This window comes from Salinisphaera sp. G21_0, assembly GCF_017744115.1.
Classification (GTDB): Bacteria; Pseudomonadota; Gammaproteobacteria; order Pseudomonadales; family Endozoicomonadaceae; genus Endozoicomonas.
On record NZ_JAGHQW010000017.1, the window covers coordinates 1 to 105,058 of the forward strand.

The window sequence follows — 105,058 nt, forward strand, 5'->3', positions numbered from 1 at the left end:
AAAAAAACATGTCGGGATGCAATGTCACCGCAGAGAAATACGCTGATACAATCTGACAGACCATGTTTGTTCGAAAAAACATCAAACACTCGAACTGTAGCAGCGTTTATGAAATATTCGGGTTAGAGCGACAGAGTCCGGCGCGAGATTCGGGGCAGTTTATGAAATGTCCGGGCTAAAGAGTGATTACCAGTCCATCATGGCCAGCTTCAATATCTTTTGGTAACGGATTGGTATTCATCCAGTTATCAAGCTCATGGCCAATATGGGTAAGAATAGTGCGTGATGGTTGTATCCTCTGGTGCAGCTCCATAACATCGTTCAGGCTGTTGTGAGCTCCGGGAGGCTCTGACATGTCCGGAGGGTAACTACAGTCAATAATCATGACATTGACCGGATTGCCGGTAAAAAAGGTGAGGGTCTCCTCTGGCAGTCCCAGGGTATCCGTCAAATAGACCAGTGTCCTGCCATTACGGTGAAAAACATAGCCCATGGTTGGGCGTGAATGACTGAGTGGAACAGGGGTTATCCTGACACCGTTGACAGTAAAGGGAGCGAAGGGTGTCACTGTCTGGCTGAAATCCAGAATGCCGGAATGTTTCAACAACTCTTCCGGGGCATCCGATGTGTCTGGCCCGGTCACGGATATTTTCAGGCCACTTCCCCAGCGCAGGCTGAATAAACCGGCAATATGATCCATATGGTAATGGGTCAGAATAATCTGTTTCAGGGAGCCTGCTGGAAAACGGTCTTCAATATCCGTAAGACCTGCATCAATAAGCATCATTTCACTGTCGGACTCCAGGATAGCAGAAGCCGGTCGGCGAGCGAGAAAAGGGTCCATGATGGCTTTAATGCAGGCGGGGCAGTCACAACCATAAACCGGGCATCCTTTCACGCTGCCTGTGCCGGTCAGGGTAAACTTCATCGGGAACTCCATAAAAGACTCTATAAACTGAGGGGCAGTACCGTGGTGGATTTAATGGCAGAGAGAGCCAGGGCCGTTTTAATCTGGCTGATACCGGGAATCTTCATCAGTTCTTCCATCAGGAAAAAAGAGAGTGCGTGCTGATTTTTGGCCACCACCTTTAACAGGTAATCGCCATCACTGCCAGTGATGGCATGACACTCCATAACCGGCGACATGTCCAGAATGGCCTCTTTGAAATGGGTTGCAGAGTCCGGGGTATGATTATCCAGGGAAACAGTGATAAAGGCTTCAACATCCAGGCCAACCGCCTGCGGGTTCAGTAACGTCACCTGTTTCTGTATATAGCCTTTTGCCTTCAGCCGACTGATACGGCGGGAGCATTGTGATGCAGAGAGGCTGACCAGCTCTGCAAGACATTGCAGGGATAGCGCATCATTCTTCTGGAGTGCAGACAAAAGCCTGATGTCGTAGGTATCCAATACATTTCTGCTCGCCATCCGATCCCTCGCTATGTTGTTGGCCGCACTTCTGATCAATTCAGAATTACCCGGATTAAGCATCTTCTCAAACGGGGATAATGCACTTCTTTCATTAACAACCTCCGGCAATCAGGGCTGCTGCCGAATTTATTGACAGGATCCCGACAAAACTGGCTGGCTGCTTTCAGGTAGTGTAAGCCCGGTTTGATGGCTCCGCCAATTCATCTGATGCAAACCTTTTGTATCATCTTGCGTAATGAGGCTGCATATCGCAAGGCTTTTGCATCAGGGCAATCGTATACTTTTTCTATACTGTGGCTGGACTGTAAAAGAGGACGAAGCATGGCAACGAACAAAATGTCAAAGATTACCAGCACGAACCCGATGGGAACCGATGGGTTTGAATTTGTCGAATACGCAGCGCCTGATGCGCTGGCACTGGAAAGCCTCTTCAAACAGTTTGGATTTGTTGCGGTAGCGCGCCACCGATCCAAAGAGGTGACATTATATCGCCAGGGGGGAATTAACTTTATCGTTAACAGCGAGCCTGACTCATTTGCCCAGAAGTTTGCCCGGGAGCATGGCCCCTGTGCCTGTGCATTTGCCCTCCGGGTAGAAGATGCGTCTTTTGCCTATGAGAGGGCGCTCAAACTGGGCTGTCAACCCGGGCCAACCCAAAGTGGTTCCATGGAGCTGAATATCCCATCCATTGTGGGCATCGGTGGCTGCCTGATTTATCTGGTTGACCGGTATGGCGACAAAGGGTCGATTTATGATGTGGACTTCGTTCCTGTTGAGGGCGTTGATCAGGAACCTGAAGGTGTCGGCCTGACCTTTATCGATCATCTTACCCACAATGTCCAGCGGGGCAATATGGATAAGTGGGCATCTTACTACGAGGATATTTTTAACTTCCGTGAGATTCGATATTTTGACATTGAAGGCAAGTTGACCGGGTTGAAATCCAGGGCAATGACCAGTCCCTGTGGGAAGATCAGAATTCCCATCAATGAATCTTCTGATGACAAGAGCCAGATTGAAGAGTATCTGCACCAGTATAATGGCGAGGGTATCCAGCATATTGCGCTGTACTCCAAAGATATCTATCAATCAGTACCGGCGATGCGGGGCAATGGTGCCGCCTTTCTGACCCCGCCACCGGACACCTATTACGAGATGCTTTCTGAAAGGCTGCCCTGGCATCAGGAAGATGTTGATAAGTTGAAAGCCAATGCCATTCTTATGGATGGTGCGCCTACAGAGGAGGGTGGGTTGCTGTTACAGATTTTCACTGAAACCGCCATTGGCCCGATTTTCTTTGAGATCATCCAACGCAAAGGGGATGAAGGGTTTGGTGAGGGTAACTTTACCGCGCTATTTGAAAGCATGGAAAGGGATCAGATGAGAAGAGGGGTGTTGTAGCTTTTTCTCAGATCTGACTGATCACCAATCCGTCGGGTTTTCTTATGGAACTGGTTCTATTACAGGGCTTTTCAGGGGAATGAACCATCAATCCGGTGGGGTAGTGGGCCATTCACTACCTTGCTGCAAGGCCGGGGAGAGTTTTATGAAGTCATCCAAATATCAGGCCAGGAAGCCTGACGAGTCAGGCTTTATTGTATATACAGATGAGGAGCATGAAACCTGGAGTATTCTGTATCACCGACAGATTGAGTTATTGAAAGGTCGGGCGTGTGATGAATACATGGACGGCATCGAAGAACTGGCCATGCCGTCAGAGCGGATTCCACAGCTGGATGAAATAAGCCGTGTGCTTAACGGTAAAACCGGCTGGGGGGTTGCCAGGGTGCCGGCACTGATCTCCTTTGACCGTTTTTTTAAGCTTTTAGCCGACAAACAATTCCCGGTTGCCACCTTTATCCGCGTCAGAGATGAGCTGGATTATCTTCAGGAACCGGATATTTTTCATGAAATATTTGGTCACTGCCCTCTGTTGACCAATCAGGATTTTGCTGATTTTACGGAAACCTATGGCAGGCTCGGTCTGGCTGCCAGCAAAGAAGAGCGGGTTTACCTTGCCAGGCTTTATTGGATGACGGTTGAGTTTGGCTTATTGAATACTTCCCGTGGGTTGCGTATTTATGGTGGTGGAATTCTCTCCAGCTTCGGTGAAACGGCCTATGCCCTGGAGAGTGATATTCCAGTCAGAACCGCCTTTGACCCACTGACAGCGCTGAGAACGCCCTACCGGATCGATATTTTGCAGCCATTGTATTATGTACTGGACGATATTGCGGTCCTTCATCGCCTTTGTGAAATGGATATTATGGCGCTGGTCCATCAGGCGATGGCGATGCCCCTGCTTACCCCGATGTTTGAGCCCAAGTCTGAAGAGGGTGCTGCGTGAGACAGCACTCTGCAACTTATTGGTTTTATATTATCCAATCATAACTGTTATGCTTATCGGGATGTTCGGAGACATCAGACGTCAAGGTGAAGGCCCGATAGCCTGTTCATGCAATAATCACGGTTGTGCTTTAAACGGCAATGTTTCTATTTTTTGATCTGGATCAATAAAGCGTGTACGGGAAATACGTATTCTGTAGTCACTCCTTTAGCGAGTTGCCGAAGTCAGCAGGTCGCAGCAAAAACAAAAAAGGCAGGGATCGAATTCCCTGCCGCTAAAGGAAAAAGAATATATACCACTCCAATAACAATAAAAATCGCTCTGTGCTGTCTGACAGTAGTTCCGCCCCGTTTTTACGGGGTTTCTGTTTTTGTAGCTTCCCTGTGTTAACATTCACGATTTCTCTGATGGATTGGCTGTGATTGCAATGGTCAGTCATTCGGCCTTACTTCTTTCCTAAATAAGTCAATACTTTGAATTGCAAGGAGTCTACGATGCATCCAAGGGAACTGAGCATTCAAACACCGCATTTAACATTTGCTGCGTTGGAGTGGGGGGACCCTGAGGGCGTTCCGGTGATTGCACTTCATGGATGGCTGGATAATGCGGCCAGTTTCACTCCCATGGCTCCAAAGTTAGAGGGCATCAGACTGATAGCTGTGGACCAGGCTGGCCATGGTCTTTCTGAACACCGTCCCGCGTGGTTCAGTTATGATGTTTGGCACTACGTTGAAGATCTGGTTTATATCGCTGAGTCATTGCAACTTGAACGGTTTGGTTTGCTTGGGCATTCCATGGGCGGTGTGGTCAGTGCCATGGCAGCGGGTTCCGTGCTGAAAGATCAGGTTACCGGGTTGGTAGCTATTGATGGGCTTTTCCCCTGGCCAAGAAACCCTGAAGATGCCCCTGAAGCGCTGGCGAACTATATCAATCAACGCAGAACACCTGTTGATCATTTGCCAGTGACCCGCTATCGATCGAAGCAGCTGGCCGTTCGGGCCAGGGCCATGGGCCAGTTCAAAGTTTCCAGGCAATCGTCAGAACTGCTGGTGGATCGATCCATTATTCAGGATGGAGATGGCTGGATCTGGACGGCAGATCCCCGTTTAAAGCTGGGATCTCCCACCCGTTTTTCCCTTGAGCAGACCCTGGCATTTCCCCGACAGATAACCTGTAATGCTCATATGGTCTATGTTGACAGTGGTCCGATCTGTGACGCTATTAACCAGTATCATCAGAAGCTGCCAAATATTCATTTTCACCCGATGAGTGGCAATCATCATCTTCACATGGACGATCAGGTGGAAGCGATTGCCAATATAGTTAACTCTGTTTTAGGCAGTAAATTATGATAGTCTGAAACGTCGTTGGGGGAAGACTTGGATGGTGTTTCATGAATAAAGTGATTGTGGATATCCCGGGTCTACTGAAGACTCTTGAATCTGGCTCTTTAACCATTGCCTGCAAAATAATCAGTACCCTGCTTTGCCTGGTAATTGGTCCTTCAACCTATGCGTCGGGACTTCCAGCGTATCCTAATGCCCGTATTGAGCTTGCCATCGATGAGAATCGACAGAACCACCCGATCATTACCAACCGGATGAAGCGGGTCAACGGCGTTGTTACCTCGGATGGCGCTCAGTGGCTTGACGGACACCTGATCAGGGACCTCTACTTTCTGCCGCCCGGGCACAGCAGCAATCAAGGCTATGAATTTTATGTCAGCCTGTTGCAAGGGGAGGGTATTGAGACGCTGTTTGAATGCCGCAGTTTTTCCTGTGGTGCCAGTAATTTCTGGGCTAACGATGTCTTCGATATTTCCACGCTCTATGGTCAGGATAAGGAACAAGCGTTTTATATTGGGAAAAAGCTGAACACTTTCTATACGGTCTACGCGGTGCGCCGGGGCAATGGACGCATTTATACATTGGTGGATATCTTTAAGCCCCATGACTATGAGATGGAGCGTACAATCGAACAGGATGCTGGCAACAATGTCTTCAGGCTGGAATCCGGTAAATCCGGGATTGAAAAAAGTTCTGATCTGGCCTCATTTGTTACAAATATGAACATTGACTCATCAATGAATGCACTGCTTATCATTCACAGCACGGTGCCCGAGACCCTGGCAGAGCTGGATACCTGGCAGAACAAAATGGAAGTACTGCAAGAGAATATTGTTCAGCATTTAAATGAGCAGGGGATCAGCGAGTCACGACTACGCTTCAATATTTCCATTGGCACTGAAGATAATTCGCTGGATCCGGGAACAACGCCATCTTTCGGGCTTGAAATTGTGCCTTTAAATTAAAGGTTGATTGCCATTTTCTTCAAATTGGGCTTATGTTCACGGACTTATCCGCACCTGATGGTCTTTATCCGGAACTATGAGTGATTTTACAGGTCAAACGTGTCGAAGCAGTGAAATTGCTGCTGATAATCAGCGATTTTAAAATAACTATCGTTAACTACTTTCGGATTGACTCAAAATGCAAAGCTTGCCTGCTACACCATCAGGAGCGAATGGTTACATTAATAATCCTGGCTGTACTTTCGAAAATGATAATTGCCGTTCAACATGCCTCGGCTTCATCTGGGGGGGGGCAACTTCTACCGGTGGGGCGGTTGGTTCGTGCTTACCCTTAGAAGGCACCATGGTAGCTAAAGTTTGTTACGGTGCTCTTGCTGGTTCGGGTGTCGGTATTCTCGCAATGATTGGAATAAGTGCCTATTTCGATGCTAAATATGGTGGCTGCTGCGGTATAAAGTCTCGGGAGGCTGCTCCTGTTCACACGGATCTTTCAATTAGCAGAACAGCCCGGCAATCAGGGAGAGAGTCCATCGTGGCGGTTCAGCCCTTGCCTATGCACAACGATTCAAAGCATATAGATTCAGACCAGACATTGACGGTTATCAACCAGGAGTCTGAGCATTTGTTGCCAGAACCACCGCCATCCTACGTGACGGTTATAAGCTCGCAGTTAGAACTTCAGCCTCCACCTCCATCTTACAGTGAGATTTTCCCAGCTAAACCATGAAGCATTAACCCGGAAATCGCTGTGTGATCTCGGTGGCAATGCTATCGGTAGCATTGCCAACAGTTATCTGCTGATCTTGTATAATACAGTGAAGTTTCATGGTTTTACCAATCAGCCTGCCCAGTTCATTACCCTCTGCAGGAATTCGGTAAATGTACAAATTATTAAATCGCTGTACTTTGCCCTGATATTGTTGCCACCAGATATCCGAATGGCGACCGCCATAGTTATAGATAAAAACCTTCTTTGCCCGGCCACAGGCCTTTCTTAGCCGCTTTTCATCCGGTTGACCAAGCTCTATCCAGGTGTCAATTTCACCACTGAGATTCTTTTGCCAGATATCAGGCTCGTCATCAGTGCTGATACCTTTGGTAAACTGAAGTTCCCCTGAAGCATGGAGTGACCAGACCATCAGTCTCAACATTGCCCTTTCGTCATTTTCCGATGGATGGCGGGCAATGGTTACATCATGGTCTGCATAATAGTGGCGGTTCATGTCCGCTATATTAATACTTGCTTTGTAGATCGTTGCTTTCAGGGCCATGGATCATTAACTCGATAAAAAGTTGAGTTTACCCTGAAGCAATCAGGAGTTTATGCAAAGGATGATGTAATATTGATTCAGGTCAATATGTCAGAAAAAAACAATACGTATTATGGCTTACGCCTGAAGGGGAAAAGAGATGGGGGGATTTCTCCAGAAAAGGCCTTTACGTCGCGGGGGAGGTGACGCAGAGGCCACGAAGATGAGACAGGCAACAACAATAAAATTTTGAAACCGGTTCTTGTGACCGGTTTTTTGTTTCTGCTCAGAAAAACTCAGAATAAAAAAACCCGTAATCGGGCTTTTCTCAATGACAATGGCAGTTGCAACCTATGTATTGAATACCTTCACTGGTTTCAATCAACTTACCTTTCCCAACAAACTGATCAACCAGTTCTGCTGCAGTCAGTTCCTGTGCGGAGCACGTGTGGTATCGGGCTTCTTCACCAAACTCTGCTGATATTGCTGTTAGGAGCGCCTCTTTGCTCAGCGCGACTTCCTGTTCTCTGATCATATTCAGTACATTATGACCGTGTACGGATTCCATGGGCTTATTCTCATATCAATAGTGGGGACTTCAGCCAACAATACGCTGACTAATGCAATTAAACAGTCGTATATATTCGTATCAGGTTGGTGTCACCATTATGAATGCCTCTGTGTGAAACGGCAGCGAATGCACTGCGGTGGTCGCTAAATTCAGCTATGTTCATGGGGTGTATATGGTTTGCAATGCGTGCTTGCTATGAATTCGACATCTACCATCAGATCATACCCTTCAAACATTGATAAACTGAGCCGGGTAAAGGGTGGGGTGGCTGGCCTGCTCATTGGTGATGCCCTGGGCGTCGGCACCCATTGGTATTATGACCTGGATCAACTGGCACAGGATTATGGCCCCTGGATTGATACTTATCAGGACCCTGCAGTTAATGGCAGCCATGGTTTTGCCAATATCAGTCACTTCCGTTATCAGCAGGGTGTCAGGGCAGGCGACGTTTCCCAGACGGGCCAGGTGATCGTATTGCTGCTTGAGTCTCTGGCCAATTGTGATGGTTTTGTACTGACAGATTTCCTTGCCCGGCTTGATGATTTCTTCTCGCCATTGTCCGGTGAGTCCTTTTCCGGGCGCTATACGGATGAATTGATGGTGGACCTGATCAGGGCACGCCGCACGGGGTTACATTGGGGTGATCCCGGGATTGCTTCGGGTTGTGACACAACCGAGGGAGCACAGTTTGTATCCCTGCTGGCCCTGGCGATTGATGACCCGGTTGAGCTGGTAGATGCTGCTGGTCAACTGCTGCAGACATTCTACAGGGAGCCTTTTATACGGCAGAATACACTGGTATTTGCCCTGGTTGTTCAGGCCATGGTCAACAGCGTTCCTCTGACCGAATTACCGGGCTGTTTAGCGGCTATGGCAAAACGCTCAGACGTGATGTCGGCAATACAGCGTTACGACCATCTACTGACTCCGGGAAATGGGCGGGTGGCCTGGCAACCGGACACCGTTCGTATAGAACCGGCCCTGCATATCAGTCAGGTCTATGGTATGGATTGCCAGCTTGTTCACGTGCTTCCCTGTGCTTACTACCTGATGCACCGCTACCCTGATCAATTTGAACAGGGTGTATTGTCTGCCATTAACGGGGGCGGTAATAATATGGCCAGGGCCGCTTTAACCGGTGTTCTTCTGGGTGCCATGAATGGGCTGGAGGCGATACCGGACCGTTTAGTTAATGGACTCCATGACAGTCACCGCTATTTGAAGCTGGCAGACATGATTGTCGTTTAATATTTAATCTGAAAGTAATCTGGGATTTTCCAAATTCAGCAGGAACGTCAAAAGTTCTGGTAGTTAACAGTCGACCTTATGGAACCGACCATCAATACATTTGCTTCTGGTGTACCGGTATACAGTAATTGCTTTGATGGCGGTGCATCGGTTGTCGGCAATCGAAATATAGTACCTGTTCTGCGTCGTCACCATTTATCCCCCGGCGGGACTTTCCAATGGCCTGATCAGCAGCCGTTGAATCAGCGCATCTGTCAACCGTATCAACAACTGGCTTTACCATTGTTGCCCGGGAGCGAAATAGCATGCAGTGATGACCGTCGTTCTTGCCAGCCTCATTGTGAAGCTCTGCCACTGCAAGTTTGTCGTTCCGGAAATACGGAAGAGTTCCGACGGTTACTGGCAGCCAATTCGGGAATTGCCCAACAATGGTTCCGTTCGGCGGTCACCGGTTGTGATGTCACCTTGCTGCACATCGCTGCCCGAACTGGCCACAAACAGATCTTACAGGCTCTGCTTGAGGCCGGTGCTGACTGCCACGCCACCTGCCGGGACATGACGGCTCTTTTTCTGGCGGTGAGCGAAGGGCACGTGGCGTGTTGCCAGGCTCTGCTTAGTGCCGGAGCGGATCCCAACACCCCTCGAAAGACCGGCGTCACGCCTCTTTTCTGCGCTGCCCTGCAAGGCAATCAGGTAGCCGTGGAGGCACTTGTCAAAGCCGGGGCAAATTTACATTTAACCTTTATGGATGGTTTGACAGCCCTGCATATATCCGTCTTGCAAGATGACAATGTGCAGGTGGCACAAACGCTGATCAATGCCGGGGCTGATTACAATGCAACCGATGATGACGGTGAAACGCCACTGTTCATCGCCATACGCGAAGGTAGCGTGAGATGCGCCCAAATGTTGATCAAAAACGGTGCGAGCCTGAATCTTGCCAGTGAGGGTGGAACGACGCCTCTGTATCTCGCTACTAAAACAGACTGTGTGGAGATTGTGCAGGCATTGCTCAGTGCCGGTGCAACAGCCAATCCGGTTTCCTTCTGGGACGGCACAATGCCTCTGCATATTGCAGTACTCAATGGTAATAAGAAAATTACCAAAGCCCTGATCAACAGTGGAGCTGCCCTTGATATTGCTGATAGCGTGGGCACAACTCCCCTTTACATCGCTGCCCGGGAGGGTCACGAGAAATGTCTCAAAGCCTTGCTAAAAGCCGGTGCAAACGCTGACGTTGTTCGTTTTCTGGATGGTGCGACACCTCTGTCTATCGCTGCCAGAAATCATCAACTGACCAGCGTGCGAATGCTGCTTGGTGCCGGGGCGAAGAAAAGATGACCTGTGATAGTTTATCCACTACTACTGAATCCGAGCCTGCTTTCTTATTTCCCAACAAACCGGGCAATCATTACCGTCGGACTCAGTACACCCACAATAGCTTCGAGAGATACCAGACCCTGTGCCAGAGGGCTGAGGGGCAGAATGTCGCCATAACCCAGCGTGGTCAGGGTGACAAAACTGAAATAGAGATAATCCGGCCAGCTGGAAATCCCCTGGATGGCAAGATCAAAGGCCCCGGGGGTAATCAGGTTCACCAGTAGATAAAGATAACTGAACGTGATGCCCGTCAGTAAATAGAAGTTAATCGCCGCCAATAGTTTCTCGGCTTGGGGCTTAACGCTGAACAGGTGCCCGATAAGCATCAGCATCATGCCCAGATGGAACAGCATGCTGGCTATTAAGCTGAAGAAGGGGAGCCAGTTTGGCGGGTTTGGGAACTCAACCATCGCCCTGAGTATAACGATAGTTGTGCCGGTGATCTCTAACCAGAGACGGATTTTTGGACTGTTTTCTGTCAGCGATCCGAGGGTCAGAACCAGACTGGCTATCATCAGGCAGGAAAACAGGGTTACCCCAATGGATTGGTACTCCATGACAATAGGAGAGAACAGGATGCTGCAGGTCAGGGTGATCAACAATAGACCCATTGAAACAGCCGGGTTGCGGTTCATTCGCTGTGAGAAGTCAAGAAAGGATGGTCGTAACATGGGTGATTGGCCTTAAGGGCACTGTCTGATAAGAAACAGCGCTCTAAAATACCCTGCAAGTAGATCCGGGGCTACAAAAACTGTTCATTTTTACGCCATCGGTCGATGTTTGATCTTTGTATAAGAAAGGATACAGGATTGTCCGCAGTTAAGGGCTCGTGTTATCTTCTCGGGTTAAACTACTGTGTTTATAATCAGTTATCTCAGGGAGCCGAATGGCAGGGTCCGCAAGCAAAAAGAGTCATCAGCCGGATAGTGATCAATCACAAGATCCTGTTTTCATACGACGGCGCAAGCGTACAATCCGGGGCGATGCAGCGACGGAAACGCTCTCATCACGAGTGCGTGAAGGTATCATGTTTGGCTGGCTGGTACTGGCCGCTTTTCTGGTATTGGCACTGGCCAGTTATGATAAGGTCGATCCTGGCTGGTCTCATATTGGCCCGGTCAAGGATATTGCCAACAGTGCCGGCAGAATCGGGGCATGGTCAGCGGATTTGCTGCTAACCCTGTTTGGATTTCTGGCCTGGATGGTGCCGGTTATTCTGGTGATCAAGGCGATCAGGGTTTTTCGCTACCGCCATGAGCCTGATGAATGGAATTCCTGGTTACTGTTGATTCGCAGTATGGGGTTTATTCTGTCCATTGCTTCAGGGGCTGCCCTGGCTTCACTTCACTATCATGGGTTGAGTGAGCTGTTTCCCTCGTCCAGCGGCGGGATTATTGGCGAGCTGCTTATTCAGCTGTTCCTGCCAGCCTTTAATGTCACCGGCAGCACACTGCTGCTGATGGCACTGTTTCTCCTCGGTGTGACGCTTTATACCGATCTTTCCTGGTTTCGTTTGATGGACAGTGTTGGCTATTGGAGCCTGCGCTTCGCCGTTTACTGCAAAGAAAAGTTGCTTGCGCTTTATTTTGCGTTGCAAGAGAAGCTGGCCGCCAGAAAGCAGAGTCAGCCTGAGCAAAGCGACCTGTCGCCAGTGAAAAAGCAGGAGCCTGCATTAAAGCTGCAGGAGGACTCTATACCACTGGCTCCTCCGGTGATTGAGAAGAGAGCCGATAAGCCAAAGCCGGTTATTGTCCCTCCTCCAGCGAGGGAGAAAGCGCCACCTCTGGTGGAACATACCCCGCTTGGCAGTTTACCAACCGCCTCGTTGCTCGATGAAGCCCGCCCCTCCGGCAAGGCCATGAGTCCAGAGTCTCTGGATGCCATGTCCCGCTTGCTGGAACTGAAGTTAAAAGACTTCAGCGTCGATGTCGAAGTGGTTGCCGTCCATCCCGGGCCGGTCATTACCCGTTTTGAGATTCAACCGGCACCCGGTACCAAGGCCAGTAAAATTACCAACCTTGCCAGCGACCTGGCCCGTTCTCTGGCGGTGGTCAGTGTCCGGGTGGTGGAAGTGATTCCCGGAAAGTCGGTGATGGGGATTGAGATTCCCAATGATGACCGTGAAACTGTTTTCTATAGCGAAATTATTTCATCCAGGGCGTTTGATGACGCACAGTCCCCGGTCAGCCTTGCCCTGGGACATGATATTTCCGGTCAGCCGGTGATTGTGGATCTGGCTAAAATGCCGCACCTTCTGGTGGCCGGTACTACGGGTTCCGGTAAGTCCGTGGGTATCAATGCCATGATCTTATCCATGTTGTTCAAGTCCAGCCCGGAAGATGTGCGGTTGATCATGATTGACCCGAAAATGCTGGAGTTGTCCATCTATGATGGCATTCCTCATCTTCTGGCACCGGTAGTGACGGACATGAAAGAGGCGGCCAATGCCCTGCGCTGGTGTGTTGCCGAGATGGAGCGTCGTTACAAGCTGATGGCATATCTGGGGGTTCGTAACATTGCCGGCTATAACCGCAAGGTGAAAGATGCCCTGGAAAAGGGTGAGCCGCACAGGGATCCTTTCTACCAGCCTGTGTCAGCAGAAGATGTCGCACCAGAGTTAGGCACGCTGCCCTTTATCGTGGTAGTGGTTGATGAATTTGCCGACATGATGATGATTGTTGGTAAAAAGGTTGAAGAGCTGATTGCCCGTATTGCCCAAAAGGCCCGGGCAGCCGGTATTCATCTGATTCTGGCCACACAGCGCCCATCCGTGGATGTGATTACCGGTCTGATTAAGGCCAACGTTCCTACTCGCATCAGTTTCCAGGTGTCCAGCAAAATTGACTCCCGAACCATTATTGACCAGGGCGGCGCTGAGCAGTTACTGGGCCACGGAGACATGCTCTATCTACCCCCGGGAACCAGCGTTCCTGTCCGAATTCACGGGGCTTTCGTTGCTGACGATGAAGTGCATCGGGTGGTGGCTGACTGGCAGCTGCGGGGAACGCCGGATTTTGTGGAAGAGATTCTCAATGGTGTCAGTGAGAGTTCTGAAGGCAGTGCATTTTCCGGCGGGCTGGATAACAATGAGCAGGACCCTCTTTACGATGAAGCCGTGGCTTTTGTTACCGAGTCGCGCAGGGCGTCCATTTCTTCGGTTCAAAGGCAGCTGAAGGTAGGTTATAACCGGGCAGCCCGAATGATTGAAGCCATGGAGGCGGCAGGTGTTGTCAGCCCGGCATTGACTAACGGCAATCGTGAAGTGATTGCTCCACCACCGCCCAAGCATTAATTTTCCAGATTAAGTTCTTATTTATGATCAAGAAAGCGCCGTTATTGACTGTTTTACCACTGGTTTTTGCCATCAGCATGCCAGTCTGGCCTGCTGAGCAGACATCAACTCATGCATCCATGCTGGCCAGGGCGGAAAGCAGTACGCCTGCCAGTATAAAACATGATCAGAAAGCCGCTGATGCGCTGGCTAAAAAGCTGCAGGCCATGAATACTGTCAGTGCCAATTTTTCTCAAAGTACCATTGATAAAAGCGGTCGCTCCAAAGTTGAGAAGGGGAGTATGCAACTTAAGCGGCCAAATCAGTTCCGCTGGAATATCACTTCACCGTTTAACCAGGAGATTATTGCTAAAGATGGAAAACTCTGGATGCTCGATCCTGACTTTAAGCAGGTGGTGATTAAAAAAATGGACAATCAGTCAGGACCGACCGCCGTGCAGCTACTGAGCGGCGATGCCAGTGAGTTTCTGATGGAGTACGCGGTGACTCGCATGAACTATGGCCCGGAGGTGGTTTATACCCTGAGACCCGGTAACGTGTCAGATCTTTTTGAAAGGCTGGAGATCCATTTTTCCAGGGAGGAGATTTCAGCCATCACGATTGTGGACTCTCTCGGTGGTAAGCGACGAATTGACTTTACCCGGGTGAACCTCAATCAGCCGGTGGACAATACACTGTTTGAACCTGACCTGCAGACATTAGAGAAGGCCGGTTTTGATATTATTGATGAGAGCAGGGTATGACCTCACTCTTTGATGCCCCTGCTTCTGATCGCTATGAACCCCTGGCGGCAAGGATGCGCCCCGGAGTCCTCGATGAATACCTGGGCCAGGAACATATTCTTGCCAGAGGCAAGCCCCTGCGGGAAGCGCTGGAGCAGGGTATGCTCCATTCCATGATTTTCTGGGGACCGCCTGGCGTTGGCAAGACGACGCTGGCAAGACTGATTGCGACAAAAACCGATGCCCATTTTGAAACCCTGTCTGCCGTGCTTTCAGGGGTTAAAGACATAAGGGAAGCGGTAGCAAGGGCAAAGGATGAACAGCGTTTTTACCAGCGGAAAACAGTACTGTTTGTGGATGAGGTTCATCGGTTTAACAAGTCGCAACAGGATGCATTTCTGCCGCATATAGAAGACGGTACTGTTATTTTTATCGGGGCTACCACCGAAAACCCATCGTTTGAACTTAATAATGCATTACTCTCAAGGGCCAGGGTCTACGTACTTAAGTCGCTGGGGGAAGAGGCCATTGGCCAACTTGTTGATCAGGCTTTGACCAATGAAGAAAGAGGCCTGGGCGGCAAGGGCATTCAGCTGGAGCAGAGCGCCAGGGATATTCTGATTCGCTATTCTGACGGCGATGGTCGCAAGGCACTCAATACTCTGGAAGTTGCATCGGATCTGGCTGAGAACGGCATTATCACGTCTGAGGCGGTTCAGGCCATTCTTGCCGATACCGGGCGACGTTTCGATAAAGGCGGTGACGCGTTTTACGATACCATTTCAGCTTTTCATAAGTCCGTTCGCGGCTCCAATCCGGATGCAGCACTCTACTGGGCCGCTCGAATTGTTGATGGGGGAGGGGATCCTCTCTACGTGATTCGTCGGCTGGTGGCTATTGCCAGTGAGGATATTGGCAATGCAGACCCAAGAGCGCTGGAGATTGTCATTAATGCCTGGCAGGCATTTGAGCGGTTGGGGGCACCGGAAGGACTGTTGGCCATGGCCCATGCAACGGTCTATTGCGCCTGTGCACCAAAAAGTAATGCAGTTTATAAAGCCTGGAAAGCGGCATGGGACGATGTAAAAAGTCATCCATCCTATGAGGTGCCTCATCATCTGCGGAATGCGCCGACCCAATTAATGGGCAGTCTTGGCTATGGTGCTGGTTATCGCTATGCCCATGATGAGCCCAATGCCTACGCGGCTGGGGAGCGCTATTTTCCAGAAGAAATGGATGTGCCGGACTATTATCAGCCGAATGATCGCGGATTGGAGATTAAGATCAAGGAAAAGCTGGCCTGGCTGAAACGGCTTGATAAAGAGAGTACAGTAAAGAGATAGTTTTTATATTATCCAATCATATACTCATGATTTCAAATAGCCCATACAACTTGGATTATGTCGATTGTTGATTACGGGGTATGTTTTTAGCTTGCCTGGCCTTTTGATATAGTTAGAACCGTTTCATGGCTATAAATTCAAAACTCTCTATCTCTCATCTGAAAGGAAGCCCTGATGCAATACCCGTACTTGCTGAACTATTTTGCTGTAGCAGCCGGGGGAGCCCTTGGGGCACTGGCACGTTCTCTGGTTTATGAGTGGTATGCAAAATCCGGAAATGATCAGTTGTTTCCACTTCCGACCTTAACAGTCAATATTATTGGTTCGTTTCTTATGGGGATTGGCTGGTACTGCCTGGTAGAGAAAAGTCTGCTTCCCGCAATCTGGAAAGATTTTGCCACCGTAGGCTTTCTGGGAGCATTAACCACCTTTTCTACTTTCTCACTGGATATTTTCCGGCTTTTTCAAACCGACCGATTGCTTGAGGCAATCGCTTATATGCTGGCCAGTGTGACTCTGTGTCTGGTTGGTACCTGGCTGGGTTATCAGGGCATTCGGGTGATCCTGAATGGTTAGCTGCTTATTATCTTTATCGAATGTCGCCGAGTCATGGTGTATCATCAGCAGGTTATCCGTGACGAGAATGGTAAACGTTTGAAGCGTCTGCCCGGATAAGAAAACCATCGTCCAATCAGTTAATTTGGTAGGAATATGCTAGACCCCAAAATCGTTCGCAGCCATCCTGAAGCTGTGGCGGAACAGCTGTTGAAGAAGCACTACAAACTGGATGTTGAGCGTCTGGTTTCTCTGGAGGAGCGTCGCAAGTCGCTTCAGGTTAAAACTGAGCAGCTGCAGAGCGAACGTAAGTCGGGTTCCAGGGAATTTGGCAAGATCAAGGCCCGGGGCGATGATGTTTCAGCGCTTAAAGAGCGCATGGATCAGGTGAATGCCGAACTTAAGGAAAATGAGCAGGCCCTGACCGAACTGCAGGAAGCATTGAATAACCTGCTGCTGGAAGTGCCCAACCTGCCAGACAGCTCCGTACCGGAAGGCAAAGACGAGAACGACAACGTACTGGTTCGTGCCTGGGGTGAGCCACGGAAGTTTGAGTTTGACGTAAAAGATCACGTTGATCTGGGCCAAGTTCTTGGCCTTGATTTCGAAGCAGCTACCCATATTTCCGGCTCCCGATTCGCCATGTTGCGTGGCAAAATTGCCCGTCTGCACCGGGCACTGGCTCAGTTTATGCTGGATATTCAGACCACTGAGCATGGCTATGAAGAAGTTATCACTCCGCTGCTGGTTCACGATAAAGCGCTATATGGTACTGGTCAGCTGCCTAAATTCGGTGAAGATCTGTTCAAAACCGCCTGTGATGATGATGCCAGTGCTGAACAGAAGCAGTTTTTCCTGATTCCTACGGCAGAAGTTACCCTGACCAACCTGGTGCGTGAACAGATTGTTGAAGCTGATCAACTGCCCATTCGTCTGACGGCTCACACTTCCTGTTTCCGAAGCGAAGCGGGCAGTTACGGTCGTGATACCCGTGGCCTGATTCGTCAGCACCAGTTTGAAAAGGTTGAGATGGTCCAGATCGTCCATCCTGATAAGTCCTATGAAGCGCTGGAAGAGATGACAGGGCATGCAGAAGCCATTCTCCAGAAGCTGGGGCTGCCTTATCGCGTTGTGGCACTGTGCGGTGGAGATATGGGCTTTGGGGCCGCCAAGACCTACGACCTTGAAGTCTGGCTGCCCGCTCAGAATCAGTACCGTGAAATATCTTCCGTCAGTAACTGTGTTGATTTCCAGGCACGTCGAATGATGGCGCGTTTCCGCAATGAATCAGGCAAGCCGGAGCTGGTTCATACGCTGAATGGTTCAGGTCTTGCCGTGGGTCGTACTCTGGTGGCGGTACTGGAGAATTACCAGGATAAGGATGGGCGTATCCATATTCCCGAAGCACTTCAGAGCTATATGGGAGGAATTAGTATTCTCTAGGAGGCTGTCCGAGAATAGCGCCCGTAGCGAGGATGGCAGAAAATTGAGGATAAAAAGTCGGAAATTTTTAGTGAATAGTGGTTCTATTTACTAAAAATTTCCGACTTTTTAGACCAATTTGCTGCCACCGCAGTAGGGCAGTCTATTCTCGGACAGGCTCCTAACGAGATCAGCAGGGTGGAACGTTTGATTTCACCCTCTTATTTTAAATCTAAAGTATTATCATCAATCAACTTTGTTCAAAAATAACGGTAGTCATGAACAAAAGGAGAGCGTGGTGAATAATCTTTCCGCGAGGGATCCTGTAGAGACAACAATTGATTTGGGCAGCGATAATGAATCTGATGTTTATAATGCCCATGCGGCGGCTGATGTTTCGAGATATGCGGCGGCTGATGTTTCGAGATATCACTCATACGTAGTAAGGCCAATTGCCAGTACATCAGGCAATTATTTATCGGGTAACCAGCAGCCTGTTGCTAATACTGATTCCTCTGTCCATGAATATGACCTTCCTTCAGGTTTTCAGAGTCACCAGAATCAGGCAGTGAGTTCTTATCAATTTATCATTAATGGCCAGACTAAAACATTTAAGTCGCTACGGTTACTGCTCCAGATTCAGCCTTTTATGGATAACTTCAGGGCGAGTACCGGAAGATATCTTTCTGATGTCCATATCCCGCGTGAGGATAGCGCACTCAAAACATTGATTCTTGAGAATGCTCGTGTTCAGCAAGTATTCTTGTTGGTGAATGACATAGAAACAATAAATGTATTCACATCATCGGATCAAACACAGTTGACGGAACAGGCGTCAGCCAGTGGATACAGATCAGATGACTATCGTTTACCGGCAACACAAAGTGGCTTACAGCGAATGGTTGCCCGTGAAAACCGTCTGTTGAATTCAATCGGTGGTCAGAGATCACCAGTGCAGTATTGCCAGCCTGCACTATCTTCGGAAAGCTCAAATCCTGCTTCTGACGTTAACAGCAATACCCGGTATTTCTGCCATATTCATGGAGAAGATAAACAATTTGATTCGATTGCTGCGTTATTATCGGATCGAAAACTGCTACGAAACTTTCGTGATAATGCTGAGTTATACGATGTAAGTTCAGATATTCCTTCTAACAATACTGAACTGAAACACTTTATTATCAATAGACAGGATCGGTTCAATGCATTCCTGTTAATTAATGATATTACCGCGATATCAACCACTGATGCTGGTTATGGTGCTGATCATGCCGCAGCCTCTGATGCGGGGCTGATTTCTACAATGTATAACCCATATATGGTAAACAGTAACGATCGCAGAAACTCTATCGTTCGGCATGGTGCAGTCAGGCAAATGAGATTCATACGTAATTTTCCTGCTGGCAATAAGAGTGCTATTACAATATCAAATGCTGGATTTTATTTGTCACTGGTGGAAAAAAGGCTGTTATGTTTCACCTGCGGAGGTTCAATTAAAGAGTGGCAAGAGGAGTGGGGAGAGCGCACCCTTGATGAGGTTCATGCAAGACTTTACCCTGAATGCTCTTTTTTGCGGGAAAAAGAAGGTGAAGGGTTTATCGAATTCTGTCAACAACAATTAACACAAGCACAACAACGTGTGTTAGCCCGACCTTTGGAAAGTCATCCACATTTGTATCGCTCACCCGTGGATGTGTATCAATGGCAGCAAGAACAGGTAGAAGTGGACTATTATAAATTTCTATCCGACTGGCGTGAAGGGCGAGCGCAATTGGACGGAATGACGTTACATGAATTTGTACGGGCGCAAAATCAAGCTGGCCAACACAGTAGGGACAGACAGAGTCAGGCAGACGCCACTTATTCTATAGAAAGCAATGTTCGAAGATGTCTGCAGGCATTTCACCGTAGTTTTCTTCCTGGTTCAGCGCTTCACAATGCAATGGACAGGTTGTATGGAAAAGTTAATGCTGCTCAGAACCAAAGCAATGAGCTTAAATTAAACTTATTGCAAATCCTGCAAAATCTATTGGCACTTCGAGAAGATCAGTCGGAAGATGCAGGTGCTGAAATTGCTTCGATTATTGACGCTGCTTACGATCGGGATTGTCAGGATCATACAACAGAAATCATTGATCAAATCAAGACTCGAATGGCTTTGATTAATATCAATCGGGAGCTGGAGTCTGATTCTGATGTTGTCCACATATTCAACCTGCTGAAGAAATTAAAATTATTTTACAATGAGTCGGTACTTTACAGTGTGTTGTCCACTACAAGGGGGATAGCTGGTAAACCAATTATTGCGGGCAGTGAATCCACTGAAACAAGAGGTTACATTAAGAATCTATTTTCCCAAAGTATCTGCCAATTCCCTGAGAATCAAATTCCACAGTGTTACGGCACTCTTGGCAGGCAGCCAGCAAATGTGATGGCTGAAATTAAAAGAAAATTCATCAGTGGTATTAATAATCTGGCGGATTTTCAAAATTATATTATGGACATGTTTAACACTGATCCGGCATTACTTAATCTTTTAATAACGAAAAATGCTGAGTTTTCAGTTTGGCATGGCAAGACAGAGAGTAGCGCTGAGTTATTGATGGAGCAGTACAGTCCCGATACACCAGGGCTCTCTGAGCAGGAGATTATTGAAGGTGCCGCTAACGTTGCAGATGCTCGTGCAAGGTTTATGCGTGAAGATCTTTACCAATTCATCAGCGAGAAGCTGGACATTTACTGGGATGAGATTATTCGGGAAACATCCCGATAATGTTTAACCCGGATATAGTGAGATGCTTCAATAGTGTATTGTCGGCACCCGGTAAAGCAGCAAAATCGCTTTAGACTCTTCCTCCATCAGAGAGACACCAGAACACTACGCTGACTATTTTCAAGGTATCATCCTGAAATTTTCCGGACATCATTAAAATGGTTAGTCAATCTAACCATTTTGATAGCTACATTTGAAATCTAAAACACTACTATTAATCAATTTTGTTCAAATATTTAACGGTCATAATGAACTCAAGGAGAATCATGATGGATCATATCACACCCGGGGAGCTTACACCGAGAACTGTTCATGAGAATGAGGCGAGTAGAAGTAATAATAGTAACCGTCCCAATACTGATGGTTCGAGGTATCGTCAATACGATGTAAGGTCGATTGGCAGCTCGAACAATTATTTATTATCTGATCAGGGGGCTGTTGGTGGTGCTGATTTCCCTGAGCGCTCATATCCAGGGGCTGCCGGTTTCCAGAGTCATCAACACCAGCCGGTAAGAACTTATGAAGTTACTATACATGGCTATACTCATGCGTTTACTTCGCTAAGGGAATTGCTCCAGGTACAGTCTTTTATGGATAACTTCAGGGGTAGCGCCGAAGTGTATCTTCCTGGTATCGATATTCCCCATGAGGATGCTGAACTCAGGACATTGATCCATGCGAATGAATGTATTCAGCAAGTATTTTTGCTGGCTAATGAAATAGAGACATTAAATGTATCCGCATCATCGGATCAAACGCAACTGATCGAACAAGCATCAGGCAACGACTATCATTTACCGGTACCATCAGGTAGCCGACAGCGAACTGTTTCCATTGATAACCATCAAGTTAATGATATTGAAACGGTGCCCTCTGACGTGGAAGCGGGTGCCAGGATTTATAACCAACGTATGGCATGTGAGACAGAGCGAATGTACTCTTTCGCTAAGCACTTTGCATCCAGGTGTGTAGCATTCCTGGATAATTTTCCTCATGATAATAGACATGCCATTAGGCTATCCGCTGCTGGATTTTATTTGTCACTGAAAGACGAAAAACTGTTCTGTTTCTCCTGTGGAGGCTCCATTGGAGAGTGGCAAGAGGAGTGGGGAGTTAGTACCATCGATGAGGTTCATGCCAGACTTTACCCGAAATGCTCTTTTTTACAGGAACACAAGGGTGAACATTTTATTCAAACCTGCCAACAACAGTTAAGACCCGAACAGCAACAGAGGTTGGTCCAACCTTTGGAAAGTCATCCGCATTTGTATTCTTTACCCGTGAGTGATCATCAATGGCAACAAGAAGAGGCTGCAAGGTCCGAGAGGGAAGCGGTGTTTAACTTGCATAATGGACAAACACTAGTAGATGGAATGACTGTACCTGAAATTCTGCGTCAAAACAGGGTTTATACTCAACTTGCCCAACAGAATCGCGGCTGGCGGAGTCAGTATCAGCCTGGTGCTACCTCTGCGATTGAAGGCAATATTCAAAGATGCCTGCAGGAATTTCACAGGAGCTTTCTCGTTGATTCTGAACTTCACCACGCAATAGACAGGCTGCATGAAAAAGTGAATGACGCCCGAGACCGAAACAATCAACTTAAATTGAGCTTATTACAAATCCTGGAACATCTGATGACACTCCCGGAAGATCAGCAGGCAGATACCGGAGCTGAAATTACTGAGATGATTAACGCTGCTGATGACCATGATTGTCAGGATCATACATCGGAAATCATCGATCAAATCAAAACGAGAATGGCTTTCATTAATATCAGGCGGGAACTGGAAGCGGAGCATGATGTTGTCCAGGTATCCAATCTGTTGAAGAAATTAAAATTATTTTTTAATGAGTCAGTACTCTACAAAGTGATGTCTACTACAAGGAGAGATGGTACTCTACTTGTTGTTGCCAGAGAATCCACTGAGATAAGAGGGCGTATCAAGAATCAATTTTCCCGAAGTATTTGCCAATTTCCGGAGAATCATGTTTTTCAGCGTTTTGGGGATATTGGCAGACTGCCGCCGGAAGTGATGGATGAACTTGAAAGTAAATTCATTAGCGGCATCAGGAATAAAGCCGATTTTCAGAATTATATTATTGACATGTTTAAAACTGAGCCTCAATTACTTGATCTTTTAAGAAAGGGAAACCCTGAATTTTCGGTTTGGCATGGTAAGACAGAGAGTAACACCGAGTTATTGTTGGAACAGTACAGCCCGGATACCCCGGGACTCTCTGAGCAGGAGATTATTGAAGGTGCTGCTGGCGTTGCAGATTCTCGCAGAAGGTTCATGAATGAGGATCTTGAACAATTCATCAGCGAGAAGCTGGACTATTTTTGGACGGAGATTCTTCAGCAAACATCCAGATAATGAGCAAGTCGCCCTTGCTGAATTAGCCAGGGCGATTGGTTTAGCATTCAACTGTGAGATTCTTCAACCAGTATTTTGCCAGCACCCGGTAAAGCACCAGAACCGCTTTAGTCACTTCCTCCATCAGAGCGCAGATAAACACCAGATACAGTGGCCATTGCCAGATATTCACCGCTGCCCAGGTCAGCGGTACACCGACAAGCCACATACCAATAATATTGATGGCTGCCGTGGCTTTCACATCGCCGCCGCTGCGCAGTACACCAACAATCCCGGTCAGGTTGATGACCCGGATGCATAGGGCAAAACCGGCAATAATCAGCACCTCACTGGCCATTTTCAAGGTGTCACCCTGAAATTTGCCGAACATTCTGACAATCGGCTCATTAAAGATCAGGGTAACAACGCCAATCACCAGGGCGGTTGCCGGGGCGGCCAGCATAAAATAACGGCTCTGTTTCCAGGCCAGCTCAAATTCTCCAGCGCCGAGCTCCTTCCCGAGTATGATCGAGGTGGCGATAGCGAACCCGATAAACAGGGAAATCAGCACGCCTTCGACGGAAGAGACGGCGCTCATCACCGCCAGTTCAACAACCCCCATCTGGGCAAACATCAGGTTGTAAAGCACCAGGCCAAATGACCAGAGGCCGTCCTGAATCAGCATGGGAACACAGATGCCAATATATTTAATCCAGTGTTTACCGCTTTTGCATTGCAACAGGTCAGCTTTTACCGGTTTGAGACCCGGGCGAACCTCAAGGATGTAATAGATAAGCAAGCCCACCTGAATCAACCGGGAAATGGTTGTTCCCCATGCAGAACCGGCAACCCCAAGGGCTGGAAAGCCAAAATGGCCATAGATAAGCAGATAATTAAACAGCACATTCATAAGAATGGTGATAAAACCGATTCGTGTCGGTGTTTTTGCGTCGTTATTGGTTCTCAGCAGGGCTTCCAGCGGGATGGTGACCGCTATGCAGAGAAAAGAGGGTGCCGTGATGAATAGATAGCTGCCGCCAAGAGCCTTCAGCGTGAGGTCTTCACTGATCAGGCCCATGATCTGTTCTGGAAAGAGCAGGTAGACAATGGCAAATGGAGTGGTGATAGCCAGTGTGGCAATGATCGTCTGAACCAGCGTCCTGCGCAAGCCATCCATATTTTGGGCACCAATATACTGCGCGGCCAGTATGCTCATGCCACTGCCCAGGGCAGCGATCAGAATCAGGTTAAAGAAGAAAATCCGGTTGCCCATGCCTACCGCAGCAACTTCTGTTTCACCCAGCATGGAGACCATGAAGATATCAATCAACCCAAGCATAGAGAACATCATGGATTGCAGGGAGATAGGCAGTGCCAATTGCCAGAGATTGCGCAGGAAGTCCCTGTTTGGGGCTGGGTTTTCAATAGTTTGACTGGTCATAAAGCGACTAACAATGATAGGGGCCTGAAGCGCGTTTCAATCCGTGAAAGAGGGGAGTAGTCTCATTCGGATATAAACAACCATGAACTGTATAGCATTCTCTTTATGGTTATGTCGGAGTGATGCAATAACAGCATAAAAAGCTATATCGTCATATTTAACATCAACTGTACTCTTATAGTCGTATAAGAGAGAAGTCGGATTTTTCCCTATCCCTGGTTCAGCTCCAGCTTTTTATAACTTTTAATAATAATAGATAAGAAAATATTGTTATCTTTGTTCTGTCGTATGCTGGTAAACTCGCCCCATCCATGGTTCGGTCAGCCGGACCACAGGCTTACATGATTTGTGCCTGCAACCTTATGTCAACAGAGCTTTATCAATAACGAGAAGAACATGGATTATCTGCCATTATTTCTACAGGTACGTAACCAGCGTTGTCTGGTGGTGGGTGGTGGCGATATCGCCCTGCGCAAAATCAGGCTTCTCAAAGCTTCTGGTGCCAATATTCGAGTGGTGGCCAGAGAGATATCAGCAGAAATTCGCGAGTTTCTTGCCAGCGGCAATCACCAATTGCTGGAAAAAACCTTTGATAACCATGACCTGAACGATGTCTGTCTGGTTATTGCAGCAACCGATGATGAGGGTGTTAACCGGCAGGTAGCGAGGTTGGCGCAGCAGCGACAGCTGTTTGTTAATGTGGTGGATGATGCCGATGCCGGCAATGCCGTAATGCCGGCGATTGTTGATCGCTCTCCGGTGGTGGTTGCCTTTTCCACTGGTGGTAAAGCTCCGGTTCTGGCCCGTCTCCTGCGACAGAAGCTGGAGACACTGTTGCCCCGGGGGTATGGCCGTCTGGCGGCACTGGCAGGTGAATGCCGGGATATGGTCAAGGCCAGGTTCAGTGAGATCAATGACCGACGGTATTTCTGGGAGAACGTGTTGGCAGGTCCTGCTGCAGAAAAGGCGTTGGCAGGTGACCTTCAGGGTGCCCGGAATTTGATTGAACAGACCCTGGCAAATACATCGGAGCAGAAAACCGGCGAAGTATATCTGGTGGGCGGAGGCCCGGGCGACCCGGACCTGCTGACATTTAAAGCGCTGCGGTTAATGCAGCAGGCCGATGTTGTGCTGCATGATCGGCTGGTGTCTGAAGATGTTCTGGCACTTTGTCGTCGGGATGCAGATTATATCTACGTTGGTAAAAAGCGGGATCGACACACACGCCCCCAGGAAGAAATCAATGCCCTGTTGGTCGAATTGGCCAAAGAGGGTAAGCGGGTTCTGCGATTAAAGGGTGGCGACCCCTTTATCTTTGGCCGTGGTGGTGAAGAGATCGAAACACTGGCCAGTGAAGGTATCCCTTTCCAGGTGGTGCCTGGTATTACTGCCGCTTCCGGCTGTGCCAGTTATGCTGGTATTCCCCTGACCCATCGGGATCACGCTCAGTCTGTCCGCTTTGTCACGGGGCACTTGAAAGATGGAAGCTATGCGCTGAACTGGAAGGAAATGCTGGATCCCGGTCAAACGCTGGTGTTTTATATGGGATTACTGGGGCTTCCCCGCATCTGCCAGGCGTTAATTGATCATGGAAGGGATGCACAGACGCCCATTGCCTTGATCCAACAGGGTACAACCCGGAATCAACAGGTCTTTACCGGAACCCTGGCCACTATTAAGGCAATTATTGAGTCCGAAAGGGTAAAGGCTCCAACATTAATCATTATTGGTGGTGTGGTTAGCCTTAGAGACAAATTAAGATGGTGTTGATTTGTTTTTTGAAAGCTTGTATTGAACATGAAATTCCGGTGATGAAAAATCTCTGCATAGTTCGTATGGCCGGGCTGAAGGTCTGATTATATAATTGACCCCGTTTATGGTTGTGAAGAATTTATAGTCATTTTTGTCGATCTCCTCCTGATTCTCTGATTTACAACCATGATCCCGGTTTTCTCTATTGGTTGCAAAACGATGTCTGGTGGCATAACGATAAATGGGTAGACGGGATTTAGCTTCAGGATTTTCTCCAATAAAATCATGCTTGATATATTCACCCTGTAACTTAGCTGACATTGGCCTTGGTATCATCTTATACCTACTGATTTCATCACGGCTAAAAGGCACGTGTAGCTTTGTTAGCAAGGTGTAATCATAAGGGGTAACTTTTCTGATTATTTCTGGCGACTTAATCAATGTATATCCAAATTGGGTTTCTGGTGCGGATATGATATAAAGGCAGTTTTCTATATGGCATTTGTCCTGTCTTATATCTTCTTTTACTGTATTCTTGAACGTTGGATATCGTTGGTCTAGAAAAGTGGAAAAGGGGCTGTTTTTTCTCAGAGACAGGATATTTACATTTGGTTTAATGAATACGGCCAGTATGGTGACTGGATTTCCTTTATTATAACTTTTATCAAGGTAACCCTTGGCTGCAGCAATGCTTGGAGTGCTGTAGAGGCCAATACCATAGGCTTGCCCCTCTTTGTTAATTGTTTGAGGATCAAAAATTCTCTCTTTCAGGATAGAATTTCTGCACCGGCCCATTTCGTCATTGACACAAGTAAATTTGCCTGCACGGAAAAAAATATTCCTACCTGCTGTTTTTGGGCAAAATTCACTATGTATAAAGCTTTTTATTGCCATTTCGGTGGTTATATTAAATTCCGTAAAAAGTGAAATTGTCCGTAAGTCCTCATTAATATCTCTGAAACAAGTACTCTGAAATTGGCGTAGTAGATAAGAGGATCTCACTTTAAAGCGATCAAAAATAAAAGTGGATATATCTTCCTGGCTGAGAAAATATATTTCATGGCTTCTGAGGGTTTTGCATTCATTATTTATAATATCGAGCAGGATATTCACTGCCTGTTCACTTGCGTCAGGTTTAAGAAAAGACCTTATTTTCTCAAGTATTATACTGCGTTGCGACAGATTACAGCAAAGTGGAGTTTCGCTGGTGTCCATAGGTTCAATTTTCATTTCAGGTAGATCAGAACCTGAGCAAGGTGTAACCTGGCGATTGTCAAAGCATGAAAATTGATTACTGGTTGTTGTGTTGGTTGTTGTGTTGCTGGTACTGAGGGAAGTGGGTACTGGGTTAGGATTGAAAGACAAAGGGTTCATTGGGTAACACTCGTCTAAATGGTTTTTGGTATATTCCATCCACTTAACCCGGATATTTCATAAACATGCTCCCGTTCTCGCTTGTCCTTTGCCGCTCTAAGGGAGTTTTGTTCAGTCGACCATAGTCCCCGGTACGGCGCTCCCTCACAAAATTCCTTAGAGCGACAAAGTCCTCGGCTTTGGCATCCTGCGTCGCCCTACCTCCCACATCCATGTGGTCGTGCGCGAGATTCGGGGCAGTTTATGAAATATCCGGGTTAAGGAATATACCATGTCAATTAATTGATCTAATTAGACAATGCTGTTAAGGGATCTGGATAAACAAACTGATAGTTTAGCGCTTTCTTCAATTTATCGCAGTTCACAAGACGATAGGGCATGGGTTTATCGATAAAGATGGGCGGCTCAATACCCATGATTTCGCAGGACCGGGTGTAGAGCTGACGACGGGTAGGATGCTCATCCGCTGAGGCGTTGAAGACTTCCCCAAACAGGTTTTTGGCAATGATCTGCCCAATGATTTGCAGGCAGTCTTCCCGGTGTATCATATTCACCGGATCGTCAGCGCCACCCAGCTCTTTGCCGGAAAAGTAGCGGCCTGGCTGATATTCACCGCCAATAAGGCCTGAGAAGCGAAGCACCGTGGTTTTTAGATCGTCATGGTCAGTGAACAGCTGCTCAATATCCAGCCAGGCAGTATCAGAAAAGGGGGACTCAATACGGACGGCATCGTCTTCCGTTACTTCAACGTTATTTTGCGGGTAAACGGAGGTAGCACTGATCAGAATAATCTTTTTAACCCGGGCTTGCTCAATACGGTTAAGCAGAGCCTTCATCTGGCGAAGGTAAAAGTGGGGTTGACCATCGCCTTTTCCCGGTGGAATGTTGATAAAGAGAATATCGGTATCAAGAAACGAGTCAATATCACCCTCAGGCTCTGGTGAAAGTCCGATTATATAAGGCTTCATGCCAACCGCAGAAATAGCTGCCAGCTTTTCCTCCCGGGTGGTTGACCCCTTGACTGGATAGCCATCTTTCACCAGTCGTTCGCCCAATGGCATGCCCAGCCAGCCACAACCCAGAATGCTGATGGTTTCTTTCATTATCGGTCTCTTGCTTGTCGAGGAAAAGGACGATGAATTGCAAATGCGAACTATTCTCGCTGATTGTTGCCATAAATGAAACAGTTTAGAATAACCGAGTTACCCGGTAGGGATTCTCTGAAGCGCCCCAATGACATAGAATAGCCATGAAGTTAATAGAGGAAGTGTTGCGTTGAACATTACATTCACTGAAGCCGCACAGAAGTATCTTGCCCAATTATTAGAAAAACAGGGGGTTGAGGGGATTGGTGTACGATTGTTTGTCAGTAACCCCGGCACTCCTCATGCGGAAACCTGCCTGGCCTATTGTAAGCCGGGGGAAGAGAAAGAGGGTGATCTGACGCTGGAGCTTGAGTATTTCAACTGTCATGTTGAAGGCACCAGTGAGCCTTTTCTGGAAGAAGCGGTGGTCGATTTTGCCGAAGACAAGCTGGGTGGTCAGCTGACCATCAAGGCACCCAACGCCAAGATGCCCAACGTTAATGAAGACAGTCCTCTGGATATGAAAATCAACTATTTCCTGCAAATGGAAGTGAACCCGGGGCTGGCTTCCCACGGTGGCGTGGTATCCCTGGTGGAGCTGGATGATGGCATTGCTGTTCTACAGTTTGGCGGTGGTTGCCAAGGGTGCGCTGCGGTTGATATGACCCTCAAGGATGGTGTTGAAAAAACGCTGATGGAGCGTATTCCGGAACTGAAAGGCGTTCGTGATGTGACGGATCACAGTAATACTGAGAATGCTTTTTACAAATAAAGCAGATCAATCCTAAGAGGGAAGTGGGGTCCACTTCCTTTCTCCGTTTTTTCAATGTTATGTCGATTTTACCGTTAGTGTTCGGTGTCACCCTATGACGTCCCCCCTTATTACCCGTGCCGGAAAAGAAAAGCTTGAGCAGGAGCTTCAGTATCTGTGGCGAATTAAGCGCCCTGAAGTCACGCAGGCTGTTTCTGAGGCTGCAGCGCTTGGGGATCGCAGTGAGAATGCGGAATATAAAGAGGGCAAGCGACAGCTCCGGGAAATTGACCGACGCATACGCTATCTGACTAAACGGCTTGAAATCCTGAAAGTTGTCGATTATTCGCCAGAGCAGGAAGGCAAGGCTTTTTTCGGTGCCTGGGTTGAGCTGGAAAGTGAAGAAGGTGAAATACTCCATTGTCGTATAGTGGGTGCCGATGAGATAGATGTAAAAAACAACCACATTACCATCGATTCCCCCATGGCCAGGGCAATGGTTGGGCGTCAGGTAGATGATGAAATCGTGGTCAATGCACCGGGTGGACGCAAGATCTGGTTGATCAATAAAATACAATATGACCCTTTTTCTGATGATAAATAGGTAAAGCTATGGTTTTTCAGGCTTTACTAATGGTATTTTTAACCCCTTTTGAAAAAAAGGGTAAAGATACCGGTATAACTCTCTGAAATAATGGTGTATCTTCTCCCGCCTTTTTGAAATCCCAAGCTCATTTACTCACCCGGTAGTCCGACGGAACTGTGAAGCGTTATAAACAGGCCATTTTATCCAATTTTTTTGTCACCGAAGATGGCAGTGCTGTGCGCCATCTGGTTGAGGCAAATCTGGATATTGAGTCAAGAAGTGACCGTACGCTTTGTACCGAAGTCCTGAACAGTGACTGTCGCTACGAGGTGCTGGTGAATGGCCATCTATCCACTATCTGCATGATCTGCTCAGCGATTCTTGATCGAAGAATCAGCAATATGCCGGTGGAACGTAAAGTCAGTTATGGCAAAAAGCAGACGATGGAGATCTTTACACCACCGGATACCCAGTTATCGCTTCCGGGTGTGGTTGAGCCTGTTCAGGTTGAAGAGGGTAAAATGATCACTTCAAAAGAAGAACAGCCCGAACAAATCGAGCTGTTTATGTGAGTTAAAATCAGTTCTGCCTAGCGACGTCCCGGCAGAACATCTTTCAATTTATCCCTGATGTTGCGCAGCGTCTTCTCCGTTGTTTTCCAGTCAATACAGGCATCAGTAATAGAAACACCGTATTGCAGATCGTCCAGGTTATCAGTCATTTTCTGATTGCCCCAGCCAATATTGCTTTCCACCATCAGACCCACGATAGATTGATTGCCTTCAATGATCTGGTTGGTCACATTCTCCATAACCAGTGGCTGCAGGGCAGGATCCTTATTTGAGTTGGCGTGGGAACAATCCACCATAATATTTGGCGTGATGCCGGCTTTTTCAAGCGCCTTTTCACACAGTGCAACACTGACAGAATCGTAGTTTGGCTTGCCATTACCACCACGCAGTACAATATGGCCGTAAGGATTACCTTTGGTATGGGTAACAGCCACTTGCCCCTGGCCGTTCAGCCCGAGAAAACGGTGTGGACTGGAAACAGACTGCAGGGCATTGATCGCCACTTCCAGTCCGCCATCGGTGCCATTTTTAAAGCCAACGGCCGAGGACAGACCGCTGGCCATTTCGCGGTGAGTCTGCGACTCAGTGGTTCTGGCTCCTATTGCAGACCAGGCAACCAGGTCCTGAAGATATTGAGGCGAAATTGGGTCCAGCGCTTCTGTAGAAGCAGGAATGCCCATTTCGGCAACATCCATTAACAGGCGGCGACCGATATGCAGGCCTTCTTCAATTTTAAATGAGTCATTCAAATGCGGGTCATTGATCAGGCCTTTCCAGCCCACCGTGGTTCTTGGCTTTTCAAAATAGACACGCATCACCAGATACAATGTGTCTTTCAGCTCTTCACTGAGGGCTTTCAGCCGTTGGGCATAATCTTTCGCCGCAGCAACATCGTGGATTGAGCAGGGGCCTATGACTACAAACAGGCGATGGTCTTTGCCATCAAGAATATTCCTGATCACTTCACGGCTTTCAGAAACCGTTTTTGCTGCTGCTTCAGTCATCGGAATCACAGCCTTAAGGCGTTCCGGACTCAACAGAACTTCCTGAGATTGAATATTCAGGTCTTCAATGGGTAAAACAGCCATGTGCGCGGTCCCGTTCTTTTAATAAGACTTGTTTAAAATCTCCTGATCAGTGGCCTGACGCCCCTGATGCCAGATGAAAATATGGCACCCATACTGACAGATTGTCACCTCACCCTGTATAAAGCCCTGGTAATTATGAGTTTTCCATTGGCCAGGTGAGGGTTTTCCACTTTATTCAAACTGACACAGGGCTGCAACCCTGGATAGGGTTAAAAAAGGTATTTCAGGCCCAGTCCGAGCAAAATAATGGCCAATATGATGCGCATGAAGGTATCCGGTAGCTTCATGCCGACACGGGTTCCCACATAAATAGCAGGGATAGAGCCAATCAACAGGCTGCCTAATAGCACAAAATCAACATTACCCAGCCAGATATGGCCAAAGCCTGCCAGTAACGTTAACGGTACCGCATGAGCCAGGTCGCTACCCACTACCTTGACGGGTTTCAGCAGCGGATAGAGCAGGATAATAGCGGCAGTGCCCAGTGCTCCGGCACCCACCGATGAAAGTGTGACCAGAACCCCGAGGAAGATACCGGCAATAAAGGTTAATGTTGTCTGATATTGCTGTGGAATCATCGAGACACCAGAGAGCTGTCTTCTTTTCAAAAAAGGACTCATAAATAGCGACAGCGCAGTGAGGGTTAACATTATCCCAAGGCATAGTGTTAGGATCGGGCTATAATCAGCGCTTCTGTCAAAAAAAAACTTGAGCAGCACAATTGTCAGGATTGTGGCAGGAAGGCTGCCAGCACAGAGCGTTTTGACCAGTGTCCAGTCAATACTTTTCTGGCGATGATGGACAATGACTCCGGTTGACTTGGTAATGGCTGCATACATCAGATCCGTTCCAATGGCGATATGAGCCGGAAAGCCAAACATTAACAGCAGTGGTGTCATCAATGAACCACCGCCGATACCTGTCAGGCCAACCGCAAAACCAACGCCGGCACCGGTGGCAATATATGTTAGAAAATCCATAAGCATCCCAAAATCTATGGTCTAAAGTTATAACTAGCCAAGGCGATGTTTGAAAATATTGACTAAAAATTGATGATTCGCTGGTAACTATATTGACTGGCTTGTATTCTGGAAAAGAATTTAATGTCATTCTTTTATGCTTTATAGAACTAACGGATCCTGTTTCAATCTATTCATTTTTGTCAGCACAACCTGCCCGACCGGAGGCCATCAATGAAGCTGCAACAACTGCGCTATATCTGGGAGGTCGCCCACCACGATCTCAACGTATCAGCTACAGCGCAGAGTCTATACACTTCTCAGCCCGGCATCAGTAAACAAATCCGGCTTTTGGAAGATGAACTTGGCGTTGAGGTTTTTGCCCGAAGTGGCAAGCATCTCACCCGCATTACCCCGGCCGGTGAGAAAATCATTGATACAGCCGGTGAGATCCTTAGAAAAGTTGAGTCGATCAAGCAGGTTGCCCAGGAATTCAGTGACGAGCGAAAGGGCAGTCTGTCCATTGCCACAACCCACACGCAGGCTCGCTATGCCTTGCCGGGCATTATCCGGCAGTTCATTGGTCAGTATCCCGATGTTGCTCTTCATATGCATCAGGGCACTCCCATCCAAATTGCCGAAATGGCAGCAGACGGTTCCGTTGACTTTGCTATCGCAACGGAAGCACTGGATTTGTTCAATGATCTGGTGATGATGCCATGCTATCGCTGGAATCGCTGTGTTCTTGTACCCAGGGACCATCCTCTGACCCAGGTATCTGAATTGAGCCTGAAAGATATTGCCCGATATGCCCTGGTCACCTATGTTTTCGGATTTACTGGTCGCTCCAAGCTGGATGAAGCCTTTATGAATGAAGGGTTGTCACCCAGGGTAGTGTTTACTGCCACCGACGCCGACGTGATCAAAACCTATGTGCGCCTGGGACTGGGCGTCGGGATCATTGCCAAAATGGCTTACGACCCTGAACTGGATTCAGACCTTGTACCCCTGAATGCTGATCACCTGTTTGAGCCAAGCATTACCAAGATCGGGTTCCGGCGTGGTACTTTCCTGCGTGGATTTATGTACGACTTTATTGAAGAGTTTGCCCCTCACCTGACCAAAGATGTGGTTCAGGAAGCAATCCTTCGTCATAACAAGGCGGAAGTGGATGAACTCTTTTCACATGTTCAGCTACCAAACCAGTAACTACCTTATAAGCGGCTTGGTTCAAGCCGCTTTTTCCAGTACTTCCTTTACCAGCTTAAAATAGATGGTGTAAATCGCTGGCTCGCTGCCTTCTTCTTCAACAATAAAAAAAGGTGCTTTGTCTACCTGGTATAAATTTGCCAGTAAAGTACCTGTGCTGTCCGGGTCGCCATCAACGGCGGTGACGAATTGGTCAATGCGATTGATATGACCTGAACTCTCCAGTCTTTCCTGCACTTCCTGGCATTTTTTGCAGAGGTTGCCATCGGCCATTATCTTTTTGACCATGGTGATTTTCATAATCCAGTTCTCCCGGGGGATGGTGTTCATTTGCCGGTGGTTGTTTATTGTAGCAGTGGCTATTTAGTCAATAATAGAATCAATATCTATATTTATAGGTGTTTATGCTATATTCTCAACCAGCCTGTCAGGCCGCAATAAGTCTAACCATCAAAGAGAGAATAACCAATGGATGTCGTCTGTCTTGATCTTGAAGGTGTACTGATTCCGGAAATCTGGATTGAATTTGCTACCCATACCGGTATTGACGAACTCAGGGCAACGACACGTGATATTCCCGATTACGATGAGCTGATGACCATGCGCTTATCCATACTGGATAAACATAAACTCGGGTTGAATGAAATCCGGGCAGTGATTTCCGGGATGAAGCCACTGGAAGGCGCTGTGGATTTTGTCAACTGGCTGCGCAGTGAATTCCAGCTAATTATCCTGTCGGATACCTTTTATGAGTTTGCCGACCCATTTATGGTTCAGCTGGGTCGTCCGACACTGTTCTGTCATCGCCTGGAGGTAGCAGAATCAGGTAAGGTAACCGGCTATAAGTTAAGACAGAAAGACCCGAAGCGCGCGTCGGTAAAAGCACTGAAAAGCCTCAATTACCGGGTTCTTGCCGCGGGTGACTCCTACAATGACACCACCATGCTCTCTGAAGCAGATGCCGGTTTTCTGTTCAAGGCACCCGATAACGTGATTGCTGAGTTTCCTCAATACCCCTCAATTACCAACTACGATGATCTGCGTACAGCCTTGCGTGCGGCACGGGGTTGAGGCATGGAGCGCACAGTTCTGTGCGCTACTCTGACAAACTGTTTGCATTGATATAAATTGATGGAAATTAACTTTTCCATCCAGTTATTGTCTCAATGAATAAAATAACGGCAATAAAAATAGCAATGTGGTTCTGGCTCTGTTTGATCGCAGGATGCGTCGGTCAGCAAAGTATGCCTGAAGTCTATCCCGGAGACTTGCAGCAGCCATTAAATGTTGTCGTTTATGATCAGACTTACTGGCCAATTTATACTTGGACACCGGAAAAATCAGTCACTCGAACCCTTAGAATTTATATTGAAGGGGATGGTCGTGCCTGGTTAAGGTCCAACCGTCCGTCAATGGATCCAACTCCGGTTAACAGACTTGTTCATCATTTGATGCTGAAGGATAAATCACCGGATCTTGCTTATATTGCCCAGCCCTGCCAGTACGTTATGAATGAGAATTGCAGCAGACAGGTATGGACGTTTAAACGTTACAGTCCGAAAGTACTTGTGGCTATGAATACTGCTGTGGAATCTCTGAAAGCGAGTGGGCAGTATGAAAAACTGGAATTGGTCGGTTATTCTGGTGGTGGAGCGCTGGCTCTGTTAATTGCCGCACACAGAAATGATGTTATAAGTGTTCGTACGGTAGCGGGCAATCTCTCTCCTGAGTTTTTAAACCGCCTCCATGGTGTATCCGAAATGCCTGCGGCACTGAATCCGGTGGATTTTGGTGCTCAATTATCGTCGATAGCGCAAATGCACTTTTTGGGATTCCGGGATTCCGTAGTCCCGCTGCAGGTCAGCCAGCATTATTTTGAAGCATTTGAAGATACTTCCTGCATAAATATAGATAGAGTCAATGCAGATCATCAATCGGGTTGGATTGAGCAGTGGCCATTATTATTAGCAAGGCCACTGACATGTGGCCTGTGACGATCAATGTTTCTATAAGCAGGTTTCCAACGTATTCATCAGGTTTTTTACTTTAGTAATGGACTCCTGGTATTCCGATTCACAATCAGAGTCAGCAACAATCGCCCCACCTCCCCAGCAATGCAATTCACCATCTTTTGCCAGAATCGTCCGTATGGTGATACTGGTATCCATATTGCCATCACAGCTGATATAGCCGATGGAGCCACAGTAGACAGTACGGGCTACCGGTTCCAGCTCCCTGATAATCTCCATGGATCGTATTTTTGGTGCTCCGGTAATCGAACCTCCGGGGAATGTGCTCCTTAGCAGGTCAAATGCATCATAATCCTCCATCAGTTGGCCCTTCACAGTACTGACCAGGTGATGCACGTTGGCATAACTTTCCAGGGCAAATAACCGGGGTACAGACACGGTACCTGTCTTGCAGACTTTACCAAGATCATTTCTCAGCAGATCGACAATCATCAGGTTTTCCGATTGATCTTTCTGGCTATGTTGTAACTCTTCAGCAATGGCACGGTCTTCTTCAGGAGAACGGCCTCTGGGACGGGTACCCTTGATAGGCCTGGTGGAAACATGACCGTTTTCCAGTCGGATAAACTGCTCCGGGGAATGACTGAGAATGCTCAGGTCAGGACGTGAAATAAACGCAGAGTAGGGCGCTTTAGTGACGGTTCTGAGTTTTTTAAATGCTTCCCAGGAATCGCCGCCATAGAGCGCAGTAAAACGCTGGGTAAGATTTACCTCATAGCAATCTCCCGCCACGATATAGTCCTGAATTTGCTGAAATGCGCACTGGTATTCAGCCGGAGTCTGTGTCGGGGTGAATCTGTCGAGCAGTTTGAATGGTGAGCGGTCTGACTTCCTGACTTTATGGTCAATAGCTTTCAGAATTTCAGTTTTCAATGATTCGGGCATATCAGGATGAAACACCAGACAGGCCCGTCGTTCCTTATGATCACAGATCAGCGCCCACTGATAGAGTCCGACGGACATCAGCGGTGTTGAACTGTCTCGATGGGCTATTCGGTCCGGCTCAAGGTGTTCACACAGTTCATATCCCCAGTAACCAACCATACCGCCAACAAAAGGCAATCCGGCATTGTCGACTTTGCTCATAGCACTAAGCCATTTAGACAATTGAGAAAAAGGTTCAGTTCCAGAAAAAGTTTCTGTTTTTTGTTGGATGAGATCTTCAATCATCAAATCACCTTCTGAGGTGAAGGTGAAGTGCATTTCGGGGGCGGCAGTCATAATGTCATAACGGCTGGAATGATCTTTATAGGCTGCCTGTTTGCCATCAAATACCGAGCTATCCAGAAAACAGGGATAAGGGAGGTGAATAAAATGTTCAAAGTAGAGACTGGTGTCTTCTTTATATTCCAGTTCCAGAATTGTCAGCGTCTTCATACAGGTGTCCGAACAAAACAGTCGGCATTTTAACTGGAGCCGGGGTACTATGCCATCGCCTACAATCCATGAACCAGCCATCAATTGCTAATATCATCTGTTGTTGCAATGGTTGTAGCTGTATAACTTCCCTGTTAGCAACTGCACGATAGTCTCTCAAATAGTACCGTTTCTAGGTGCAGTGGATGTTGGCGATATAGTGGATTGTGGAGTACTTGTTTCGATTATAGGAGTGTTTGTTTTGCTGGCGGTAAACTGCCGGGCGGCGTTGCCGGGAGCTGTAGGTGTTGGTGTTCCCTGAGAAGCAGTGGATGTTGGCGATATAGTGGATTGTGGAGTACTTGTTTCGATTATAGGAGTGTTTGTTGTGCTGGCGGCAAACTGCCGGGCGGCGTTGCCGGGAGCTGTAGATGTTGGTGTTCCCTGAGAAGCAGTGGATGTTGGCGATATAGTGGATTGTGGAGTACTTGCTTCGATTATAGGAGTGTTTGTTGTGCTGGCGGCAAACTGCCGGGCGGCGTTGCCGGGAGCTGTAGGTGTAGGTGTTCCCTGGGAAGCAGTGGATGTTAGCCCCATAGTTGATGCTGATAGCCAAGAAGCGTGTGGAGTTCTTACATCAATTTTAGGAGTGGTTGTTATGCTCTTGGTTATAAATGTTTGGGTGGAAGGGGGAATGGAATTGCTGACTGTTATATTTCTACCTCTGTGGACATCGAAACCCTGAGTATTTTCAGGTCCTGGCGAAGTTGTATTACCAAGTGACTGAGTTGGAGTTGACTTGGTCTCAGCGCCATTCAATAATCCAAATCCACCCAAAAGCCCTAATGTCGTGCCTCCGATAACGGCCACACCAAGACCAATAACAACGCCCCATGATTTTCCATTGCTGGTTCTGAAAGATCCTCCTGTATTTTCACTTGAAGTTTTTGGATCCTCATTTATGGATTGCAAAGGTATTGATGTATAAGATGCATTTCTTATCGTCGTTTCCAAGATATGACTCCTTAGCATTTATTAGAGTTAACTTTAGTACCATACGATTAACAGGGAGCGCAGGTCGGGCATTCAAACGGTTTTCAGCCTGACTCACTGTTACCAAACGTCAAGAGCAGTGAGTTAAAAATGCTCTTGCACAGCAAGCTTAGCCTTTCAGCTCAACGCAATGCAGCTTTACTGAGATGTTTTTTGAATAAGCAATTGTGATCTATATGATGTTACTGATTTGGTTATATGTTGTTTTCAATGCAGGTAGAAGTGCTGATAAAAGTTAGGTATAAATATCCCAGTTTAAAATATTGTCAACCATGTTCTATGGTGTCTATGACGTCGACAGGGCCCACAAGATAATGCTGCTGTTAACACTCTTTATATCAAGAATTAAGAACCAGAGGTAACGCCATGAATCAAAAGAATAATGCCTTGAGTCGATTGATTGCTGAACAGGGCATTGTCACCGCTCCCGGTGTTTATGATGGTATTTCGGCCCGGCTCGGTGAAGAAGCCGGTTTCTCAGCGCTATACGCCAGTGGTGGAGCCATTGCCCGCAGCACCGGTGTGCCTGATATTGGTCTGCTGACACTGACGGAAGTGGTCGAACGGGTTCGTCAGATCGTGGCCGCCACCTCTCTGCCAGTGATTGCTGATGCTGACACCGGTTTTGGCAACGAGGTAAATGTCAAACGCACCGTGGAGCTTTTTGCTAATGCGGGCGTCAGTGCTTTTCACCTGGAAGACCAGGAGTTTCCCAAGCGCTGCGGGCATTTGGACGGCAAGTCTCTGGTATCTGTTGACGAAATGTGTAAGAAAGTCTCGGTGGCCAGAAAGTATGCCGGTGACGTCACCGTGATTGCCCGTACCGATGCCATTGCCGTTACCGGTTTTGACGATGCTTTAGATCGTGCCGGGGCTTATGTCGAAGCAGGGGCGGATATGCTGTTTGTTGAGGCACCACAGACCATTGGGCAGATTGAAGCAATTGCCAAACAGGCCCCCGGTCCCAAGCTGATTAACATGTTCTACAGTGGTAAAACGCCACTGGTACCTACTGCAGACCTGAAAGCGATGGGCTATCAGCTGATTATTATTCCATCTGATCTGCAACGGGCTGCTGTGACCGCGATGCGGGAAGTACTGGAGGTGATCAGGCGTGACGGTAACAGTGGCGCTATCGCCGACGGCATGATGACCTTCCAGGAGCGTGAACAGCTGGTGAAAACCAGGGAGTTCCTGAACCCATAAACTGTCTGCTGCTGAGGCGTGATTAACCGATGCCCGGCAGTTTTATCGTCAATTTGAGGGAAGTCTTTTTTCAGGCAATAACAATAATGACCGGGTACCTGTCTGGTACCCTGATCATCAATAAGTGCACGAAATAAAAAAACGGAGAAGTATTATGTCGACGAACTCTGGGACAGAAAAAAAATTAAGCGGTGCCGGTTTGCGTGGTCAGTCAGCCGGTGAAACCGCGCTCTGTACCGTTGGCAAAACCGGTTCGGGCCTCACTTACCGTGGTTACGATATCAAAGAGCTGGCCGATAAGGCCCAGTTTGAAGAAGTCGCGTACCTTCTGCTTTATGGCAAACTGCCAAACCAGGCTGAACTGGACGCCTACAAAACCAGGCTGAAAGGCCTTCGCTATCTGCCCGATGCCCTGAAAACGGTACTCGAACAGATTCCCGCTGATGCTCACCCAATGGATGTAATGCGTACCGGTTGTTCAATGCTGGGTAACCTGGAAACCGAACAGGATTTCTCACAGCAGAACGATCATATTGACCGCATGCTGGCCATTTTCCCCGGCATGATCAACTACTGGTACAACTTCAGCCACAACGGTGTTCGGGTCGATGTTGATACCGATGCTGACTCTATCGCCGAGCAGTTTCTCTGGACTCTGCACAACAAAAAGCCAGAGCCACTCCATGTGCAGGTCATGCACGCTTCCCTGGTGCTTTATGCTGAGCATGAGTTCAATGCTTCAACCTTTACCGGTCGTGTTTGTGCTTCCACCCTTTCTGATATTCACAGCTGTGTGACCGGTGCCATCGGCTCACTGCGTGGCCCTCTCCACGGTGGCGCTAACGAAGCGGCTATGGCAATGATTGAGAACTGGCGCTCACCTGAGGAGGCCGAAGAGAAGATCATGGGCATGCTGGCACGCAAAGATAAGATTATGGGCTTTGGCCATGCAATTTATCGCGAGTCTGATCCCCGTAATGCCATCATCAAAGAGTGGTCCAGGAAGTTGTCTGAGCAGGCGGGCGATCAGTATCTGTATGCCGTTTCCGAGCGTGTTGAGGCGGTCATGTGGCGGGAGAAGAAGCTGTTCTGTAATGCTGACTTCTTCCACGCTTCTGCCTACAACTTTATGGGCATTCCTACCAAGTTGTTTACCCCGATCTTTGTTTGTTCACGGGTAGTCGGCTGGACTGCTCACGTTATGGAGCAGCGTGCTAACAACCGCATTATCCGACCATCTGCCGACTATACCGGACCGGAAAGCGCAGAATGGGTCGCTATTGAAGATCGCGATTAACCACAAAGACCACCAGAGAAAAACACATCTTTGTGTTCTTTGTGGCCTTCGTGGTTTATAACAATAAATTACTTGCCCGGTGGACGTTCGACGTATGAACACTGATTTTCGTAAACCCTTACCCGGCACCCAGCTGGACTATTATGACACCCGTGCAGCCGTGGAAGCGATTCAGCCGGGCACCTATAACACCTTACCCTATACCTCCAGAGTGCTGGCCGAGCAGCTGGTTCGCCGCTGTGATCCGGCTACTCTGACCGATTCCCTGAAGCAGATCATTGAGCGTAAGCGTGACCTGGACTTCCCCTGGTATCCGGCCCGTGTTGTCTGTCATGACATTCTTGGCCAGACCGCCCTGGTGGATCTTGCCGGATTGCGAGATGCTATCGCCGGGCAGGGCGGTGATCCTGCCAGGGTTAACCCGGTTGTGCCAACCCAGTTGATTGTTGACCACTCGCTGGCCGTTGAATACGGCGGCTTTGATCCGGATGCATTTGCAAAGAACCGGGCTATTGAAGATCGTCGCAATGAAGACCGTTTCCACTTTATCGAGTGGAGCAAAACTGCCTTTGAGAATGTTGATGTGATTCCCGCGGGTAATGGCATCATGCATCAGATCAACCTGGAGAAAATGTCTCCGGTTATCCAGGCCCGTGATGGTGTCGCCTATCCGGATACCTGTGTCGGTACCGACAGCCATACGCCCCATGTCGATGCCCTTGGCGTTATCGCTATTGGTGTTGGTGGCCTGGAAGCGGAAACGGTGATGCTGGGCCGTCCTTCCATGATGCGACTTCCTGATATTGTCGGTGTTGAGTTGACAGGGCAGCGTCAGCCTGGGATTACGGCCACCGACATCGTGTTGGCCCTGACTGAATTTCTCAGAAATGAGCGTGTGGTTTCATCTTACCTGGAGTTCTTTGGCGAAGGGGCTGCCAATCTTACCATTGGTGATCGTGCCACCATTGCCAATATGACCCCGGAGTTTGGTGCTTCCGCCGGGATGTTCTACATCGATGAACAGACCATTGATTATCTTAAGTTGACCGGCCGTGAGCCTGAACAGGTGGCCCTGGTGGAAAATTACGCCAAAACCACCGGACTGTGGGCTGATGATCTGAAAACCGCTGACTATGAGCGGGTGCTGACCTTTGATCTCTCTGCGGTTTGCCGGAATATGGCAGGGCCATCCAACCCACACCGTCGTTTGCCGACCTCTGAGCTGGCAAGCCGTGGCGTTGCAGGGCCTTATAAAAAAGAAGATGAACAAGAAGGTTTAATGCCTGATGGTGCCATCATCATTGCGGCTATCACCAGCTGTACCAATACCAGTAATCCTCGTAACGTGGTTGCCGCCGGTCTGGTGGCCCGAAAAGCTAACGAGCTGGGGCTGGTGCGGAAACCCTGGGTGAAATCATCTTTCGCACCAGGTTCCAAAGTTGCCAGGCTTTATCTTGAGGAAGCAGGTCTTCTTTCTGAAATGGAAAAACTGGGCTTTGGCATTGTCGCCTATGCCTGTACCACCTGTAATGGTATGAGTGGGGCACTGGATCCGGAAATTCAGCAGGAAGTCATAGATCGGGATCTTTATGCAACAGCCGTTCTCTCTGGCAACCGTAACTTTGATGGACGGATTCATCCCTACGCCAAACAGGCCTTCCTTGCCTCGCCACCGCTGGTGGTGGCTTATGCTATTGCCGGTACGGTGCGCTTTGATATTGAAAAGGATGCATTGGGTACTGATCAGGATGGTAATCCCATCACGTTGAAAGACATCTGGCCCAGCGATGAAGAGATTGACGCAATTGTTGCTGAATCCGTAAAACCAGAGCAGTTTAACCAGGTTTATATTCCCATGTTTGATCTGGGCAAGGCGGAGCAGGCCGAAAGTCCCCTCTACGACTGGCGCTCCATGAGTACCTACATCCGCCGTCCTCCCTATTGGGAGGGCGCTCTGGCTGGTGAGCGCACCCTGAAAGGCATGCGCCCTCTGGCGATTCTGGGTGATAACATCACCACCGATCACCTGTCGCCTTCCAATGCGATCCTGGCCAGCAGTGCGGCAGGTGAATATCTGGCGAAAATGGGGCTGCCGGAAGAAGATTTTAACTCCTACGCCACACACCGTGGTGACCATCTGACGGCGCAACGGGCGACCTTTGCCAACCCAAAGCTGCTCAATGAGATGTGTCTGGATGCTAATGGTGCAGTCAGGCAGGGTTCTCTGGCCAGAATTGAGCCCGAAGGCAAAGAAACACGGATGTGGGAAGCCATCGAGACCTATATGGAGCGTCGCCAGCCGCTGATTATTGTAGCCGGTGCGGACTATGGTCAGGGGTCATCCCGTGACTGGGCTGCCAAAGGAGTTCGGCTTGCCGGTGTGGAGGCCATTGTGGCAGAAGGGTTTGAGCGTATTCACCGGACCAACCTGGTGGGTATGGGTGTGCTGCCTCTGGAATTCAAGGCTGGTACAACCCGTAAGACGTTAGGACTTGATGGCAGCGAAACCTACGATGTTATCGGTGAGCGGACGCCGGGAGCCACACTGAGCCTGTTGATTCACCGTGCCAACGGAGAAACTGTTGAGGTCCCGGTAACCTGTCGCCTGGATACCGCTGAAGAAGTATCCGTATACGATGCCGGTGGTGTTCTGCAGCGTTTTGCCAGGGACTTCCTGGAATCCGAAGCCGCTGCCTGAGAGCTCTCACGCTGGCCCCTGATCAGGGCCAGCATAACAATCCTATACAGAAGGAGCTGTTCCCCATGGCTCATCCTCCACAAATCAAGGTTCCTGCGACTTATATGCGAGGCGGAACCAGCAAGGGTGTTTTTTTCAATCTCACCGATCTTCCACCAGCTGCACAGGTTCCGGGTAAGGCCCGTGATGCGCTACTTCTTCGAGTGATTGGCAGTCCGGACCCCTACGGTAAGCAGATTGATGGTATGGGGGGGGGCACGTCCAGTACCAGCAAAACGGTGATCCTGTCGAAAAGCAGTCAGCCTGATCATGATGTCGATTATCTCTTTGGTCAGGTAGCCATTGATCAACCTGTCGTGGACTGGAGTGGTAACTGCGGCAATCTGACTGCGGCTGTCGGGGCCTTTGCCATCAGCAACGGTCTGGTTGATAAGCAACGGATACCCGACAATGGCATCGCAACGGTACGGATCTGGCAGGCCAATATCAAAAAAACCATTATTGCCCATGTGCCAATGACCAATGGTGCCGTACAGGAAACGGGGGATTTTGTCCTGGACGGTGTGACTTTCCCGGCGGCCGAGGTTCAGGTTGAGTTTCTCGATCCTGCCGATGGTGAAGGTGCCATGTTCCCGACCGGCCATCTGGTGGATGATCTTGAAGTACCCGGCGTTGGGACTTTAAAGGCAACCCTGATCAATGCCGGCATTCCCACCATTTTTATCAATGCTGCTGACATTGGTTACCAGGGAACTGAACTACAGGAAGTGATCAACGGCGATGAGCAGGCACTGGCCATGTTTGAGAATATTCGGGCTTATGGCGCACTGCAGATGGGGTTGATCAGCAGCCTGGAAGAAGCCGCAACCCGACAGCATACGCCGAAAGTCGCTTTTGTTGCTGAACCGAAAAGTTACCTCTCATCCAGCGGCAAGAAGGTCTCTGAAGAAGAGATCGACCTGCTGGTCAGGGCCCTATCCATGGGTAAACTTCATCATGCCATGATGGGCACCGCTGCCGTGGCTATTGGTACGGCGGCTGCCATTCCGGGCACCCTGGTTAACCTGGCTGCCGGCGGTGGTGAACGAAACCCGGTCCGCTTTGGTCACCCCTCGGGTACCTTGAAAGTGGGGGCAGAAGCAGTGCTGAATAATGGGCAATGGTCCGTGACCAAGGCCATTATGAGCCGCAGTGCCAGGGTTTTGATGGAGGGTTGGGTTTGCTTGCCCGTTGAATGAAACTGCGGGGAAATCAGTTCCAGGAGGCTGACCGAGAAAGTTAACATTGATCCGGGACGATCCTCCAGAAAGAAAAAAAACTTTGTATTCTGACACCATCGCCACCGCGGTCACTTTCGATCTGTATTCTGCGGCTGCATTGGCTAAAGCAAAATGCATGAATCCTGTTTTCTGATGGCAACCGGGCCTTTTCCTGCCAGATCCCGTCTGCGTTCACCCCCAGCAAAATCAGGTGGTCGGTTTCGGTTTCAAGGGGTGGGACAACGGCAAGCAGGCAACTCTCATTGTTAAAACACCCATCCCTGATGGAAAATTCGATACGTTGACTGATCCACTCGCCGGAGGGTCGGCGTTGGTGGATATCGGTATGGCCTGACGGTTCATTACAGACAATGGTGTCACCGTCAGGACTGACTCTGGTCAGAGATCCAGCCGAAAATGTTTGGGATTTGCCCCAGATTCCGGACGCCGCCTTGCGCCAGACTGATATTCTACGCCCGTTTATGATGATAAATTCGTCCGGGTGCTCAGAAAAATAAACAGTGCCTTTACCGCAATGGGGCTGCTCCTGAGCAGCGGGAAGCCATTGATCCTCACTGTTTAATTCCCAGATTTCAACACCGTCATCGGTGGTGATAATCAGAAGCCGACCATCGGGACCAAAAGCAGGTTCCAGGGGATAATACGTCGCCGGAGGCTCACAGGTTTTGACAATTCTCTGCTTTTCACTCCATTTTCCATTCGGACCAAGGGCCGCGATAACGACAAAGAAATTATCTCGATGAGTGTCAACGCCAGCATTATCAAACCATGTGACAAAATGCTTATTATCCGGGCTGAATAGTACCTCGAGTTCAAACTTATCACCAGACTCAGTACCAGCACCGGTTATGAAGTTCATGTGAATATCAGTGTCTGAAACAATGATTTTACCTGTTTCTGACCAGACCCCATCGGCTGACTTGCCCATCAGCGTGATGAATGAACCATCCCAAAGCGCGACATGACGGCTGTCATCACTGAACAACAAATTACGAATACGGGTTGTAATGCTGCCTTTATTAACCCACTGACCTTCCGCTTCCCGACCCAGAATGGCAACTTCACGCCGCTTGTACTTACAGACCAGTGCGCTGGCATCCGGTGACAGATAGAAGTCATTCATAGCATACAGATAAGCGTCATTGTTCAATCTTGTCCTGATTTGAGGAAACACCTCACCGATGGTCAATTGCTGTTGCTCAACCCAGGAATCATCGTGACATTCATAAACGGACAATAAGTGGCCTTTGACGATGTGTTTGTAGTGCGATGGTTCTCCTACCAGGCTCCTCGACACCTTTTGTGGGATAAATAAAATATGGTTAGAACGCTGCTGATGAAAATAGCAAATTTCATTGCATGTGATTTCAGCCGACCTGCACCAGTGACCATGACGATCCGGAGTCAGAATATCAATGCCCCCCTTCACCTTGGTTGCGACAATCATGCACAGCTTAAGATCATGATAATGCCAGCTATAGCTGTCCATATTCAGGCTCCCAGCGGGTTTCAGGGTAAGTGCCGTTGCATCAATAATCTGCTGGCGCGCATGCCGGGCGTAACAGGCATAAAAGGCCGGGCTCAGCTGCACAGGGAAGTGGCGCCTGGAAAATATCGATAACGTCCTGAGGTACTGAAGGAGTTGCCGGTCAGAATGAATGATTGTCTGACACGAATTCTGTTTGTCTTGCGACAAGGAGAGGAAGTAGCGGACTTCTTCCAGTCCGCAGGTCACCAATCGGCTGGCCACTGCCTTGCATGTTTGGGCGAACGCGCTTATATCTTCAATTGATAAATAGCTGGTGATGTTATCGAACGGTAACGTCGGTAAGGTAACCCACCAGCGATGGAAATAAACAGGATCCCGGGCTATTTCAGGCCTGATTTCGTTACCCACTGCCTGAGTAACAGCCGTGTCGGTATTTAACGGTTTGGCAAGCGGCAAACAATTCCCCCCATATCCGGGCAAGAGGCTGTATTTACACTGGTGCATATTGCCCGTTTAGAAGCCTGGTCCGCAAGAGATGATAAATGTCAGATCATGAAAGATTGAACTCACAAAGAGGTCAGGGCTCCCAATGCCAGTAGCTTGACAATCAATGCGTTCAGCGTAACCAATGGATTGACGCCAAAAGTAACGCCAAGGTTTGGCTGATTATCCCGTGTAACAAAACCAATGCCGGGAATCAGCTCACGGGGCTCCAGAGTACTGAAATCTACGATATTAGTAGCTTCAGAACAGTCCGGGTAGGTAGATTCTGGAATAATATTTTGTTTGATGTGGTTAACGAATCTGGCGTCATGACCACACCAGTAGATAACCTCTCTAACCGCCTGTGACAGCAGCTCATCTTCTTCCATTGCCTGAACCACACGCTCTTCTGTGAATCGGGGAAATGCCTTGTGAAACAGCGTCGTCAGAATTTCCTGTATTTTACGCTCATGATTCAGCGTGGACTCCCTATTGTCACAGTTAAACTGTTTTTGAAAGCAGAGAGCATATTGCAATATCAGTCCCTGGGCATTTTTTGCCAGTTCTGAAAATGCCACCCTGGCTCGATCCTCTGATTTTTCAAAATCAAGAAATTCCTGATATCTTTTGGAGAAAAAATAATCCTCACCCAGCTCAATCATACTTTTCGTATCACCGGAATCCCGCATGCCTACGGGCCCCACATTGGGATATTCTGAAGCTTTCTTCCACTGAAGCATCCGCCCCTCGCTTGGGGCACCTACATAAGATGAGAGGATATGGTGTTTTCGTTTAGTTACTGAATCATGGTCAGCTGCAATGACCGCTGGAGCATATAATCCGCAACTGAATAAAAAACCGCAATCATGGGCATACTTATGAAATCCCTGGCAAATCTGATCCGCCTTTGTTACTGGGTCAAGGTCGTAGGGATATAAATGATAAGGCGCATCTTTTGTTGATTTCAAATGAAGGCAATAACTTGTCTTGCCATCAATATAGCGGCACTTTTCCTCTAGTTTGGCCTTTTTGGCTGGAGGTGTAAATGTTGCCAAATCAATGTTCGCATTATCCCAACGATAACTGCCGACAACCCGGGGAATTGAGCTTTTCAAGCCGTAGTGACTGGCTATATCTGCCATAAGGCGGATTTTATTACCCTCCGTTGCCAGTTCTTCCGGCTTCTCCTTATCACTGATAAATTTCATGTAATCCCAGCCACCGTCCGTGCGATGAATTGCCAGCGTACGTCCGTAAACTTCGATAGATTCGGATGATAATGATGCTAACGGGGGAGGCGCTGTCCACTGTTGCGGATTAACCGGTATTTGCCAATCATGATCAAACTGATTTTCCGGTGGCTGATAATCTTTATCCAGTGATAGCAGCAACTGCCAAATGTTAGGACTTTCCATATTATTGAGTGGGTAAACTGGCTGACGAAATAAGGTTTCCCGTTGTTTCGCACAATCAGGATTAGTCAGCCAGTTATTCAGCACATGGATTCGATGGCCGGAAGGTGCAAGGCGTAGAAATGATTCAATGATATCAAAATGTAATGTTGTGACGAGTTTGGTATAGTATACAAGTTGATTATGAGAGGCTGAAGATGTTGTTGAATCCTTACTATGTGGGTCCGACCACAAATCCGGACGATAACTTTTTTGCCTGGCTGTAAATGTTGCCTCTTTCTTGCGGTATTCCGACTCCATTCGAACCAAAGACAGGCCATCTATCAACAGCCAGTCCATGAATTTCATGAAATCATCGGGACGGGCAAGGCCATTGCAGCATTTAGCCCTGCGGATCAGGATATTCCATGTCTCACTGTACTTGGCATCTTCCTGTAAGAGGCCCAAACTGTCTGCCGAAAGAGTATCATCCGTTACCGTAAAAATTTTTGCCGCCCACAGGCTTACATCTCCCAGAACCAATTCTTTTTCACAATTCGGGCCTGACCATTTTTTTGATTCCTGACTTTCCTTCTGGTAAATGGTCGCTTGCTTCATGACAAGATGGATAAACGACAGTGCTTTCTTATCTGGAAACAGGCTCCTCTGGTGCAAATGATGCCCATATTCATTGGGCAAAGTCCATAGAAAGGGAGCTATCCGGTTGACTGTATTGGTAAATAATCGTTCATTGGTCAATCCAGCCTCTTTGGCCATAAAGAAAGGAGAATTTTTAAGATTAACGGATACTTCTTTAAACGCCTGTCTGGTGACAGTAATGCCCATTTTATTCAATAATTCGGTGGATTGATGCAGTCCGCCTAATAGAGCTGTCATTGCAATCAGTTGCTGTTCATCCTGACAAAATGAGCGAATAAGAGTGCGGGCTTCACTCTGTGATTGTTGTGCAATGGCTTCAAGAACAAATACCATTATCACGCTGTTTTTGTATCTGTGAACCCCGGCAAGATTAGCAATTCGGTGATGCTCGTAGCTTTGCTTAACCAAGTCTTTAATCATGTTGCTGGCATTAGATTGACTACGAAGGTAATTAAAGAAAACCTTTAACCTGCTTTGTGAAGCGGCGGGTATTGATTGTGCAATCGCTTCCTGAAATAGCCCATCACTAATACGTCTGGATGTTAAAATCGTCTGGGTAAGAGCGTCAAAGCGAGGATCAGCATCAGCAAAAATAGCCTTGACGAATAACAGGTCCGGGCAATATGGGGTGCAGTTATCTATCAGCGTTGTCATTGTATCAAAAGGCAGGTAAGCGATAGATTCAGGATCATGATCAAACCAGTCAGAGCTTTGTTTGATGGGAAACCCTTGTTCAATAATATAGGTTAGTACTTTCAGATTGTTTGTTGTGGTCCCCGCCCAAATAGCGATATCCCTTGCTATTATTTGAATTCCATCCGCTATTGTTTTTCTTGATGGTGCACCATTTTTAGAATTGTATTCCCCCCCAACCAGGCGGTGAGGATCAATGTATTGCTCAATCTCTCTTTTCAGTTTGTTGACTTTATCCATTAAACTGACATTGACCTGTAATTCATCAAATTGTTGAACAAGTTTCTCTAGTTCTTCTTTCACGCATTGCTTTTCAACCTCTCCTGAAGTGAGCATTGCCAGTAACTTCGTTTGCTTAAACTGGACCTGGCCGTAGCTGAAAGCCTCTTTCTGATGGCCTTCGGCACTTTTTTTACTTATTTCACTGTCGATGGGTTTCGCACTGCAAGGTCTGGAATGACTCACTTTGCAGTCATTTAACGTAAACAAACTGTTAGAACAGGGTGAGTCAGTTCCAAATGTTCCGGTATTGTCAGGTGCAAAATTACCAGCATGGAAGAGTACCTCTTTGTCTTCTGCTGGTCGTACGGTCAGGTATTTATAATTGCCTGTCTCTTTGCCATAGCTGCGTTCGGATGTTGAGTCTGATCCAGTAACTGTGTCGTTTTTAAAGCCTGTCACATCCATCTGTTCGTCCCCTCATCAAAGATGCTTTTTGACAATGAGACGGGAAAAAAAATTCAACTCTCCGGGCTGCCGGGAGAAAATAAATAGTTTGCTGACAAATTGAAGGGCAGTCCTCAGGGTCTGTTGAATTATAAATTATGGTTATTTCAGCCTTCTTGTCAGATTGGCCTGATCCATGATCCGTGTTGCAATCTCTTCGACGGAAAATTCAGTGGTGTCGATATAGCTGATCTGCTCCTGGTTATAGATCTGTTCAACCATCTGTATTTCATATTGACACTGCCTGACCGATGAGTATCGGCTGTTTGGACGGCGCTCATTTCTGATACCTGAGAGCCGGGCCGGATTGATGGTCAAACCAAAAAGACGTTCTTTGTGCGGGCGAAGAAAATCAGGCAGCTTGATGCCCTTATCAAAATCATCCTCGGTAATTGGGTAATTGGCGGCATAGATACCAAACTGTAAGCCAAGATAGATGCAGGTGGGTGTTTTGCCCGAACGGGAGGCACCCAGCACGATAATATCGGCCTTTTCATAGTGCCGGATGCGGGCACCATCATCATTATCAAGGGCAAACTGCACCGCTTCGATGCGACGGTGGTAGCTGGCACTGCTGGTTGTGGAACGCTTCTTGCCGACGGTATACAACGGGTGCGAACCTAACTCCATCTCCAGGCCGGGAAGGAAGGTAGCAAAGAGGTCAATAATATAAGCCCCGCTGGTATGCAGCAGTTTGCTGACCTCTTCATTCAACACCGTCATAAAGAGGATAGGTTGCATCATTTCATGCTGATGAGTCTCTTTAATCAGGGTCAGTGCCCGAACGGCTTTTTCGGGGGTATCAATATAGGGCAGTGTGTGGTGACGGAATGTAGGCCCCGAGAACTGGGCAAGCAGACTTTGGCCAAAGGATTCAGCGGTAATGCCAGTACCATCAGAGATAAAAAATACCGATCGTTCCATTTTATCGACTCCAGAAGCATAAATTCAGGGGTTAATAGCTTGAGATTACCTGTTTCTGGTACAGATAGATCAAAATGATGTGATCCAAAGTAAAAAACTCTTCCAATCAATAACATTTTCTAACAAACTATACCGAAATCTTCCCGGTGAGGTAACCGGTGTCGTCTTATTGGCAGTACTATGACAGCTTTATTTATGGACTGATAGCCTGGCAGAGTGGAACTCTGACAGCACAGTCGGTGAATTCTCAGCGGTGAAACCCATGGTAATCCTTTGCAGTACAGGCAGGAGAGTGGCTTGAACAGTTCATCTTTACCAGAGTTTGTCGTGGGCCTGGATGCCCTGGGCAATAGCGATGTAGAGCGGGTTGGTGGCAAGAACGCCTCGCTGGGAGAAATGCTCAGCCACCTTGGCAGGGCAGGGGTTCGTGTACCCGGTGGTTTTGCCACCACGGCAGAGGCTTATCGAGACTTTCTGGATGGCTCAGGGTTATATGATCGTATTCATACCCTGCTGGATGAACTGAATATTGATGATATTCAACAGCTCACCCGGGCGGGTGCCAATATTCGCCAATGGATTATGGATGAGCCATTTCGACCGGAATTTGAACAGGCCATTGTCAACAGCTACCGTGAACTCTGTGGTGATCAGGAGGATCTGGCTGTGGCAGTGCGGTCATCAGCAACGGCGGAAGACTTGCCCGATGCCTCCTTTGCCGGGCAGCAGGAAACCTTTCTGAATATTCGTGGTGCACAGAATGTTCTACGAGCGGTTCGGGAAGTCTTTGCCTCTCTCTTTAACGATCGTGCTATTTCATACCGGGAGCATCAGGGTTTTGACCATCGGGATGTGGCGCTGTCAGCGGGAATTCAGCGGATGGTGCGCAGTGAAACGGGGGCTGCCGGGGTGATGTTTACTCTGGATACCGAGTCGGGTTTCCGCGATGCGGTATTTATCACCTCCTCCTATGGCCTGGGAGAGACCGTGGTTCAGGGGGCAGTTAACCCGGATGAATTTTATGTTTACAAGCCCGCACTTGAAGCAGGGCGCTCTGCCATCCTCAGGCGAAATATGGGCAGCAAGGCGATTCAGATGGTTTACGGTGATGCCCCAGAGACCGGGAGATCGGTGCAAACCGTGGACGTTGACCTTGAGAAGCGTCAGCAGTTCTCCATCAATGATGCCGATGTGATGGAACTGGCTCGTCAGGCCGTGGCCATTGAAGCCCATTACGGCCGACCCATGGATATCGAGTGGGCCAAAGATGGCGATGACCAGCAGTTGTATGTGGTTCAGGCCCGGCCTGAGACAGTACAAAGCCGAACTGAGTCCAGGACGCTGGAACGTTATCACCTGTTGCAACAGGGTAATGTTCTCGCAGAAGGCCGCAGTATTGGCCAGCGCATTGGTCAGGGGCGTGTCTGTCTGGTGGATGATCTGGCGGATATGGACCGGGTTCAGGATGGCGATGTGCTGGTTACCGATATGACCGATCCGGACTGGGAACCGGTTATGAAACGGGCTTCAGCCATTGTCACCAACCGGGGTGGGCGTACCTGTCATGCTGCTATTATCGCCCGAGAGCTGGGGATTCCAGCGGTGGTCGGGTGCGGTGACGCTACACGCCGACTGAAAGATGGTCAGCCGGTAACAGTTTCCTGTGCACAAGGGGATACCGGCTTTATTTATCAGGGTGAGTTGCCGTTTGAGCACCAGAAGAAAGATCTGGATCAGATGCCTGAGTTGCCCTTCAAGATCATGATGAATGTGGGGAATCCTGACCGGGCTTTCGGTTTCTCTCGACTGCCCAATGCGGGTGTGGGGCTTGCCCGGCTGGAATTCATAATTAACAAAATGATCGGTGTTCATCCCAAGGCTTTGCTGAACTATCAAACTAATCCGGACAGCGTACCCGATGCCGTCAGACAGCAGATTGATGAGCGAATGGCGGGCTATGGCAATCCTGTCGACTTTTACGTTGAAAAACTGGTTGAAGGCGTCGCTTCTATTGCTGCCGCTTTTGCCCCGGAAAAGGTTATTGTCCGACTCTCAGACTTCAAGTCTAACGAATACGCCAACCTGATTGGCGGCAAGATCTATGAGCCCCATGAAGAGAACCCGATGCTGGGCTTTCGTGGCGCTTCCCGCTATATCTCGGAATCCTTCAGGGACTGTTTTGAGCTTGAATGCCGGGCCATGAAGCGGGTCAGGGACGAGTTCGGCCTGACCAATGTTGAACTGATGGTGCCATTCGTCCGAACGCCGGATGAAGCCCGTCAGGTCATCAACATTATGTCTGACTTTGGACTTCGTCGTGGTGAAAATGGTCTGAAGATCATTATGATGTGTGAACTGCCATCCAATGCGCTGCTGGCTGATGAGTTCCTGGAATATTTTGATGGCTTCTCCATTGGTTCCAACGATATGACTCAGTTGGCCCTTGGGCTTGATCGGGATTCCGGCTTGATTGCCCACCTTTTTGATGAACGTAATGCTGCCGTCAAGCAGCTGTTGTCCATGGCAATTCAGGCCTGTCGCCGGCAGGGCAAATACATCGGTATTTGCGGCCAGGGGCCCAGTGATCATCCTGACTTTGCCCGCTGGTTGATGGAAGAGGGTATTAATACCGTTTCCCTCAACCCCGATTCGGTTCTGGAAACCTGGCTCTATCTGGCGGAATGACTCTTTGATAGTCCCTGTCAGGGGTTGTCCAAAGGTTGCCTTGGGAGGCTGGCAGGAATCTTCCAGAGAAGTACTGTGTCGCCTTTGGGCACTCCCCCGGGGTTATTTTTGCAATGGATTATTAAATGATCACCATCGGGGCTAAAATCGGCCATTTTAACGGGATGGTTCAGTTTTATCAGCTCTTCTTCTGCCCATTTTCCATCATCACCGATTCTCCAGAGTTGCACAAAGCCCGGCTTGTTATGATCTTTATAATCTTTGCCAAAGGTTAGAAAATGGTTTTCCAATTTATTAAATTGGGCGAATTTGATCAAACAGGTGCCAGGTTTTGTCAATGCCTGTTGTGTCCATTTGCCCTTATCGTCTCGTCCCATGATGCAGACGGTACTGTCCCGGCTAACGGAAAATGCAAGACGGCCTGATGGGGAGAATTGGGCAATTTCAATTGGATTTTGATGCTTAACCTCCAGCCGCTCCAGCCATTCACCATCTATGTCAAGCCCCTGAATTTTCACAGTGCAATCATGACCGACGGTCAGTACACTGTCTTCCTTAACATTGAAGTCAGCAACCATAACCCCCCCCTGATGACATACTCGTGCTTTCTGAATCAGGTTACCTTCCTCGTCATCACCCCAAATGCAAGCGTAATTCGTTTCATTGCCATAGCTCAGGAGCTGTTTTTCTGAGCGACTGAAGATGGGTCTGTCACTGCCTGTGTGCTCAAGGGTTTGGGGTTTGTCCAGATTGCCTGTAACACGGCAATTCCAGATTTTAAAGGAGCCACCACCGAAGTCGGCCAGGACTTTCCACCCGGAGCGGGTGAAGGAGGCATTATCACAACTCGGGATCTCTATTTTTTCTACCCAGTCATCATTAACGTCATAACCGGAAATTTTAGTTTTCCTGGCTAAATCGCGGGTAAGTGCAAATTGCCCTGAGGGATTTAAGGAGGCTGAGCAAATACGGTTGGGCACACTTACGCCCTGGCGAATTTCTGCGGGTTGCTCAGAATGATGGACCTCTCCGACCTGCGACCAGTTGCCGTCGGCATCGTGAGCCAGGAAGAAAACCCGGTTATCCAGGAGGACAAGGGCATGGCTCTCATCCCGACTCAACTGGCAATCAGAAATCATACGGTCGCACTCCTTGACAAATTCAGGAACAATACAGTTGCGCTGATCATTAAGGTGCCAGATGGTCGCTTTTTCAACATTTTGAGTCATTAAAAAAGTATTCGTGGGGACGAAATTCAGTGCTCTTGGCCCACTTTGTCTGATCTCTGTTGGCTGGTCTAGCAGAGTCCACCGGCTGCCATCCAATCGCAAAACGTTGATTCTGCCGGCGCGCTGATCGTAGGTCATAATCTTGTCCTGCACCGGGTTGAAGCTTGCCATCACTGGCTCGTAGCCACCTGCAAGTGGCAAGTGCTCAAGCACCCGCGACTCCACCCAGCGCCCATCACTATTGAGTGTACTCACCTTGACCTTGCCATCCTGGCAGAAGATAGTCAGAAGCGTGTTTTCCGACCGGTTAAGCTGGGGAATAATCTTCTGGGCCCCAACCCTGGTCCTGCTGTTCTCCGACCAGTTACCATTCGCGTCTTGTAGCCAGCTTACCAGGCTATGATCTTTCAAACTGTCGCAACCACTGATGAAGAGGTGCTTACCCGAAGGACTGAAATAGGTTTGAAGAATATAACAACCGAAGTGGGCCTTCATTTGGAACGTAAGATAATTGGTCTGGCATTGAAAAATTTCACTCGTCCCTGGGTCAATATTGCCCGGCTCAATACGACTATCGCACTGTATCGTGCTGATACCAGACTGTTGCGGTGTGGTGCCCGGGGATAAACGATTCGTGGAAAAATTCAGCCCGACAATTTCTTCCAGCTTTCGATTGACAAAACTGGTCTCTGTGCTGATCGTCCATCCGGGTGGTAAATGCTCTTTCAATCGTTTGAGTGATTTTTTCTGACCCATTTCAGGGGCTTCACTGATGCGTTTATTAAAGTTAGCTACTAACCCGGATATTGGCTTCAGACTGGTAATTAACGCCTCTTCGTCTTTTTTCAAACCGCTTCCATCTAGACTTCTGAGGCAACTCTGCGCTGCTGGTTGCATGATAACTCCTGTCTGATTGGCATATAGATGATTTATCTATACGACCATTGAGTTTGGCAAAAGTTCCTGCTCTTAATTTAGTCAAGCAGCTGTTGTTCATAGCGATTCAGGCCTGTCGCCGACAGGATTAATAGATCGCTATTTGCCAGGGAGCCAGCGACCATCCAGATTTTGCTCGCTGGCTGATGGAGGAGGGCATTGATACCGTTTCCCTGAATCCGGACTATGTTCTGGAAACCTGGCTCTATCTGGCGGAAAGACTCTGTCAGGGGCTGTTCAAAGGTTGCTTTGGGAAGCTGGCTGGAATCTTCCAGAGTAGCGCAGTAGCACCTTTGAGCGAGACGGTACCCCCACTATTATTCTTGCAGTGGATAAGTAAATGATCACCATCGGGGCTAAATTCGGCCATTTCAACGGGATGATCCAGTGTTATCAGTTCTTTTTCTGCCCATTTGTCATCATCACCAATGCCCCAGAGTTGGACAAAGCCGGGCTTGCCATGATCTTTGAAACCGCTGCCAAAGATTAGAAAATGGTTTTCCAATTTATTAAATTGAACGAATTGGATCAGATAGTCATCAAGCCTTGTCACGACTTGTTGCGTCCATTCTCTATTATCGTCACGTCCCAGAATGCAGGCGGTGTTGCCCTTAACGATAATGGCAAAGCTACCTGAGGGGGAAAAACCGGACAATTCGACTCTTCCTTGCTGCTCAACCACCAGCGGCTCCCGTCGTTTGCCATCGCTGTCGAGCCCCTGAATTTTCACAAAGTAATCAAGGCCGACGCTCAGGACACTATCCTCCTGATTATTGATGCGAGCGTCGAAAATCCCCCCCTGATGACATACCCGTGCTTTCTCAACCAGGTTACCTTCTTCGTCATCACCCCAAATGCAAACGTAATTCGTCAGAACCCCATAACTCAGGAGCAGATTCTCTGAGGGACTGAAGATGACTCTGTCACTGCCGATGTGCTCAAGGGGTTGCCCTTTGTCCAGACTGTTACCGATGCTATTGCAATCCCAGACTTTAAAGGAGCCACTGCCGAAACTGGCCAGCACTTTACGCCCGGAGTGGCTGAAGATGGCATAATCACAACTCGGAATCTCTCTTTTTTCTACCCAGGCACCATGATCGTCATAACCGGAAATGATAGATTTATTTGCTAAATCGCGGGTGAGTGCATATAGCCCGGAGTGATTGAGGGAGGCTTTGCAAATACGATTGCGAACATGCTCGTTGTGGTGATTGACTATTTGCTCAGAATGACGGACCTCTCCGACCTGTGACCAGTTGCCGTCGACATCACGAGCCAGGAAAAAAACCTGGTTGCCCCGGGGGAGGATAAGGGCATGCTGCTCATCATAACTCATCTGGCAATCTTCAATTGGACTGTCGTAAACTTTATCAAATTTATTCTCAAGACAGTTGCTTTGATCACTACAGCCCCAGATGGTCGCTTTTATGCCATTGCAAGTCAGTAAATAATTATTCGCGGCCATGAACTCCAGTGCTGATAGCCCAATTTGCCTGATCTTTGATGGCTGGTTTAGCCGGGTCCACCCATTGTTACCATCCACTCGAAATACATTGATTATGCCGTCGCGGTGATCGTAGGTCATAATCTTGTCCTGCAACGGGCTGAAGTTTGCCGATACCGGCTCATCGCCATCTTCAAGTGGGAGGTGGCCAAGAACCAGCAATTTTTCCCAACGGCCATCACTATCAAGAGTTCTCACCTTGACCCTGCCATCTGAGCAGGTACTCAAGAGTGTATTTTCCAACCGGTTGAACTGGAAAAAAATCTCATTGGAAACTTTGGCATTATGCCTGTTATTCTCCGACCAGTTGCCATCGACACCTTGTCGCCAGGTTACCAGGCTATGATCCATCAAACTGTCGCTACCACTGATCAAGAGATTCTTTCCTGTTGGGCTGAAACAGGTAGTTTGAATATCACGACCGAAGCAGGCTTGCACTTGGAGTTCAAGACCATTAGTCTTACATTGAAAAATTTCAAGCTTCGCTGGGTCAATATTGCCTGACTCAATAGGACTATCGCAATGTATCGTCTCGATATCAGGCTCTTGAGACGTTGTGCCCGGGGATAAATGATTCGTGGAAAACCTGAATTCAACTATTTCCAGCTTACGATGATCAATATTGGTATCTGTGCTGATCGTCCATCCGGGTGGTAAATGCTCTTTCAATCGTTTGAACGATTGATTCTGATTCGGTTCTGAGGCTTCTTTGATACTTTTATTAAAGTTAGCCACTAACCCGGATATAGGCTTCAGGCCATTAATTAACGCCTCTTCGTCTTTTTTTAAACCGCTTCCATCTATACTTCTGAGACTACTCTGCGCTATTGGTTGCATGATAACTCCTGCCTGACTAGCTCATAGATAGTTTATTTATACGACCATTGATCAGTAGCACCTTTTGAATCTTTGTCCCATCCTGCTAATAAGTAGTTAACTGTCTTAGCATTCAGGAACTGAACTGTAGATTGCTGAGTTTGGCAAAAGTTCCTGCTCTGAGTTTTTAGTTCAGTTTGAAAAAACCACAGGGAAAATGCCGAACGCTAGCGGGCATTGCACGTTTATGGTATGGCATTTAATTGTGCAGAGATTAATACCAGTTTCACAGAGGAAAAGCTTTTCTCCGTGATTTTTTTGTTATCATGCCAGTCTGAATTGTCATGGGAGAATAATAATGAGTTTTACCACCCCCGATTTGTGTGATGACTTCCCCGGTAACCTTCAGGTAGTTGATCCGGGTTTTAACAGCTTTGGTGGAAGAGATATGTTTGGTGGCGAAATTGTCACCATTAAATGCCATGAAGATAATTCCAGGGTTCGGGAGCAGGTGTTCAGTAACGGTCACGGTAAGGTGCTGGTTGTTGATGGCGGCGGTTCTCTGAGAAGGGCTTTGCTGGGCGATATGCTGGCAGAACAGGCCGTAAGTAATGGTTGGCAGGGTATTATTGTTTATGGCTGTATTCGTGATGTTGAAGTTATTTCACAACTGCCGCTGGGGGTACAGGCGCTTGCTGCCCACCCGATGAAAACGGATAAAAAAGGCTTGGGAGATGTCGATATTGCTGTTCGATTTCATGGAGTGGATTTCATTCCCGGTCATTTCCTGTATGCCGATTTGAACGGGATTGTCGTTTCTGCTGACCGACTGGTTTAATGTCTCGATAGCCCTGTTTCTTTCGATACTGGCATTGTTGCAACAGGGCAATCCCAGACCTTCATAAATAACGAATCTTTCTATAATAAGTCACTGCTTCACAAGCATTTTCATAAGTTATTATCGTTGGTGATTAATTAACCGATGTTTCGGAAAATACTGATCTAAAACAACGGATTTATTGTAAAAAGGCCAAGGTTTTCTTTCGTTTTTGCGGTAGTATCCGCACCCACCAAAGTGTCGGGACTTCGTATACCTGACCGTCAATCACACTGGGAGCCTGTCGGCATAAGCCCTGCAGGCTCCCGGAAATCCCCTATGACGGAGAAAACTCCAGTGAGAAAGACTAAGATCGTCTGTACCATCGGCCCAAAGTCTGAATCCCATGAGATGCTGACCAAACTGGTCGACAATGGCATGAATGTGATGCGACTGAATTTCTCTCATGGTGACTTTGACGAGCATGGTGCCCGTATTGCCCGTCTGCGAGAAGTCATGGCTGAAACCGGTAAACGTGTTGCCATTCTTCTGGACACTAAAGGCCCTGAAATCCGAACTGTTAAACTGCACAATGGCGATGACGTCATGCTGACAGCAGGACAGGAATTTACTCTGACTACCGACACGTCTGTTATTGGTGACAGCACGCGTGTAGCGGTTACCTATGCCGGACTGACCGCTGACCTGAAGCCGGGTAACACGGTTTTGCTGGATGATGGCCTGATTGAACTGACGGTAAAAGAAGTCAAGGCTCAGGAAATCGTCTGTGAAGTTAAGAACAACGGTGAGCTGGGTGAAAACAAAGGCGTAAACCTGCCCGGTGTTAAAGTTAACCTGCCAGCCCTGTCAGAAAAAGATAAGGCTGACCTGGTCTTTGGTTGTGAGCAGGGCGTTGATTTTGTAGCGGCTTCCTTTATTCGTAAAGCCAGCGACGTTAACGAGATCCGTGAACTGCTGGATGCCAACGGTGGTCAGGAAATCCAGATCATTTCCAAGATCGAGAACCAGGAAGGCGTTGATAACTTCGACAACATTCTGGCTGTTTCTGATGCCATCATGGTGGCCCGTGGTGACCTCGGGGTAGAAATCCCGGTTGATCAGGTGATCTTTGCCCAGAAGATGATGATCAACAAGTGTAACCATGCCCGTAAGCCGGTTATCACGGCTACCCAGATGCTGGATTCCATGATCAAGAATCCCCGCCCAACCCGTGCAGAAGCCGGTGACGTAGCTAACGCTATTCTGGATGGCACCGATGCCGTTATGCTCTCCGGTGAGAGCGCCAAAGGTAAGTACCCGGCAGAATCTGTGGCGGTCATGGCAACCATCTGTAACAGCACGGATGGCAGCATGGAACTGCGTGTTGAAGAGTTCGATGCCGAGATCGACAATTATCGCAGTATCACGCAAGCGGTCTGCCGTGGTGCGGTCAAGACGGCAGATATTCTGGCGGCCAAGCTGATTATCGTTGCCACTGAGCAGGGTAAGTCAGCACGTTCTTTGCGTAAGTTCTTCCCTAAAGCCCAGATTCTGGCGCTGACTTCTTCCGAGAAGACCGCTAACCAACTCAGTCTGAGCAAAGGGGTGACCACCAGCCTGGTACCGCAGCAGGAAAACACTGATGCCTTCTACAAGCTGGGTAAAGAGTTGGCGGTAAAGCACAACTTTGTTCAGTCCGGTGACCTGGTTGTCATGGTTTCCGGTGCCCTGGTTGAGTCCGGTACTACCAATACTGCTTCTGTGCATGTGATCGATTAATTTCTGAGTTCTTTCTGGTTACATCCTCTTGCCTGTCCTTCCCACTGCTGGGGAGGGCTGGCAAGATTTGCACAGAATGGATATATTTCCACCAGTTATGCCTGCCCAACGACCAGCCGGTCAATCGAATACTCAGACAGCCTCTAATATTGCAGCGTACTTATCCGGATCAACGTTACCGCCACTGCCAATCGCTACTACGGTTTTATTTTCAAACAGTGCCGGGTTATCCATAATTGCGGCGATGGCCACCGCACCGCTGGGTTCCAGCACCAGGTTCATCTCCTGAAAACCGAGCCTGATTGCGTCATGGGATTTTTGAGGATTGACTGTTAAACCTCTGACACCGGTTTGCAGAACGATATCCAGGTTGGCAATGCCAGGCTCAAGGGCCAGTAAAGCATCACAGTCACACAAGATATGACCTTTGGCTCGAGAGCGTCTGCCGTTTTCAAGGGAAATACCCATGCCCTGGTAACCATCCACTTCAACGGCCCATACCTGGGTGTTGCTGCCAAACACCAGGCTTGATCCTGCCACCAGGCTGCCACCACCAACGGGGCAGAGAATGTGATCACAGGATTTCCCGGACATCGCCAACTGCTCCTGAAGCTCCAGCGCTACAGATGCCTGGCCAATGATGATCTCATGATCATCGAAAGGGTGTAGGAGAACTGCGCCGTGGTCTCTGGCTATTTGCCTGGCCATAGCACTGGCAGCTTCCTCCCTGGAAGGTTTATTGCATTGGCAGAGAATGACCTCTGCGCCGTAACGCCTGGCATTATTTACTTTTGATTTGGGGGCGTCATGGGGCATTACCAGCCTGACCGGTATGTCCAGAAGCTGCCCGGCGGCTGACAGGCCTGCTGCAAAATTTCCTGAAGAATAGGCTGTAACACCTTGTTTTTTCTGGCTCTCCGTTAAATTTAACAGTCGGTAGAACGCACCCCGGAATTTAAAGGCCCCGGTAATTTGCAGAGACTCGGCTTTGATCAGCACTTCCCCTCTGATCAGTTCACTCAAGGCATCTGATTTTAACAGCGGGGTGGTGCGTACATTGTTTCTTATTTGCTGGTTAGCTTTCTGTGCGTCTACGTGGGGCATTAGCGCGGCCAAGGCCTCTTTGAGCTCTGGTGTCTGCTCCTGCCCGTCGTCCACCAGTTTCGTCATGGCCCACAGCAGGTTGGCGATTCCCTGAGCATCAATATCCCTGGCTTCAGGTTTTTGGTTGCAGTTAAATATTATTGCATCAAGTAGCGTTGACAATAAGGCAGCTTGAGTAAGCTTAACACGCTCATTGAATTGGCATATTGACTGTGATTTCTCCCATCATAGCGATGACCGAAACGATCCGATTTACTCAGCAGACCATCCATTATTTCCTGTTTGATGAGAGCATTAAAATCCTGAGCAAGGTTTACTGAACGGCACTGTAGATGTTGAGAAGAGCATGCGCCAGAAGAATGGTAAAATTCATTATGCCCCGGGGTAGTGCGGGGGGGATTTTCCCGTTGTCTGACTGTGGCATGTCTATATCGCCCACGTCTTGAAGATGAAGTATGGTCATCCGGTTGGTTGTAATCATTACCTGATCTTGCGTATTTACCACTGATACCAGCAGTGTTTCTATCCATAAATATATTTCATTAATTCATGAGAATATAAAAAGCAGACTGCGGTTCTGTTCAGAAGTTCATTTTGCTGAAATGTCTATAAACGTAAGCGGTTGAGGAAACACATCTACATCTACTCCTGTTCCACCAATCCGCTATTTTCAAATCATCCGGGGCAAGATTCATGCGCAACAGGTGTTCAACGCTGGCACTCCTTCCCTTGAATGTGAAAACGGTTCTTGAGTCATGATGGAAGGGAGGAGATTACTGGCTGTTTTTTCTCTTCCTTTTTCTGCTTTTTGGTTTGCCTGTTTGATCTTCTACATATTTTTCGACGGTTTAGTAACAGTGATCTGAGGGTTGCGATCCTTTATTGGCAGTAACGTATGCCTCATCTGCCCCCCGTTTTTAAGTGATACAGAGCCATGACCCTGTGGCGGGATGGCTACCCTGGTCTTTATTTGATCAATAAGTTTCATTAAATCCCGGTTCCAAAGCTGGTTAACCGGGATTTCAATGACCTCAAATCCTGATTTTTGCAGCAGTGCGATTTTAAGCAGAGTCGAACCATTCCTCGTTTTGAAATCACCACCTACGTAATGACACGGTCCCTGAACTTCAATCACCATGTTGTGATCTGGCAGTAGCAGGTCAACCGGAGGTAATAAGTTCAGACTCTTTTCTTCTTCAATCTTCAAAGATGGAATGCATGATTGGAGTTGATTGCGGAAGTCGGATTGAGGTTTTGAAATGATTGTCTGGTAATGGGGGACGAACGGACACGCTCTGCCAAGCCAACTTGCGGCCATGGCAATGATGGATTGATCCTCTTCATTATCTGGGGATGTATTATCCAGGCGAGTAAACAGGTCATGCATGTGCTTTTCAAGATTTTTATTGGCATTGGAGACTAGGGACAACCTGGCACAGCATACCATTACTCCCCAGAGAGACATCAATATTACCTGCTGAGAGAGCTGAGAGTTTTGACTGATTCGGTGGACAAGCGATTCGAACGTGGATTTAACCACGCTCAGCTCAACGAGTTCACCCAGTTTCGCCATGGCCCACAGCAGGTTGGCGATACCCTGAGAATTAAATTGGTCTTTCTGTGCGTTCACGAGGGGCAACAGCACGGCCACGGCCTCGTTGAGTTCTGGTGTCTGCTCCTGCCCGTTGTCCACCAGTTTCGCCGTGGCCCACAGCAGGTTGGCGATATGCTGAGGAATAAATTGGTCTTTCTGTGCGTTCACGCGGGGCAACAGCGCGGCCACGGCATCGCTGAGTTCTGCGGTTCGGTTCTGCCCGTTGTCGACCAGTTTCGCCGTGGCCCACAGCAGGTTGGCGATTTCCTGTGGTTTAAAGTTAGCTTTCTGTGCGATCACGTGGGGCAACAGCGCGGCCACGGCCTCGTTGAGCCCTGGTGTTCGCTCCTGCCCACTGTCCACCAGTTTCGCCATGGCCGACAGCAGGTTGGCGATATGCTGAGGAATAAATTGGTCTTTCTGTGCGTTCACCTGGGGCAACAGCGCGGCTACGGCCTCGTTGAGACCTGGTGTCCGCTCCTGGCCGTTGTCCACCAGTTTCGCCACGGCCCACAGCAGGTTGGCGATATGCTGAGGAATAAATTGGTCTTTCTGTGCGTTCACCTGGGGCAACAGCGCGGCTACGGCCTCGTTGAGACCCGGTGTCCGCTCCTGGCCGTTGTCCACCAGTTTCGCCATGGCCCACAGCAGGTTGGCGATGTGCTGAGGAATAAATTGGTCTTTCTGTGCGTTCACGTGGTACAAAAGCGCGGCCACGGTCTCGTTGAGCTCTGGTGTCTGCTCTTGGCCGTTGTCCACCAGTTTTGCCATGGCCCACAGCAGGTGGGCGATATGCTGAGGAATAAATTGGTCTTTCTGTGCGTTCACGTGGTACAACAGCGCGGCCACGGTCTCGTTGAGCTCTGGTGTCTGCTCCTGGCCGTTGTCCAACAGTTTCGCCATGGCCCACAGCAGGTTGGCGATTTCCTGTGGTTTAAAGTGAGCTTTCTGTGCGTTCACGTGGGGCAACAGCGCGACCACAACCTCTTTGAGCTCTGGTGTCCACTTCTGCCCGCTGCCTGCCAGTTTCGCCATGGCCCACAGCAGGTTGGTGATTTCCTGTGGTTTAAAGTGTGCTTTCTGTGCGTTTACGTGGGGCAACAGCGCGGCCAAGGTCTCTTTGAGCTCTGGTGTCCGATGCTGCTCGTTGTCCACCAGTTTCGCCATGGCCCAAAGCAGGTTGGCGATACCCTGGGCATTAAATTGGTCTTTCTGTGCGTTCACGTGGGGCAACAGTGTGTCCACGGCCTCTTTGAGCCCTGGTGACCACTCCTGCCCGTTGTCCACCAGTTTCGCCATGGCCCACAGCAGGTTAGCGATATGCTGAGGAATAAATTGGTCTTGCTTTGCGTTCACGTGGGGCAACAGTGTGGCCAAGGCCTCTTTGAACTCTGGTGTCCGCTCTTGCCCGTTGTCCACCAGTTTCGCCATGGCCCACAGCAGGTTGGCGATTTCCTGTGGTTTAAAGTTGGCTTTCTGTACGTTCACATAAAACAACAGCGCGGCCACGGCTTCGTTGAGCTCTGGTGTCAGCTCCTGCCCGTTGTCCACCAGTTTCGCCATGGCCCACAACAGGTTGGCGATTTCCTGTGGTTTAAAGTTAGCTTTCTGTGCGTTCACATGGGGTAATAGCGCGGCCACGGCCTCGTTGAGCTGTGGTGTCCGCTCCTGGCCGTTGTCCACCAGTTTCGCCATGGCCCACAGCAGGTTGGTGATAGCCTGTGGTTTAAAGTTATCTTTCTGTGTGTTCACATGGGGCAATAGCGCGGCCACGGCCTCGTTGAGCTGTGGTGCCCGCTCCAGCCCGTTGTCCACCAGTTTTGCCATGGCCCACAGCAGGCTGGTGATCCCTTGGGCATGAAATTGGTCTTTCTGTGCGTTCACCCGGGGCAACAGCGCGGTCACGGCCTCGTTGAGCCCTGGTGTCCACACCTGCCCGTTGCCCACCAGTTTCGCCATGGCCCACAGCAGGTTGGCGATACCCTGTGGTTTAAAGTCAGCTCTCTGTGCGTTCACATGGGGCAATAGCGCGGCCACTGCCTTTTTGATCTGTGGTTTCAGCTCCAGCCCGTTGTCCACCAGTTTCGCCATGGCCCACAGCAGGTTAGGGATACCCTGGGCATTAAATTGGTCTTTCTGTGCGTTCACGTGGGGCAACAGCGCGGCCACTGCCTCTTTGAGCCCTGGTGTCTGCTCCTGCCCGTTCTCCTCCAGTTTCGCCATGGCCCACAGCAGGTTGGCGATTTCCTGGGGTTTAAAGGTAGCTTTCTGTGCGTTTACGTGGGGCAACAGGGCGGCCACGGCCTCGTTGAGTTCTGGTGTCTGCTTCTGCCCGTTGTTCACCAGTTTCGCCATGGCCCACAGCAGGTTGGCGATTCCCTGGGCATCAATATCCCTGGCTTCAGGTTTTTGGTTGCAGTTAAATATTATTGCATCAAGTAGCGTTGACAATAAGGCAGCTTGAGTAAGCTTAACACGCCCATCCATGGGTTTATGAGGGGTAAAAACACCCGCTGAAGCAAATGAATGAAGTGTTGTCGTCAGGCTTCGCCAATTCCAGCTCCGTGTTGCTTTAAAATTTTGCAGCAAACGTATCAGCTGGCTTTGTTCCGCTCGATTTAACGGTCTTTTAGCAGCTGATGTGTATTTTTTAATTGAACTGGCATATTGACCGTGATTTCTCCCATCATAGCGATGACCGAAACGATCCGATTTACTCACCAGACCATCCATTATTTCCTGTTTGATGAGGGCATTAAAATTTTGAACAGAGTTTACCGAACGGCACTGTAGATATTGAGAAGAGCGTGTGCCAGAAGAATGGTAAAATTCATTATGCCCCAGGGTAGTGCGGGGGGGATTTTCCCGTTGTCTGACTGTGGCATGTCTATATCGCCCACGCCTTGAAGATGAAGTACGGTCATCCGGTTGGTTGTAATCATTACCTGATCTTGCGTATTTACCACTGATACCAGCAGTGTTTCTATCCATAATTATATTTCATTAATTCATGAGAATATAAAAAGCAGACTGCGGTTCTGTTCAGAAGTTCATTTTGCTGAAATGTCTATAAACGTAAGCGGTTGAGGAAACACATCTACATCTACTCCTTTGAGTCATGATGGAAGAGAGGAGATTACTGGCTGTTTTTTCTCTTCCTTTTTCTGCTTTTTGGTTTGCCTGTTTGATCTTCTACATATTTTTCGACGGTTTAGTAACAGTGATCTGAGGGTTGCGATCCTTTATTGGCAGTAACGTATGCCTCATCTGCCCCCCGTTTTTAAGTGATACAGAGCCATGACCCTGTGGCGGGATGCCTACGCTGGTCTTTATTTGATCAATAAGTTTCATTAAATCCCGGTTCCAAAGCTGGTTAACCGGGATTTCAATGACCTCAAATCCTGATTTTTGCAGCAGTGCGATTTTAAGCAGAGTCGAACCATTCCTGGTTTTGAAATCACCACTCACGTAATGAAAGGGTCCCTGAACTTCAATCACAATGTTGTGATCTGGCAGTAGCAGGTCAACCGGAGGTAATAAGTTCAGACTCTTTTCTTCTTCAATCTTCAAAGATGGAATGCATGATTGGAGTTGATCGCGGAAGACGGTCTGAAGTTTTGAAGTGGTTGTCTGGTAATGGGGGATGACCGGACACTCTCTGCCAAGCCAACTTGCGGCCATGGCAATAATGGATTGATCCTCTTCATTGTCTGGGAATGTATTTTCCAGGCGAGTAAACAGGTCATCCATGTGCTTTTCAAGCACGTTATTTTTATCGGCATCCGAGACCAGAGACAACCTGGCACAGCATACCATTACTCCCCAGAGAGACATCAATATGTCTTGCTGAGAGAGCAGGGGGTTTTCACTGATTTTGTAGACAAGCGATTCGAACGTAGAGGTAACCACGCTTAGCTCAACGAGTTCACCCAGTTTCGCCATGGCCCACAGCAGGTTGGCGATACCCTGAGAATTAAATTGGTCTTTCTGTGCGTTCACGAGGGGCAACAGCACGGCCACGGCCTCGTTGAGTTCTGGTGTCTGCTCCTGCCCGTTGTCCACCAGTTTCGCCATGGCCCACAGCAGGTTGGCGATATCATGTGGGTTAAAGTTAGCTTTCTGTGCGTTCACGAGGGGCAACAGGGCGGCCACGGCCTCATTGAACTCTGGCGTCCGTTCCTGCCCGTTGTCCAGCAGTTTTGCCATGGCCCACAGTAAGTTGGCGATAGCCTGTGGTTTAAAGTTAGCTTTCTGTGCGTTCACGAGGGGCAACAGTGCGGCCAGGGCCTCTTTGAGCTCTGGTGTCCGCTCCTGCCCGTTGTCCACCAGCTTCGCCATGGCCCACAGCAGGTTGGCGATATGTTGAGGAGTAAATTGGTCTTTCTGTGCGTTCACGTGGGGCAACAGCGCGGCCACTGCATCGTTGAGCACTGGTGTTAGCTCCTGCCCGCTGTCCACCAGTTTCGCCATGGCCCACAGCAGGTTGGTGATACCCTGTGGTTTAAAGTGATCTTTCTGTGCGTTCACGTGGGGCAACAGGGCGGCCAAAGCCTCTTTGAGCACTGGTGTCTGCTTCTGCCCGCTGTCCACCAGTTTCGCCATGGCCCACAGCAGGTTGGCGATTTCCTGTGGTTTAAAGTGAGCTTTCTGTGCGTTCACGTGGGGCAACAGCGCAACCAGGACCTCTTTGAGTTCTGGTGTTCGCTCCTGCCCGTTGTCCACCAGTTTCGCCATGGCCCACATTATGTTGGCGATTTCCTGTGGTTTAAAGTGAGCTTTTTGTGCGTTCACGTTGTGCAAAAGCGTAGCCACGGCCTCGTTGAGCTCTGGTGTCTGCTCCTGGCCGTTGTCCACCAGTTTCGCCATGGCCCACAGCAGGTTGGCGATATGCTGAGGAATAAATTGGTCTTTCTTTACTTTCACGTGGGGCAACAGCGCGACCACGGTCTCGTTGAGCCCTGGAGTCCGCTCCTGGCCGTTGTCCACCAGTTTCGCCATGGCCCACAGCAGGTTGACGATTTCCTGTAGGTTAAAGTTGGCTTTCTGTGCCTTCACATGGGGCAATAGTGTAGCCACAGCCTCGTTGAGCCCTGGAGTCCGCTCCTGGCCGTTGTCCACCAGTTTCGCCATGGCCCACAGCAGGTTGGCGTTTTCCTGTGGGTTAAAGTTAGCTTTCTGTGCGTTCACATGGGGCAACAGCACGGCTACGGTTTCATTGAACCTTGGTGTCTGCTCTTGCCCATTGTCCACCAGTTTCGCCATGGCCCACAGCAGGTTGGCGATACCCTGAGCATTAAATTGGCCTTTCTGTGCGTTCACATGGGGCAACAGCACGGCTACGGTTTCATTGAACCTTGGTGTCTGCTCTTGCCCATTGTCCACCAGTTTCGCCATGGCCCACAGCAGGTTGGTGATACCCTGAGCATTAAATTGGCCTTTCTGTGCGCTCACGCAGGGCAACAGCACGGCCACGGCCTTGCTGAGCTCTGGTGTCTTCTCCTTGCCGTTGTCCACCAGTTTCGCCATGGCCCACAGCAGGCTGGCGATATGCTGAGCAATAAATTGGTTTTTCTGTACTTTCACGTGGGGCAACAGCGCGGCCATGGCCTCGTTGAGCCCTGGTGTCTGCTCCTGGCCGTTGTCCACCAGTTTCGCCATGGCCCACAGCAGGTTGGCGATATGCTGAGGAATAAATTGGTCTTTCTGTACGTTTACGTGGGGGAACAGCGCGACCACAGTCTCTTTGAGTTCTGGTGTCAGCTCCTGACCGTTGTCCACCAGTTTCGCCATGGCCCACAGCAGGTTGGCGATTCCCTGTGGTTTAAAGTTGGCTTTCTGTGCCTTCACGTGCGGAAACAGCGCGGCTATGGCCTCGTTGAGCTCTGGTGTCCGCTCCTGTTCGTTGTCCACCAGTTTCGCCATGGCCCACAGCAGGTTGGCGATTCCCCGGGCATCAATATCCCTGGCTTCAGGTTTTTGGTTGCAGTTAAATATTATTGCATCAAGTAGCGTTGACAGTAAGGCAGCTTGAGTAAGCTTAACACGCTCATCTATGGGTTTATGGGGGGTAAAAACACCCGCTGAAGTAAATGAATGAAGTGTTGTCGTCAGGCTTCGCCAATTCCAGCTCCGTGTTGCTTTAAAATTTTGCAGCAAACGTATCAGCTGGCTTTGTTCCGCTCGATTTAACGGTCTTTTAGCAGCTGACGTGTATTTTTTAATTGAACTGGCATATTGCCCGTGATTTCTCCCATCATAGCGATGACCGAAACGATCCGATTTACTCACCAGACCAGCCATTATTTCTGGTTTGATGTGGGCATTAAAATCTTGAGCAGGGTTGACTGAACGGCGCAGTAGAGATTGAGAAGAGCATACGCCAGAAGAATGGTAAAATTCATTACGCCCCAGGGTAGTGCGGGGGGGATTACCCCGCTGTCTGACTGTACTCTGTCTATATCGCCCACGCCTTGAAGAAGCGGCATGGTTATCTGGTTGGTTGTAATCATTACCTGGTCTTGCGTGTTTACCACTGATACCAGCAGTGTTTCTATCCATAATTATATTTCATTAATTCATGATAATATAAAAAGCAGACTGCGGTTCTGTTCAGAAGTTCATTTTGCTGAAATGTTTATAAACGTAAGCGGTTGGGGAAACACATCTACGTTCCACCAATCCGCTATGTTTAAATGATCTGGAGCAAGACAAACAGTGGCAACCATTGATCAATCTGCCCATGGATCACCTGCGGATATGGTCGAAAAGCTGGAAAATCTCCTTCCCTGGAATGTGAGAACGGTTCTTGAGTTATGATGGAAGGAAGGAGATTACTGGCTGTTTGTTCTCTTCTTTTTGCTACTTTTTGGTTTGGCTATTTGCTCTTTTAATGATCTTCGGCGGCTAAGCAATAGGGATCTGAGGATTGTCATCCTTTATCGGCAGCTACGTATGCCTCATCTGCCCACCCTCTTTTAAGTGATGCAGAGCCATGACCCTGTGGTGGGTGTATACCCTGGTTTTTATTTGATCAATACATCGTTTCATTAAATCTTTGTTCCAAAGCTTGTAAACCGGGATTTCAATGACCTCAAATCCTGATTTTTTCAGCAGTGCGATTTTAAGCAGAGTCGAACCATTCCTGGTTTTGAAATCACCACCCACATAATGAAACGGTCCCTGAACTTCAATCGCAATGTTGTGATCTGGCAGTACCAGGTCAACCGGAGGTAATGAGTCCATACTCTTTTCTTCTTCAATCTTCAAAGATGGAATACATGATTGGAGTTGATCGCGGAAGACAGTTTGAGGTTTTGAAATGGCTGTCTGGTAATGGGGGATGACCGGACAGGCTCTGCCAAGCCAACTTGCGGCCATGGCAATGACGGATTGTTCCTCTTCGTTATCTGGCGATGTATGTTCCAGGCGAGTAAACAGGCCATCCATGTGCTTCTCAAGCACGTTATGCGCTGTCGGTCTGCAGGGGCAGACGACTATTTGCAGAAGCCCGTGGAGGCAAGGGTGTTAATGGATCATATTCGCAGCTGGATTGCTGCCTGACTTAACTGTACTATGCCTGAATTATTGAAGCGTACTTATCCGGATCAACATTGCCTCCACTGCCAATCGCTACTACGGTTTTATTTTCAAACAGTGCCGGGTTATCCATAATCGCGGCAATGGCCACCGCACCGCTGGGTTCCAGCACCAGGTTCATCTCCTGAAAACTGAGCCTGATGGCGTCATGGGATTTTTGAGGATTGACTGTTATACCTCTGACACCGGTTTGCAGAACGATATCCAGGTTGGCAATGCCAGGCTCAAGGGCCAGTAAAGCATCACAGTCACACAGGATATGACCTTTGGCTCGAGAGCGTCTGCCGTTTTCAAGGGAAATACCCATGCCCTGGTAACCATCCACTTCAACGGCCCATACCTGGGTGTTGCTGCCAAACACCAGGCTTGATCCTGCCACCAGGCTGCCACCACCAACGGGGCAGAGAATGTGATCACAGGATTTCCCGGACATCGCCAACTGCTCCTGAAGCTCCAGCGCTACAGATGCCTGGCCAATGATGATCTCATGATCATCGAAAGGGTGTAGGAGAACTGCGCCGTGGTCTCTGGCTATTTGCCTGGCCATAGCACTGGCAGCTTCCTCCCTGGAAGGTTTATTGCATTGGCAGAGAATGACCTCTGCGCCGTAACGCCTGGCATTATTTACTTTTGATTTGGGGGCGTCATGGGGCATTACCAGCCTGACCGGTATGTCCAGAAGCTGCCCGGCGGCTGACAGGCCTGCTGCAAAATTTCCTGAAGAATAGGCTGTAACACCTTGTTTTTTCTGACTCTCCGTTAAATTTAACAGTCGGTAGAAGGCACCCCGGAATTTAAAGGCTCCGGTAATTTGCAGAGACTCGGCTTTGATCAGCACCTCACCTCTGATCAGCTCGCTCAAGGTATCTGATTTTAACAGCGGGGTGGTGCGCACATTGTTTCTTATTTGCTGAAAAGCATGATTTAACTTCAGATAATCAGGAAGCTGGCTAACATTGGGTACTGCTGACATAACCTCAACATCTTTAACTTATTAAAGGCAGACTGGCTTTGGTGTTGCCATCGCTTTTAAAAGATAGTCAAAATTGGCTGCGAGGTCTGAAAAGTTCAGGGGAGAGCGGTTTCCAGGGTACCGGGATATCGTGGGCTATAACAGTTATCACTTAAAAATTGAACTTATACATAAAGAATAAGTCTATGTAAAACATAGAGTCATAATAATTATGTAAAGGATTGTGTGAATGTTTCCGAAGATTCCCGGGGTACCTGCCTTCCTATCATCTGAACGGGCTAATCAAGATTCAGGTGCAAGCAAAGGAAATAGCTCAAAAACAGCAAAGGATTTTTACTCGAAATTCAGTTCACCCCATGCATATCAGCGTGCTGTCTGGATTCTTTATGATATAAATAACTTTATTAATTCTACTCAGTCGACACTCGGAGATGTGCAGGCACTTCGGAGGGCAATACATGAAAGAAATTTTTCCCCCTCTTCCATTGGTAAAAAGTTTGTCCCTCAACAACCCTGCACGCCATACGCAGAGCAGCAGACAGCAGAAATTCTTGCAGACTTCGATTCTTTTTTGAGATCCCGACACACAACCCTTGGGGATGGTCCCGCCCTGCGTCGATTAATCAATGATAAATTTCGTAACAACGAATTATCAGGAAGTGGCTTTACTGTTTATCACACTGCAAATTCGGAGTCGTCATACTATCAAAAATTAGTAGAGAACTATGATAAAGCGGTGGATGGCTTGTTTGCTCATCAGATAAAAAAACTGACAAACAATCTGGTGCATAAACTTACTATTTCCAGTACTGAGCTTGAGAGTATCCAACGTAAACGTAATAAGTCAGCGAAAGTCAGGTCACTTCTCGATACGTTAACAACGCCCAGTGAACTCAGGACGTCACCGAACAAAACAGCTCACAGATTTAAGAACGAGCTAATGAGAGTGCATCCTGAATTGGCCAGAGATATGTTTCATCGTTAAAAATGAGCCCCGTCATCCATCAGGGGCTCAAGCTTTTACCGTTTAGAACTGCTCTTCTTCCGTAGAGCCGGTTAAAGCAGTTACTGAAGACTGACCGCCCTGGATAACCGTTGTCATATCATCAAAATAGCCGGTTCCAACTTCCTGTTGGTGGGCAACAAACGTGTAACCTTTTTCCGCAGCGCCAAACTCTGGCTCCTGGACCATCTCGACATAATGCTTCATACCTTCGCCCTGAGCGTAGTTATGAGCCAGTTCAAACATGTTGTACCACATGTTATGAATGCCTGCGAGGGTGATGAACTGGTACTTGTAGCCCATATGACTCAGTTCCTGCTGGAATTTGGCAATGGTTTCATCGTCCAGGTTTTTCTTCCAGTTAAAGGAGGGTGAGCAGTTGTAAGCCAGCAGTTGATCCGGGTACTCAGCCTTGATCGCTTCAGCAAACTTACGGGCTTCATCCAGGTCTGGAGTGGCGGTTTCACACCACAGCAGATCCGCGTATGGCGCATAGGCAAGACCACGGGCAATAGCCTGATCAATACCGGCCTTGGTCCGGAAGAAACCTTCAGGGGTTCTTTCGCCAGTCAGGAATGCTGCATCGTAAGGGTCGCAGTCAGAGGTAATCAGATCAGCCGCGTTAGCATCGGTACGGGCCAGAACAATGGTGGGTACATCGGCAACGTCAGCAGCCAGTCGGGCCGCAATCAATTTCTGCACAGCTTCCTGGGTGGGAACCAGTACCTTGCCACCCATATGACCACACTTTTTAACGGAAGCCAGCTGGTCTTCAAAGTGTACACCGGCAGCACCAGCTTCAATCATGCCCTTCATCAGCTCATAGGCGTTCAGTACACCACCAAAGCCTGCCTCTGCGTCCGCAACAATCGGGGCAAACATGTCAACATAGCCTTCATCACCCGCTTGCTTGCCGGCTTTCCACTGAATCTGATCAGCACGACGGAAACTGTTGTTGATGCGCTTGACCACTGCAGGCACGGAGTCAACCGGGTACAGAGACTGGTCAGGGTACATGGTGCTGGCGCTATTATTATCTGCCGCAACCTGCCAGCCGGAAAGGTAGATCGCTTCAATGCCGGCTTTAACCTGTTGCACTGCCTGGCCACCAGTGAGGGCACCAAGACAGTTGACATAACCTTTTTTAGACTGGTTGCCATACACCAGGTCCCAGAGTTTCTCGGCACCCTGTCTGGCAATGGTGTTTTCGATTTTCACAGAACCTCTCAGACGAACGACGTCTTCTGCACTGTAGGTTCGTTTGACATTTTTCCAGCGCGGGTTCTCCGCCCAGTCCTTTTCAATGCGGGCAATTTCTTCAGAGCGGTTATAGCGAGCCATCTTATTTTCCTCCCCCGAACAGCGAGGTGTAGTTATGCGACTGTTTAAATTCAAACAAATGTTTGATTTGCGTCGCATATCCTAAACACCTGAGAAAGATTCTGGTAATTTATAAGAGTTATCTCGGGTATTTATAGAATGAATATTGCACGCGTTGATCTGAATTTGATGGTTTACCTGGATGTTCTGCTCAGGGAGCGCAACGTAACCCGTGCCGCGGAACAGTTGGGAATTACCCAGCCTGCCATGAGCAATGGGCTGCGCAGACTGCGGGAGTTGTTTAATGATCCTCTGTTAATCCGGACCAGCGAGGGGATGACCCCAACAGAGCGTGCACTTGAACTCCAGCCACTGATTCGTGAGGCATTACTGGCCATGGAGAAAACGATTCAGCCAAAAGAGAAGTTTGATCCTGAAACCAGTCAGCGGGTATTCCGGATCATGGCTTCTGATTATGCTGAATCAACCCTGATCCCTCTGGTGTTGAAGCAGGTTCGCTCCCTGGCTCCGAATGTGACACTGGATGTCCTGACGCCCAGTGATGTGAGCTTTCACGACGTTGAGCAAGGTTGGGTTGATATGGCTATTAACCGTTTTGACAGTCTGCCTCAGTCGTTTTATCAGTCCCGGATCTGGCAGGATGATTTTTCCTGTGTGATGAGCAGAGAAAACCCGATACTGACTGATTTTACCCTGGACACCTATCTTCAATCCCAGCATATCTGGGCCAGCAAAACCGGAATGGGTATTGGCGTAGGGGTTAATCCTGAGGATGTACAGCGACTGGGCTGGGTCGATGAAGCGCTGGCCGCTGTTGGCAAAAAACGCAAAATCAGTGTTTTTACCCGTCATTATCAGGTGGCGATGCTGTTGTCTGCCCAGAATGATCTGATCGCTACACTTCCCAGTCGACTTGCGGATATTGAACGATTCAGTACCAGGCTCACTGTCGTCAGGCCCCCGTTTGAAATTCCATCATTTGACCTGTCCATGGCCTGGAGCCCTTTGCTGCATCATGACTCTGCCCATCAGTGGCTGAGGCAGATTATTAAATCCGTGGCGGGAAAGTGACCTTGTCGTTTGTTTTCACGCAGATAAACAGCTAACAACATAAACTAACAGTCATTACTGTTATTCTTTGTTTGTCTGTGTTCTAATTTGCTTGCTTTCGCTGACTTGCGCGAAACAGAAGAGGAAAATAAGACGTTATCCTCCGTTAAAGAAGTACAAAATCAGTTGGATTACTGGAGAGAAAAATGGATTGGCTGAGTGACCTGGAAGCAGAGCATGCACTGTTTGATGTTGCCGAAGAGTGCAAGGAATTTATCGCCGAGTCATACTACTTGTTAATCTCTGAGCAGCAGCAGGGTGTTGTCCTGGACGACTGATTAGCCAGAGCAGGCGTTATTGAAAAAGCCCTTTTCTTTTTCCCAAAAGAAAAGGGCTTTCTTTTTTCCCTTTACAGAATCTGAATCCGGACCAGACGGTGCTCCCGGGTTTTGCACATTTGTTTTTGCCCGCTAGATTTAACAGACTTCTACAAAATTTGGGCAGATCCTATGTTTGCCGCTCACTCAAATCTTGCACAAATATGCTCTATTCATGACTTACAGGCTCTGGCCAGAAAACGTGTGCCAAAAATGTTCTATGACTACGTAGACTCAGGTGCCTGGTCTGAAAGGACTTATGACAGTAATCACTCTGATTTTAACGATTTACTGTTTCGACAGCGGGTTGGGGTAGATGTAGTCCAGAGAAATACTGCATCTCTTATGGCGCAGACTCCGGTGACAATGCCGGTGGCGCTGGCTCCTGTCGGGTTGGCAGGAATGCAGTATCCTGATGGTGAGATTCTGGCTGCCAGGGCAGCTGAAGCATTTGGTATTCCCTTTGCGCTGTCCAGCTTGAGTATTTGTTCAATTGAAGATGTTGCCCGACAGACCCATCAACCTTTCTGGTTTCAGTTGTATGTATTTAAAGACCGGGATTTTACCCTGCAACTGATGGATAGAGCCAGAAAGGCAGGTTGTAAAACACTGGTGGTAACCATGGATCTGCCCATCATGGGGCAAAGGCATAAAGATGTAAAAAACAGGCTTTCAGCCCCGCCCCGGATAACAGCCACATCGCTGATTCAGTTCCTTAATCGCCCTGTCTGGTGTTTGAAGATGGCTTGCACATCACATCATACTTTCGGGAATATTGTCGGTCATGCAAAAGGAGTCGACAACCTCCGTTCTCTTGCTGTGTGGACATCAGAGCAGTTGGATGCCTCATTAAGCTGGAAAGATATACAATGGATTCGTGATCATTGGGATGGTTATTTGATCATTAAAGGAATACTGAATACAGAAGACTTATATCGCACCATTGATGCAGGTGCCCAGGCAGTGGTGGTCTCTAACCATGGTGGACGCCAACTGGATGGCGCACCTTCAACCATCAGAACTGTGGCTGGTATTGCAAAAGCGGCAAACCAGCAGGTCGATGTGTTACTGGATAGTGGTGTGCGCAGTGGTCAGGATGTACTGAAGGCGATTGCGCTGGGTGCCCAGGGGGTTCTTGTGGGGCGAGCCTTTGCTTATGGGCTGGGTGCTGCGGGTGAAGCTGGTGTAACCAGGGCTCTGGAGATAATCCATAAAGAGCTTGAGTCCACCATGGCACTGATTGGTGAGACGAAAATCTCCAGCCTGGGTACTCATAATTTGATTATTCCCGGTCAATTTTCGATTTAACATTCACAGGATAAATAGCCGTCATTGCGGGCGTTAATTGGACATACCTTCTCGCTTCGATAACATTGACGGTTGGATTGTTGTGCTTGTACATGGTTACAGCATAATGTATACGTCAGTTGCATAATAATGATCAGGAAGTGAGGTTGAAATGACTGAACGCATCCAGAAAGGCGGCCTGCAAATCGCTCGGGTACTCCATGATTTACTGGTAAATGACATTGTTCCGGGAACCGGTGTGGACCCGGAGAAGTTCTGGCTGTCCCTCGAAGCGTTGGTTAATGACCTCGCCCCTGAAAACAAAGCGCTTCTGGCCCGCCGGAATGAACTTCAGCAGAAGATTGATGCATGGCACCAGCAAAACCGCTATACCGAAGATAATAAGTCTGAGTACAGGTCTTTCCTTGAGGAAACAGGTTATCTGCTGCCTGAAGGGGATGACTTTGCCATCTCCACCAGCAAGGTCGACAGCGAAATAGCTCGTCAGGCAGGGCCTCAGCTGGTAGTCCCTGTTATGAATGCCCGCTTTGCCTTAAATGCAGCCAATGCCCGCTGGGGTAGCCTGTATGATGCGCTTTATGGAACGGATGCTATTCCGGACAGCGAAGGAGCAGAAAAGGGCAAAGGATATAACCCGATTCGTGGCAGAAAAGTGATTGAGTTTGGTCGTGAATTGCTGGATACAGCGGCTCCATTGGCTTGTGGTAGCCATAAAGACGCCGTTCGCTATCAGGTGCTGGAAAGCAGCCTGGCCATTTCACTTGAGGATGGTTCAATAACATCCCTGAAAGAGCCGGAAAAATTCTGTGGTTATACCGGAATACCTGAAAAGCCCGATTCAATACTGTTGAAAAATAATGAGTTACACATTGATATTCAGATGGATTCTGAAGGTGTGATCGGCAGGGATGACGCTGCGGATGTACAGGATCTGATCGTTGAGGCTGCCATTACCACCATAATGGACTGCGAAGATTCCGTGGCAGCAGTGGATGCAGAAGACAAGGCTCTGGTATATCGCAACTGGCTTGGACTGATGAAAGGTGATCTGGAAGATACTTTCGTTAAAGGTGGCAAGCCGTTGACCCGAAAGCTGAGTTCTGACCGGATTTACACGGCACCCGACGGCAGTGAGCTGGTCTTACCCGGCAGAAGCCTGATGTTTGTCCGAAATGTCGGGCACCTGATGACCAATGATGCCATTCTTGATGCTCAGGGTAATGAAATCCCTGAGGGTATTATGGACGGTATGTTCACCTCCCTGATTGCCATCCACGACCTGAAGAAAAAATCAGGTAACCAGCAGAACTCCCGGGAAGGCAGCATTTATATCGTCAAGCCCAAGATGCATGGTCCCGAAGAAGTCGCCTTTACCTGCAAACTGTTTTCACGTATCGAGGCGGCGCTTGATCTACCTGCCAACACCTTGAAGGTGGGCATTATGGATGAAGAGCGCAGAACCTCCATAAACCTGAAAGCGTGTATCCGTGAGGCCAGAGATCGTATTGTCTTTATCAATACCGGTTTCCTGGACCGTACCGGGGATGAAATACATACCAGTATGGAAGCCGGCCCTGTTATTCCAAAAGGGGAGATGAAACAGTCGACCTGGATTCAGGCCTATGAAGATCAGAATGTTGATATTGGTCTTCATACAGGACTGCCCGGTAAAGCTCAGATTGGTAAAGGCATGTGGGCGATGCCGGATGAGATGGCAAAAATGATGGAGCAGAAGATTGCACACCCCCTGTCAGGGGCCAACACCGCCTGGGTGCCGTCGCCCAATGGCGCAACACTTCATGCCGTTCATTATCACAGAGTTAATGTTCTGGCCCGTCAGGAAGCGCTGTCCCGTCGTCAAAAAGCCAGTGTTGATGACATTCTGCAAATTCCGGTAATGACCGATCCGGGTAAATTATCCGTAGAGTTGATCCAGAAAGAGCTGGACAATAACGCCCAGGGAATTCTTGGCTATGTGGTGCGCTGGATTGACCAGGGTGTTGGCTGCTCCAAGGTTCCGGATATCAACGACGTTGGCCTGATGGAAGACCGTGCCACGCTGCGAATTTCCAGCCAGCATATTGCCAACTGGCTTCGTCATGATATCTGTTCAGAAGCGCAGGTAATGGAAACCATGAAGCGTATGGCTGTGATTGTAGACCGGCAGAATGCCACTGATACCGCTTACCGGCCCATGGCTCCAGACTTTGATAAGAGTATTGCCTTTGCAGCAGCCTGCGACCTGGTCTTCAAGGGTTGTGAGCAGCCTAACGGTTATACCGAGCCTGTACTTCATCAACGCCGAAAAGAGTATAAAGCGGCTAATTCTGCTTAAAGGCTGACTATTCCGGTCGAGTCCCGGGCTCAAAAAAAACGCTCTCAATCAACCGGTTAACAGGTTAATTGAGAGCGTTTTCTCTATTAGATCAACGATTCTCCCTAATCTTTTTTAACATTATTTTTTCAAGGCGTTTCATTTCTTCAAAGATTTCATCTGTGTCGTCCTGTCCCAGGAGGGGCTCAGAAGGAGAAGGCTCCATTTCCTGAGTTTTTGTTGAGTCAGATGGTTTTTTCAGCTTTACCCTGACCAACAACTCATCACCCTCGCCCATATTTGACATTGCCCGTTGAAAATTGGTTTTGAATTCTTCATACCGAGAAGATAGCATCAGACGGCTTGAAGGGGACCGGTCATCTGTAAAAACAAATCTGATTGATTTGCTATTACTAAAATTCATGTCATAGCATCGAATCGGACAATCATTGCTGCCGGGCGTAGTGACAGATATCTCGAATGAGAGTGTATCGAGTTGAGGATCGGAATTTTCTTCTATTGGTTGCCCGGAGTCTTGTGTGGAGTTTTGTACTAAACATTCGTCGGCTATTGAACAGACATGCCTGGCTCTGTTTTCGCCATCAGTAGTGGAGGACTCTATTTTTTTTCGTTTCTGTGCTGGCTGATCAGTATCTGAGCCGTCTAAAAAAACAGGGAATGATTCAGAGATGTCTTTCGTCTTTTCCAGACATGCCATTCGTTGTGTTGCAGGTTTGCACCATTCCAGGGGGTAAATTGGGTAATTACTTGCAAAACTATATACTTTCTTGTCGTTGCTACTCTCTATCGAACAAGTTATTTCAATTGATGGCGTGTTTTTGTCGCCATCAGGGCGCTCCGGAAAGATTTCAGATACGGTTTGCAACAGATGTTGACAAGATTCGCCGGTTATATCACTTAACCAACTAGCCGCAGCATGTCTGGCAAAGTTATAGTTGCTTGGTTTATCCCTGTTAGGGAAATGAGTTTGCCAGTTTAATATCAGGTTTTCATGGCAAACAATATAGTCACCTTGTAAGGGGTCGTCCTCTTGAGGTTTTCGCGATGCGTCCAGAATACGAATGGTGGGAGCTCCCTTAAAACCCAGGGCAACCGTTACCTCCTGCGCATCAATCAAAGGGTAATCAGCCAGTGAGAATGTCATGGGGGGACCAACATAAGGTGTATTCGCATCCAGCTCGCTTTTGCGAATCGGGCAAATAAAAGCCTCTCCATCCCATCTGGGCATGCTTAACGGCATTGGTTTATGGCATTTAAAGCACTTTAAATCCGGGTTTTTATGGGGAGCCTGCTGGTCAGGGTTCCGGGTGTAAAAATCAATAATACATTTTTGATGGTATGTGTGGAGGGATTCGCAATACGTTATTTCCGGCTGACTGATATTACGTTTATTCAGACAAATCTCCTTACGACATATTAGACATTCCGGAGATTCTTCGAACGTTGTGATGGAAAGGGGGGAAGCCACTTCAGAGACAATTTTAACAGCTGTTCCGCCTGGGGAAGTTGATTGAGAATTGAAGCCTTTAGAACCAGGGCTTGCGGTAAAAAAAGCATTTGATGAAAGATCAGGAATTTGCCCTGAAACTGTCGAGTCCATGGGTTGAGTCCAGTTGTTTTTTGAATAACAATTTTTGGACAATCGGATAAAAAAATAGTTCAGATCACTCAATTGGTTTCTTTGGTGATTATCCGAAACTAATGGATAATCACCTTATGACTTGCGGTGTTGCCTCTCCTTTTTGCCAATTCTCTGTCAGTGTTAAATAGCCAGAGCCTGCTCTACCGCATTACCAACATAAGTAGCTGGTGTCAGTGCTTTTAGCCCGGCCTTTACATTGGCAGGAAGCTCCAGGCCATCAATAAACGTTGCCAGAGTCTCTTTGGTAATGCCTTCCTGACCACGGGTCAGTGCTTTAAGCTTTTCATAAGGCTGCTCTATACCATAGCGGCGCATGACGGTTTGAATGGGCTCTGCCAGTACTTCCCAGGCGTTATCAAGGTCCTGCTCAAGACGGGCAGGGGAGGCTTCCAGCTTGCCAATGCCTTTCAGGGTCGCGGCATAGGCAATCAGACTCTGGCCCAGACCAACGCCCATATTGCGCAGCACGGTGGAGTCCGTCAGGTCGCGCTGCCAGCGGGAAACCGGCAGTTTGGCGGCAAGGTGCTGCATAATGGCGTTGGCAATGCCCAGGTTGCCTTCAGAGTTTTCAAAATCAATCGGGTTGACTTTGTGGGGCATGGTGGAAGAGCCTACCTCACCGGCAACCGTCTTCTGCTTGAAATACCCCAGAGAGATATAGCCCCAGACATCCCGGTCAAAGTCGATCAGAATGGTGTTGAAACGGCAGATGGCATCATAAAGCTCAGCAATGTAGTCGTGGGGTTCGATTTGGGTTGTGTAGGGGGTCCACTCCAGACCCAGGCTGGTGACAAACTGCTCGGCATGTTCAGCCCAGTTCACTTCCGGGTAGGCCGACAGATGGGCATTGTAGTTGCCGACAGCACCATTGATTTTCCCCATGGGGATAATGCTTTCGATTTGTTTCAGTTGACGCTTCAGGCGGTAAGCCACATTGGCCATCTCTTTACCCAGGGTGGTCGGGGAAGCGGTCTGACCATGGGTTCTGGACAGCATGGGCTGGTCGGCATGGGTCCTGGCCAGTTGTTCAATGGCTGAGATGATGTTACGCATCTCAGGCAGGACGGCCTCGGCCATGCCGGTTTTCAGCATCAGGCCATGGGCGAGGTTATTGATATCTTCCGATGTGCAGGCAAAATGGACAAACTCACTGATCGCTGATAGCTCATCATTACCCTGAAAGCGCTCTTTGATCAGGTACTCTACCGCTTTCACATCGTGGTTGGTGGTGCGCTCAATCTCTTTAACCCGCTCAGCTTCGGCCATGGAGAAACCACTGACCAGACTGTTCAGCAGCTGGCTGGCTGGTTCAGACAGTGCCGGAACCTCGGTAATGGCAGAATGGCTGGCCAGAGATTGTAACCAGTGAACCTCCACCGCAACCCTAAAACGGATCAGTCCATATTCACTGAAAATGGTTCTGAGGGATTGGGTCTTATCACCATAACGTCCATCAATGGGAGAGACGGCGGTCAGTGCATTCAGCTCCATGTTTTATGCCTTAAGCTCGGGGGAAAAGGGCGCATGATAACGGATCCCTCTGTCAGATTCTAATCATTGGCCGGTTGGCCTGACGCAGAATGCTGATCAGGAGGGAGATCACTGGCCGCTTTCCGGTGCAGTGGATGGGTCAGGCATCGGGAGGTGCCCTTTGAAATTCGGCTATTACAGTCGCTTGAGGCCATCAAGTAACTTGCTTCGGCTGATGAACAGGTGCCAGCGACTGCCACCACACTGACGCCAGAGGGCGGCAGAACGGATGCCGGCCAGCAGGATGGCTCTGATCCGGTTAGCGTTAACCGGGTTCTGCAGGTGACGCATATCGCCAGCCACCTGTATCCGGGTTTTAAAGGTGCTGATGGTATCCAGGTAGATGCTGGCCAGGCTGGCAATTACATTGTCATGCAGCATGCCAAAATGTTCGACCTGTTCTTTGGTTCTGTTGAGACGCTCACCGATGGTGCTCAGCATCTTCCGGTTACTACTCAGCTTTTTCTCAATGTGAATCAGGGCCAGAGCATAACGGATAACATCCCCCTGAATCGCGGAGCTGTCCCTGCTTAACACGGACTCCAGGGTTTTTCGCCCCATGGACAGACCATTGAAACCACCGTAAACCTGGGAAACATCATCCGGCGAGGTGACAAAAATGCTGTGGATGGATGGGGTCAGAGCCTCTTCACTCCACTGCCCGGTTCTGGCCAGCTTGTCTACCAACTCTGCGGCCTGGAACACGCCAGATAATGCAGCCGCCTGGTCCTTTGTAGAATATCGCACCAATCTTCTTCTCTGGGATTTCCGTTGTCGTTGATAAGGTTTTCAGTTTCTTGAAGATCAAGCCGATGCTTGTGCCCGTGTTTCAATAACACCGCCGCCAAGGCACACATTCTCACCATAAAGGTCATCATAAAAGACCACCGACTGGCCCGGGGTAACTGCCCGTTGCGGCTGATCAAAGGTAACCCGGTAATCACCGTTGGCTTCCCGGATAAGCGTGCAGCCCTGATCTTGCTGACGATAACGCACTTTTGCCTTGAGCTGGCAGGGCATCTGTGGTGCTTTTCCTGAAACCCAGTCGATATGCGAGCAGGTCAGACTATCTGAGAAGAGCAGGGGGTGATCTTTACCCTGACCGGCGATCAGCACATTTCTTTCAAGGTCTTTATCAAGTACATACCAGGGCGCTTCATCGGCATTTTTCAGTCCGCCGATCCCCAGCCCCTGTCTCTGGCCAATGGTGTGGTACATCAAGCCCGAGTGTTCACCAATCACCTTGCCATCTTCCGTTTCAATAACGCCAGGTTGTGCTGGCAGGTACTGCTGCAAAAAGTCCTTGAATCGGCGCTCACCGATGAAGCAGATGCCGGTGCTGTCCTTTTTGTTATGGGTAATCAGACCGTGTTCTTCGGCAATGCGTCGAACTTCAGTTTTTTCCAGGTCACCGACCGGAAAGAGAGTGCGGGCAATCTGTTGTTCGCTTACCGCATGGAGGAAGTAGGTTTGATCCTTACTATTATCAACCCCTTTTACCAGATAGCTATGGCCGTCACGGTCCACGCGACGGCAGTAATGCCCCATCGCTATGTAATCGCTGCCGAGGGTGAATGCGTAATCCAGAAAGGCTTTGAACTTGATCTCTTTATTGCACAGGATATCCGGATTCGGAGTTCTGCCGTTTTTGTATTCATTGAGAAAATGTTCGAAAACATTATCCCAGTATTCAGCGGCAAAATTGGCTTTATGTAAATGAATGCCAAGTTTGTCGCAGACTGCCTGGGCATCGGCCAGATCGGTCATTGCGGTGCAGTATTCAGACCCGTCATCTTCCTCCCAGTTCTTCATAAAAAGTCCTTCCACCTGGTAGCCCTGCTGTTGCAGAAGCAAAGCGGATACGGACGAGTCAACACCGCCGGACATGCCAACAATCACTTTGGTTTGGGAAGGATGCTTTATCACTGGGGTATACTGCCACCTGTCAAAAAATAGCTGGTCATTTTACCTTTCCCGCTAAATAAGCGCCATACCGCTGGAAATTTATAGTGGTAAATGCAGATGGTGGTTTCGCTTTTGTAACAAAACTTCATTTATTCCTGGCTAAGGATGGTATATGGTATACGCGTTTTTGTGCGGTCAGCTTGCCGTTGTCAGCAGTGCTTTTACCCTGCTGACATTGCTGTTGGATATGGCTGCATGCTTTAAATAACGACAAGAAGCGTTGAACCAGTCTTTGATCTGGCTAAACCGATGATTAGAGAACGGAGTTGATAATGGGATACCAAAAGATCAAGGTGCCTGCCAACGGTGACAAAATCACTGTCAACGAGGACCTCTCCCTGAATGTTCCCGATACCCCTGTCATTCCTTATATTGAAGGTGACGGTATTGGTGCTGACGTTTCACCAGCGATGCTGAAAGTTGTTGATGCTGCTGTAAAGAATGCCTACAAAGGGCAGCGTAAAATTGAGTGGATGGAAGTTTTCTGCGGTGAGAAGGCTACTCAGGTTTACGATGATAATACCTGGCTTCCGGAAGAAACGCTTGAGGCTCTCAAAGAGTATGTGGTCAGTATTAAAGGCCCTCTGACAACGCCGGTTGGTGGTGGTATTCGCTCGCTTAATGTGGCTCTTCGTCAGGAGCTGGACCTGTTCGCCTGCATTCGTCCTGTGCGCTGGTTCAAGGGTGTGCCAAGCCCGGTAAAAGAACCTGAAAAAACCGACATGGTTATCTTCCGTGAAAACTCGGAAGATATCTATGCGGGTATCGAGTGGCAGGCTGGCAGTGCCGAAGCCGAAAAGCTGATCAACTTCCTGCGCAATGACATGGGCGTTACCAAAATCCGGTTTGAGCAAGACTGCGGTATTGGTGTCAAGCCTGTTTCAAAAGAGGGCACCGAGCGTCTGGTGAAGCAGGCAATTCAGTTTGCTATCGATAACAACCGTAAATCCGTTACCCTGGTTCACAAGGGTAATATCATGAAGTTTACGGAAGGTGCCTTCAAGGATTGGGGTTATCAGACGGCTGTTGAATACTTCGGCGGCCAGCCTCTTGATGGTGGTCCATGGCACACTGTCAAAAACCCGAATACCGGTGAAGATATTGTCATCAAGGATGTGATTGCTGACGCTTTCCTGCAGCAGATTCTCCTGCGCCCGGCAGAGTATGATGTCATTGCCACCTTGAATCTGAATGGCGACTACATTTCTGATGCGCTTGCTGCCCAGGTTGGTGGTATCGGTATTGCTCCTGGTGCGAATATCGGTGCGCCAACGGCCGTCTTTGAAGCCACTCATGGTACTGCTCCAAAGTATGCAGGCCAGGATAAGGTCAACCCCGGTTCCGTCATTCTTTCTGCTGAAATGATGCTTCGTCACCTGGGTTGGAATGAGGCGGCAGATCTCATTATCAAGGGTATGGATGGTGCTATCGGTGCCAAGACCGTTACCTATGATTTTGAGCGACTGATGGAGGGCGCAACGTTAGTCAAGTGCTCTGAGTTTGCCGATGAAATAATTAACCACATGTAAGTTTTCAGTTAACTTTTCATCAGTTAAAGCCGGAAATTCATTTTCGGCTTTAATATTTTATCCCCCCTTTTTTTATTGTACTTTCCACGTTTATCTCCTTTTGTTGTCAGTCGCCCGATCAATTTTCGAAAGTCGGCCATTGTGATTTGCTCCAGTATCTTTAGAATGAGAAGAGAAATCCTGGCAAATTTGTCAATTTCTTAGTAGGTGTGCACTAATTTATCTTCTGTCATCAAATGTCTGTAAACCGTGCCGATCAGTATTTTGTGCTCGTTGTTTTTATGATTAGCTTTTATGATTGGCAGTAGTAAATACTTGCGGTGCCATGAGTGTGCTGTTGGTTACCAGACAGTGAAGTTACAAATCGAAGGTTGGCAGTCATAAAACCATGAGTAATCTCGAACTGTTTCGTCTAAGCTTGCAAAAAGAGGGAGAGGAACAGGAAGGTGATCTGAGCGTTGCAGTCGTTCCGGAAAAAACCAGACTGGCTCCCCCTCCCATGTATCAGGTCTTGCTCCTGAATGATGATTTTACACCAATGGATTTCGTTGTTGAGGTACTGGAGAAGTTTTTCAGTATGCCAGAAGGGAAGGCGACTCAAATTATGCTGATGGTACATACCCAGGGAAAAGCCGTTTGTGGTGTATACAGCAAGGATGTCGCGGAAACCAAGGCTCAGCAGGTTAATGAATATTCCAGAGAAAACGACCATCCCCTGCTGTGCAAGACAGAAAAGGCCGATTAGCGTTTTCAAGGTTACACCATATGCTTAACAAAGACCTCGAAGCAACACTGAATAATGCATTTAAAGACGCCCGCGATAATCGTCATGAATTCATGACGGTTGAGCATCTTTTACTTGCCTTGCTTGATAATGAATCCGCAGCCAGAGTCCTGGTTTCCTGCGGAATTGATCTTCATAAACTTCGCCAGGATCTCACTGAGTTTGTCAGCTCAACGACCCCATTAATCCCCGACGATGACCATGAGCGTGAAACGCAGCCAACACTTGGCTTTCAGCGAGTACTGCAGCGTGCTGTTTTTCATGTGCAAAGCTCCGGTAAAAAGGAAGTTACCGGTGCTAATGTACTGGTCGCTATTTTCAGTGAGCAGGAAAGTCAGGCTGTTTACTTCCTGAAGCAACAGGATGTGGCCCGCATAGACGTTGTTAATTTTATTGCCCACGGAATATCCAAGACGCCGGGTCAGGAGCTCGAAGAGCTTGGTCATGATCTGTCCGATGATATGGAGCCGGAGAGTAGCAGTGGTGGCAGCAGCAAGAACCCCCTCAAACTGTATGCCACTGATCTGAATGATCAGGCGCGTCTCGGCAGAATTGATCCCCTGGTTGGTCGGGCTGAAGAAGTAGAGCGGGTCTGCCAGATTCTTACCCGTCGGCGGAAAAACAACCCTTTACTGGTTGGCGAGGCCGGGGTAGGGAAAACGGCCATTGCTGAAGGTTTGGCCCGTCGGATTGTTGATGGTGACGTGCCTGAGGTTTTATCCAAGGCTGTTGTTTACTCCCTCGACCTGGGTTCGCTTCTGGCCGGGACCAAGTATCGCGGTGATTTTGAAAAGCGTTTCAAGCAGTTACTGAGTGAACTTAAGAAACTGGATCATGCAATTCTCTTTATCGATGAAATTCATACCATCATTGGTGCAGGTGCAGCATCTGGTGGAGTGATGGATGCCTCAAACCTTCTGAAGCCAATGCTGACTTCTGGCGAGCTGCGCTGTATCGGTTCTACCACATTCCAGGAGTTTCGTGGGATCTTTGAAAAAGATCGGGCACTGGCAAGAAGATTCCAGAAAGTGGATATTGTCGAACCCAATGTTGAAGACACCTTCCAGATACTGCTGGGACTAAAAAAGAAATTCGAAGAGCATCATGCTATCAAGTATCAGGATGAAGCCCTGAAAGCAGCAGCCGAACTGGCAGACCGCTACATCAATGACCGTCACATGCCCGATAAAGCCATTGATGTTATTGATGAAGCAGGGGCGTATCAGAGGCTTCAACCTGAGTCCGAACGGAAAAAAGTTATTGATGTCGATGATGTGGAAAGGATTGTCGCCAAGATGGCCAGGATTCCGCCAAAGTCAGTCTCTTCCTCTGACAAGGAATTGCTTGGCAAGCTTGAGCGCAATCTGAAAATGGTGGTGTTCGGACAGGACGAGGCGATCACTTCATTATCAACGGCTATCAAGCTTTCAAGAGCAGGCCTCAAGGCACCTGAAAAACCAGTTGGCTCTTTCCTGTTTTCCGGACCAACCGGTGTCGGCAAAACAGAAGTTTGTCGCCAACTGGCAAAGGCCCTGGGTATTGAGCTCGTGCGCTTTGATATGTCTGAGTATATGGAAGCCCACACTGTCTCACGCCTTATAGGGGCACCCCCGGGTTATGTCGGGTTTGACCAGGGCGGTCTGTTAACTGAGGCCATCAATAAAACGCCGCACTGTGTGCTGTTGCTCGATGAAATAGAGAAAGGCCACTCCGATGTGTTTAACCTGTTACTGCAGGTTATGGATCATGGCACCCTGACGGACAACAATGGTCGTAAGGCTGATTTTCGAAATGTGATTCTGATCATGACCACCAATGCGGGTGCTGAAAACATGACCAGAAGCTCCATGGGCTTTCTTGAGCAGGATCATACCACTGACGGCAATGAGGCCATTAAGAAAACCTTCACGCCTGAATTCAGAAATCGTCTGGATGCCATTATTCCCTTTGCCTCACTCAATGATGAAATTATCAAGCATGTGGTTGATAAATTCCTCACTGAGCTCCAGGCTCAGCTGGATGAGAAGCGCGTGCAGCTGGATGTTGATGACAAGGCCCGCAGCTGGCTGGCGGAGAAAGGGTTTGATCGCCAGATGGGAGCAAGGCCTATGGGGCGGGTTATTCAGGAGCACTTGAAAAAGCCCATGGCGGAACAAATTCTGTTCGGAAAGCTTGCTGAGCATGGGGGCAATGTAAAAGTAACTGTTCGCAAGGGAGAGTTGTACCTCAAGTTTGAGGCAGCGAAAAGCCGTGCTTCCGATCTGGAGGCAATTGATGGTGAGGCAGGTTAGAAGACAACGGGTAGGTGCTCAGGGGTGAGCACCGCTGTTAGCGAGAACGGTAAGTGATACGGCCTTTCGTCAGGTCGTATGGCGTCAGTTCTACCTTTACCCGGTCGCCAGTCAGAATGCGGATGTAGTTCTTGCGCATTTTTCCGGAGATGTGCGCGGTAACAACATGGCCATTTTCCAGTTCTACACGAAACATCGTATTAGGAAGGGTGTCAATAACGACACCCTCCATTTCCAGACTCTCTTCTTTTGCCATTAAATAACTACCTCAAAGGGGTTGGTACGGCTTGGTTAATTTTGTTGGGCATTCTGCCTGAAAACAATTGGTAAAGCAAAGCACCCTTTACTGTCAGTCGTATTATTTCAATTGTCGCCATTCCTGACTGACATAAAGCTCCACAGGACGGTATTCAATTTTGTAATTCATTTTCTGGCATTTCCGGATCCAATAACCCAGATGGAGATAGGGTAGCCCGAGTTTTCTGGTATGATCGATAAGCCATAAAATACAATATCGACCAAGGCTGCGTTGTGAGCAATCCGGATCGTAAAAGGTGTAAATTGCGGAAAGACTGTTGCGTAAATGATCTACCACCGATACCGCAAGCAGTTGTCCGTCCAGACGGAACTCATAAAATGCGGTAAATTCGGTGCTTTCAACCAGAAAAGAGGTGTACTGTTCAATCGTTGCAGGATACATATCACCATCCTGGTGGCATTGATTGATATACTTTTCATAGAGCAGGTAATGCTCATCCTGAAAGTCTGCAGACACTTTGGCAACCCTGAGTGTAGAGTTGCGATTCCAGGTCTTTCGCTGCGTTCTTCTCATTTGAAAGGTATCTACGGGGATTCTTGCCGGTATGCAGGCCCTGCAGCGGTTACAGTGTGGGCGGTAAATATGCTGGCCACTTCGTCGAAATCCAACGTCGGCAAGATCACTGCACAGCTCTTTATTCAGCGGAATTTCTGGATCCATAAATAGTGTGGTTGCCTGCTCCTCTGGCAGGTAACTGCATTCATGGGGTTGTGTGGCATAAAATTTGATATTTTTATACTGGCTCATTATCGAAAGTCATTCCATTGCCATTCCTGTTTCCAGTCTGAACAGGAAGGTGTCTGTGAGCAATAGCGGTCCAAATAATCTACAAATCTGGATCTTGAAATCAATTTTGCCCCAAGAGAGTCCAAATGGTCTGAATAGACCTGACAATCAATCAGTTCAAACTGCCAGGCTGAAAGTTGTTCAGAAAGGGCTGTCATGGCAATTTTAGAAGTATTGTTCTCTCGGCTGAACATGGATTCCGCGAAAAAAATGCGCCCTTGAGCTACCCCGTAAAGCCCTCCAACCAGCCTGTCTTGTTGCCAGACCTCAACAGAGTGTGCATGCCCGGCATCATGCAAAGCAGTGTAGGCGTCAATCATCTCATCAGTAATCCAGGTTCCTTCTGAGTCCCTGCGGATACTTGAGCAGGCCGTTATAACCTCAGCAAAGTCGTAATCAAAAGTAACCTGGTAGAGCCCTTTTCTCAGCAGTTTGCGTAATGATCGGGATAAATACAGCTCTCCCGGTTTCAACACCATCCGTGGGGAGGGTGACCACCATAAAATAGGGTCGCCCTCATTAAACCAGGGAAAAATGCCTTGCTGATAAGCCATTACCAAAGTGTCCACCTCAAGATTACCCCCAATAGCCAAAAGCCCATCCGGCTGTTCAAGCGCATGCTCAAGGGGAGGGAAGCCGATAACATGATCCGGCAAAAGTGTTATTGTCTCAGGCATTGTCTAACGTGTTGTTTTATCAAGCTGTTGAATGCATTGGTGCGGTATCAGGATTACTGCTCCCATCAGAATACCCTATAACCCGGGCTTAGCCCATGAATTTGCAAGTTAGCCATGTATGGCTGCAATTTGGTAAAAAATCCCCCTGAACAGGCAAAGTTATCTGTTCATTTTTCAGATAAGCCTTTCAATATGTCTTTTTATGTATTAGACTCCGCCACCTAGTCTACTGATATTCTGCTTTTAACCAGCCGCTTAATGAAGAATAACTCATATCTTCTTAATATTTTTCTCGCTTCAGTGCGTAACCCTCGCGCTGGTGGAAGCTTTTTATTAATTCCTATCTTATAAAACTCCCCGGAGGTAATCGAATCTATGGGTACCCTGAGCATGGGCGGAAGCATTGATACAAGCAGTGAAATGGATATCATTGAACAGCAACGCCTGGCAGCTCTTATTGAAATTACAGAGCAACACAACCGGGAAGTAAGCCAGCTCAAATCGCGCCTGGAAACTGCCGAGAAGAAAGCTGAAAAAGCTGCTGCCCAGCTGAAAAACATGGAAAATGAACTGAAAGATCTGAGAGCCAGCAATCCTGATCGAATGAAGAAGCAGATCAAGCGTCTTCAGGAGCAGAATCGCACGCTTACTGGTGAAAACAGTGGCCTGAAAACCAAACAAAAGCAGCTTACCCAGCAGCTGAATACCGCAACTCAGGAGCTTGAGCAGCTGAAGTCTGAAGAGGCTGAAGCAGAAACTGAGAAGGCGTAATTCCTAACCTGGATTACTGGTGACTCCTGGCAGTTCAGTAGGCATCCGGCAACTGCTCACCCCATGCTTTGGGTTGTTGCCGGTAAGGCACCACATGCTTCTCGCAGGTATAACTGCCTCGCCGGGTCTGTGCGCTTTCTCCATAGCATGACCAGACAATTTTCATACCTGCATTTCTGATGCCATCCCCTTATATTTGAATTAGACTGAACTTCGGTTTTTATTCAATAACAGGAGTGCACGTATGAATGACTGGGTTTCCTGTCAGTATGACAACATTGATCATATTGAAAAATCCTTCGGCTTTAAAAAATACTCTCGAGCTTTGGCATTCTGTAACGCCATTGCCTGTCTGGCTGAAGCTCATGTCCACCATCCGCGAATTGTTATTGAGTGGGGCAAGGTGACTATTGCCTGGGGAACCCATCAATCCGATGAGGGTAGTGGCGTGCTGGCTATTGATCGGGCATTGGCACAGCGCTGCGATACTTTATATGAACAGATGAATGCCCCCGTTTCCTGATTCTCCTGGCTCTGGGTATTCTGCCCAGAGTTAGCTCCGTTTCAGTGTTCATGAATCAGCGCCCTGCGTCCTCATGTTTTGAGAGTGGTTCTCCTTGCTTAAAATTCCGCGCCCTAATGGCGAACGTGAGCCGTGAGCTATTGATTTCTTTGAATTTCTCTTAATATTATAAAATGATCTTAATCTTCAATGGACGTATTTTGATTCTGAATCATACTTACGATGCTGGTTTGATCGACTTCCCCCTACGATCAGATCAGTCTAGGTCAGTAATGGCCTTGGTACTTGGATTGTGTACCTATGTTTCACTCCTAATGGTCTTAGCCCGTGTATTCTTCCCCCAGAATCGCGGGTTTCTTTTTTGCAGTCTTTTATGTTTCAGCCTTTGATCCACGAGGCTCTTAAAGATCTTTAGCTGGTCAGGCGAAGAGCAAGTTGGCATTGTCTGAGAATGCATGATGTTTCGTTAGTTATGCATCAAAAACCCAGAAAATGATTAAGTAGCATGCGCCTGGAGTGGTCAGTGAGTTGAAACGGAACCGCTCTCACCACTACTTTTCTTGTCAGGAGAGAGGGAGGCCACATCACCCAAAACCTCATGATCCACAGTGCTTTCTTTCTGTAGCTGCTCAATTTGCTGGGAAGACATATAAAAATCCGCTTCTCGACCCTCCAGCACCCTCTGACCATGCCAGGGCAATAGTCGATAATCTGCGTGATGACTGTAATCGAGAAATGGATACTTGATAATCTGAAAGTAGGGGGAGTAATCGAAGTCACGGGGCGTGCAAAGCTTTGGATTTCGTTGAAAGAGTTGTACGCCGGCATCGCCATCGTGTTTAACCAGGGGCAGGATGGGAAAGTGGATAAAACTAAAGGCTTCAGCAATCATGGTTGAGCAGACTGTTTTTGTTTCCTGACCCGGAGAATGCTGAAATAACGTGGAGCCAAGCCTTCTGGGCAGAAAAGAGTAGGGGAAGAAGAACCGGGCAAGATCAAGAATCTGCCTGACATTGTAATCCATACCCAGACGGCTGGTTGCGTAGTGTATGACTTTCTGGCTGTCGCTGTAGCTCAGCCCTTTGGGTCGGCATATCCGCAAATGCTCCCCTTCATAGTTTTTCAGGGGCTGGATAGCGGTACCAATTCCCAGTTCACTCTCAATAATCAGTTGTTCATCAGGGGAGCCGCCATAGGATTCACTGACAATCTGGCGAATTCTGTCATCCTCAATATCGTGAAGGCGGCCAAGGTAAAGCATGGCATGGGACCAGGGGCTCTGAGTGGTTTGCTTAATAACCCGACTGACTCTGGATCTTCCTTCAACCAACAGAACATCGCAGGGCTTAATTTCATGCCTGACACGTTCAAAATCACACAGGGGGCTTGTTCTTTCCTGAACGTTGTGGCTTAGCCAGTCTGTAAGGCATCCCGCAACCATTTTGAAGAGTTCCATACTCCAGTCCTGAGCCAATCTTTATTTCTTTATGTTAGCATTGGTTATTCTTGACATTATGAATTGAGATAAATTTGACATTTTTTCATGTGTTCATCTGCTTGATGGCAAGCACCCTGAAAAACATCAAAAAGCTGTTATTACCAAATAAGGCATAATAATGGGCTGAATAGCCAGCAAGCATGGGAGTATGCTTTGTGAACAATGAATCAAAGCCGGACAATATTGTGGCAAATCTGCAGTTTTTGAATAAGAAAAAAGGATTACCTCCTGTACACAGCTGGAACCCTCCTTTCTGTGGTGATATTGATATGCGCATCAGTCGGGATGGCCGTTGGCACTACAATGGCTCCCCCATTGGCAGGGAATCAATGGTGAAGCTGTTTGCTTCAGTTCTCAGGCATGATGATGATGGCCATTACTACCTGGTTACTCCGGTAGAAAAAGTAAGAATTCGGGTGGATGATGCGCCATTTGTCGTGGTTTCAGCAGAGGTTCGGGATGGTGCGAATGGTCCCGAATACCTGTTTACCACCAATGTTGGTGATGAGGTAGTGCTAAGCAATGAACACGGTTTGAAAATGATCAAAAGTATGAAGACCGGAGAGTTCGTTCCTTATATCCGGGTTAGAGATCAGCTGGATGCATTGGTAAATCGCAATGTGTTTTACCAGTTAGTGGGAGAGGCCGTTGAAACCCGGGTGGCTGAGGGAATAGAGTTAAGCATTCGCAGCCAGGGGAAAGACTATTCCCTGGGAGTTGTTGAGGGTGGCTGAACCACCCTCATTGCAGGAAAGCTCACATGTTTGGGTAATTCGGGCCGCCAGCACCTTCCGGGGCAATCCAGGTGATATTCTGAGCGGGATCCTTGATGTCACAGGTCTTACAGTGAACGCAGTTCTGGCTGTTGATCTGGAACCGGTTTTCCCCGCTATCCTCATCCATCACAATCTCATAAACCCCGGCAGGGCAGTACCTTTGCGCTGGCTCATTATAAGCCGGAAGGTTTTGCTTAAGCGGAATGGTTGCGTCTTTAAGCTTCAGATGACAGGGCTGGTCCTCCTCGTGATTGGTATTCGAGAGAAAAACTGAACTCAACCGGTCAAAGGTGATCACACCATCAGGTTTTGGATAGTTGATGGGGCTGGACTCTGCCGCTGGCTTAAGCTGGGCATAATCCGGAGTGGTATCGTGCAGGGTGAATGGCAATTTGCCATTGAAAATATTGAGGTCTGCAAAGGCAAAGGCGGCACCAAAGATGTTACCAAACTTATGCATGGCCGGACCAAAGTTCCGCTGCTGATGCAGTTCTTTATAAAGCCAGGACGCTTTGAATGCCGCATCAAAGGATTCCAGTTTATTGCCGCCTTCAGAGCCTGCACTCACCGACTTGAACACTTCTTCTGCCGCAATCATGCCGGACTTCATGGCGGTATGGGAGCCTTTTATTTTGGCACCATTCATGGTTCCGGCGTCACAACCAATCAAGAGTCCGCCCGGAAAAGTCATCTCAGGTAATGACTGAGGCCCGCCTTTGGCCAGTGCTCTTGCACCATAGGAAACCCGTTTTCCACCTTCCAGATATTGTTTGATAACCGGACTCTTTTTGAATCTCTGGAACTCTTCAAAGGGGCTGAGGTGTGGATTTGAATAGCTCAAATCGGTAATAAGGCCCAGTACCACCTGATTATTCTCCAGATGGTAGAGGAATCCGCCACCGGTAGACCCGCTTTCAGCCAGTGGCCAGCCAGCAGTATGAACCACCAGGCCCTGTTGATGCTTCTCGGGTGTGATATCCCACAACTCTTTAATGCCGATGCCATAATGTTGAGGGTCACGTCCTTCGTCCAGCTTAAAATGGCTGATAAGTTGCTTGCCCAGATGCCCACGGCATCCTTCGGAAAAGAGCGTGTATTTGGCGTGCAGCTCCATACCTGGCATAAAGCTGTCTTTCTCGTCACCAGAGGCCGAAATCCCCATATCTCCGGTTGCAATACCCCTGACACTGCCATCGTCGTTAAACAACACTTCCTGAGCGGCGAATCCCGGGAAAATTTCCACCCCAAGTGACTCGGCCTGCTCCGCCAGCCAGCGGGTGAGATTACCGAGACTGATGATGTAATTGCCTTCATTGTGCATGGTTTTAGGCACAAACAGGTTGGGTACTTTTATCGATTTTTCTTCAGAGCGAAGCACATAAATGTCATCGGATGACACTGGAGTATTTAACGGCGCACCCAGCTCTTTCCAATTGGGAAACAACTCATTAAGCGCAGTTGGTTCAAAAACTGCCCCTGAGATGATATGAGCGCCAACTTCGGAGCCTTTCTCGACAACACAGACACTAAGTTCTTTATCCTGCTCCTGAGACAATTGCATCAGCCGACAGGCGGCTGACAAGCCGGAAGGGCCTGCACCCACGATAACGACATCAAATGCCATGGATTCGCGTTCCATGATGAGCTTCCTCCCTGTCGGAGTGTTATTTTCAGAACGGTATTCAAACAACTGTTTGAAATTGCTTGGCATTATACTCAGTGTTTCCCCGAATGGACAACACGTCATTAGTTATTAATACCTATACACAGAAATATTCCGGCTGCTGAACAGCTGCTATCTTGTCCCCCACAGCTATTCTGAAACCAGTAGAATCAGGTGTATTTCCGGTGATGCATAGTAACAGACACCTGTCTTAAATAAGAATATCTGAGTGAACTGATTGAAACATACGTTTGAACCCTTATTGACGTGCTGGTAGACTGCGCCCCAGCAGATGTGTGAACACAGGTTGCTGAATGATAATAAAATTTGTCTGTCCGGTTGTTCGTTATCTGCTCGACAATTCAAGACCTGGCCAATAACGAGAAGGGAAGGCTGCGAACTCATGAAAATATTAGTAGCCGTCAAAAGAGTCATTGACTATAACGTCAAGGTTCGAGTGAAGGCGGATAACACTGACGTCGATCTCACCAACGTCAAAATGGCAATCAACCCTTTCTGTGAAATTGCTGTTGAAGAAGCAGTAAGACTCAAAGAGAAAGGTGTCGCTACAGAAATCGTTGCCGTATCCCTTGGTGCCAAAGAGTGCCAGGAGCAGATACGAACAGCGCTGGCTCTTGGTGCAGACCGAGGCATTCAGGTTCAGACTGATCAGCCTCTGGGTTCCCTGGCAGTTGCCAAACTGCTTAAGGCCATTGTGGATGAAGAAAAGCCTGACCTTGTTCTTCTGGGTAAACAATCCATCGACAGTGACAATGGCCAGACCGGTCAGATGCTTGCGGCACTTGCCGGTATGTCTCAGGCAACCTACGCCTCAGAAGTCAATGTTGACGGTGACAACGTTAATGTTACCCGTGAAGTGGACGGCGGTTTACAGACGTTAAGCCTGAAGCTGCCCGCAGTGATTACCACGGATTTGCGTCTGAATGAGCCGCGTTACGCATCACTGCCCAACATTATGAAAGCCAAGCGTAAGCCTCTGGATGTCAAATCACCAGAAGACCTCGGCGTAGCAGTGTCGTCTACTTTAACGACGATCAAAGTAGAACCACCGGCTGAACGACAGGCGGGTATCAAGGTGGCCAGCGTGGATGAGCTGGTAGAAAAATTAAAAAATGAGGCGAAGGTGATCTAATGGCCATATTAGTCGTTGCTGATCATGATAACAGCACGCTCGGAGCGGGAACTCTGAACACGGTTGCAGCTGCCACCGCAATCGGGGGAGAGGTTCACCTGCTGGTTGCAGGGTCCGGGTGTAGCACAGTTGCAGAGCAGGCATCTGCCGTAGCGGGTGTATCAAAAGTCTTGCTGGCCGAGAATGCTGCACTGGAAAACCGACTGGCAGAAAATGTGAGTCTGCTGGTTGCTGAACTGGGCAAGGATTACTCTCACGTACTGGCATCCACCTCAACCGATGCCAGAAATATGATGCCACGGGTGGCAGCTTTACTGGATGTTGATCAGATATCCGACATCATCCGTGTACAAAGCGAAGACACCTTTGCCCGTCCGATCTACGCTGGTAATGCCATTGCCACGGTTCAGTCCAGTGCATCTATCAAGGTTATTACCGTTCGTAACACAGGTTTTGACCCGGTTTCTGCGGAAGGTGGATCTGCCAGTGTAGAAACCGTTGCCAGCAGTCATGATGCAGGCGTATCGAGCTTTGTCAGCGAAGAGCTGGCTCAGTCTGACCGTCCTGAGCTGGCGGCTGCGGACATCATCGTATCTGGTGGTCGTGGCATGGGTAATGGAGAGAACTTTGAGTTACTTTACAAAGTAGCCGACAAGCTTGGCGCTGCAGTCGGTGCTTCCCGTGCTGCCGTGGATGCAGGCTATGTACCCAACGATATGCAGGTGGGACAAACCGGCAAGATTGTTGCTCCCAAGCTCTATGTTGCCGTTGGTATCTCCGGAGCCATTCAACACCTGGCTGGAATGAAGGACAGTAAAGTCATTGTTGCTATCAACAAAGATGAAGAAGCGCCCATATTCCAGGTTGCAGACTATAGTCTGGTAGCAGACCTGTTTGAAGCTATTCCGGAACTTGAAGGCAAGCTCTGATCAATAGGGCAGCTGTCTTTTAAAAAAATACCACTTTCTTTGAAAGTGGTATTTTTCTACTGGTTTTATGCCTTTTTTTTCACTGGGGGTTTTAAGACCCATTAACTCTGTGCATAATCTTTCATAATAAAACGATAAGAAACATACCGGAGTAGATTTTGATACGAGTTCTGGTTGCGGATGATCATGATTTGGTGAGAACTGGAATTTCTCGCATGTTAGCTGATGTTGAGGGTATTCAAATTGTAGCCTAGGCTGTCAGCGGTGAAGATGCTATCAGCCTTTATCGGGAACTCACTCCGGATGTCACGTTAATGGATGTCAGAATGCCCGGTATTGGCGGGCTCGAAGCCACCCGGAAAATCTGCCAGATCAACCCTCATGCAAAAGTTATTGCCGTAACCGTCTGTATGGATGACCCATTTCCCACCAGGCTGTTTGAAGCCGGCGCGTCAGGTTACGTCACCAAAAGTTCAAATATTACCGAAATGGTTACGGCCATTCGCACGGTATTTACTGGAAAGAAATACATTTCCCCGGAAATTGCCCAGCAAATGGCTTTGAAAGCTATTGAGCCAGACAGTGCGTCACCCTTCAATCAGCTCTCTCATCGCGAAATGCAGATAGCTCTTATGATTGTTAATTGCGAGAAAGTACAGACCATATCCGATAAATTATGCCTCAGTCCCAAAACGGTGAATAGCTATCGCTACCGGATGTTTGAAAAGCTGAATATCACCAGTGATGTAGAGCTGACACACTTGGCTATTCGCCATGACCTGGTAGATACCATAGAGTGAACGCTGCCTTACAGGCTCTGATGAACCTCTTGTTGAGTTCCTTCCGCTACTCCCGGTGCTGATGCCCGAAAATCCTGTTACCTGTACTGAAAAATGCAGGCTTATTCGTTTCTACCGCGCTGTGAAGATATAATGAGCAGGTGATTTGATAACCGTTGTCTGGTGGTTCATGACAGGTAGTGAAGAAAGCAAAAAGTTTGATCACAAATCATTTCTGGAAAAGGTGTCGAGCCGTCCGGGTGTCTATGATATGCGTGATCACAGTGGCAAAACACTCTATATCGGTAAAGCGAAAAATCTTAAAAATCGCCTCTCAAGCTACTTCCGAGCGACGGGTCTTACCACTAAAACCATGGCTTTGGTAAGTAAGATTGCTGATATTCAGCTGACGATTACCCATACTGAAACTGAGGCGCTGCTGCTTGAGCAAAACCTGATAAAAGACAGAAAGCCACCATACAATATTTTGCTGAGGGACGATAAGTCATACCCCTATATCTATATTTCCGGTGATGATGATTTTCCCAGGATGGACTCCTGTCGTGGACGCAAACGACAGAAAGGCCAGTATTTCGGGCCTTACCCGAGTAGCGGAGCGGTTCGGGAAAGCCTGCACCTGCTGCAGAAGATTTTTAAGATACGTCAGTGTACTGACATCTATTTCAACAATAGAACCCGGCCCTGCCTGCAATATCAAATCAACCGTTGCAAGGCCCCCTGTGTTGGCCTGGTCTCAAAAGAAGAGTACCAGCAGGATCTTGAGGATACCCGGCAATTCCTGGATGGCAAAAACCAGCAGTTAATCCGTTCGCTGATAAAGCGCATGGAAGATGCTGCTGACTCGCTGGATTTTGAAGAGGCGGCGGCAACCCGCGATAAAATCAACCACCTCCGGGCTGTTCAGGAACAGCAGACGGTGACCAAATCGGCCGGTGATATTGATGTGATCGGGTTTGCCCAAATGGGTGGCAATACCTGTTTTGACGTGCTCTTTGTTCGTTCTGGCAGGTTGCTTGGTCATAAATATTACTTTCCTGATTTTAAGCTGGAAGCTGAACGGTCTGATTACCTGGAAGATTTTATGGCCCAGTTCTATGTAAGGCTGTTTGCCAGTCGTGATTTTCCCGAGGAAATCGTGGTTCCGTTTGAGCTGGCCGGTGCAGATACTATTGAGGATGCGATCCAGGCGGTTTCTGGCAAGAAAATCAAGATCAAGGACAGAGTACGCTCTGAACGGCACGATTGGTTGGGCCTGGCCAATAAAAATGCGCAGCAGAATCTTGAAAGTCACCTGGCAAGCAAAAGCCATTTAAACCAGCGATACGCACAACTTAAGGATTTGCTGGACATTGAGCAACCCATCCTGCGTATGGAGTGTTTCGATATCAGTCATACCATGGGGGAAGCAACTGTTGCATCCTGTGTGGTATTTGGTCCGGAAGGGCCGGTGTTCAGTGAATACCGTCGTTACAATATCACTGGTATAGAGCCCGGGGATGATTATGCCGCCATGGCGATGGCTCTTGATAAGCGTTATCAGAAACTGGCGGAGGCAGATGCAGGGGAGGGGGCCAGGCCGGATCTTATCATTATTGATGGGGGTAAGGGGCAGTTAGGAAAGGCCTCGGAGGTGATGACCAGGCTGCAATTGCAGATTCCCTTGCTTGGGGTTGCCAAGGGAGTAACCCGAAAGCCGGGACTTGAAACACTGATTTACCAGGATCAGGAGCTCAACCCCGAAGGTGCTGAGGCGGCATTACTGTTGATACAGCAGATCCGGGATGAAGCACACCGCTTTGCCATCACCGGGCATCGACAACGCAGGCAAAAGGCCAGAAACCGTTCCGTGCTGGAAGATATTCCGGGTATTGGCAGCAAAAGGCGTTCAGCTTTATTGAAGTTTTTTGGTGGTCGCGAAGGCGTGAGTGGTGCAACCATCGAAGAATTGAAGAAAGTTGAAGGCATCAGTCTGAGGCTGGCGCAGCAGATACATGAATATTTTCATAATGACTAGCACCGAAGAGCAGGACTGTGTACCGTATGCCCTGTTTTGATTTCTGGCATCTTAGGGCCTGTTGACGTTTCGTTGCGTGCTCAGTGGCTCAGAAAGGTGTCATATGCGCGAAAGACTTGCGCAGCGCGTAGTTATTCTACGCCAAGCAAGTCTGACAAAACAGATGGTACCTTTCTGAGCCACCCTTCGGGCGTATCAGGGCACCCCTATGACTTCGTTGCGGCATTTTGAAAGGCAACCAGCCTTCCTGCTATGCCGCGCCTCGTCATAGGAGCGCCCTGATACGCTGAGCACGCAACGAAACGTCAACAGGCCCTAGGATCATCCCGAAAGAGCAAGGCGATATGTCAAACCGTCCCAATACCGTCCCAAGGCTGCCAGCTGCATGCTTCATAGCCTTACAGCACAAGGGCTTAATTAAGTAGTTATGAACGTCCCGAATTTTCTAACACTAACACGAATTGTTCTGGTCCCATTTCTCGTCATTATTTTTTATCTCCCATTTGAGTGGAGTTACCTTGCCTGTGCTGGAATATTTGCCTTCGCTGCCGCAACGGACTGGTTTGATGGGTATCTTGCCCGTCGGCTCAACCAGACAACCCCTTTCGGGGCGTTCTTTGACCCGGTCGCTGATAAAATCATGGTTGCCACGGCGCTGTGCCTGCTGATTGATGAGTTTCGTGCATTCTGGATGACGGTGCCGGCTCTGATCATTATTGGCCGGGAGATCGTCATCTCGGCCCTGAGAGAGTGGATGGCTGAACTGGGTAAGCGGACCAGTGTTGCTGTGAGCATGATCGGTAAGGCGAAAACCATGGCTCAAATGGCAGCCATTACCTTACTGCTATTATCGCCAGTGCCTGTTGATTCCTGGATTGGTTTGCTTGGTATTGTCCTGCTGTACCTTTCTGCAATTCTGACACTATGGTCTATGTATATTTATCTGAAGGCCGCCTGGCCAGATCTTTCTCCGTTCAACAAGCCTGACTGATGTGACGGAAAGCGGTTGACATCAAAGCAAAAAAACCTAAAATACGCTTCGTGTTCGGGCGCTGACAGGCAGTTAGCCAAAGTCGTCTAGCATTGGTTCTTGATTATCGATTGCCGATTGTCGATTTTCAAAAAAGCGTGCGGGAATAGCTCAGTTGGTAGAGCGCAACCTTGCCAAGGTTGAGGTCGCGAGTTCGAACCTCGTTTCCCGCTCCAATTATTTAATTTATGTGATTCAATTGCATAAATGCGAGCACGATGCATTGATGCTTTCAATGTTCAGGTTTGTCTCTTACATCAAGAACAAACCAGGCTCAAGATTCTGGCGAGTTAGCAAAGCGGTTATGCAGTGGACTGCAACTCCATTTAGACCGGTTCGACTCCGGTACTCGCCTCCAGAATAAAATTACAGGCTGAGCCTGTTTTTTTATGCTTTTACTCTGTACTATTCAAGTACTGCCCGAGTGGTGAAATTGGTAGACACAAGGGACTTAAAATCCCTCGATCGCAAGATCGTGCCGGTTCGAGTCCGGCCTCGGGCACCATCCCACCTTTCTTCTTTTTAGAAGGGCGAGTTAGCAAAGCGGTTATGCAGTGGACTGCAACTCCATTTAGACCGGTTCGACTCCGGTACTCGCCTCCACTTCTCATTTAATAGCTTTTTTCCTTCTTTTAGAAAAAGAAAGAACTCCAGCGACCGGGGAATTTCTTTTTATCCCTGATAAATTCCAGAAGTGAGTTCAGTGGCATATGCTTCAATGACTCTCTGGCCTCCCGAAACCCATCGCCGTAAATTGGGTCGGCACTTTGCTCTATTTGCTTTTTTCGAAACTCAGCATCTTTGGTGTTAAGGTTTTTTAACCAGATATACTCCATTAATACGCACATTCCTTCCTCTACCTTCAGTGGCAGATTTTCATAATAATTGTAAAAAAACCAGGCATGGGTGAGTTCATGAATCATTACGGTTCGGAAATGTTCTTCCGGCAGGTTTATCTGGATTAAAATGCAGTCAAAATTTCTGGCTAATATCTGTCCTTTCCGGTGAGTTGTCGTGGTTCGTGTAACCCCCAGAATGGGATGATTATCATGAAAGTCATGATGACTGGCGTCATTTAGCTCATCACGGCCGCAGAGTTTTACCGGTGTCTGTGTTGAGTTCAGACTAAGTCCAACCGATGCCAGGGCCGAGCGCATTTCAATAGCAATGCGGTCCGCGCGCTCCTGGGTGGAAACGCCATTGAGGCTGCATTTGTTGCAGATAACAACCCCGTCGGGATACTGCATACCGCCATTGGTGAGATTTTCACAAACAAGCCGACTGCAGCTGGAACACTCCGGATGCCCATCATGGTTATTGCAAAAAGCATTGCCCCAGAAATCCACAAAGTAGTTCCTGGTGAGAGGGTTCCGACAGACAGAGCAGAGTGGGGCGGTCTGCTTTTGCGCGCAAACCGGGTGCCAGGCCATTTTATCAAGTTCTACATAGTTTCCCTTGACGGGCTTTCTGCAGCTCGGACACCTCAGGCAGTCAGGATGAAAGGCCCGGTTCCTGAATACGACAAAAGCCTTTCCTGCAAATGGCTTCCTGCAGCCACTGCACCTGAAACAGCCCGGGTGCCAGCGCATGCCCATTGCCTTAACGCATTGGCCCTTGAGTGGTTTTTTACAGCCCTGGCAATAGTTCATGACCTTCCCTGATGTATGAGCAATCAGTTCCCAGACCATTTACGGAAGAATTCCTCCTTTATCACAGGTGAAAACAATTCTTATGGTCTTCTTTTCAGCTTAATCAGATATGATGATCGGCAGCCATCTTTTTCAGTCTACTTGCTTCTGCATGGTAGTACTGGCTTGTGGTATTGATTGAATCATGACCTGCAAATATAGCAAGGTCTTCGATATCCATTTTTCGAGCGAGGTGCGTCAGCGCTGTATGGCGCAGCGTGTGAAATGGCAGCCCCTGTAATCTGTGCCTGATATCCGGTGAGGCCTTTCTCTGACAATTTTCCATAAAGGATCGCCACCAGAATCGAAGCCCCCGGGCTGAAAGCGGGGTGATCAGCCCCCCGGTTTTGCGTGTCTTTGGTGCCAGGGGAAAAGGGTCTCCGTACAGGCCTGAGAATCCATTCATGCGCCTGTATTCAATGATTTGCTGTTGAAGCACTTTATTCAGGGGAACCTGTCTTCTTTTTCTGCCCTTGCCCAAAACACTGAGATAAAAACCGTTGTCATTATCGGGGTGTATATCTGAACAGGTATGTCCCGTCAGCTCAGATTCCCGCAAAGCCAGCCCATAACTTAAAGAGAGGATAAGGCGGGTTCGGGCTGATTCAATCCGTTCTCTTTCGGTACCCATTGGCAGGCTTGCCAGGCACTCTTTAATAAATTGCCACTCATTATCATAAAAATATCGGATGATGGTGTTGCCCCGGGCCAGCTTTTCACCCGATCGAATAAGTGATGCGGCCGGATTGCCAGCGGTATAACGATTTTTCTCCAGAAAAGAGAAAAAGGAGGACAGTACATCAATAACCTGATCGATGCTTTTTCCTGGCTTGATCGGGGATCTGAACATAATCCTCTCCGGCTGACCGGGAAGGATGCCAGGCATCAGCCAGCGCGGTGGTAAGTTCTGCATAAAGTTGACATAGGCTTGCAGGTGTTTAAGGCGCACATCTTTATACCCAATTCCCAATTCAAAGTATAAAAACGCTGTCAGTCTGGTTATTTCTCGCTCATAACGGCGCAGGGTCTCTTCTGAGCGGGCCCCGGACTTGTTCAGGAAAAGCACCATTGCTTCACCATCATTGCCCGCTCCCATCATATTGTCATTTGCACCATGATGAGCGGGCAGGGCGGGGAG

Annotated in this window: 80 protein-coding genes, 4 tRNA genes and 2 pseudogenes; 48 read left to right on the forward strand and 38 right to left on the reverse strand. The window is 48.4% G+C overall.

The window, feature by feature from the left end; translation table 11 throughout:
- Window positions 1-175: 175 nt before the first annotated feature.
- Both phnP and J7439_RS09675 read right to left on the reverse strand, forming a co-directional pair.
- The gene (phnP, locus tag J7439_RS09670; RefSeq protein ID WP_209201621.1) at window positions 176-928 is read right to left on the reverse strand and encodes a phosphonate metabolism protein PhnP; all 753 of its coding nucleotides are present in this window, start codon (window positions 926-928) and stop codon (window positions 176-178) included.
- A gap of 20 nt (window positions 929-948) precedes the next feature.
- On the reverse strand, window positions 949-1,467 hold the full coding sequence (locus J7439_RS09675; RefSeq protein ID WP_209201622.1) for an Lrp/AsnC family transcriptional regulator: 519 nt from the start codon (window positions 1,465-1,467) through the stop codon (window positions 949-951).
- A 285-nt stretch (window positions 1,468-1,752) separates the two neighbouring features.
- On the opposite strand from J7439_RS09675, the gene hppD reads away from it, so the two are divergent.
- From hppD to J7439_RS09700, 5 genes are all read left to right on the forward strand, one after another.
- Window positions 1,753-2,832, forward strand: coding sequence for a 4-hydroxyphenylpyruvate dioxygenase (gene hppD, locus J7439_RS09680; protein ID WP_353623033.1), 1,080 nt, complete (start codon window positions 1,753-1,755; stop codon window positions 2,830-2,832).
- 145 nt (window positions 2,833-2,977) lie between these two features.
- The gene (gene phhA / locus J7439_RS09685; protein WP_209201623.1) at window positions 2,978-3,778 is read left to right on the forward strand and encodes a phenylalanine 4-monooxygenase; all 801 of its coding nucleotides are present in this window, start codon (window positions 2,978-2,980) and stop codon (window positions 3,776-3,778) included.
- A gap of 494 nt (window positions 3,779-4,272) precedes the next feature.
- Window positions 4,273-5,130 carry an alpha/beta fold hydrolase gene (locus J7439_RS09690; protein WP_209201624.1) on the forward strand — a complete coding sequence of 286 codons (858 nt, stop codon included), beginning with the start codon at window positions 4,273-4,275 and terminating at the stop codon, window positions 5,128-5,130.
- A gap of 41 nt (window positions 5,131-5,171) precedes the next feature.
- Window positions 5,172-6,089, forward strand: coding sequence for a DUF4892 domain-containing protein (locus J7439_RS09695; protein ID WP_209201625.1), 918 nt, complete (start codon window positions 5,172-5,174; stop codon window positions 6,087-6,089).
- A 178-nt stretch (window positions 6,090-6,267) separates the two neighbouring features.
- Window positions 6,268-6,816, forward strand: coding sequence for a hypothetical protein (locus J7439_RS09700; RefSeq protein ID WP_209201626.1), 549 nt, complete (start codon window positions 6,268-6,270; stop codon window positions 6,814-6,816).
- A 4-nt stretch (window positions 6,817-6,820) separates the two neighbouring features.
- Here J7439_RS09700 and J7439_RS09705 read toward each other — a convergent pair whose 3' ends face one another.
- Window positions 6,821-7,360, reverse strand: a complete 540-nt coding sequence (locus J7439_RS09705) for a YaeQ family protein (protein WP_209201627.1) — start codon at window positions 7,358-7,360, stop codon at window positions 6,821-6,823.
- A 307-nt stretch (window positions 7,361-7,667) separates the two neighbouring features.
- A complete protein-coding gene (locus tag J7439_RS09710) occupies window positions 7,668-7,907 on the reverse strand; it encodes a YecH family metal-binding protein (protein WP_209201628.1) in 240 nt (79 codons plus the stop codon).
- Window positions 7,908-8,105: 198 nt separating this feature from the next.
- Here J7439_RS09710 and J7439_RS09715 point away from each other — a divergent pair, with 198 nt between their 5' ends.
- Entirely contained in the window at window positions 8,106-9,158 is a 1,053-nt protein-coding gene (locus J7439_RS09715) for an ADP-ribosylglycohydrolase family protein (RefSeq protein ID WP_209201629.1), read from the forward strand.
- A 78-nt stretch (window positions 9,159-9,236) separates the two neighbouring features.
- Window positions 9,237-10,499: an ankyrin repeat domain-containing protein gene (locus J7439_RS09720; protein ID WP_209201630.1), complete on the forward strand. Its 1,263-nt coding sequence runs from the start codon at window positions 9,237-9,239 to the stop codon at window positions 10,497-10,499.
- Between the two features lie 44 nt (window positions 10,500-10,543).
- Here J7439_RS09720 and J7439_RS09725 read toward each other — a convergent pair whose 3' ends face one another.
- A complete protein-coding gene (locus tag J7439_RS09725; protein ID WP_209201631.1) occupies window positions 10,544-11,209 on the reverse strand; it encodes a potassium channel family protein in 666 nt (221 codons plus the stop codon).
- A 215-nt stretch (window positions 11,210-11,424) separates the two neighbouring features.
- On the opposite strand from J7439_RS09725, the gene J7439_RS09730 reads away from it, so the two are divergent.
- The 7 genes from J7439_RS09730 (at window position 11,425) to J7439_RS09760 (ending at window position 23,023) form a co-directional block, all read left to right on the forward strand.
- The gene (locus J7439_RS09730; protein WP_209201632.1) at window positions 11,425-13,830 is read left to right on the forward strand and encodes a DNA translocase FtsK; all 2,406 of its coding nucleotides are present in this window, start codon (window positions 11,425-11,427) and stop codon (window positions 13,828-13,830) included.
- Between the two features lie 23 nt (window positions 13,831-13,853).
- Window positions 13,854-14,573: an outer membrane lipoprotein periplasmic chaperone LolA gene (lolA, locus tag J7439_RS09735; RefSeq protein ID WP_209201633.1), complete on the forward strand. Its 720-nt coding sequence runs from the start codon at window positions 13,854-13,856 to the stop codon at window positions 14,571-14,573.
- Complete coding sequence (locus J7439_RS09740; RefSeq protein WP_209201634.1) at window positions 14,570-15,895, forward strand: replication-associated recombination protein A; 1,326 nt, start codon at window positions 14,570-14,572, stop codon at window positions 15,893-15,895. Before lolA ends, J7439_RS09740 begins: the two co-directional genes overlap by 4 nt.
- A 174-nt stretch (window positions 15,896-16,069) precedes the next feature.
- Window positions 16,070-16,471: a fluoride efflux transporter CrcB gene (gene crcB, locus J7439_RS09745; RefSeq protein WP_209201635.1), complete on the forward strand. Its 402-nt coding sequence runs from the start codon at window positions 16,070-16,072 to the stop codon at window positions 16,469-16,471.
- Between the two features lie 135 nt (window positions 16,472-16,606).
- Entirely contained in the window at window positions 16,607-17,893 is a 1,287-nt protein-coding gene (serS, locus tag J7439_RS09750) for a serine--tRNA ligase (RefSeq protein WP_209201636.1), read from the forward strand.
- Window positions 17,894-18,170: 277 nt separating this feature from the next.
- Window positions 18,171-20,645: a baculoviral IAP repeat-containing protein gene (locus J7439_RS27050; protein ID WP_209201637.1), complete on the forward strand. Its 2,475-nt coding sequence runs from the start codon at window positions 18,171-18,173 to the stop codon at window positions 20,643-20,645.
- Window positions 20,646-20,911: 266 nt separating this feature from the next.
- On the forward strand, window positions 20,912-23,023 hold the full coding sequence (locus tag J7439_RS09760) for a baculoviral IAP repeat-containing protein (protein WP_209201638.1): 2,112 nt from the start codon (window positions 20,912-20,914) through the stop codon (window positions 23,021-23,023).
- A gap of 40 nt (window positions 23,024-23,063) precedes the next feature.
- Here the strand turns inward: J7439_RS09760 and J7439_RS09765 are convergent, their stop codons facing one another.
- On the reverse strand, window positions 23,064-24,443 hold the full coding sequence (locus J7439_RS09765; RefSeq protein ID WP_209201639.1) for an MATE family efflux transporter: 1,380 nt from the start codon (window positions 24,441-24,443) through the stop codon (window positions 23,064-23,066).
- Between the two features lie 396 nt (window positions 24,444-24,839).
- Between J7439_RS09765 and cysG the strand changes: the two genes are divergently transcribed.
- Entirely contained in the window at window positions 24,840-26,213 is a 1,374-nt protein-coding gene (cysG, locus tag J7439_RS09770; RefSeq protein ID WP_209201690.1) for a siroheme synthase CysG, read from the forward strand.
- On the opposite strand, the gene J7439_RS09775 is transcribed toward cysG, so the two are convergent.
- Together J7439_RS09775 and J7439_RS09780 are read right to left on the reverse strand one after the other, a co-directional pair.
- Entirely contained in the window at window positions 26,199-27,608 is a 1,410-nt protein-coding gene (locus tag J7439_RS09775) for a hypothetical protein (RefSeq protein WP_209201640.1), read from the reverse strand. The two genes, cysG and J7439_RS09775, sit on opposite strands and share 15 nt — an antisense overlap.
- Window positions 27,609-27,856: 248 nt before the next feature.
- Complete coding sequence (locus tag J7439_RS09780; RefSeq protein ID WP_209201641.1) at window positions 27,857-28,672, reverse strand: Rossmann-fold NAD(P)-binding domain-containing protein; 816 nt, start codon at window positions 28,670-28,672, stop codon at window positions 27,857-27,859.
- Window positions 28,673-28,844: 172 nt separating this feature from the next.
- Here J7439_RS09780 and nfuA point away from each other — a divergent pair, with 172 nt between their 5' ends.
- From nfuA to J7439_RS09795, 3 genes are all read left to right on the forward strand, one after another.
- The gene (gene nfuA, locus J7439_RS09785; RefSeq protein WP_101747352.1) at window positions 28,845-29,426 is read left to right on the forward strand and encodes a Fe-S biogenesis protein NfuA; all 582 of its coding nucleotides are present in this window, start codon (window positions 28,845-28,847) and stop codon (window positions 29,424-29,426) included.
- Between the two features lie 94 nt (window positions 29,427-29,520).
- Complete coding sequence (gene greB, locus J7439_RS09790; RefSeq protein WP_209201642.1) at window positions 29,521-30,009, forward strand: transcription elongation factor GreB; 489 nt, start codon at window positions 29,521-29,523, stop codon at window positions 30,007-30,009.
- Between the two features lie 158 nt (window positions 30,010-30,167).
- Entirely contained in the window at window positions 30,168-30,563 is a 396-nt protein-coding gene (locus tag J7439_RS09795) for a hypothetical protein (RefSeq protein ID WP_209201643.1), read from the forward strand.
- A gap of 17 nt (window positions 30,564-30,580) precedes the next feature.
- On the opposite strand, the gene J7439_RS09800 is transcribed toward J7439_RS09795, so the two are convergent.
- On the reverse strand, window positions 30,581-31,651 hold the full coding sequence (locus J7439_RS09800; protein WP_209201644.1) for a 3-deoxy-7-phosphoheptulonate synthase: 1,071 nt from the start codon (window positions 31,649-31,651) through the stop codon (window positions 30,581-30,583).
- Window positions 31,652-31,860: 209 nt separating this feature from the next.
- Window positions 31,861-32,631, reverse strand: coding sequence for a sulfite exporter TauE/SafE family protein (locus tag J7439_RS09805; protein WP_209201645.1), 771 nt, complete (start codon window positions 32,629-32,631; stop codon window positions 31,861-31,863).
- Window positions 32,632-32,844: 213 nt separating this feature from the next.
- Between J7439_RS09805 and cysB the strand changes: the two genes are divergently transcribed.
- The gene (gene cysB / locus J7439_RS09810) at window positions 32,845-33,819 is read left to right on the forward strand and encodes an HTH-type transcriptional regulator CysB (RefSeq protein ID WP_101747347.1); all 975 of its coding nucleotides are present in this window, start codon (window positions 32,845-32,847) and stop codon (window positions 33,817-33,819) included.
- A gap of 21 nt (window positions 33,820-33,840) precedes the next feature.
- Here cysB and J7439_RS09815 read toward each other — a convergent pair whose 3' ends face one another.
- The gene (locus tag J7439_RS09815) at window positions 33,841-34,149 is read right to left on the reverse strand and encodes a hypothetical protein (RefSeq protein WP_209201646.1); all 309 of its coding nucleotides are present in this window, start codon (window positions 34,147-34,149) and stop codon (window positions 33,841-33,843) included.
- 138 nt (window positions 34,150-34,287) lie between these two features.
- Between J7439_RS09815 and thrH the strand changes: the two genes are divergently transcribed.
- Together thrH and J7439_RS09825 are read left to right on the forward strand one after the other, a co-directional pair.
- A complete protein-coding gene (gene thrH, locus J7439_RS09820) occupies window positions 34,288-34,890 on the forward strand; it encodes a bifunctional phosphoserine phosphatase/homoserine phosphotransferase ThrH (RefSeq protein ID WP_209201647.1) in 603 nt (200 codons plus the stop codon).
- 95 nt (window positions 34,891-34,985) lie between these two features.
- Window positions 34,986-35,813, forward strand: coding sequence for an alpha/beta hydrolase (locus J7439_RS09825; protein WP_209201648.1), 828 nt, complete (start codon window positions 34,986-34,988; stop codon window positions 35,811-35,813).
- Between the two features lie 12 nt (window positions 35,814-35,825).
- On the opposite strand, the gene pabB is transcribed toward J7439_RS09825, so the two are convergent.
- Window positions 35,826-37,226 (reverse strand): aminodeoxychorismate synthase component I, encoded by a 1,401-nt coding sequence (gene pabB / locus J7439_RS09830; protein ID WP_209201649.1) that lies wholly within the window; start codon window positions 37,224-37,226, stop codon window positions 35,826-35,828.
- A 156-nt stretch (window positions 37,227-37,382) separates the two neighbouring features.
- Entirely contained in the window at window positions 37,383-38,219 is an 837-nt protein-coding gene (locus J7439_RS09835) for a hypothetical protein (protein WP_209201650.1), read from the reverse strand.
- A 405-nt stretch (window positions 38,220-38,624) separates the two neighbouring features.
- Here J7439_RS09835 and J7439_RS09840 point away from each other — a divergent pair, with 405 nt between their 5' ends.
- The 4 genes from J7439_RS09840 to prpF all read left to right on the forward strand — a co-directional run bounded on the left by J7439_RS09840 (window position 38,625) and on the right by prpF (window position 44,697).
- Window positions 38,625-39,464, forward strand: a complete 840-nt coding sequence (locus tag J7439_RS09840; RefSeq protein WP_209201651.1) for an isocitrate lyase/PEP mutase family protein — start codon at window positions 38,625-38,627, stop codon at window positions 39,462-39,464.
- A gap of 154 nt (window positions 39,465-39,618) precedes the next feature.
- Window positions 39,619-40,761: a bifunctional 2-methylcitrate synthase/citrate synthase gene (prpC, locus tag J7439_RS09845; RefSeq protein WP_209201652.1), complete on the forward strand. Its 1,143-nt coding sequence runs from the start codon at window positions 39,619-39,621 to the stop codon at window positions 40,759-40,761.
- A gap of 94 nt (window positions 40,762-40,855) precedes the next feature.
- Entirely contained in the window at window positions 40,856-43,459 is a 2,604-nt protein-coding gene (gene acnD, locus J7439_RS09850; RefSeq protein ID WP_209201653.1) for a Fe/S-dependent 2-methylisocitrate dehydratase AcnD, read from the forward strand.
- Between the two features lie 65 nt (window positions 43,460-43,524).
- Window positions 43,525-44,697 carry a 2-methylaconitate cis-trans isomerase PrpF gene (prpF, locus tag J7439_RS09855; RefSeq protein WP_209201654.1) on the forward strand — a complete coding sequence of 391 codons (1,173 nt, stop codon included), beginning with the start codon at window positions 43,525-43,527 and terminating at the stop codon, window positions 44,695-44,697.
- A gap of 40 nt (window positions 44,698-44,737) precedes the next feature.
- Here the strand turns inward: prpF and J7439_RS09860 are convergent, their stop codons facing one another.
- From J7439_RS09860 to ppsR, 3 genes are all read right to left on the reverse strand, one after another.
- Window positions 44,738-46,684: a WD40 repeat domain-containing protein gene (locus J7439_RS09860; protein WP_209201655.1), complete on the reverse strand. Its 1,947-nt coding sequence runs from the start codon at window positions 46,682-46,684 to the stop codon at window positions 44,738-44,740.
- Window positions 46,685-46,794: 110 nt separating this feature from the next.
- Complete coding sequence (locus J7439_RS09865; RefSeq protein ID WP_209201656.1) at window positions 46,795-50,142, reverse strand: hypothetical protein; 3,348 nt, start codon at window positions 50,140-50,142, stop codon at window positions 46,795-46,797.
- Window positions 50,143-50,283: 141 nt separating this feature from the next.
- A complete protein-coding gene (gene ppsR, locus J7439_RS09870) occupies window positions 50,284-51,105 on the reverse strand; it encodes a posphoenolpyruvate synthetase regulatory kinase/phosphorylase PpsR (RefSeq protein ID WP_209201657.1) in 822 nt (273 codons plus the stop codon).
- Window positions 51,106-51,402: 297 nt separating this feature from the next.
- Between ppsR and ppsA the strand changes: the two genes are divergently transcribed.
- Window positions 51,403-53,790, forward strand: coding sequence for a phosphoenolpyruvate synthase (ppsA, locus tag J7439_RS09875; RefSeq protein WP_209201658.1), 2,388 nt, complete (start codon window positions 51,403-51,405; stop codon window positions 53,788-53,790).
- 17 nt (window positions 53,791-53,807) lie between these two features.
- Here ppsA and J7439_RS09880 read toward each other — a convergent pair whose 3' ends face one another.
- A complete protein-coding gene (locus J7439_RS09880) occupies window positions 53,808-55,916 on the reverse strand; it encodes a WD40 repeat domain-containing protein (RefSeq protein ID WP_209201659.1) in 2,109 nt (702 codons plus the stop codon).
- 265 nt (window positions 55,917-56,181) lie between these two features.
- On the reverse strand, window positions 56,182-58,296 hold the full coding sequence (locus J7439_RS09885; protein ID WP_209201660.1) for a WD40 repeat domain-containing protein: 2,115 nt from the start codon (window positions 58,294-58,296) through the stop codon (window positions 56,182-56,184).
- Between the two features lie 337 nt (window positions 58,297-58,633).
- Here J7439_RS09885 and rraA point away from each other — a divergent pair, with 337 nt between their 5' ends.
- Window positions 58,634-59,113 carry a ribonuclease E activity regulator RraA gene (gene rraA / locus J7439_RS09890; protein WP_209277192.1) on the forward strand — a complete coding sequence of 160 codons (480 nt, stop codon included), beginning with the start codon at window positions 58,634-58,636 and terminating at the stop codon, window positions 59,111-59,113.
- A 336-nt stretch (window positions 59,114-59,449) separates the two neighbouring features.
- Window positions 59,450-60,871, forward strand: a complete 1,422-nt coding sequence (gene pykF, locus J7439_RS09895) for a pyruvate kinase PykF (protein ID WP_209201661.1) — start codon at window positions 59,450-59,452, stop codon at window positions 60,869-60,871.
- Between the two features lie 132 nt (window positions 60,872-61,003).
- Here the strand turns inward: pykF and J7439_RS09900 are convergent, their stop codons facing one another.
- The 6 genes from J7439_RS09900 to J7439_RS09925 form a co-directional block, all read right to left on the reverse strand.
- A complete protein-coding gene (locus J7439_RS09900) occupies window positions 61,004-62,137 on the reverse strand; it encodes a threonine ammonia-lyase (RefSeq protein WP_209201662.1) in 1,134 nt (377 codons plus the stop codon).
- Window positions 62,113-62,505 carry a hypothetical protein gene (locus J7439_RS09905; protein WP_209201663.1) on the reverse strand — a complete coding sequence of 131 codons (393 nt, stop codon included), beginning with the start codon at window positions 62,503-62,505 and terminating at the stop codon, window positions 62,113-62,115. Before J7439_RS09905 ends, J7439_RS09900 begins: the two co-directional genes overlap by 25 nt.
- Window positions 62,506-62,804: 299 nt before the next feature.
- Window positions 62,805-66,560, reverse strand: coding sequence for a DUF1601 domain-containing protein (locus J7439_RS09910; protein ID WP_209201664.1), 3,756 nt, complete (start codon window positions 66,558-66,560; stop codon window positions 62,805-62,807).
- A 201-nt stretch (window positions 66,561-66,761) separates the two neighbouring features.
- Entirely contained in the window at window positions 66,762-70,127 is a 3,366-nt protein-coding gene (locus J7439_RS09915) for an RAP domain-containing protein (protein ID WP_209201665.1), read from the reverse strand.
- A 387-nt stretch (window positions 70,128-70,514) separates the two neighbouring features.
- A complete protein-coding gene (locus J7439_RS27055; protein WP_209201666.1) occupies window positions 70,515-71,030 on the reverse strand; it encodes an RAP domain-containing protein in 516 nt (171 codons plus the stop codon).
- A gap of 109 nt (window positions 71,031-71,139) precedes the next feature.
- On the reverse strand, window positions 71,140-72,138 hold the full coding sequence (locus J7439_RS09925; protein WP_209201667.1) for a threonine ammonia-lyase: 999 nt from the start codon (window positions 72,136-72,138) through the stop codon (window positions 71,140-71,142).
- 229 nt (window positions 72,139-72,367) lie between these two features.
- Between J7439_RS09925 and J7439_RS09930 the strand changes: the two genes are divergently transcribed.
- A complete protein-coding gene (locus J7439_RS09930; RefSeq protein WP_209201668.1) occupies window positions 72,368-73,123 on the forward strand; it encodes a hypothetical protein in 756 nt (251 codons plus the stop codon).
- A 42-nt stretch (window positions 73,124-73,165) separates the two neighbouring features.
- Here the strand turns inward: J7439_RS09930 and aceA are convergent, their stop codons facing one another.
- Window positions 73,166-74,482, reverse strand: a complete 1,317-nt coding sequence (gene aceA, locus J7439_RS09935; protein ID WP_209201669.1) for an isocitrate lyase — start codon at window positions 74,480-74,482, stop codon at window positions 73,166-73,168.
- A gap of 138 nt (window positions 74,483-74,620) precedes the next feature.
- On the opposite strand from aceA, the gene J7439_RS09940 reads away from it, so the two are divergent.
- The 4 genes from J7439_RS09940 (at window position 74,621) to J7439_RS09950 (ending at window position 79,552) form a co-directional block, all read left to right on the forward strand.
- Complete coding sequence (locus J7439_RS09940) at window positions 74,621-75,553, forward strand: LysR family transcriptional regulator (protein ID WP_209201670.1); 933 nt, start codon at window positions 74,621-74,623, stop codon at window positions 75,551-75,553.
- Window positions 75,554-75,738: 185 nt separating this feature from the next.
- A complete protein-coding gene (locus J7439_RS26440; protein WP_269674385.1) occupies window positions 75,739-75,870 on the forward strand; it encodes a hypothetical protein in 132 nt (43 codons plus the stop codon).
- 171 nt (window positions 75,871-76,041) lie between these two features.
- Window positions 76,042-77,217, forward strand: coding sequence for an alpha-hydroxy acid oxidase (locus J7439_RS09945; protein ID WP_209201671.1), 1,176 nt, complete (start codon window positions 76,042-76,044; stop codon window positions 77,215-77,217).
- A 151-nt stretch (window positions 77,218-77,368) separates the two neighbouring features.
- Window positions 77,369-79,552, forward strand: a complete 2,184-nt coding sequence (locus tag J7439_RS09950; protein WP_209201672.1) for a malate synthase G — start codon at window positions 77,369-77,371, stop codon at window positions 79,550-79,552.
- Window positions 79,553-79,643: 91 nt separating this feature from the next.
- Here J7439_RS09950 and J7439_RS09955 read toward each other — a convergent pair whose 3' ends face one another.
- The 4 genes from J7439_RS09955 to mnmA all read right to left on the reverse strand — a co-directional run bounded on the left by J7439_RS09955 (window position 79,644) and on the right by mnmA (window position 84,650).
- Window positions 79,644-81,152, reverse strand: a complete 1,509-nt coding sequence (locus tag J7439_RS09955; protein ID WP_209201673.1) for a hypothetical protein — start codon at window positions 81,150-81,152, stop codon at window positions 79,644-79,646.
- 162 nt (window positions 81,153-81,314) lie between these two features.
- A complete protein-coding gene (purB, locus tag J7439_RS09960; RefSeq protein WP_209201674.1) occupies window positions 81,315-82,685 on the reverse strand; it encodes an adenylosuccinate lyase in 1,371 nt (456 codons plus the stop codon).
- Window positions 82,686-82,859: 174 nt separating this feature from the next.
- Window positions 82,860-83,471, reverse strand: a complete 612-nt coding sequence (gene hflD / locus J7439_RS09965) for a high frequency lysogenization protein HflD (RefSeq protein WP_209201675.1) — start codon at window positions 83,469-83,471, stop codon at window positions 82,860-82,862.
- Window positions 83,472-83,528: 57 nt separating this feature from the next.
- Complete coding sequence (mnmA, locus tag J7439_RS09970; protein ID WP_353623034.1) at window positions 83,529-84,650, reverse strand: tRNA 2-thiouridine(34) synthase MnmA; 1,122 nt, start codon at window positions 84,648-84,650, stop codon at window positions 83,529-83,531.
- A gap of 311 nt (window positions 84,651-84,961) precedes the next feature.
- Here mnmA and icd point away from each other — a divergent pair, with 311 nt between their 5' ends.
- From icd to clpA, 3 genes are all read left to right on the forward strand, one after another.
- Window positions 84,962-86,218: an NADP-dependent isocitrate dehydrogenase gene (icd, locus tag J7439_RS09975; RefSeq protein ID WP_209201676.1), complete on the forward strand. Its 1,257-nt coding sequence runs from the start codon at window positions 84,962-84,964 to the stop codon at window positions 86,216-86,218.
- 388 nt (window positions 86,219-86,606) lie between these two features.
- Entirely contained in the window at window positions 86,607-86,963 is a 357-nt protein-coding gene (gene clpS / locus J7439_RS09980; RefSeq protein WP_101748546.1) for an ATP-dependent Clp protease adapter ClpS, read from the forward strand.
- A gap of 20 nt (window positions 86,964-86,983) precedes the next feature.
- Window positions 86,984-89,293 (forward strand): ATP-dependent Clp protease ATP-binding subunit ClpA, encoded by a 2,310-nt coding sequence (clpA, locus tag J7439_RS09985; RefSeq protein WP_209201677.1) that lies wholly within the window; start codon window positions 86,984-86,986, stop codon window positions 89,291-89,293.
- A 37-nt stretch (window positions 89,294-89,330) separates the two neighbouring features.
- Here clpA and infA read toward each other — a convergent pair whose 3' ends face one another.
- From infA to aat, 3 genes are all read right to left on the reverse strand, one after another.
- Complete coding sequence (gene infA / locus J7439_RS09990) at window positions 89,331-89,549, reverse strand: translation initiation factor IF-1 (RefSeq protein ID WP_020583463.1); 219 nt, start codon at window positions 89,547-89,549, stop codon at window positions 89,331-89,333.
- Between the two features lie 102 nt (window positions 89,550-89,651).
- A complete protein-coding gene (locus tag J7439_RS09995; protein ID WP_209201678.1) occupies window positions 89,652-90,359 on the reverse strand; it encodes an arginyltransferase in 708 nt (235 codons plus the stop codon).
- Window positions 90,359-91,075, reverse strand: a complete 717-nt coding sequence (aat, locus tag J7439_RS10000) for a leucyl/phenylalanyl-tRNA--protein transferase (protein ID WP_209201679.1) — start codon at window positions 91,073-91,075, stop codon at window positions 90,359-90,361. The genes J7439_RS09995 and aat overlap by 1 nt, the downstream gene beginning before the upstream one ends.
- 375 nt (window positions 91,076-91,450) lie before the next feature.
- Between aat and J7439_RS10005 the strand changes: the two genes are divergently transcribed.
- Window positions 91,451-91,846, forward strand: coding sequence for a hypothetical protein (locus J7439_RS10005; RefSeq protein WP_066016598.1), 396 nt, complete (start codon window positions 91,451-91,453; stop codon window positions 91,844-91,846).
- A 34-nt stretch (window positions 91,847-91,880) separates the two neighbouring features.
- Here the strand turns inward: J7439_RS10005 and J7439_RS26445 are convergent, their stop codons facing one another.
- On the reverse strand, window positions 91,881-92,012 hold the full coding sequence (locus J7439_RS26445) for a hypothetical protein (RefSeq protein ID WP_286198275.1): 132 nt from the start codon (window positions 92,010-92,012) through the stop codon (window positions 91,881-91,883).
- Between the two features lie 78 nt (window positions 92,013-92,090).
- Between J7439_RS26445 and J7439_RS10010 the strand changes: the two genes are divergently transcribed.
- Window positions 92,091-92,369, forward strand: a complete 279-nt coding sequence (locus J7439_RS10010) for a 4a-hydroxytetrahydrobiopterin dehydratase (RefSeq protein ID WP_209201680.1) — start codon at window positions 92,091-92,093, stop codon at window positions 92,367-92,369.
- Window positions 92,370-92,889: 520 nt separating this feature from the next.
- Here J7439_RS10010 and J7439_RS10015 read toward each other — a convergent pair.
- Window positions 92,890-93,825 carry a YiiX/YebB-like N1pC/P60 family cysteine hydrolase gene (locus J7439_RS10015; protein ID WP_209201681.1) on the reverse strand — a complete coding sequence of 312 codons (936 nt, stop codon included), beginning with the start codon at window positions 93,823-93,825 and terminating at the stop codon, window positions 92,890-92,892.
- Between the two features lie 197 nt (window positions 93,826-94,022).
- Here J7439_RS10015 and J7439_RS10020 point away from each other — a divergent pair, with 197 nt between their 5' ends.
- The gene (locus tag J7439_RS10020) at window positions 94,023-94,601 is read left to right on the forward strand and encodes a DUF1285 domain-containing protein (protein ID WP_353623035.1); all 579 of its coding nucleotides are present in this window, start codon (window positions 94,023-94,025) and stop codon (window positions 94,599-94,601) included.
- Between the two features lie 22 nt (window positions 94,602-94,623).
- Here the strand turns inward: J7439_RS10020 and J7439_RS10025 are convergent, their stop codons facing one another.
- On the reverse strand, window positions 94,624-96,282 hold the full coding sequence (locus J7439_RS10025) for an electron transfer flavoprotein-ubiquinone oxidoreductase (RefSeq protein ID WP_209201683.1): 1,659 nt from the start codon (window positions 96,280-96,282) through the stop codon (window positions 94,624-94,626).
- Between the two features lie 427 nt (window positions 96,283-96,709).
- On the opposite strand from J7439_RS10025, the gene J7439_RS10030 reads away from it, so the two are divergent.
- The 9 genes and pseudogenes from J7439_RS10030 (at window position 96,710) to J7439_RS10070 (ending at window position 102,835) form a co-directional block, all read left to right on the forward strand.
- The gene (locus J7439_RS10030; RefSeq protein WP_101748524.1) at window positions 96,710-97,459 is read left to right on the forward strand and encodes an electron transfer flavoprotein subunit beta/FixA family protein; all 750 of its coding nucleotides are present in this window, start codon (window positions 96,710-96,712) and stop codon (window positions 97,457-97,459) included.
- Complete coding sequence (locus J7439_RS10035) at window positions 97,459-98,388, forward strand: electron transfer flavoprotein subunit alpha/FixB family protein (protein WP_209201684.1); 930 nt, start codon at window positions 97,459-97,461, stop codon at window positions 98,386-98,388. Before J7439_RS10030 ends, J7439_RS10035 begins: the two co-directional genes overlap by 1 nt.
- A gap of 158 nt (window positions 98,389-98,546) precedes the next feature.
- Window positions 98,547-99,188: pseudogene (uvrY, locus tag J7439_RS27060) on the forward strand (UvrY/SirA/GacA family response regulator transcription factor).
- A 169-nt stretch (window positions 99,189-99,357) separates the two neighbouring features.
- Complete coding sequence (uvrC, locus tag J7439_RS10045) at window positions 99,358-101,202, forward strand: excinuclease ABC subunit UvrC (protein WP_209201685.1); 1,845 nt, start codon at window positions 99,358-99,360, stop codon at window positions 101,200-101,202.
- 427 nt (window positions 101,203-101,629) lie between these two features.
- Entirely contained in the window at window positions 101,630-102,193 is a 564-nt protein-coding gene (gene pgsA, locus J7439_RS10050) for a CDP-diacylglycerol--glycerol-3-phosphate 3-phosphatidyltransferase (protein WP_209201686.1), read from the forward strand.
- Between the two features lie 139 nt (window positions 102,194-102,332).
- A tRNA-Gly gene (locus J7439_RS10055) sits at window positions 102,333-102,408 on the forward strand.
- 108 nt (window positions 102,409-102,516) lie between these two features.
- Window positions 102,517-102,590 (forward strand) — tRNA-Cys (locus J7439_RS10060).
- A gap of 60 nt (window positions 102,591-102,650) precedes the next feature.
- Window positions 102,651-102,737, forward strand: a tRNA-Leu gene (locus J7439_RS10065).
- Between the two features lie 24 nt (window positions 102,738-102,761).
- Window positions 102,762-102,835: transfer RNA gene (locus J7439_RS10070), tRNA-Cys, on the forward strand.
- Window positions 102,836-102,864: 29 nt separating this feature from the next.
- On the opposite strand, the gene J7439_RS26460 is transcribed toward J7439_RS10070, so the two are convergent.
- From J7439_RS26460 to J7439_RS10080, 3 genes and pseudogenes are all read right to left on the reverse strand, one after another.
- Window positions 102,865-103,578 carry a protein DA1 gene (locus tag J7439_RS26460; protein WP_353623036.1) on the reverse strand — a complete coding sequence of 238 codons (714 nt, stop codon included), beginning with the start codon at window positions 103,576-103,578 and terminating at the stop codon, window positions 102,865-102,867.
- Between the two features lie 120 nt (window positions 103,579-103,698).
- Window positions 103,699-103,920, reverse strand: a pseudogene (locus J7439_RS27065) (LIM domain-containing protein); the annotation flags it as partial.
- Between the two features lie 64 nt (window positions 103,921-103,984).
- A partial coding sequence (locus tag J7439_RS10080) for a tyrosine-type recombinase/integrase (protein ID WP_209201688.1) occupies window positions 103,985-105,058 on the reverse strand: 1,074 nt, incomplete at its 5' end.

What these genes read in the sequence shown, in the direction of transcription:
- thrH (WP_209201647.1), top strand. Translation starts at nt 34,288, where the DNA reads ATGGATGTCGTCTGTCTTGATCTTGAAGGTGTACTGATTCCGGAAATC.
- J7439_RS09955 (WP_209201673.1), bottom strand. Translation starts at nt 81,152, where the DNA reads ATGGACTCGACAGTTTCAGGGCAAATTCCTGATCTTTCATCAAATGCT.
- J7439_RS09880 (WP_209201659.1), bottom strand. Translation starts at nt 55,916, where the DNA reads ATGCAACCAGCAGCGCAGAGTTGCCTCAGAAGTCTAGATGGAAGCGGT.
- acnD (WP_209201653.1), top strand. Translation starts at nt 40,856, where the DNA reads ATGAACACTGATTTTCGTAAACCCTTACCCGGCACCCAGCTGGACTAT.
- purB (WP_209201674.1), bottom strand. Translation starts at nt 82,685, where the DNA reads ATGGAGCTGAATGCACTGACCGCCGTCTCTCCCATTGATGGACGTTAT.
- J7439_RS09815 (WP_209201646.1), bottom strand. Translation starts at nt 34,149, where the DNA reads ATGAACACCATCCCCCGGGAGAACTGGATTATGAAAATCACCATGGTC.
- J7439_RS09930 (WP_209201668.1), top strand. Translation starts at nt 72,368, where the DNA reads ATGTTTCCGAAGATTCCCGGGGTACCTGCCTTCCTATCATCTGAACGG.
- J7439_RS09945 (WP_209201671.1), top strand. Translation starts at nt 76,042, where the DNA reads ATGTTTGCCGCTCACTCAAATCTTGCACAAATATGCTCTATTCATGAC.
- pabB (WP_209201649.1), bottom strand. Translation starts at nt 37,226, where the DNA reads ATGAAGACGCTGACAATTCTGGAACTGGAATATAAAGAAGACACCAGT.
- J7439_RS09865 (WP_209201656.1), bottom strand. Translation starts at nt 50,142, where the DNA reads ATGGATGTGACAGGCTTTAAAAACGACACAGTTACTGGATCAGACTCA.
- J7439_RS09800 (WP_209201644.1), bottom strand. Translation starts at nt 31,651, where the DNA reads ATGGCTGTTTTACCCATTGAAGACCTGAATATTCAATCTCAGGAAGTT.
- J7439_RS09730 (WP_209201632.1), top strand. Translation starts at nt 11,425, where the DNA reads ATGGCAGGGTCCGCAAGCAAAAAGAGTCATCAGCCGGATAGTGATCAA.
- J7439_RS09950 (WP_209201672.1), top strand. Translation starts at nt 77,369, where the DNA reads ATGACTGAACGCATCCAGAAAGGCGGCCTGCAAATCGCTCGGGTACTC.
- icd (WP_209201676.1), top strand. Translation starts at nt 84,962, where the DNA reads ATGGGATACCAAAAGATCAAGGTGCCTGCCAACGGTGACAAAATCACT.
- J7439_RS09915 (WP_209201665.1), bottom strand. Translation starts at nt 70,127, where the DNA reads ATGGATAGAAACACTGCTGGTATCAGTGGTAAACACGCAAGACCAGGT.
- J7439_RS09780 (WP_209201641.1), bottom strand. Translation starts at nt 28,672, where the DNA reads ATGAAAGAAACCATCAGCATTCTGGGTTGTGGCTGGCTGGGCATGCCA.
- J7439_RS09910 (WP_209201664.1), bottom strand. Translation starts at nt 66,560, where the DNA reads ATGGATAGAAACACTGCTGGTATCAGTGGTAAATACGCAAGATCAGGT.
- J7439_RS10010 (WP_209201680.1), top strand. Translation starts at nt 92,091, where the DNA reads ATGAATGACTGGGTTTCCTGTCAGTATGACAACATTGATCATATTGAA.
- phnP (WP_209201621.1), bottom strand. Translation starts at nt 928, where the DNA reads ATGAAGTTTACCCTGACCGGCACAGGCAGCGTGAAAGGATGCCCGGTT.
- J7439_RS09705 (WP_209201627.1), bottom strand. Translation starts at nt 7,360, where the DNA reads ATGGCCCTGAAAGCAACGATCTACAAAGCAAGTATTAATATAGCGGAC.
- J7439_RS09825 (WP_209201648.1), top strand. Translation starts at nt 34,986, where the DNA reads ATGAATAAAATAACGGCAATAAAAATAGCAATGTGGTTCTGGCTCTGT.
- J7439_RS10025 (WP_209201683.1), bottom strand. Translation starts at nt 96,282, where the DNA reads ATGGAACGCGAATCCATGGCATTTGATGTCGTTATCGTGGGTGCAGGC.
- J7439_RS09715 (WP_209201629.1), top strand. Translation starts at nt 8,106, where the DNA reads ATGAATTCGACATCTACCATCAGATCATACCCTTCAAACATTGATAAA.
- J7439_RS26440 (WP_269674385.1), top strand. Translation starts at nt 75,739, where the DNA reads ATGGATTGGCTGAGTGACCTGGAAGCAGAGCATGCACTGTTTGATGTT.
- J7439_RS09805 (WP_209201645.1), bottom strand. Translation starts at nt 32,631, where the DNA reads ATGGATTTTCTAACATATATTGCCACCGGTGCCGGCGTTGGTTTTGCG.
- J7439_RS09720 (WP_209201630.1), top strand. Translation starts at nt 9,237, where the DNA reads ATGGAACCGACCATCAATACATTTGCTTCTGGTGTACCGGTATACAGT.
- J7439_RS09905 (WP_209201663.1), bottom strand. Translation starts at nt 62,505, where the DNA reads ATGGATAGAAACACTGCTGGTATCAGTGGTAAATACGCAAGATCAGGT.
- uvrC (WP_209201685.1), top strand. Translation starts at nt 99,358, where the DNA reads ATGACAGGTAGTGAAGAAAGCAAAAAGTTTGATCACAAATCATTTCTG.
- J7439_RS09840 (WP_209201651.1), top strand. Translation starts at nt 38,625, where the DNA reads ATGAATCAAAAGAATAATGCCTTGAGTCGATTGATTGCTGAACAGGGC.
- J7439_RS09710 (WP_209201628.1), bottom strand. Translation starts at nt 7,907, where the DNA reads ATGGAATCCGTACACGGTCATAATGTACTGAATATGATCAGAGAACAG.
- J7439_RS09760 (WP_209201638.1), top strand. Translation starts at nt 20,912, where the DNA reads ATGATGGATCATATCACACCCGGGGAGCTTACACCGAGAACTGTTCAT.
- aceA (WP_209201669.1), bottom strand. Translation starts at nt 74,482, where the DNA reads ATGGCTCGCTATAACCGCTCTGAAGAAATTGCCCGCATTGAAAAGGAC.
- J7439_RS09925 (WP_209201667.1), bottom strand. Translation starts at nt 72,138, where the DNA reads ATGTCAGCAGTACCCAATGTTAGCCAGCTTCCTGATTATCTGAAGTTA.
- J7439_RS10030 (WP_101748524.1), top strand. Translation starts at nt 96,710, where the DNA reads ATGAAAATATTAGTAGCCGTCAAAAGAGTCATTGACTATAACGTCAAG.
- rraA (WP_209277192.1), top strand. Translation starts at nt 58,634, where the DNA reads ATGAGTTTTACCACCCCCGATTTGTGTGATGACTTCCCCGGTAACCTT.
- prpF (WP_209201654.1), top strand. Translation starts at nt 43,525, where the DNA reads ATGGCTCATCCTCCACAAATCAAGGTTCCTGCGACTTATATGCGAGGC.
- J7439_RS09775 (WP_209201640.1), bottom strand. Translation starts at nt 27,608, where the DNA reads ATGGAATATACCAAAAACCATTTAGACGAGTGTTACCCAATGAACCCT.
- J7439_RS09690 (WP_209201624.1), top strand. Translation starts at nt 4,273, where the DNA reads ATGCATCCAAGGGAACTGAGCATTCAAACACCGCATTTAACATTTGCT.
- cysB (WP_101747347.1), top strand. Translation starts at nt 32,845, where the DNA reads ATGAAGCTGCAACAACTGCGCTATATCTGGGAGGTCGCCCACCACGAT.
- hppD (WP_353623033.1), top strand. Translation starts at nt 1,753, where the DNA reads ATGGCAACGAACAAAATGTCAAAGATTACCAGCACGAACCCGATGGGA.
- J7439_RS10015 (WP_209201681.1), bottom strand. Translation starts at nt 93,825, where the DNA reads ATGGAACTCTTCAAAATGGTTGCGGGATGCCTTACAGACTGGCTAAGC.
- crcB (WP_209201635.1), top strand. Translation starts at nt 16,070, where the DNA reads ATGCAATACCCGTACTTGCTGAACTATTTTGCTGTAGCAGCCGGGGGA.
- greB (WP_209201642.1), top strand. Translation starts at nt 29,521, where the DNA reads ATGACGTCCCCCCTTATTACCCGTGCCGGAAAAGAAAAGCTTGAGCAG.
- J7439_RS09885 (WP_209201660.1), bottom strand. Translation starts at nt 58,296, where the DNA reads ATGCAACCAATAGCGCAGAGTAGTCTCAGAAGTATAGATGGAAGCGGT.
- J7439_RS09995 (WP_209201678.1), bottom strand. Translation starts at nt 90,359, where the DNA reads ATGAGCCAGTATAAAAATATCAAATTTTATGCCACACAACCCCATGAA.
- pgsA (WP_209201686.1), top strand. Translation starts at nt 101,630, where the DNA reads ATGAACGTCCCGAATTTTCTAACACTAACACGAATTGTTCTGGTCCCA.
- J7439_RS09740 (WP_209201634.1), top strand. Translation starts at nt 14,570, where the DNA reads ATGACCTCACTCTTTGATGCCCCTGCTTCTGATCGCTATGAACCCCTG.
- lolA (WP_209201633.1), top strand. Translation starts at nt 13,854, where the DNA reads ATGATCAAGAAAGCGCCGTTATTGACTGTTTTACCACTGGTTTTTGCC.
- prpC (WP_209201652.1), top strand. Translation starts at nt 39,619, where the DNA reads ATGTCGACGAACTCTGGGACAGAAAAAAAATTAAGCGGTGCCGGTTTG.
- infA (WP_020583463.1), bottom strand. Translation starts at nt 89,549, where the DNA reads ATGGCAAAAGAAGAGAGTCTGGAAATGGAGGGTGTCGTTATTGACACC.
- J7439_RS09700 (WP_209201626.1), top strand. Translation starts at nt 6,268, where the DNA reads ATGCAAAGCTTGCCTGCTACACCATCAGGAGCGAATGGTTACATTAAT.
- cysG (WP_209201690.1), top strand. Translation starts at nt 24,840, where the DNA reads ATGGATTATCTGCCATTATTTCTACAGGTACGTAACCAGCGTTGTCTG.
- phhA (WP_209201623.1), top strand. Translation starts at nt 2,978, where the DNA reads ATGAAGTCATCCAAATATCAGGCCAGGAAGCCTGACGAGTCAGGCTTT.
- J7439_RS10005 (WP_066016598.1), top strand. Translation starts at nt 91,451, where the DNA reads ATGGGTACCCTGAGCATGGGCGGAAGCATTGATACAAGCAGTGAAATG.
- J7439_RS09765 (WP_209201639.1), bottom strand. Translation starts at nt 24,443, where the DNA reads ATGACCAGTCAAACTATTGAAAACCCAGCCCCAAACAGGGACTTCCTG.
- J7439_RS10035 (WP_209201684.1), top strand. Translation starts at nt 97,459, where the DNA reads ATGGCCATATTAGTCGTTGCTGATCATGATAACAGCACGCTCGGAGCG.
- J7439_RS09940 (WP_209201670.1), top strand. Translation starts at nt 74,621, where the DNA reads ATGAATATTGCACGCGTTGATCTGAATTTGATGGTTTACCTGGATGTT.
- aat (WP_209201679.1), bottom strand. Translation starts at nt 91,075, where the DNA reads ATGCCTGAGACAATAACACTTTTGCCGGATCATGTTATCGGCTTCCCT.
- J7439_RS09695 (WP_209201625.1), top strand. Translation starts at nt 5,172, where the DNA reads ATGAATAAAGTGATTGTGGATATCCCGGGTCTACTGAAGACTCTTGAA.
- clpS (WP_101748546.1), top strand. Translation starts at nt 86,607, where the DNA reads ATGAGTAATCTCGAACTGTTTCGTCTAAGCTTGCAAAAAGAGGGAGAG.
- clpA (WP_209201677.1), top strand. Translation starts at nt 86,984, where the DNA reads ATGCTTAACAAAGACCTCGAAGCAACACTGAATAATGCATTTAAAGAC.
- ppsR (WP_209201657.1), bottom strand. Translation starts at nt 51,105, where the DNA reads ATGGAACGATCGGTATTTTTTATCTCTGATGGTACTGGCATTACCGCT.
- serS (WP_209201636.1), top strand. Translation starts at nt 16,607, where the DNA reads ATGCTAGACCCCAAAATCGTTCGCAGCCATCCTGAAGCTGTGGCGGAA.
- J7439_RS09725 (WP_209201631.1), bottom strand. Translation starts at nt 11,209, where the DNA reads ATGTTACGACCATCCTTTCTTGACTTCTCACAGCGAATGAACCGCAAC.
- J7439_RS26445 (WP_286198275.1), bottom strand. Translation starts at nt 92,012, where the DNA reads ATGAAAATTGTCTGGTCATGCTATGGAGAAAGCGCACAGACCCGGCGA.